Below are 110,263 nucleotides of genomic sequence, written 5' to 3'. Positions count from 1 at the left end.
CTTGCGCTGTACCTGTGGGAGCTGGCTTGCCGGCGATCACCGGCGCAGCCGGTGCCATCCACCGCGTCGCTGCTTCGCGGGCATGCCCGCTCCCACAGGGCCTGCACCGGGCTCAAGGCTTGCGCTGTACCTGTGGGAGCGGGTTTACCCGCGAACACTGGCGAAGCCGGTGCCATGCACCAAGTCGCATTCTTCGCGGGTAAACCCGCTCCCACAAGGCTCTGCGGCGGGCCGGCTAATGTGCTCCATGTGCGATCGATGATCACATCAAACTCAGCGCGCCATACCTAACTCGGCATCATCCATCAGTGCCTTGGCCATCGCACTGAGATAGTGCGCAGCCCAGATCATCATGGGTTTCTCATCCATTAGCCCGACGATGGTCAACTCCCGCACATAGCCCATCAATTCCGAAGCCTGATCACGGGCGTCTCGGCACGGAATGCCCGCTTCGATGCGAAATAATGGGTGAGTCTGGTTTTCACCCTGAAAGAAAGTGGTCTTGCCGACGGTGAACTGGGTGTCTTCTGTAATCATTTTTCTAGCAATTCCTTGAAGGTTAAAGGAGTTGCCACCGCCGTTTCCACACGAAGGGCGGCAACTGTATGCAGGGTGGAAAACCGGCCTTCAAGGAACCCGGTAGGCCAAACGGCCTCCCGCACACAGCTGCCATTACGACAGGAACTTGAAGGTTGACCGAGTTTCCACACCCGCATCGCTGGATTTCAGCGACTCAGAAAGCCTAAGTGGCAGTGTTTCCAGGAACAATCAGACGCCTGTCGACAGAACATGTAGGGTATTTCCTCAGGCCAGGTATCACCAGATCCAACTCGTAGGGGATATCTGAAATGCCTGTCAGAGTGCTTGCCTGTAGCGGAGCTCAGGGCTGCCAGGTACCTGCCTTGAGAGCGATCTCATAGGCGACATCACCCTCGATCCAAACCCCCGCACCCCACGCGAAATCCCATGGAACCTCCCCCCCAACCATTCTGGTCTAGTCTGAAGTTATGACCGGACCTGGGCCAGGGACGTGCAATTGAGTGTCCGGGCCGGATCACCATTGGAGTCCTTGGGAGGTGCCCTCATGAGCCTGCTGCTCGAGCCTTACACCCTGCGTCAGCTGACCCTGCCCAACCGCATCGCCGTTTCGCCGATGTGCCAGTATTCCGCCGTCGATGGCCTGGCCAACGATTGGCACCTTGTCCATTTAGGCAGCCGCGCCGTGGGCGGCGCTGGCCTGGTAATCACTGAAGCCGTGGCGGTGACCGCCGATGGCCGCATCACCGCCGAAGACCTCGGCCTGTGGGACGACGCTCAGATCGCCCCGCTGCAACGCATCACCCGTTTCATCACCGCCCAGGGGAGCGTGCCCGGCATCCAGCTGGCTCACGCCGGGCGCAAGGCCAGCACCTATCGCCCATGGCTGGGCAAGCAAGGCAGCGTCAAGCTCGAGGAGGGCGGCTGGCAACCGGTGGGCCCGTCGAAAATCGCCTTCGACCCGCAACACACGACGCCGCACGAGTTGAACCACAATGAGATTCAGGCTGTGATCTCCGCCTTTGTCGCCTCTACCGAGCGCGCCCTGAAGGCCGGTTTCAAGGTGGTCGAAATCCACGCCGCCCACGGCTACCTGTTGCACCAGTTCCTGTCGCCGCTGAGCAACCAGCGTCGCGACGAATACGGCAGTTGCTTCGAAAACCGCATCCGCCTGACCCTGCAGGTGGTCGAGGCCGTGCGCAAAGTCTGGCCTGCCGAGTTACCGCTGTTCGTGCGGGTGTCGGCGACCGACTGGGTCGAGGACGGCTGGAACCCGGATGAAACCGTCGAACTGGCCCGCCGCCTGCGTGGTTTGGGCGTCGACCTGATCGATGTGTCCTCCGGCGGCACCTCGGTCAACGCCGAAATCCCCACCGGCCCGGGCTACCAGACGCGCTTCGCCGAGCGTGTGCGCAAGGAATCGGAAATCGCCACCGGCACCGTGGGCATGATCACCGAACCGGCCCAGGCCGAGCACATTCTGCGCACTGGCCAGGCCGACATCATCTTCCTCGCCCGCGAACTGCTGCGCGACCCGTACTGGCCGCTGCACGCCGACGACGACCTGGGCGGCAACAAAGCTACCTGGCCTGCGCAGTACCAGCGCGCCACCAGCCGGGCCAACCCGATTCACGAGTCGGACCTGCGGGATTGACCTGACCCAAGCATTACACGGTCGTTATAGGAGCGGCCTTGTGTCGCGAAAGGGCTGCGAAGCGGCCCCAGGTTTCCAGCTCCGCCGCTGATATTGCCGGGGCCGCTTTGCGGCCCTTTCGCGACACAAGGTCGCTTCTACAACGACCGCGTCGGCATCTCAATTCAGCTATAGGCAGCCTTGCTGAGAATATCGCTTACCCACTGGTTGATACTTTTCTCGGCCAACTCGGCCTTGGCCGCCACACTGGCATGAAGGGTAGGCTCCAGGCGCAGGCTGAGCTTGCCGGAGTAGGTTTTCTGTGGCTCACGGCCCAGGCGTTGGCAAGTCTCAAGATAATCGTCCACGGCGTCTTCGAATGCTTGGCGCAGCTCACTGATCGATTCGCCATGGAAACCGATCACATCGCGAATACCTGCGACATGGCCGATCAGTAACTGGTCTTCGTCGCTGTATTCGATACGAGCGGCGTAGCCGCGGTAGGTCATGACATTCATGGTATTACTCCTGCCTGCTCGAGGAACTGGCGGGCGTCTCTTAGTTGATAGGGCTTGGCGTGCCTGTCCGGATGAGGGCGATGGAAGGTTGCTACTGCGCCATTGAGTTCAAAGCGAACCCGTGACCCTCTTCCTTCGATGATCCGGGCACCCAGTGATACCAACATTGACTCCAGTCGCACCCATTCCAGCGTCCTGGGAACCGGCTTTTTCAGTACTGCTTCAAGTGTGGCTTGCTGATGGTTATTCATGGTATCAGATTATGATACCAATGAGAGGGGCTCAATGGATGCGTAGTAGGATGGAGGGGATCGTGCTTGAAGGAAATGTCTGAGATGTTGATCGAGGGGATGCAAAAGCCCCTCGATCAACACGACCGCTCAATGCTTGATCATCACATGCCGCACACAGGTGTAGTCCTCCAGCCCATACATCGACATGTCCTTGCCATACCCCGAATGCTTCTGCCCGCCATGGGGCATTTCGCTGACCAGCATGAAGTGGGTGTTCACCCAGGTGCAGCCATACTGCAGGCGCGCCGCCAGGCGGTGGGCGCGGCCGGTGTCGCGGGTCCATACCGATGAGGCCAGGCCGTAGTTGGAGTCGTTGGCCCATTCCAGCGCCTGCGCTTCGTCGTTGAAGCGGGTCACCGACACTACCGGGCCGAACACTTCGTTACGCACGATTTCGTCGTCCTGCAGGGCGTCGGCCAGCACTGTCGGCTCGAAGAAGAAACCGTCGCCATCAATCGCCTTGCCACCGGTCACCAGGCGAATGTGTGGCTGGGCAATGGCCCGTTGCACCAGCCCTGCGACCTTGTCACGGTGTTGGGCACTGATCAGTGGCCCCAGTTCGGTGTCCTCGGCTTCCTGCAGGCCCGGTTTGAGGCTGGCCACCGCGGCCCCCAGGCGTTCGACGAAACGCTCGTAGATGCCATCCTGCACGTACAGCCGACAGGCGGCGGTGCAGTCCTGGCCGGCGTTGTAGAAGCCGAAGGTACGGATGCCGTCGATGGCGGCATCGATGTCGGCATCGTCGAACACCAGCACCGGGGCCTTGCCGCCCAGTTCCATGTGCATGCGTTTCACGCTGTCGGCGGTGGCGCTGATGATGTGCGCGCCGGTGGGGATCGAGCCGGTCAGCGACACCATGCGCACCTTGGGGTGGTTGACCAGCGGGTTGCCGACCGTCTGGCCACGGCCGAAGAGGATGTTCAGCACCCCCGGTGGCAGCAGGTCCCGGGCCAGGTCGCCGAGGCGCAGGGCGGTCAGCGGGGTCAGCTCGGAGGGCTTGATCACCACCGTGTTGCCGGCGGCCAGGGCCGGGGCGATCTTCCACGCCAGCATCATCAACGGGTAGTTCCACGGCGCGATCGAGGCCACCACGCCCAGCGGGTCGCGGCGGATCATCGAAGTATGGCCCGGCAGGTACTCGCCAGCTGCCGAGCCGCCCAGGCAGCGCGCCGCACCGGCGAAGTAGCGGAACACGTCGGCAATTGCCGGGATCTCGTCATTCAGCGCGGCGCTCAGCGGCTTGCCGCAGTTCTGCGATTCCAGTCGGGCCAGTTCGTCGCCATGGGCTTCGATAGCGTCAGCCAGTGCCAGCAAGGCTTGCGAGCGTTCCTTGGGGCTGGTTTGCGACCAGCTGTCGAAGGCCTGGTCGGCGGCGCGCACGGCGCTGTCCACCTGGGCCTCGCTGGCTTCGTTGATCTGCGCCAGGGCACTGCCCAGCGCCGGGTTGAGCACCGTCCAGGCCGGGCCTTCGCCAGAGACCAGCTGGCCATTGATCAGCATCTGCGTTTGCATCGGGGACTCCTCCAGGGTCATTTGCCGCTGCCCGCGACGCTTTCGCCGCCACGGGTCAGGTAATAGGCGCCAAGTATCGGCAGCATGGTCACCAGCATCACCAGCATGGCGACCACGTTGGTCACCGGCACGTCGCGCGGGCGGCTGAGCTGGTTGAGCAGCCAGATCGGCAGGGTGCGTTCGTGGCCGGCAGTGAAGGTGGTGACGATGATTTCGTCGAACGACAGGGCAAAGGCCAGCATGCCACCGGCCAGCAGCGCCGAACCGAGGTTGGGCAGGATGATGTAGCGGAAGGTTTGCCAACCGTCGGCACCGAGGTCCATCGAAGCTTCGATCAGGCTCTGCGAAGTGCGCCGCAGGCGGGCGATCACGTTGTTGTAGACGATAACCACACAGAACGTGGCGTGGCCGACCACGATGGTGAACACGCCGGGCTCGATCCCCAGGCTCTTGAACGCCGAGAGCAGGGCGATGCCGGTAATGATGCCAGGCAGGGCAATAGGCAGTATCAGCATCAGCGAAATGCTCTCCTTGCCGAAAAAGCTGCGCCGGTACAGCGCCGCCGAGGCCAGCGTGCCGAGCACCAGGGCGATCAGCGTGGCCAGGCAGGCCACCTGCAGCGACAGCTTTATCGCTTCCAGCACATCGGGCCGGGCAAAGGCCACGGCGAACCACTTCAGGGTAAAGCCCTTGGGCGGGAAGCTGAACGCCGCGTCTTCGGTGTTGAAGGCATACAGGAAGATGATCAGGATCGGGAAGTGCAGGAACAGTAACCCGCCCCAGGCCGCCAGGCGCAGCCCGGTCGAGGCTTTTTCAGAGTGCATCGAAGGCTCCCAGTCGCTTGACGATGGACAGGTACACCGCGATCAGCACGATCGGCACCAGGGTGAACGCGGCGGCCATCGGCATGTTGCCGATCGCCCCTTGCTGGGCATAGACCATGCTGCCGATGAAATAGCCGGGCGGGCCGATCAGCTGCGGCACGATGAAGTCGCCCAGGGTCAGCGAGAAGGTGAAGATCGAACCGGCGGCAATGCCCGGGATCGACAGCGGCAGGATCACCTGCACGAAGGTCTGGCCGGGCCTGGCGCCCAAGTCTGCCGAAGCTTGCAGCAGCGACGGCGGCAAGCGTTCCAGCGAGGCCTGGATCGGCAGGATCATGAACGGCAGCCAGATGTACACGAACACCATGAAGCGCCCCAGGTGCGAAGTCGACAGCGTGCTGCCGCCCACGCCCGGGACCGCCAGCACCATTTGCAGCAGGGCATCCAGGTGCAGCTGCTGGACGAACCACTGGGCCACGCCGCCCTTGGCCAGCAGCAAGGTCCAGGCGTAGGTCTTGACGATGTAGCTGGCCCACATCGGCATCATCACTGCGATGTAGAAAAATGCCTTGGTCTTGCCGCTGGTGTAGCGCGCCATGTAGTAGGCGATGGGGAAGGCCAGCACCGCGCTGGCCAGCGACACCGCCAGCGCCATTCCCAGGGTGCGCAGGATGATGTCGAAGTTCGACGGGTTGAACAGCGCGGCGAAATTGCCCAGGGTCAGGTCCGGGGTCACCGCCATGGTGAAGTCGTCGAAGGTATAGAAGCCTTGCCACAGCAGGTTCAGCAGCGAGCCCAGGTAGATCGCGCCGAACCAGGTCAGCGGTGGGATCAGCAGCAGGGCCAGGTACAGGTTGGGGCGCCGGTACAGCAGGTTGGACAGGCCGCGCAGCGTGCTCATGTCAGCGGCCCTCCGTTTCCTGCAGCACCGTCATGGCTTCGCGGGGCCAGTGCGCCTGTACTCGTTGCCCGGGTTGCCAGGCCTGTGCCTGGGCCTGCCAGCGGTCGTTGGCCTGGCTCACCGCCAGCAACTGGCCGCTGTCCAGTTGCAGCTCGTAGCGGGTGGCACTGCCCTGGTACTGGATATCGCGCAGCTGGCCGCTGACCTGGACGTGCTGGCCGGCTGTGGCCGGGTCGCCGAGGCGGATGTGTTCGGGGCGAATGGAGAAGGGCGCCGGGCTGCCATTGAGCAAGGTGGCCAGTTCGCCGCGCACAACGTTGGAGGTGCCGACGAACTCGGCTACGAAGGTGGTGGCCGGCTGCATGTACAGGTTGCGCGGGGTGTCGACCTGCTCGATACGGCCGCGGTTGAACACTGCGACGCGATCGGACATCGACAGCGCCTCGGTCTGGTCGTGGGTGACGAAGATGAAGGTGATGCCCAGCTGGCGCTGCAGCTTTTTCAGCTCGCCCTGCATCTGTTCGCGCAACTTCAGGTCCAGCGCGCCAAGCGGCTCGTCCAGCAGCAGTACTCGTGGCCGATTGACCAGCGCGCGGGCCAGGGCCACGCGCTGGCGCTGGCCACCGGACAACTGCGCCGGCTTGCGCGCGCCGTAGCCGGCCAGGGCCACCATCGCCAGGGCTTCTTCGGCGCGGCTGTGGCGTTCGGCCTTGGCAACGCCTTTTACCTTCAGGCCGTAGGCGATGTTGTCCAGTACGTTCATGTGCGGGAACAGGGCGTAGTCCTGGAATACGGTGTTGACGTCGCGCTGGTAGGGCGGTACGCCCGCAGCCTCGACACCGTGGATGCGGATCGAACCGCTTGTGGGTTGCTCGAAGCCGGCGATCAGGCGCAGGCAGGTGGTCTTGCCCGAGCCAGAGGGGCCGAGCATGGAGAAGAATTCGCCATCGATGATGTCGATGCTGACCTGGTCGACGGCCTTGACCTCGCCGAAGGTGCGGGAAACGTGGGTGAACTGGACGGCTAGGGGCATGCGTGTGCTCCGGACAACTGGCTTACTCCTGTGCCTGCCTCTTCGCGGGTGAACCCGCTCCTACAGGTTCATCACCGCCTGTAAGGGTGGTGCTCTACCTGTGGGAGCGGGTTCACCCGCGAAGAGGCCGGCACAGGCATTCAGGCAACCTCAGCGCCCGCCCATGATCGCAATGTAATCCTGGGTCCAGCGGCTATACGGCACGAACTTGCCGCCCTGGGCCTGCGGGGTTTTCCAGAAGGCGATCTTGTCGAAGTTGTCGAAACCGTTGGTCTTGCAGCCCTCGGCCCCCAGCAGCTCGTTGCCGGTGCAGGCCGCCGGCACCGCCGGCAACGAACCGAACCAGGCCGCCACGTCACCCTGTACTTTCGGCTGCAGCGACCAGTCCATCCATTTGTAGGCACAGTTGGGGTGCTTGGCCTCGCTGTGCAGCATGGTGGTGTCGGCCCAGCCGGTCGCGCCTTCCTTGGGAATGGTCGAGGCCACGGGCTGCTTTTCGGCTTTGAGGCCATTGACCATGTAGCCCCAGGAGCTGGAGGCAACCACGCCTTCGTTCTTCACGTCGCTCATCTGCACCGTGGCGTCATGCCAGTAGCGGTGGATCAGCGGTTGTTGCTGGCGCAGCAGTTCCAGCACGGCCTTGTATTGTGTTTCGCTCAGCTCGTACGGGTCCTGGATGCCCAGTTCCGGTTTGGCCGTCTTCAGGTACAACGCCGCATCGGCGATGTAGATCGGCCCATCGTAGGCCTGCACGCGGCCCTTGTTCGGCTTGCCGTCGGGCAGGTTCTGCGGCTCGAACAGCACACCCCAGGTGGTGGGCGCCTGCTTGAACACGTCGGTGTTGTACAGCAGCACGTTCGGGCCCCATTGGTACGGGGTGCCGTAGACCCGCTTGTCGACCACGTACCAGCCACCGTTCTGCAGCCGTGGGTCGATGTTCTTCCAGTTGGGGATCAAGTCGGTGTTGATCGGCTGTACCCGCTTGCCCGCGATCAGCCGCAGCGAGGCATCTCCCGAGGCGGTGACCAGGTCGTAGCCGCCCTTGGTCATCAGGCTGACCATTTCGTCCGAGGTGGCGGCGGTCTTGACGCTGACCTTGCAGCCGGTTTCCTTCTCGAAGCCGGTCACCCAGTCGTAGGCCTTATCGCTTTCACCGCGCTCGATGTAGCCGGGCCAGGCGACGATGTCCAGGCGGCCCTCGCCGGGCCCCAGGGCCTTGGGCGGTTCGGCAGCCTGCAGGCTGGCGCTGGCCAGCACGGCGCAGGCGGTTGCGCCGAGCAATGCGGTCTTGTGCACTGACATGGTGTTCCCTCTTCTTGGAGATTTTGGTCGGGGCAGTCATCAAGCAAGCCGTGAAGCGAGCGTTATAGGCGTAGTGCGGTTTACGCGCGGTATTGGCGATATCGAGTCTAGTTGGCTTTTTGCCAGCCAATGCAACATCCGGAAGCAAATCCCCCCATGGCGATCGAGCGGGCAGGGCTTAACCTGACGGTTCCCTTGGCCAACGTGGAGACCGTTTGATGAACACCCGGGGATTGCTCGACCAGTTGCTCAAGTCCGGCCAGGACTTGCTCGCCAGCCAGGCCGGCAAGGGCAGCTCTGGCAAGCCAGGCGCCAGTGCCGGCGGCCTTGGCAGCCTGCTTTCCGGTGCCGGTGGTGGTGCCCTGGCAGCGGGTGCCATGGGTTTGCTGCTGGGCAACAAGAAAGCCCGCAAATATGGCGGCAAGGCCCTCACCTATGGCGGCCTGGCCGCGCTCGGTGTGCTGGCCTACAAGGCCTACGGCAACTGGCAGGCGCGCCAGCAGGTGGCCGCCACCGAGCCACAGACCGTCGACCGCCTGCCGCCGGCCCAGGCCGAGCTGCACAGCCAGGCGGTACTGCGGGCGCTGGTGGCGGCGGCCAAGTCCGATGGCCATATCGACGAACGCGAGCGTGCGCTGATCGAGGGTGAATTCACCCGCCTGGACAACGACCGCGAGTTGCAGCACTGGCTGCATGCCGAGCTGAACAAGCCGCTGGATCCGGCCGAAGTGGCCCGTGCCGCGCAAACGCCGGAAATGGCCGCCGAGATGTACCTGGCCAGCGTGATGATGGTCGACCAGGAAAACTTCATGGAGCGCGCCTACCTGGACGAACTGGCCCGCCAGCTGCGCCTGGACCCGGCCCTGCGCCAGGAGCTGGAAAGCCAGGCAAGGCTTGCCGCCGGCCAGTGATGGGGGCTGCGTTGCAGCCCATCGCCGGCAAGCCGGGTCCCACATGGATCACACATGACCTGAGGTCATGCGGTCGAGGTGGGAGCCTGGCTTGCCGGCGATGGGCCGCACAGCGGCCCCAATGGCGTTGGGCACAAATGACCGGTCTGTCGGCAAGGTTACCTGGTCACCCCACATTTCAGCCGCATGAGCACTGGGCGCCTGGGCTATACTTCGGCGATTTTTCCCGCTCGTTGTGAATTCCTGAGGGCTGAATGTGAAGAACTGGACCTTGCGCCAACGGATCCTGGCAAGTTTCGCCGTGATCATCGCCATCATGCTGCTGATGATCGTGGCCGCCTACTCGCGGTTGGTGACCATCGCATCCGCCGAACAGGCAGTGGGGACCGACAGCATTCCCGGCCTCTACTACAGCTCGATGATCCGCAGTGCCTGGGTCGACGGTTACGTGGCTAGCCAGCAGTTGGTAGGCCTGTCCAACCAGCGTGAATTCACCTCGGCCGATGCGGAACTGTTCAAGAGCTTCCAGGACCGCCTGAAAGAGCACATGGCCAGCTACCAGGGCACCATTCAGGATGATGACGACCAGGCGCGGTTCGATGCCTTCATCCAGATGGAGGTTGCCTACCTCAAGATCATCGAGCAGGTGCTGGAAGCCTACCGAAAGCACGACTATGCCGAAGCCCAGCGGTTGATCACCGATGTGCTGACCCCGGCCTGGGTGGACGGCCGCAAGCTTCTGAACGAAGTGATCGAGCACAACCGTGCCGCTGCTGACGCCGACACCAACGAGATTGTCGGTGCCGTGAGCACCGCCAAGGGCAGCATGATGGTTTCGCTGCTGCTGGCGATCATCGCCGCCGGTATCTGCGGCCTGTTGCTGATGCGCGCCATCACCGCGCCCATGCAACGCATTGTCCATGCCCTCGACAAACTGCGCTCCGGCGACCTGAGCATGCGCCTGAGCCTGGACCGCAAGGACGAGTTCGGCGCCATCGAAAGCGGCTTCAACGAAATGGCCGAGGCCCTGGCCAACCTGGTGGCCCAAGCCCAGCGTTCGTCGGTGCAGGTGACCACCTCGGTGACCGAAATTGCCGCAACCTCCAAGCAACAGCAGGCCACCGCCACCGAAACGGCTGCCACCACCACCGAAATCGGCGCCACCTCGCGGGAAATCGCCGCCACCTCGCGTGACCTGGTGCGTACCATGACCGAAGTCACCTCGGCCGCCGACCAGGCCTCCAGCCTGGCCGGCTCCGGCCAACAGGGCCTGGCACGCATGGAAGAAACCATGCACCAGGTGATGGGCGCCGCCGACCTGGTCAACGCCAAGCTGGGCATCCTCAACGAAAAGGCCAGCAACATCACCCAGATGGTGGTGACCATCGTCAAGGTTGCCGACCAGACCAACTTGCTGTCGCTCAATGCTGCCATCGAAGCGGAAAAGGCCGGCGAGTACGGCCGCGGCTTTGCCGTGGTGGCCACCGAAGTGCGCCGCCTGGCCGACCAGACCGCCGTTGCCACCTACGACATCGAGCAGATGGTGCGCGAGATCCAGTCGGCGGTGTCGGCCGGGGTCATGGGCATGGACAAGTTTTCCGAAGAAGTGCGCCGCGGCATGTTCGAGGTGCAGCAGGTGGGCGAACAGCTCAGCCAGATCATCCACCAGGTGCAGGCTCTGGCGCCGCGCGTGCTTATGGTCAACGAAGGCATGCAGGCCCAGGCCACCGGTGCCGAGCAGATCAACCAGGCGCTGGCCCAGCTCAGCGATGCCAGCACCCAGACAGTCGAGTCGCTGCGCCAGGCCAGTTTCGCCATCGATGAGCTGAGCCAGGTGGCCGCAGGCCTGCGTGGCGGCGTATCGCGCTTCAAAGTCTGACCGCGATGAACGACTTGCAACCGCGCGCCGCGCGGACGGGCAACGCCAAGGGGGCGTTGTACCTGCAGTTTCGCATTCGGGAGCAACGCTTTGCCCTGAGCGTGCACGAGGTGATCGAGGTGCTGCCGCGCCAGCCGTTGAAACCGATCGCCAAGGCACCTGCCTGGGTCGCAGGTATCCTTGCGCACCGAGGCCTGTTGGTACCAGTGGTCGACCTGGCGGCATTGAGCTTCGGCCAACCGGCAGCGCAGCGCACCAGTACCCGCCTGGTTCTGGTGCACTACCGAGTCGGCCTGCAGCTTGGCCTGATACTGGAGCAGGCCACCGAAACCCTGCGTTGCCACCCCGACGAGTTCCAGCCGTATGGCGTGGACAGCGGCGAGGCCCCGTATCTGGGCCCGGTGCGTCAGGATGAGCAGGGCTTGTTGCAGCGCATCGAAGTCAACGACCTGCTCCCCGATGCCGTGCACGAGTTGCTGTATGCGGGTGATCCGACAGGGATGCCGACATGAACGAACAGCATTTTTTCCGCTATTTGCGCGAGCGCATTGGCCTGGACGTGGAGTCGGTGGGCTCGCCCATGGTCGAGCGTGCGCTGCGCCAGCGTTGCGTGGCCGTGGACGCCGCGGACCTGGATGATTACTGGCTGCATCTGCAGCAGTCGACGGATGAGCAACAGGCGCTGATCGAAGCGGTCATCGTCCCGGAAACCTGGTTCTTCCGTTACCCCGAATCCTTCACCGCCTTGGCCAGCCTGGCGCACAAGCGCCTGGCCGAGCTGGCCGGGGCGCGCCCGCTGCGCTTGCTCAGCCTGCCTTGCTCGACCGGCGAGGAGCCCTATTCGCTGGCCATGGCCTTGCTCGATGCCGGTATCGCGCCGGGGGCGTTCATGATCGACGGCATGGACATCAGCCCCAGTTCCGTGGCCAAGGCCGGGCAGGCCGTGTACGGGCGCAATGCCTTCCGTGGCAGTAACCTGGGCTTTCGCGAGCGTTACTTCGATGCGCTCGACGAAGGCCACCTCCTGCATGAGCGGGTGCGTGACCAAGTCAGCCTGCAGGTGGGCAACGTACTCGACCCGGCGCTGGCCAGCCGCGATGGCCTGTACGACTTCGTGTTCTGCCGCAACCTGCTGATCTATTTCGACGTGCCGACCCAGCAACGGGTGTTCGAAGTGCTCAAGCGCTTGCTGCATCCACAAGGCGTGCTGTTCATCGGCCCCGCCGAAGGCAGCTTGCTGGCGCGGTTGGGCATGCGCCCGCTGGGGATTGCCCAGTCGTTCGCCTACGTGCGCCAGGAGGGCGGTAGCGCTGCGCTGGCTACGCCCCCGGTCCAGCCCTTGCGGCGCACGTCGCCAGCACCTGCCAAGCCAGGCTCTCCGTTACCGAGCGCAGCGTTGCCGCGCCCATTGCGGGTGCTCCCCTTTGCCGCCAAGCCAGCACCGGCGCGCGAGCACAAACGCGAGGATGCAACTGAGTTGCTGGCCAGCATTGCCCGGCTTGCCAACGCCGGTGCCAGCGAGCAGGCCCGTGCCGAATGCCAGCGCTACCTGGGCCAGTTCGCGCCTTCGGCGCAGGTTTACTACTGGCTGGGGCTGCTCAGCGACACCGAAGGCGATGCGCAGCAGGCTCTGACCCACTATCGCAAAGCCCTGTACCTGGAACCGCAGCACTCCGAGGCGCTGGTACACCTGGCTGCCTTGCTGGCAGCCCAGGGTGACCTGGCCGGTGCCCGGCGCCTGCAGGAGCGCGCCGCGCGGGTTGGCCGGGAGTCTGAACGATGAAGGAATCCGCGATGCAATTGCTCGCCGAGGCTGACACGCACGTCGATGACTGCTGGAACCGTATTGGCGTGCACGGCGACAAGCAGTGCCCATTGCTGGAGCGTCATGTTCACTGTCGCAACTGCGAGGTATATGCCGCAGCGGCCACACGCCTGCTCGACCGCTACGCACTTATGCAGGACCACCAGGCAGCCGTGGCTGCGCCGGTGGAGGAAAACACCGGCCGCTCCATGCTGCTGTTCCGCCTTGGCGAAGAATGGCTGGCGCTGCCCACCGCCTGCCTGGCCGAAATTGCCCCGCTGCAGGCGGTGCATTCGCTGCCGCACCAGCGCTCGCGGGTGCTGCAGGGGGTGGCCAACGTACGTGGTGCGCTGGTGCCGTGCCTGTCACTGGCTGACTTGCTGGGTGTGCAGGCCAGCGCTGCCGAGCAACGTGGCGGCCGGGCGATGCCACGCATGCTGATCCTGGCCGCGGAGGGCGGGCCGGTGGTGATGGCGGTCGAGGAAATCGACGGCATTCACCGGCTCGACCCGCTGCTGCTGAACAGCGGGCAGGACGCCTCCCACTTCACCGCAGCGGTCCTGCAATGGCGTGGCCGCAGCGTGCGGGTGCTGGACGATCAACATTTACTGTCTGCCGTGCAGCGGAGCCTGTCATGACCCCAGAGCAAATGCGCGACGCATCGTTGCTCGAACTGTTCAGCCTGGAGGCCGAGGCGCAGACCCAGGTGCTCAGTGCCGGCCTGATGGCGCTGGAGCGTAATCCCACGCAGGCCGACCAGCTCGAGGCTTGCATGCGCGCGGCCCACTCGCTGAAGGGCGCGGCGCGGATCGTCGGAGTGGACGCTGGCGTCAGTGTCGCCCATGTCATGGAGGACTGCCTGGTGGCAGCCCAGGAGGGTCGCCTGCGGCTGAGCGCCGAGCATATCGATGCCCTGTTGCAGGGCACCGACCTGTTGATGCGCATCGCCACGCCTGGCGATGCCGGGGCGCAGGCGACCCTGCCGGTGTTCCTTGCGCAAATGGCCAACCTGCTCGACCCGGGGGCGGCAGCCTTGCCCCCCGCGCCGCCAGCCGTGCCAGCGCTGCCGGAAGCGCCGGCGCAAACCGTGCAAGCCAAACCGTTGCCGCTGCCCGTCGAACCCTTGGAGCCTGAGCCCGAGCTGGCCCCGCGTCGCAAGGCCGGCAAGCGCACCGGCGAAGGTACGGAGCGGGTGCTGCGGGTCACCGCCGATCGCCTCAACAGCCTGCTCGACCTGTCCAGCAAGTCGCTGGTGGAAACCCAGCGGCTCAAGCCTTACCTGGCCACCCTGCAGCGCCTCAAGCGCATGCACGGCCAGGGCATGCAAGCGCTTGATGGCCTGCGCATGCAACTGGAGGACAGTGGCCAGAGCAGCGAGGTGCTCGAGGCCCTGGCACAGACCCAGCGCCTGCTGGCGGAAACCCAGCAGATCCTGCAGCAGCAGGCTGCCGACCTGGACGAGTTCGGCTGGCAGGCCAGCCAGCGCGCACAATTGCTTTACGACACCGCGCTGGCCTGCCGGATGCGGCCGTTTGCCGATGTGCTGACCGGCCAGAACCGCATGGTGCGCGACCTTGGCCGTTCGCTGGGCAAGCCGGTGCGGCTGCTGGTGGAAGGGGAGAAGACCCAGGTCGACCGTGATGTGCTGGAAAAGCTCGAGGCACCGTTGACCCACCTGTTGCGCAACGCGGTCGACCACGGCATCGAGCTGCCCGAGCGGCGCCTGCTGGCGGGCAAGGCGGAGGAGGGCGTGATCCGCCTGCGGGCCTCGCATCAGGCCGGTATGCTCAGCCTGGAACTGATTGACGACGGTGCCGGCATCGACCTCGAACGCCTGCGCAGCAGCATTGTCGAGCGCGCCCTGTCGCCCGCTGACACGGTGGCGCGCATGAGCGAGGAAGAGTTGCTGACATTCCTGTTCCTGCCCGGTTTCAGCCTGCGCGACAAAGTCACCGAGGTGTCTGGGCGCGGTGTCGGCCTGGATGCGGTGCAGCACATGATCCGGGAGCTGCGCGGTTCGATAGAGCTGACCCAGCTGGCCGGGCAGGGCTGCCGTTTCCATTTGCAGGTGCCACTGACCTTGTCGGTTGTGCGCAGCCTGGTGGTCGAGGTGGGTGGCGAGGCCTATGCCTTCCCGCTCGCTCATATCGAACGCACGCTCGAAGTAAGTGCCGAAGAGATCGTGCAGATCGAGGGGCGCCAGCATTTCTGGCACGAAGGCCGGCACATAGGCCTGGTCGCGGCCAGCCAACTGCTCAATCGCCCGGCCGGGCAAACGCAGGAGAGCAACCTGCGCGTGGTGGTGATCCGCGAGCGCGAGCAGCTGTACGGGGTAGCCGTGGAGCGACTGATGGGCGAGCGGGTGCTGGTGGTGATGCCGCTCGACCCACGGCTGGGCAAGGTGCAGGACATCTCTTCCGGCGCCCTGCTCGACGACGGCTCGGTGGTGCTGATCGTCGATGTGGAGGACCTGCTGCGTTCGGTGGAGAAGCTGCTCAGCACTGGCAGCCTGGAACGCATTGACCGCGGCAGCAGCGGCACCCGTGGCGTGGCGCGCCAGCGCATCCTGGTGGTCGATGATTCGCTGACCGTGCGTGAACTGCAGCGCAAGCTGCTCGGCAACCGTGGCTACGACGTGGCCGTTGCGGTGGATGGCATGGACGGCTGGAATGCCTTGCGTGGCGAGGACTTCGACCTGCTGATCACCGACATCGACATGCCACGCATGGACGGCATCGAGCTGGTCACCCTGGTACGCCGCGACCAGCGCCTGCAATCGCTGCCGGTGATGGTGGTGTCCTACAAGGACCGTGAGGAAGACCGACGGCGGGGCCTGGATGCCGGCGCCGACTACTATTTGGCAAAGGCCAGTTTCCATGACGATGCGTTGCTGGATGCTGTGGTTGAGCTGATCGGAGGTGCTCAGGGATGAAGATCGCCATCGTCAACGACATGCCCATGGCCGTCGAGGCGCTGCGCCGGGCGGTTGCCCTCGAACCGGCGCACCAGGTGGTGTGGGTGGCCAGTAATGGCGCCGAGGCGGTGCAGCGCTGCACCGAGCAGCAGCCAGACCTGATCCTCATGGACCTGATCATGCCGGTCATGGATGGCGTCGAGGCCACCAGGCGGATCATGGCCGAAACCCCTTGCGCCATCGTCATCGTCACGGTCGATCGCAAGCAGAACGTGCACCGGGTATTCGAGGCCATGGGCCACGGCGCCCTCGACGTGGTCGACACGCCGGCGCTGGGGGCGGGCGATCCGCGTGAAGCGGCAGCGCCACTGCTGCGCAAGATCCTCAACATAAGCTGGTTGATTGGTCAGCAGCGCGCACCGGCCGCACGCCCGGTCGCCGCACCCGTGCGGGCGGCGTCACAGCACCGCGGGCTGGTCGCGATCGGTTCGTCCGCTGGCGGCCCGGCGGCCCTCGAAGTACTGCTCAAGGGCCTGCCGGCGGCGTTTCCGGCGGCCATCGTGCTGGTCCAGCATGTGGACCAGGTATTTGCCGCGGGCATGGCAGAATGGCTCAGCAGCGCCGCCGGCTTGCCGGTGCGCCTGGCCCGTGAGGGCGAGCCACCACAGCCGGGGCAGGTATTGCTGGCCGGCACCAATCACCACATCCGCCTGCTACAGAACGGCCAACTGGCCTACACTGCCGAACCTGTCAATGAAATCTACCGGCCCTCGATCGATGTGTTCTTCGAGAGTGTGGCGCGCTATTGGACCGGCGATGCGGTGGGTGTGTTGCTTACCGGCATGGGCCGCGATGGTGCCCAGGGCCTGAAGCTGATGCGCCAGCAGGGTTTCCTGACCATTGCCCAGGACCAGGCCAGCAGCGCGGTATACGGGATGCCCAAGGCCGCTGCGGCCATCGATGCCGCAGTGGAGATCCGCCCGCTGGAACGCATAGCCGGGCGCTTGATGGAATTTTTCGCAAAATGACGAAGTGTATTGAATCACGCCGCCAGGCCGGCAGTGATCGGGTGAACAGGTATGAATGATTTACCGATCGAAGGTTTCACGACCCCCAACGAGAACTCGGCGATGGTGCTGCTGGTCGACGACCAGGCCATGATCGGCGAGGCGGTGCGGCGTGGCCTGGCCAACGAAGAGAACATCGACTTCCACTTCTGCGCCGATCCGCACCAGGCAGTGGCCCAGGCCGTGCGAATCAAGCCTACGGTGATCCTCCAGGACCTGATCATGCCTGGCCTGGACGGGCTGACCCTGGTGCGTGAATACCGCAACAACCCGGCGACCCAGGATATCCCGATCATCGTCCTGTCGACCAAGGAGGACCCGCTGGTCAAGAGCGCAGCCTTTGCTGCCGGGGCCAACGATTACCTGGTCAAGTTGCCGGATACCATCGAGCTGGTGGCGCGCATCCGCTATCACTCGCGTTCCTACCTTACCCTGTTGCAGCGCGACGAGGCCTACCGTGCTTTGCGCGTCAGCCAGCAGCAACTGCTCGATACCAACCTGATGCTGCAGCGGCTGATGAACTCCGATGGCCTGACCGGGTTGTCCAACCGCCGCCATTTCGACGAGTACCTGGAACTGGAATGGCGCCGGGCCATGCGTGAGCAGCAGCAGTTGTCGCTGCTGATGATCGACGTGGATTACTTCAAGGCCTACAACGACAGCTTTGGCCACCTGGCCGGTGACGAGGCCTTGCGCCAGGTGGCCGAGGCGATCCGCGGCTCGTGCTCGCGGCCGACCGACCTGCCGGCGCGCTATGGCGGCGAGGAATTCGTCCTGGTATTGCCCAACACCTCGCCGGGTGGGGCACGCCTGGTGGCCGAGAAGCTGCGCCAGACCGTGCTCGGCCTGGGCATCCCGCACACCGCGCCGGTGCCCGACTCGTATCTGACCGTGAGCATTGGCCTTGCCACCCAGACTCCGTCCATCGGCAGCCATAGCCGGCAACTGATCTCGGCTGCGGACAAAGGCCTGTACCAGGCCAAGAATGGCGGGCGCAACCAGGTTGGCATCGCCTGACAGGGCCTGCACGGTAATTGCGGCCATTCGGCGCCCGGCGGGTCTGCCGCCCTGCGGCGGACTCGGTTATACTCGCAGGCTTTTCACCGAATTCGTGCGAGTAGCCAGCCCATGGAAATCCAACCGATCCTGAACACCATCAAGGACCTCACCGAGCGTTCCCAGTCCATTCGGGGGTATCTTTGACTACGATCACAAGCATGACCGCCTGATCGAAGTCAACCGCGAGCTGGAAGACCCCAACGTCTGGAACAAGCCCGAGTACGCCCAGGCCCTGGGCCGCGAGCGTGCCATGCTGGCACAGGTTGTCGAGACCCTGGACAAGCTGTCCGGCGGCCTGGCGGACTGCCAGGACCTGCTCGACATGGCCGTCGAGGAAAATGACGAAGGCGCCGTCGGCGACGTCGTGACCGAGCTGGAAGGCCTGGAAGAAAAACTGGCCCAACTCGAGTTCCGTCGCATGTTCAGCGGCGAAATGGACATGAACAACGCCTACCTGGATATCCAGGCCGGCTCCGGTGGTACCGAGGCGCAGGACTGGGCCAACATCCTGCTGCGCATGTACCTGCGCTGGGCCGACAAGCGTGGTTTCGATGCCACCATCATCGAGCTTTCCGAAGGTGAAGTCGCCGGCATCAAGGGCGCCACCGTGCATATCAAGGGCGAGTATGCCTTCGGCTGGCTGCGCACCGAGATCGGCGTGCATCGCCTGGTGCGCAAGAGCCCGTTCGACTCCGGTGCCCGTCGCCACACCTCGTTCTCGGCGGTGTTCGTGTCGCCCGAGATCGACGACAAGGTCGAGATCGAGATCAACCCGGCCGACCTGCGTATCGACACCTATCGTTCCTCCGGTGCCGGTGGTCAGCACGTGAACACCACCGACTCGGCGGTGCGTATTACCCACGTACCGACCAACACCGTGGTGGCCTGCCAGAACGAACGCTCCCAGCACGCCAACAAGGACACCGCCATGAAAATGCTGCGGGCCAAGTTGTACGAGCTGGAAATGCAGAAGCGCAACGCTGCCTCGCAGGCGCTGGAAGATAGCAAGTCGGACATCGGCTGGGGTCACCAGATCCGCTCCTACGTGCTGGATGACTCGCGTATCAAGGACCTGCGTACCGGTGTAGAGCGCAGCGACTGCCAGAAGGTATTGGACGGCGACCTCGACCAGTACCTGGAAGCGAGCCTCAAGCAAGGGCTGTAAATCGCACACAACCGCCGCGGTACCTGGCATGGGCCGGTACCGCGTGCCCTGCCCGAAAGGGGCACCGAACACCTGATGGAAAGAATGACGAAATGAGCGACCTCAAGACCGAAGCGCAAGACCTGCAACAGGAAGAAAACGCCCTGATCGCCCTGCGCAAGGAAAAGCTTGCCGCCGAGCGCGCCAAGGGCAATGCCTTCCCCAATGACTTCCGTCGCGACAGCTACTGCAACGACCTGCAGAAGCAGTATGCGGACAAGACCAAGGAAGAACTGGAAGCTGCAGCGATTCCGGTCAAGGTTGCCGGCCGCATCATGCTCAACCGCGGCTCGTTCATGGTCATTCAGGACATGACCGGCCGTATCCAGGTCTACGTCAACCGCAAGACCCTGCCGGAAGAAACCCTGGCCGCGGTCAAGACCTGGGACCTGGGCGACATCATCAGCGCCGAAGGTACCCTGGCCCGTTCCGGCAAGGGCGACCTGTACGTCGAAATGACCAACGTGCGCCTGCTGACCAAGTCGCTGCGCCCGCTGCCCGACAAGCACCACGGCCTGACCGACACCGAGCAGCGCTACCGCCAGCGTTACGTCGACCTGATGGTCAATGAAGAAACCCGCCACACCTTCCGTGTGCGTTCGCAGGTGATCTCGCACATCCGCAAGTTCCTCATCGAGCGCGACTTCCTCGAAGTCGAGACGCCGATGCTGCAAACCATCCCGGGCGGTGCCGCGGCCAAGCCGTTCGAAACCCACCACAACGCCCTGGACATGGCCATGTTCCTGCGCATCGCGCCGGAGCTGTACCTCAAGCGCCTGGTGGTTGGTGGCTTCGAGAAGGTGTTCGAGATCAACCGCAACTTCCGTAACGAAGGCGTTTCGACTCGTCACAACCCTGAATTCACCATGCTCGAGTTCTACCAGGCCTACGCCGACTATCGCGACAACATGGACCTCACCGAGGAACTGTTCCGCGAGCTGGCGCAGCTGGTACTTGGCACTACCGACGTGCCGTATGGCGACAAGGTGTTCCACTTCGGCGAGCCGTTCGCCCGCCTGTCGGTATTCGACTCGATCCTCAAGTACAACCCGGAGCTGACCGCTGCCGACCTGCAGGACGTCGACCGCGCCCGCGACATCGCCAAAAAGGCCGGTGCCAAGGTGCTGGGCCACGAGGGCCTGGGCAAGCTGCAGGTGATGATTTTCGAAGAGCTGGTCGAGCACAAGCTGGAGCAGCCGCACTTCATCACCGAGTACCCGTTCGAAGTATCGCCGCTGGCCCGTCGCAACGACGACAACCCGGCTGTTACCGACCGTTTCGAACTGTTCATCGGTGGCCGCGAGATCGCCAACGCCTACTCCGAGCTCAACGATGCCGAAGACCAGGCCGAGCGCTTCCTGGCCCAGGTGGCCGAGAAGGACGCCGGTGACGACGAAGCCATGCACTACGACGCCGACTTCGTTCGCGCACTGGAGTACGGCATGCCGCCGACTGCAGGTGAAGGTATCGGTATCGACCGCCTGGTGATGCTGCTGACCAACTCGCCGTCGATCCGCGACGTGATCCTGTTCCCGCACATGCGTCCGCAGGCCTGAGTGAATTGAATGAGCCGCCTTTCGAGGCGGCTTTTTCTTGCCTGAAGCTTTATGTTGTCAGTACCGGCCTCTTCGCGGCTAAAGCCGCTCCCACAGGGATCCCACTACCCTCAGGCTGGTGCGGTCCCTGTGGGAGCGGCTTTAGCCGCGAAGAGGCCGGCACTGACGAAACACTGTCCATGAGGTACCCCCCGTGACACCCGCAATGCCTCAACAGGGCGCCGCCGGCATCGCCACCGCCGTCGCCGAAAGCGTGCAATACCAAGGCCGCAAGACTGCCCGGCAGGGCAGCGAGCAGCGCCGCCAACTGATCCTCGACGCCGCCATGCGCATTGTCGTGCGCGATGGCGTACGCGGTGTGCGCCATCGCGCCGTCGCCGCCGAGGCCGGTGTGCCACTGTCGGCCACCACCTACTACTTCAAGGATATCGAGGACCTGCTGACCGATACCTTCGCCCAGTACGTCGAGCGCAGCGCCGCCTACATGGCCAAGCTGTGGGCCAATACCGAGGTGGTGTTGCGCCAGTTGCTGGCCCAGGGTGACGGCAGCCCGCAGGCGCGGGCGCGGTTGGCTGACGAGGTAGCACGCATGACTGCCGACTACGTGCAGCGACAACTGCTGAATCGCCGCGATTTCCTGATGGCCGAGCAGGCCTTCCGCCAGGAGGCGCTGCTGTGCCCGCGCCTGGCTCAACTGGTGTGCGCCCATGACCAGATCCTGCTGCATGGCACCCGCCAATTGCTGCAGGTGGTGGGCTCGCAGCAACCGGAACAGGACGCCCAAATGTTGACGGCGATTATCGAGCAGATGGAATATCAGGGCCTGCTCAAGGATGCGAACGCGCAAGCCGATGGGCAGATGCTCGCTATGCTTAGCCGATACCTGCAGCTGGTGCTGGCATCGGCCTGAGCCGAGACCGACTTTTCAAGGAGAACCTGATGAAAGCCTGGCGTGTGGTGTTGTTGACTTTGTCATTCCTGCTGCTGGGCGGTTGTCTGGTGACCTTCCACGAGCCGTTGCCGAGCAACCAGGCGGCGCCCAAGGCCCTGCTGGGCAAGTGGAGCAGCAAGGACGCCTGGGGCGAGCCGCTGAAGCTGGTGATCAGCCGTAGCGGCGGTGATGCCTACAAGGCGGTGGCCACGGCCAAGGGCAAGGCCCCTGAGGAATACGTGTTCACCGTGTCGCGCCACGGTAACCGCTGGTACCTGTCGGCTGGCGTGCCGAAGCGCCTGGGTGGCAACTTCCTGATCGGCGGTTTCGATATCGTCGATGGCAAGGAACTGGTGGTCTACAACCTGGATGTCGAGCAGGTGCAGCAGGCGGTGGACAAGAAGGAGCTGACCGGGCGCAGCACCGAAGTGCCGGAAGACAACGGCGACGGCGTGCTGATCGACAGCCCGTCGGCGCGGGTGCTGGCGTACCTGGACGACCCGGCCAACTCCGACCTGTTCGTTGAAGTGGCACGGTTCCAGCGCTCCGGCAAATGACCGTGCTGGCTTCTTCGCGGCTAAAGCCGCTCCCACAGGGACCGCACCGGTTTCGAGCCTGATGCAGTACCTGTGGGAGCGGCTTTAGCCGCGAAGAGGCCGGTACAGGTTTCTTGTACTAGAAAGGAGTCCCCGGTGGACGAATACCAGCAAACCATCCGTGCCCTGTCCGACCGCATCGTTGCGGCGCAGACCCCGATCCGGGTTCTGGACGCGGTGAAGTGGGACGACAACATCCGCCAGGGGTTCCTCAAGGCCAAGGGCAAGGAGCCGCCGGCTGTCGACCGTGCCTACTACCAGTCGCGCCCGCTGGCGTTCGATTCCAGCGCGGTAAAGGCCGAGTTTCAGGGCATCGAGCGCGACATCATTCGCCAGCTCGGCCAGTTCAACCCGGTCGGGCAGATCATGAAGCGCATGTGCCGCGAATACCGCATGGTGGTGCGCATGCTCGAAGCGCGTGGCACCGAGGATTTCGGGCTGATCTCCCAGGAACTGTACGGCGCTGCCTCGGATGCCTTCCACGCTGGTGATCCGACCTTGGCCGACCTTGGCCTGATGCTGTCGGACTACCTGAACAACATCGATGGCCGTGGCGACCTCAAGGACGAGCCGAAGAACCTCACTGCCAAGGAAGCCGTGGAAATCCTCCAGCACCGGTTGAACAAGGTATTCGGCGAGGCCGAGGAGACCATCCGTGTGTTCGAGTCCGACGGTATCGTCGCCGATGCCGCGGCCGGGGCCGACTACATCAAGGTGCGTGCCGACGCCATGTTCAACTCCCGTGACGTGCGCGCCCTGGAGGTGCACGAAGGGCTGGTGCATGTCGGCACCACGCTCAACGGCCTGAACCAGCCGATCTGTACCTTCCTGGCCAAGGGCCCGCCCTCGTCGACGGTCACCCAGGAAGGCCTGGCCATCCTCATGGAGGTGATCGCCTTCGCCTCCTACCCCAGCCGCCTGCGCAAGCTCACCAACCGCACCCGCGCCATCCACATGGTCGAGGAGGGTGCCGATTTCATGCAGATCTACAACTTCTTCCGCGAGCAGGGGTTCGAGATGGCGCAGAGCTACAGCAACGCCAGCCGTGTGTTCCGCGGGTCGGTGCCCAATGGCCTGCCATTTACCAAGGACTTGTCCTACCTCAAAGGCTTCATCATGGTTTACAACTACATTCAGTTGGCCGTGAAGAAGGGCAAGCTCGAACAGATCCCGTTGCTGTTCTGTGGCAAGACCACCCTGGAAGACATGCGTACCCTGCGACAGCTGGTCGAGGAAGGCCTGGTCGAGCCGCCCAAGTATCTGCCCGAGCAGTTCCGCGACCTCAATGCGCTGTCGGCCTGGATGTGCTTCTCCAACTTCCTCAACCACCTGAGCCTGGACCGTATTGAAGCCGATTACGCGAACATTCTCTGAGTGCTGCCGCCTGCTGGCCCTGGGTTTGATCCTGCTGGGCCTGGGCGGTTGCAGCAGCTTGCTGTTCTATCCCGAGCGCGGCCAGCCGTTCACGCCCGAGCGGGCCAGGCTCGAGTACCGCGATGTCACCTTGATCACTGCTGATGGCATCCGCCTGCACGGCTGGTGGTTGCCGGCCAAGGCCGGGGTGGAGGTCAAGGGCACGGTGCTGCACCTGCATGGCAATGGCGGCAACCTGCCTGGGCACCTGGGCGGCAGCTACTGGCTGCCGGAGCAGGGCTACCAGGTGTTGATGATCGATTACCGCGGCTATGGCCTGTCCCAGGGCGAGCCGAGCCTGCCCGAGGTGTACCAGGACATCGCCGCGGCCATGGCCTGGCTGGAGCAGGCGCCCGAAGTCAAGGGCAAGCCGCTGGTGCTGCTGGGGCAGAGCCTTGGCGGGGCCATGGCCATTCACTACCTGGCGGCCCACCCGGAGCAGCGCCAGCGTTTCAGTGCTTTGGTATTCGACGGTGTGCCGGCCAGTTACCGTGCGGTCGGGCGCTTTGCCCTCAGCACCTCGTGGATGACCTGGCCGCTGCAGGTGCCGCTGTCGTGGCTGGTGCCGGACGGTGACAGCGCGATCCGCTCGATCGAGCAGCTGAGCAGCCCGCCCAAGCTGTTCTTCCACAGCATCGACGATACCCTGGTGCCGATGGACAACGGAATCCGCCTGTACCAGCACGCGCCAGCGCCGCGGGTGCTGCAACTGACCCGTGGTGGCCACGTGCAGACCTTCGCCGACCCGACCTGGCGCCAGGTGATGCTGCGTTTCCTCGACGACCCCAGCCATTTCAACGGCCTGCGGCGGCTGGCCGAAGTGCCCAATTACCCTGACGAGAAGAACAAGCAATGAGTGAAGAACGCAACGCCATCCCGCTGATCCTGACCGGTGTCGGCAGCATCATCGTGACGGTGGGGGCCTTGTGGTACTACGGTTACCTGCATTTCGCCAAGCCCGAAGATGCCCTGTTGCTGCAGGACTTCACCATGCTCAAGACCATCCCCGGCGAGGACTACAAGGTCTCGCTGGACCCGGCGCCACAAATGGCCCAGTGCGTCGACGGCGTGTTGGTGCTGTTCGATACCCAGCAGAAAGGCCTGACAGGGGTGCTGGTGGACAACCGCAAGCGTGCTGTGCGTTGCATGGGCGAGGAAACGCCGCAGCAGGTGCAGTGAGCCATTATCTCTGCTGCCTGTGCTGGCCCTTTCGCGGCTAAAGCCGCTCCTACAGGGACCGCGCCAGTCCCTGTGGGAGCGGCTTCAGCCGCGAAAGGGTCGGAACAGGCAAAAGAAAGCCCCGCTTCGATCGCGGGGCTTGTCAGTTCAGCTAGCCAGCCTTACCGCTGTACCTGGCTCACAGAGCGAGGTGCCACCGGCTGGTTGTCGTTGGAGATGGTCACCTCCACCCGGCGGTTCTGCGCACGCCCCGAATTGCTCGAGTTGTCCGCTACCGGGTACTCCTTGCCATAGCCCTGGGCGACGATGCGGGCCGGGTCGACGCCGGCACGTACCAGTGCCATGCGTACGCTGTTGGCGCGGCGCTCTGACAGGCCCTGGTTGTAGTTGGCCGAGCCGACGCTGTCGGTGTAACCCTCGACGATCACCTTGCGTTCCGGGTTTTCCTGGAGGAATTGCGCCAGCTTGGTGACGTTCGGGTAGGCGTTGCTCTTGAGTTCGGCCTTGTTGAAGTCGAACAGCACGTCTCCGAAGGTGACCAGCGTGCCGCGGTCGGTCTGCTTGGCGTTGAGGCTGTCCTGCAGCTTGGCGATCTGTGCGTCGCGTGCGTCAAGCTTGGCCTGGGCGCGCTGGGCCGAAGCGTTTTTCAGTTCGCTTTCGGCAGTGCGCAGGGCGATGGTCTGCTTGGCCACTTCGACGCGCTGGTTGGTCAGGTAGGCCAATTGGTCGACCTTCTTCTCGTCTTCACGGTCCATGTAGGCCTTGTCGGCCTTGTTCAGCCAGTCCTGGGCGTCCTTGGTCTCCAGCGCCGCAACCTTGCTCGATTGCGGGTCGCTCTGCAGCGAGGAGAAGTTGGTGCGGGCCGATTCGAGGTTGGCGTTAGGGTCGTGCGAGCAGGCGGCAAGGCCGACGCTCAGGGCCAGCAGGGCGGGAATCATGACGTAGTTGCGCATAGTGTTCATCCTTTGATCGTGTGCGAAGACCGAGGTGGGCAGGGCAGGGCTCACTGAGCGCTGCGCAGGCCTTCCTCACGTACGTCCTGAACGCCCTGGCGGGCATCCTGCACGGCCTTCTGGGCCTTGGCCGCCTGGGCCTTGCGTTCGGCGAGGCGGGCGTCCCATTCGGCCTGTTCGGCCAGGCGCCTGGCGTCGTCGTACTTCTTGTCATGCATGGCGATCTCGGCCTGCTTGAACTTGTCCTGGGCCGCTTTCATTTCCACGGCGGCGAACTCGGTGCCGCCAGCGCTGACGGCCGAGTTCACGGCGGACTGGGTGACTGCATACTGCTCGGTGGGCGGGTTGCCCGCACAGCCGGCCAGGACCAGGCTGCTGCCCAAGGCCAGCGCTGCCAGCTTGAACCCGCGCACATGAGTGGATGAGGGTTTGTAGATGCGGGTGTTCTTGGTGGTCAGTTCCATTGGATCACTCCTGTTTACGACGTTGTCCGTAGCAGTCCATCGCTCGTTCCCTGACACGTGCACGCGCTTCAGCTCAACGGTGCACAACGGCAGGTGTGCAGGGTTTTAGCGTGATGGCTATTGGCTGTGACTGACGCGTTTTTCGGATAGTTCAGAAAAAATCATCTTGAGCGGATAACTATTTCTGACTAATCGGTCAGTGCGATTCGCCTGGAACTTTCGCGGGGCGTAGCGGTATTCCGGGCCTTTGCCAGGCCCGGAGCGGGGGCGGCCGGTTACTTCTCGCTGTCGGCTGCTGGGTTGCTCAGGGCGTGCAGATGCTGTCGCGACAGTGACAGAAAGCGCGGAGTAGGGCCGATGTCCTCGTACAGCGGGTCGCCTTCCTCGTCGGTGGCAATGACCTGGCGGCCTTGCACATAGGGGAAGCTGGCTTCCAGTTCCTCGAGGGCTGCCGCGACGAGCTCACCGAGCAGTTCCTCGGCGGTGCGCTTGGGGTACATGTCGATCAGCGCGGCCAGGCGCGCTTCGGACTCAAGGTCCAGATGCAGGACATGGCCCGTGGGGCTGAGGGTGCCGGCGGCATTCTGTTCCCAGTGCTGGGCGAGTTCACGGATTTTCATGCTGACCTCTGTTGACGCCTGAAAGGGCTGCAATGCATGGGAGTGTCGTGCTTTCACTTTAGTTTGCTTTGGCCGATCACGGCTTGCCATCGGCGCCTGGCTGTGGGCACTCTTGGGGCGAATACCGAGCCCCCCTGTGGGAGCGGGTTCACCCGCGAACACCGGCGCAGCCGGTGCCAGGCACCGCGCTGGATGCTTCGCGGGTGAACCCGCTCCCACAGGGGATCGCGTAAGGGCTGAAAAAGGGATGCAATGCGCCAGAGCCGCGCCGGAGAGAGGGCCAATGACCGATATCGATGTGCGTTTGCGTGAAGATGTCCATGTGTTGGGTGAACTGCTTGGCGATACCATTCGCCTGCAGCATGGCGAGGCGTTCCTGCAGAAGATCGAAGACATCCGTCACAGTGCCAAGGCCGACCGCCGTAGCGCCGGCGAGCAACTGAGCTCGACCCTGGCGGACCTGGCCGATGAAGACTTGCTGCCCGTGGCCAGGGCCTTCAACCAGTTCCTCAACCTGGCCAACATGGCCGAGCAGTACCAGTTGATCCGCCGCCGCGACGCCGACCAGCCCGAGCCGTTCGAGGCCCGGGTGCTGCCCGAGTTGCTGGCGCGCCTGAAGCAGGCCGGGCACAGCAATGATGCCCTGGCCCGGCAATTGGCCAAGCTCGACATCCAGCTGGTACTCACCGCTCACCCCACCGAAGTGGCCCGCCGCACCCTGATCCAGAAGTACGACGCCATCGCCGGCCAACTGGCTGCCCAGGACCACCGCGACCTGACCCCGGGGGAACGCCAGCAGGTGCGCGAGCGCTTGCGCCGGCTGATCGCCGAGGCCTGGCACACCGAAGAAATCCGCCGCACCCGACCGACGCCGGTAGATGAAGCCAAGTGGGGCTTTGCGGTAATCGAGCATTCGCTGTGGCACGCCATTCCCAGCCACTTGCGCAAGGTCGACAAGGCCCTGCTGGAGGCTACCGGCCTGCGCCTGCCGCTGGAAGCGGCGCCGATCCGCTTCGCCTCGTGGATGGGCGGTGACCGTGATGGCAACCCCAACGTGACCGCAGCGGTCACCCGCGAAGTCCTGCTGCTGGCGCGCTGGATGGCTGCCGACCTGTTCCTGCGCGACATCGATGCGCTGGCTTCCGAGTTGTCCATGCAGCAGGCGGACGATGCGCTGCGTGAGCAGGTCGGCGACAGTGCCGAACCCTACCGCTCCCTGCTCAAGCAACTGCGCGATCGCCTGCGAGCAACGCGCGCGTGGGCGCATTCGGCATTGACCAGCAGCCAGCCGGCCAGCGCCGAGGTGCTGGTGGACAACCGCGACCTGATCGCGCCGCTGGAGCTGTGCTACCAGTCCCTGCACGCCTGCGGCATGGGTGTGATCGCCGAAGGCCCGTTGCTCGACTGCCTGCGCCGCGCCGTGACCTTTGGCCTGTTCCTGGGCCGCCTGGACGTGCGCCAGGACGCCGCTCGCCACCGTGATGCGTTGAGCGAGATTACCGACTACCTGGGCTTGGGGCGTTATGCCGACTGGGATGAAGAGCAGCGCATCGAGTTCCTCCAGGCCGAGCTGAAAAACCGCCGGCCACTGCTGCCCGCGCACTTCAAGCCGCAGGCCGATACCGCCGAGGTACTGGCCACCTGCCGGGAAATTGCCGCTGCGCCGGCCGCCTCGCTGGGCTCTTACGTCATCTCGATGGCCGGTGCTGCCTCGGATGTGCTGGCGGTGCAGTTGCTGCTCAAGGAGGCCGGCCTGACTCGGCCCATGCGCGTGGTGCCGCTGTTCGAGACCCTGGCCGACCTCGACAATGCCGGCCCGGTGATGCAGCGCCTGCTCGGCCTGCCAGGCTACCGTGCGAACCTGCGCGGCCCGCAGGAAGTGATGATCGGCTATTCCGACTCGGCCAAGGACGCTGGTACCACGGCTGCGGCCTGGGCGCAGTACCGGGCCCAGGAAAACCTGGTGCGTATCTGCGCCGAGCACCAGGTCGAATTGCTGCTGTTCCACGGCCGTGGCGGCACGGTAGGCCGCGGCGGCGGCCCGGCCCACGCAGCGATCCTGTCGCAGCCACCAGGGTCGGTGGCGGGGCGCTTCCGCACCACCGAGCAGGGCGAGATGATCCGCTTCAAGTTCGGTTTGCCGGGCATCGCCGAGCAGAACCTGAACCTGTATCTGGCTGCGGTGCTGGAGGCCACCTTGTTGCCACCGCCACCACCGCAGCCGGCCTGGCGCGAGGTGATGGACCAACTGGCCGCCGATGGCGTCAAGGCCTACCGCGGCGTGGTGCGGGAGAACCCCGATTTTGTAGAGTATTTCCGCCAGTCCACCCCGGAGCAGGAACTGGGGCGCCTGCCGCTGGGCAGCCGACCGGCCAAGCGCCGCGCCGGTGGCATCGAAAGCCTGCGGGCCATCCCGTGGATTTTCGGCTGGACCCAGACCCGCCTGATGCTGCCAGCCTGGCTTGGTTGGGAAACGGCATTGAACAATGCACTGGCGCGTGGCCAGGGTGAACTGCTGGCGCAGATGCGCGAGCAATGGCCGTTCTTCCGCACCCGCATCGACATGCTCGAGATGGTGCTGGCCAAGGCCGATGCGCAGATCGCCGAGGCCTACGACGAACGTCTAGTGCAACCTCACCTGCTGCCTTTGGGTGCGCACCTGCGCGACCTATTGTCGCAGTCGTGCCAGGTGGTACTGGGCCTTACCGGGCAGCCGGTGCTACTGGCGCACAGCCCCGAGACGCTGGAATTCATCAGCCTGCGCAATACCTACCTGGACCCGTTGCACCGCCTGCAGGCCGAGTTGCTGGCCCGCTCGCGCAGCCGCGAAGCCGCTCTGGACAGCCCGTTGGAGCAGGCCTTGCTGGTGACTGTGGCGGGTATCGCAGCCGGCCTGCGCAATACCGGCTGAAGGTAGGCCCGGGGCGCACAGGGCAGGTGCCGTGCGGGGGATGCAAGTGGGCGAAGAGGGTGGTTGCGCCGGGCGCAACCGCCTGCCAGGCCAGCCGTAGGTGGCGCAATCCTGCAACTTTGGGACGCTTGTCTGGCTGCCGGGCGCTGTGTATCTTGAGCAGCCTTCTGACCGATTTATGGTCATACCCGATTTTCCGGACTTGGCCCTGGTTGCCGAATCCATTGAATTTCATAACAAAATTTGAGGAGCACGAGATGCGCGTAATTCTGCTGGGAGCTCCCGGGGCCGGTAAAGGTACTCAGGCAAAGTTCATCACCGAAAAGTTCGGTATCCCCCAGATTTCCACCGGTGACATGCTGCGTGCCGCCGTCAAGGCTGGTACCCCGCTGGGCCTGGAACTGAAGAAAGTCATGGATGCCGGCCAGCTGGTCTCCGACGAGTTGATCATCAGCCTGGTCAAGGAGCGCATCGCCCAGCCTGATTGCGCCAAGGGCTGCCTGTTCGACGGCTTCCCACGCACCATCCCGCAAGCCGAAGCCATGGTCGCTGCCGGTGTCGACATCGACGCCGTGGTCGAAATCGCCGTGGACGACGAAGAAATCGTCGGCCGCATGGCTGGCCGCCGCGTGCACCTGGCTTCGGGCCGCACCTACCACATTCAGTACAACCCGCCGAAAGTGGAAGGCAAGGACGACGAGACGGGTGAAGACCTGATCCAGCGTGATGACGACAAGGAAGAGACCGTTCGCCATCGCCTGTCGGTTTACCACAGCCAGACCAAGCCGCTGGTGGACTTCTACCAGAAGCTGTCGGCCGCCAATGCCGGCAAGCCGAAGTACAGCCACATCGAAGGCGTCGGCTCGGTCGAAGCCATCACCGCCAAGGTCCTGGCAGCCCTGAGCTGATCCAGCACCCGACGCACCTCGACAACGGCCCGCTTGCGGGCCGTTGTCGTTTGTGGGTCGCGCTCCCACAGAGACCGCGTCAAAGGGCCGTACAGCTGCCCCTTCGGGACACAACGCCGCCGCTGCTCTATACTGCCGCTCTTTTCCCCCTTGTACCTGGATACCCGTTCGATGACCACCCTCCTGGCCCTGGATACCGCCACCGAAGCCTGTTCCGTCGCACTGCTGCATGACGGCAAGGTAACCAGCCATTACGAGGTGATCCCGCGCATGCATGCCCAGAAGCTGCTGCCGATGATCAAGCAGCTGCTGGCCGAGTCCGGCGTGACGCTGAATGCGCTGGATGCCATCGCCTTTGGCCGTGGCCCGGGCGCTTTCACCGGCGTGCGCATTGCCATCGGGGTGGTCCAGGGCCTGGCCTTCGCACTGGAACGCCCGGTTTTGCCGGTGTCCAACCTGGCCGCACTGGCCCAGGGCGCGCTGCGCGAACACGGTGTACAGCAAGTGGCGGCCGCCATTGACGCGCGCATGGATGAAGTGTATTGGGGCTGCTATCAGGCCGCCGAAGGTGAAATGCGCCTGGTCGGCCAGGAGGCAGTGCTGCCGCCCGAGCAGGTGGCGCTGCCGGCGGGCAGCGCTGGCGAGTGGTTCGGTGCCGGTACCGGTTGGGGCTATGCCGAGCGCCTGGCGGTGCAGGTGGCCGCCAGCAATGCCAGTGCCTTGCCCAACGCCCTGGACATCCTTAGCCTGGCCAGCTTTGCCTGGGCACGCGGCGAGGCGATCGTTGCCGAACAGGCGCAACCGGTCTACCTGCGCGATAATGTAGCGACACCCAAGAAGCGCTGAGTGTTGTTCGTCGGTTATCGCCGATGACACTAAAACCTTTTGCGCGATCTGTGGTCCAGTTATCACTCGAGCATTAGCGATGGAACCCTGATGCTGCTAAATTGCCATCATTGGTTCTGAGTGCTCATGCCATGCGTATCGACGGTTTCTCATCGCAGTCCTATCCGATCAAGCGCACCCCGCGCAAGGCAGCGGTACGTGACGAGGCCATCGATGATGCCGAGGTGATCGAGGAGGTCGAAACTGCCCCTCAGGAAGCCACCGCCCGCCGTCGCAGCGATGGCCTGCCAGCCCGCCAGCAGGACATGATTTTCCCCCGCGCCCGTGACCGCCGCACCGCTACCGCATTGGCCAGCTACCTGAGCACTGCCGGTTTTACCGACTGGGACATGGAAGTACTGGGGCTCGACCTGTACATTTAGTGGATGAGTCCATCACCACTGCCTTATTTTCTCGGTTGCCCGTCATGGAGCGAAAACGCCTGGCGCGACTACCTGTATCCCGCCGACGCCAACAGCGGTGAAATGCTCGGCTACTACAGCCAGGTGTTCAACGCCGTCGAGGGCAATACCACTTTCTACGCACGTCCCGCACCCGGCACCATTGCGCGCTGGGCGCAGATCATGCCCGAACACTTTCGCTTCACTGCCAAGTTCCCCCGGGACATCAGCCATGAAGGCGACCTGCGTGATCAGCTGGAACCGGCCTTTGACTTCACCCGCCTGATGGCCCCGCTGGGCCAGCGCGTAGCGCCGTACTGGCTACAGTTGCCGGCCCAGTTCAGCCCCGCACGGCTGGGCGAGCTTTGCCACTTCCTTGACGAAGTCGGAGTGCCGGTGGCCGTGGAGGTGCGCAACCAGGCTTTCTTCGCCAAGGGTGAAGAAGAGCGGTTGCTAAACCGCCTGCTGCATGAGCGTGGCGTGGAACGTATCTGCCTGGACCCGCGCGCCTTGTTCAGCTGCACCTCTCGTGAACCTGCCGTGCTGCATGCGCAGGCGAAGAAGCCCAAGGTACCGCCACGCCCGGCAGCCTTCAGCCAGCACCCGCAGGTGCGCTTCATCGGCCACCCGCAGCTGGAGGCCAACGAGGCCTTTCTTACCCCCTGGGTGGACAAGGTCGCCGCCTGGATCGAGGAAGGCCGCAACCCCTACATCTTCCTGCATACCTCGGACAATCGCCTGGCCGCGGCACTGGCCCAGCGCTTTCATCAACGCCTGATGCAGCGCCTGCCGGGCCTTGCCGCGTTGCCGGAATTGCCGCGCACCCCCGAGGTCGAACAATTGGGGCTACTCTGACCTTCCCCTGACTGCCGGAGGTTGAACCATGGATGTGCAAACCCTGCGAGCCGAAGCCTTCAAGGCCCTGCACGAGCGCGACAGCGCCTTCGTCATCCCCAACCCGTGGGATGCCGGCTCGGCCAAGTTGCTGGCCAGCCTGGGCTTCGAGGCGCTGGCCACCACCAGTGCAGGCCTGGCTTTCAGCCTGGGCCGTCCGGACGCCGAAGGCGCCTTGAGCCTGGACGATACCCTTGATAATGCCGGGGAGATCGTCGATGCCACCCCGCTGCCGGTGGCTGCCGACTTGGAGAACGGCTTTGGTGACCTGCCCGAAGATTGTGCCCAGACCATCCTGCGCGCTGCCGAGGGTGGCCTGGTAGGCGGTTCCATCGAAGATGCCAGTGGCCGCAGTGAAGCGCCCATCTACGACTTCGGGCTGGCCGTGGAGCGCATTCGTGCAGCTGTGCAGGCAGCGCGTAGCCTGTCGTTCCCGTTCACCCTGTGCGCCCGGGCAGAGAACCTGCTGCACGGGCGCATGGACCTGGACGACACCATCCGGCGCTTGCAGGCCTATGCCGAGGCCGGTGCTGATGTGCTCTACGCGCCAGGGCTGCGTACTGTCGAGGAAATCCGCGCGGTGGTGCAGGCCGTCGCGCCACGGCCGGTGAATGTGCTGATGGGCATGGCGGGCGTGCCGCTGAGCGTCAACCAGTTGCAGGACCTGGGTGTACGCCGCATCAGCGTCGGCTCGTCGCTTGCCCGTGCCGCGTTGGGGGCCTTCCACCGTGCCGCGCTGGAGATTCGCGATGAGGGCACCTTCGGCTATGGGGAGCAGGCGCTGCCGTTCGCACAACTCAACGACCTGTTCCGCCGCTGATGAGGGCCGTGCTGGCGTTGCTGGCCAGCCTGTCGCTGCTTGCGGGGCTGGCCTGGCACCTGGGTTGGCGGCTGCCCGCCGCGTGGAACCCGTGGGCGCCGCTGGACGTGCGTCAGCCCCCCAACCTGCTGACCCCATACAAGTTGTCCCGCCTTCGCGATGACCCGACGCTGTGTCGCCTGGCACTTCAAACCAGCCAACTGCGCTACCGGGCACAAGCCGACAGTTCGGCTACTGCCAACTGCCCATTGCGGAATGTATGGCGTATCGACGGTGGTCAGGCGCGGCTCGGCGGCAGCTTCCTGGCCAGTTGTCCGTTGGCAGTGGCGTATGCACTGTTCGAAAACCATGGCCTGCAGCCTGTGGCGCAACGGGTGTTGGGGCAGTCGGTGGCTCAGGTCGACCACCTGGGCAGTTTTGCCTGCCGCAATGTCTACCACCGCAAGCAGGGCCGGCTGAGCCAGCACGCCACGGCCGATGCCCTGGACATCAGTGGCTTTCGCCTGCGAGACGGCCAGCGCATCGTCCTTGCGCGGGACTGGCAGGCGGGCGGGCAGAAAGCGGAATTCCTTCGTCAGGTGCAGCGGGCGGCTTGTGACAGCTTCAGCACGGTACTTGGGCCGGACTACAACGCTGCACACCACAACCACTTTCATGTGGACATGGGCCGCTGGCAGATCTGTCGCTGAGCCTGGGCGCGTTCAGGCGTGGGCGCGCACGTTGTTAAGCACCACCGGGCGTGCCCAGTGAATGTCGAACTCCAGGTCGTTCTGTTGCTTGGCCAGGGTGGTGTCATCGAACGGTTCGGGCGCCGGGTCCAGCAGGTTGGTCTCGAACTCGGCGATCGGCAGGAACAGCGAGCGCGGAACAGGGCCGGGGCCGGGCTCGGCAATCGGGTGACCTTGGCTCATCACCACCGGGCGTAGCCAGCTGTTGCTGATATCGAGCTGGCGCTGCTGCTCGATCAGCTCGACTGCGCTGAACGGTTCGGGGGCGGGCGGCAGCAGGTTGGCTTCGAGTTCTGCCTTGGGCAGGAACAGTGGCTCGGGCGGTGCCACGATGGTGTCATGCACCGGGCAGGCACGCTGGGCGTCGATCAGGGCTAGCGCCCGGGCGCCGCCGATCGGCTCGCCACTGCTCTGGTCGTATTGCACGAACGACTGGCTGACGCTGTCTACGGGCTCTTCCTGCTGCTCGGCCATGGCCCGGGCAAAGAAATCCTGCCACAGGTGGCTGACGCCCCCGAGTGCCTGAGTGTTGTGCTGACTGTAGTTGCCGACAGGCGACAGGTAGGTCAAGCCGATGGGAAGAGTATCTGACATGGCAGTCGCGCGCGTTGTGCTCTGGCAGAATAGCGGGATATTGCCTGTATCGGCCGAAGTAGCCGATACATTAAGGGCTGGGTTTAATTTCTAGGTGTGAATGATGGAAGAGCAGGGCACAGGTATCCGGGTCGAGGCGCTGTCGGCTGAATTCGAGGCGCAAGCCGCTGCGTGGGCACAGCGCCTGGAGTTGCCGCTGCAGGACGATGCTGCCGGGTTTGCCGTACAGGTGGGCGTCGATGGCTTGCAGATCCAGCAATTGGGCCCGCAGGCACCGGGGCCGGTGCGGGTGGACTTTGTCGAAGGCCAGGCCGCGCACCGGCGCCTGTTCGGTGGTGGCAACGGGCAGATGATCGCCAAGGCGGTGGGCATTGCCCAGGGCGTGCGTCCGCAGGTGCTGGATGCCACTGCCGGGCTGGGCAAGGACGCGTTCGTGCTGGCCAGCCTGGGCTGCCAGATGACCCTGATCGAACGCCAGCCGCTGATTGCCGCGCTGCTGGAGGACGGCCTGGCGCGGGCCCGTGCGGATGAAGAGGTGGGGCCGATCGTGGGGCGCATGCGCCTGCTGACCGGCAACGCCATCGAGCGCATGCGCGCCTGGGAAGGCGAGGCGCCCCAGGTGATCTACCTCGACCCGATGTTCCCGCACCGGGACAAGAGTGCGCTGGTGAAGAAGGAAATGCGTGTGTTCCGCCCATTGGTCGGTGATGACCTGGATGCCCCGGCCCTGCTCGAAGCCGCCCTGGCGCTGGCCAGCCACCGGGTGGTGGTGAAGCGGCCGCGCAAGGCGCCGATCATTGACGGGCCCAAGCCGAGCCACAGCCTGGAGGGCAAGTCGAGCCGGTATGACATTTACCCGAAGAAGGCGCTGAAGGCCTGATTTGGCTATGCCTGTTCGGGCCTCTTCGCGGGTAAACCCGCTCCCACAGGTGCTGTACAAACTTCAAGATCACATCGACCCTGTGGGAGCGGGTTTACCCGCGAAGAGGCCCGCACAGGCAGCCTGATATCAGGGCTGGAATGCCCGCAAGAACACCCCAACCACCTCGCGCACATGCGCCTCGGCCTCATCCCCCTCCAGCGGCCCCGCGCACCCCAGCAGCAACCGGTAATCCGGTGCGCCCTTGACCAGGCAGAAGAAGTGCTCCGCCGCACGCAGGGGGTTGTCGATACGCAACAGGCCGCGCTCATGCGCCCCTCGCAACAGTGCCTCCATCCCCGCCAGCACGCGCTTGGGCCCGGCTTCGTAGAAGTACTCGCCAAAGCTCGGGTCCAGGCTGCCCTGGGCCATGATCAAGCGGCTGAGCTTGACTGCCTCATCGCTGCTGATCAGCGCCTGGAAACCACGGGCAATAGTCAGCAGCACCTCTTCCACCGGCACCCCCTCGGGGTACTCGAACAGCATGTCGGGCAACTGGATCTGGCAGGTTGCCATTACCGCCGAGCCGAAAAGCGTCTGCTTGTCGGTGAAGTGGCTGTATACGGTGAGCTTTGAAACACCTGCCGCCGCAGCGACCGCATCCATGCTGGTGTTGGCGTAGCCGAGGCTGAGGAAAAGGGCTTTGGCTGCTTCGAGAATTGCCTCGCGTTTGGCCAGGTCCTTGGGCCGGCCCGGGCCGATGGGTGCGTCGTTGGACATTGTGGTCTGCATCTGGTTGAAGAATCGCTCATCTTAACGGGTCAGGCGCCAGCCTTCGAGTTGAACCGTTCTGGCGTGTCAGGCGAACAGGGCTTCGGCCATATCCTGCAAAAACCAATGCATCCTACCTTCCCGGCGCCGGTTGCCTGACTTAATATACTCCCCAGTACAAATATTGAATGTACCCATCGCGAAAGGATTCATCATGTTGCGCCCTGCCTTGTTCATTGCTCTGTCTGCCGCTGCCGCGATGTTGCTGGCGGCGTGCGGCCAGGAAGCCGCCCCACCGGCTGCGCCGCGCCCGGCGCTGGTGGTGCAGCCGCAGCCGGCCGAAGCCGCTGCCGACAGTTACCCCGGCGAAGTGCGTGCACGCTTCGAGCCGGAACTGGCTTTCCGCATAGGCGGCAAGGTCAGCAAGCGCCTGGTCGAGGAGGGGCAGCGGGTAAAGGCCGACCAGCCGCTGGCCGAACTGGACCCGCAGGATGTGCGCCTGCAACTGGAGGCCAACCGTGCCCAGCTGGCAGCCGCCGAGGCCAACCTGTCGCTGGTGCGCGCCGAGCGCGATCGCTACCAGAAGCTGCTGGACCGGCAAATGGTCAGCCATTCCCAGTTCGATAACGCCGAAAATCTCTACCGTGCCGGCCTGGCCCGGCTGAAACAGGCCAAGGCCGAGTTCGACGTGGCTGGTAACCAGGCTGAATATGCTGTGCTGCGCGCCCCGCAGGCCGGGGTGATCGCCAAGCGCCAGGTGGAAGTGGGCCAGGTGGTCGGCGCAGGGCAGACCGTGTTCACCCTGGCCGCAGATGGCGAGCGGGAAGTCGCCATCGGCCTGCCGGAGCAGCAGTTCGCCCGCTTTGCCGTGGGCCAGCCGGTGAGCGTGGAGCTATGGTCGCACCCGCAGGAGCGCTTCCAGGGGCGTATCCGCGAGCTGTCACCGGCTGCCGACCCACGTTCGCGCACTTTCGCTGCCCGCATCGCCTTTACCTCGGCCGACACCCCGGCGGAGCTGGGCCAGAGCGCCCGGGTGTTCATCGCCCACGAAGGGCTGATCCCGTTGGCGGTGCCCCTGTCGGCAGTCACAGCGGAAAACGGCCAGGCCTACGTCTGGCGGGTCAACAAGGACAGCCGCCTGGAGCGGGCAGTGGTGCGCCTGGGGCCCTACGGCGCCGACAGCGTACCCGTGCTCGAAGGCCTCGCCCCCGGCGACTGGGTTGTCGCCGCGGGTGGCCATGTATTGCGCGAGGGCCAGGAGATACGCCCCGTGGACCGTACCAACCGCGTAGTGAACCTGACGGCCAAGGAGTAAGTCCCGATGGGTTTCAACCTTTCTGCCTGGGCGCTGCGCAACCGCCAGATCGTCCTGTTCCTGATGATCCTGCTGGCGGCCATTGGCGCCATGTCCTACACCAAGCTCGGCCAGAGTGAGGACCCGCCGTTCACCTTCAAGGCCATGGTCATTCGTACCCTGTGGCCCGGTGCCACCGCTGAGGAAGTGTCGCGTCAGGTCACCGAGCGCATCGAAAAAAAGCTGATGGAAACCGGCGAGTACGAGCGGATCGTCTCGTTCTCCCGCCCGGGCGAATCGCAGGTCACCTTCATGGCCCGCGACTCGCTGCATTCCAGGGACATCCCCGAGCTGTGGTACCAGATCCGCAAGAAGGTCGCGGACATCCGCCACACCTTGCCGCCGGAGATCCAGGGCCCGTTCTTCAATGACGAGTTCGGCACCACCTTCGGCAATATCTATGCACTGACCGGTGAGGGCTTCGACTACGCGGTGCTCAAGGACTATGCCGACCGTATCCAGATCCAGTTGCAGCGGGTCAAGGACGTGGGCAAGGTCGAGCTGATCGGGCTGCAGGACGAGAAAATCTGGATCGAGCTATCCAACGTCAAGCTGGCCACCCTCGGCGTGCCGCTGGAGGCCGTGCAGCAGGCCCTGCAGGAGCAGAATGCGGTCAGCACCGCCGGTTTCTTCGAAACGCCCAGCGAGCGCCTGCAACTGCGGGTGAGCGGGCGCTTCGACAGCGTCGAGCAGATCCGCCAGTTCCCCATCCGCATAGCTGAACGCACCTTCCGTATCGGCGATGTGGCCGAGGTGCACCGCGGCTTCAACGACCCGCCCGCACCGCGCATGCGTTTCATGGGCGAGGATGCCATTGGCCTGGCGGTTTCGATGAAGGACGGCGGCGACATCCTGGTGCTGGGCAAGGCATTGGAAAGCGAGTTCGAGCGCCTGGCACGCAGCCTGCCGGCCGGCATGGAACTGCGCAAGGTCTCGGACCAGCCGGCGGCGGTCAAGGCCGGCGTGGGCGAGTTTGTCCAGGTGCTGGTCGAGGCGCTGGTCATCGTGCTGTTGGTAAGTTTCTTCTCGTTGGGCTTGCGCACGGGGCTGGTGGTGGCGCTGGCCATCCCGTTGGTGCTGGCCATGACCTTCGCCGCCATGCACTACTTCGGTATCGGCCTGCACAAGATCTCCCTCGGCGCGCTGGTGCTGGCCTTGGGCTTGTTGGTCGATGATGCGATCATTGCCGTGGAGATGATGGCGATCAAGATGGAGCAGGGCTACGACCGCCTCAAGGCGGCCAGCTACGCCTGGAGCAGCACCGCGTTCCCGATGCTCACCGGCACCCTGATCACGGCGGCGGGTTTCCTGCCCATTGCCACGGCGGCCTCCAGTACGGGCGAATACACCCGTTCGATTTTCCAGGTGGTGACCATCGCCTTGCTGACCTCCTGGGTCGCCGCCGTGGTATTCGTGCCTTACCTGGGCGAGCGCCTGCTGCCGGACCTGGCCAAGCTGCATGCCTCCCGTCATGGCAAGGACGGCCACGCGCCAGACCCTTACGCCACACCGTTCTACCAGCGTGTACGGCGTGTGGTGGAGTGGTGCGTGCGGCGGCGCAAGACGGTGATCCTGCTGACCATTGCCGCCTTTGTAGGAAGTATCCTGCTGTTCCGTTTCGTGCCCCAGCAGTTCTTCCCGGCCTCAGGGCGCCCGGAGTTGATGGTCGACCTGAAACTGGCCGAGGGTGCCTCGCTGGCCAACACCGCCGAGCGGGTCAAGCAACTGGAGGCGTTGCTCAAGCAGCAGGAAGGTATCGACAATTATGTGGCCTACGTGGGCACCGGTTCGCCGCGTTTCTACCTGCCACTGGACCAGCAGCTGCCGGCGGCCAGCTTCGCCCAGTTCGTGGTACTGGCTAAGTCGATGGAGGACCGCGAGCGCCTGCGCAGCTGGCTGATCAGCACCATGGACCAGCAGTTCCCCGACCTGCGTGCCCGGGTCACCCGCCTGGAAAATGGCCCGCCCGTGGGGTACCCAGTGCAGTTCCGGGTGACTGGCGAGCACATCGAGAAGGCCCGTGCGCTGGCCCGTGAAGTGGCCGACAAGGTGCGCCAGAACCCGCATGTGGTGAATGTGCACCTGGACTGGGAAGAGCCGAGCAAGGCGGTGTTCCTCGAAATCGACCAGGACCGCGCCCGCGCCTTGGGCGTGAGCACCGCTCACCTGTCGAGCTTCCTGCAAAGCTCGCTGACCGGCACCACGGTCAGCCAGTATCGCGAGGACAACGAGTTGATCGAGATCCTGCTGCGCGGCACTCGGCAGGAACGCAGCGAGCTGGGCAACCTCGGCAGCCTGGCACTGCCGACCGACAATGGCCAGAGCGTGGCGTTGTCGCAGGTCGCGACTCTGGAGTACGGCTTCGAGGAGGGCATCATCTGGCACCGTAACCGCTTGCCGACGGTGACCGTGCGCGCCGATATCTACGACAAGGAGCAGCCGGCGACGCTGGTGAAGCAGATCGAGCCGACCCTGCATGACATCCGCGCCAAGCTGCCGGACGGCTATTTGCTGGAAGTGGGCGGCACGGTCGAGGACTCCGAGCGCGGGCAGAAGTCGGTGAATGCCGGCATGCCGCTGTTCGTGGTGGTGGTGCTGAGCTTGCTGATGATCCAGCTGCGCAGCTTCTCGCGCACGGTGATGGTGTTCCTCACTGCGCCGCTGGGGCTGATTGGCGTGACCTTGTTCTTGCTGGTATTCCGCCAGCCGTTCGGCTTTGTCGCCATGCTTGGCACCATTGCCCTGGCGGGGATGATCATGCGCAACTCGGTGATCCTGGTGGACCAGATCGAGCAGGACATCGCGGCGGGGCTGGATCGCTGGCAAGCGATCATCGAAGCCACGGTGAGGCGCTTCCGCCCGATCGTGCTGACTGCTCTGGCGGCGGTGCTGGCGATGATCCCGTTGTCGCGCAGTGTGTTCTACGGGCCGATGGCGGTGGCGATCATGGGCGGGTTGATCGTGGCCACCGTGCTTACCCTGCTGTTCTTGCCGGCGTTGTATGCGGCTTGGTTCAGGGTGAAGAAGGGCTGAAGGCCGCAGGGGAGGGCTTTGCCCTCGAATCGCCGGCAAGCCAGTTCCCACAGAACTGCACATAACTCGTTAGCAGGGACACTGTGGGAGCGGCTTTAGCCGCGAACACCGGCGCAGCCGGTGCCATACACCGCGTTGGATTCTTCGCGGCTAAAGCCGCTCCCACCTCGACCGCATTGTCCTCAAGCCATGCGCTATCTCTGTGGGAGCTGGCTTGCCGGCGATGGGCTGCAAAGCAGCCCCCAGGGGGCCCTCAGAGGGCGCCGAAGACCTTCTTGGCCAGGCTTGTAGCCGCTTCGGCCGGGTTCTGACGAATGCTCTGCTCCTGCTTGGCAATCATTTCAAACAGGCCATCCAGTGCCTTTTCAGTCACGTAGTTCTCGATGCTGGCGCTCTTGGCATCGACCACACCCAACGCCACTGCCTGCCCGGCAAAGTTGTTGTACTGCTGAGCCAGGCCAACCTTGTCGGTAGCCTGCTTGACGATCGGCAGGAACTTGGCGCGGATCTGCTCGCGGCTGCTCTTGTTCAGGTACTGGGTGGCCGAATCGTCACCGCCGGCGAGGATGCCCTTGGCATCGGTCACGCTCATGTTCTTCACGGCATCTACCAGAATCGCCTGGGCCTGCGGCACAGCAGCCTCGGCGGCCTTGTTCATGCTGGCTTCCAAGGCCTCGACCTGTTCACCCTTGCCGAACATCTTCATCGCCTTGGCGGCCTTGCCCAGGTTGCCAGGCAGTTCGATGCGCACGTCGGGGTTGTCGCTGAAGCCGCCGGGGGTGCTCAGCTGCTTGACGGCCAATTGTGCGCCTTGGGTCAAGGCATCCTTCAGGCCGCCAGTGGCGTCTTTCTGGGTCAGATCGCCCAGCGACAGGGCCAGGGCACTGGCCGACAGCAGCAGGCCGGCACACAGGGTGGTGAAGCGCAGGGAAGTGCGGATCATGAAGCTTTCCTTGTAAACAGATGAATACGGGTGTCAGCGGACCGGATCGACCTTGATCCGCACGGGCTGAGGGTCACTGCCGTCGAGCATGACACCGTGGTGCTCGGTGTTTATGAACAGCAGCTTGCCGTCCAGCTCGATGCGCGCGCTTACCGCATAGCGGTGGCCTGGCTTGACCTGGGCCGGGTCGTAGATGAGGTGGAATGGCAGCGGTACGTTGCCTTTGACCGGGCCAGCCTGGCGGGCCAGGGTAACCGCCGGGGCGTCCATCAGCGAGACGTCCTGCAGCTCCACGCTGAGGGTGGCGGCCGGTGGCAGGGCACTGCGTTGCAGGTAGAAGACTTCGCCATCCAGGCTGGCCTGGTTGGACGGGGTATGGCTGGAACAGGCTGCTAGCAAGGATGCGCAACACAGCATAAAGAGCTTTTTCATGGTATCTCCGAAGTCCTTGGCGTTGGCTTGTGGCCAACCCCAGGGACTTTAGCGGATTTCTTCTGGTGGGTCCTTGATGAAGATGCGACAAAGAGGGGGAGAGCAAGGCGAAGCGCAATATTCAGCTACGGCGCGGTGGTCGCAGGCTGATTGCCTCGAGTTCGGTAACGCTTTGAAGGGTCAGGCCGCGCAGCGTTCTCCCGGCGTACGGGGTCATGGTATGTGGGTCGTAGTAGGCCACGCGCAGATGCAAGGGTTCGTCGTCATTGACTGTGTTGCCATCCAGGTACGTGGTAAGCGTCACTGGTCCCTGTGTCGGCCACAGGGCGGCACCGGCAATGTAGCTGGAGCTTCTGTTGCTGTAACCGTCTTCCTGGGTCCGATACAGGCCGAACGTCATCAGCGCCTGTGGCCTCAGCAACTCTTCGGGAATCTCGATGATGTTCTTCATCTCGATGATCGCGGGCGACAGGGGCTGCTGACTTTGCTCGCCAGGCTGGGCGGGTATCCTCAGGACCATGGGAGGGTTTGGCTCAGGCTGGTCGATTGCAAGTGGCATCGACAGGCTCAAGCCGTTTGGCTCTTCATTGACGCCAACACCATAACTGGCCACTAGCGTTGGTTCGGCACCTTCCGGCAGGCTATTGCGGTCCAGCAGCAAGTTGAAAGGCATTGCGACGCCAAGCGTCTGGCACCCCCAGGCGGCCAGGATGATCTTGTTCTCATCCGTGCCCAACTGTACGCGTACGCCAAGGTGCGGTGCGCCTTCAGCTGTATGGATGCACGACGGGACAAGCACGGTCCCGCGGATCTCGATGAAGTTGGCGGGTAGCATGTTGGTTTTCCTCGGTTCGGTCATGGGGACAGGCGCCAGTCACTCAGCGAGGTTGTCGCTGAACTGGCGACCGTTTTCGGTGGCAATCTGGTCGACAGTCACCCGTTGTGTACCCGATACCGTGGCTGGTTCTATCGAGTGACGGCTGGTGGTGATGTAGCGCAGTTGGCCGTCTATCTCGATGCGCGCGGCGAGGGCATAGCTGCGGCGTGGGTCGATGAGGCTGGTATCAAACGTCAGCGGCAGTTTGATCGGCATCAGGCCGCCACAGCGCAGACGCAACTCGGCAAGGCTGATGGAGCGCGCATCTGCCTTCGAAATATCGATCAGCTTCAATTCAACCAGGCCGGACGGTGCGAGCGTGTTATCGCCAGAGGAAACGATTTCAACGTCCAGCGTCTTCATTTGAGTCATGTTGGTGCTCCTTGAGAGGGATGTGCTGAAGTAGCACCGTGATCCTGATCCCTCCCAAGGGCTGAGAGCAGCCTGAAAAGCTACCGCTGTATAACCTCCGCAGGCTCATCGCGGTGCAATGCCACCTGGCGGATCGACAGGCGCAGCTCCGCGGACAGCACGCGCTTGGCCACGCCTTCGGCCAGCTCGCCGAGCTTGTTGCGATAACCGAGCTTGCCTTGGGCGTCAGCATGCAGCACGCCTTGCTCGACCAAGGTCTGGATGAAGTGGCGGAACAGGGTCTTGTCGAAGAATTCCGGGGCGTTCAGGCCGTGCAGGATCGACAGGCGCTGGGCCATCATCACGCACAGGTCTTCCAGCTCTTCGGCGCTGAGGCTGTTCTGCCCGCTGTTGAGCAACAGCGAGGTGGCCATGTAGAAACGCTGCAGGGTCTGGGTGATAGTGCGGGCGAGCAGGGTCAGCAACACGAACTGCCGCGAGCTGGGCGCCGGGCGAATGTAGATGGCGTTGTCCTGGCGCAGCAGCCCTTGCTCAACCAGTGCGGCCAGCCACTGGTCGATCACCGCATCCAGTTGTTCCGGCGTCCAGCGCAGGAACAGTTCGGCCTGCAGGTAGGGATACAGCGCGTGTACATACTGGCCCAGCAGTTCGCGGCTCATGCGCGAGCTGCTGAGGAAGAAGCTGGCCAGCAGCGCCGGCAGGGCGAAGATGTGCAGCACGTTGTTGCGGTAATAGGTCATCAGTACCGCGTTGCCTTCATCCAGGTACAGGATGCGGCCCAGGGCGTCCTTCTGCTCGGCCACCAGGTTCATCCCGCGCACATGCTCGATCAGCGCCTGGCCGTCGCCGTCGGGCAGGGTGGTGTGCGGCGAGTAGGGTACCTGGCGCAGCAAGGTCAGGTACAGGTCGAGCACGCGGGTCAGGGCGCGCTCGTCCAGGGCCAGGCGGCTGGTGGACAGCAGCGCCAGCGCCACCAGGTTGACCGGGTTGATAGCGGCCGCCTCGTTGAGGTGGCGGGCAACGGTTTCGCCCAGGCGGGTGGTGGTGGCGTTGAGCCAGGCCGGGCGGTACTGCGGGCCGTGGTCCTGTTCACGCCAGCCGGGTTGTTGCTGGTCGAGGAAACCGGCCAGGCGGATCGGCTCGCCAAAGTTCACGTACACCTGGCCAAATCGCTGCCTGAGCGCGCCGAACACCTTGAAGATATCGAAGATCGACTCTTTCTTCTTGCTGGCACCGCGCAGCTCGCCCAGGTAGGTGCGGCCTTCGAGCACGCGCTCGTAGCCGATGTAAACCGGCACGAAAACGATTGGCGTACGCGATGAACGCAGGAAGCTGCGCAGGGTAATGGCCAGCATCCCGGTGCGCGGCTGCAGCATGCGCCCGGTGCGCGAGCGCCCGCCTTCGACGAAGTACTCGACCGGAAAGCCCTTGGTGTACAGGGTGTGCAGGTACTCGTTGAACACCGCGGTGTACAGCGGGTTGCCCTTGAACGTGCGGCGCATGAAGAAGGCGCCGCCACGGCGTAGCAGGTTACCCACCAGCGGCATGTTGAGGTTGATGCCCGCGGCCACGTGCGGCGGCGTCAGGCCGTTGCGAAACAGCAGGTACGACAGCAGCAGGTAGTCGATGTGGCTGCGGTGGCACGGCACATAGATCACTTCGTGGCCGGGTGCGATGCCTTGCACCTGCTCGATGTGGTTGACCTTGATGCCGTCGTAGATCTTGTTCCAGAACCAGCTCAGCACCACTTCGAGGAAGCGGATCGCGGTGTAGGTGTAGTCCGAGGCAATCTCGTTGCCATAGCGCAGGGCCTGGGCTTCGGCCTTGGCCAGCGGCAGGTTTTCCCGCTGCGCCTCATCGACGATGGCCTGGCGCACCTGGGGCGCGTGGATCAGGCCTTTGACCAGGTTGCGCCGGTGCGAGATGTCCGGGCCGATGACTGCGGTCTTCAGGTTGCGAAAGTGCACGCGCATCACGCGCTGGGCCATGCGTACGGTGCGTTCGTGGCCCTTGTTGTGCTGTACCAGTTCGCGCAGGTGAATGGGCGCGGAGAACTGCACCCGGGTCTTGCGCCCGAGGATCAGTACGGTCAGCAGCCGGCGCAGGCGCCCGGTAACCGCCCAGCTGTCGGCGAACAGCAACTTCCACGGGCTGGATTCACTTGCCGGGGTCTGCCCCCAGAACACACTGACCGGAATGATCTGCGCATCCTCTTCGGCATGCTGGCTGATGGCGGCGACCAGGCGCTCCAGGGTGGGTGGGGCACCGCGCTTGTCATGGCGGCCGAGCCAGTCCGGGTCCGGGGTGAGGTAGAAGAATGCCGCAGGTTCCTGCAGCGGGCCAACCGCCACCGGCAGCACCGGGCGCGGCAGGCCCGCCTTGGTGCATTCATGGTCGAGCACGACCAGGTCGGTGAGCGCGGGCGAGGGCAAGGCATAGAATACCGGCCGGCTGCGGTCGAGCTTGAGGGTGAGGGAAGACTGGTTGATGGTCTCGGAGCGCACCCACAGGTACAACAGGCGACGCAGGGCGCCGAAGATCAGGCGGCGCAGGGGGGAACGGGTCATGGGGTGTGTGCCCTGGGGGTGGTTTTCAGGTGGGTATCCAGCCAATTAGTCTGCCGTATCCGCGCAAGTTCAGCAAAAATCGCCGAACGGCGCGACGGTCATCAAATTTTTTTGTTCTGTGTCATATACTCGGCCTGCCACTTGCAAGATATTTGCGCAAGCGGCGTCGACACAGGGAGGGACTCTGTGTCTGCAAGGCGATCTTCACAATAAAAATCCGGAGTAGTTCAGATGTCGTCTCGTGAGACTGGGAATGTAAAGTGGTTCAACGATGCCAAGGGTTATGGCTTCATTCAGCGCGAAGGTGGTGCGGATGTATTCGTCCACTATCGGGCGATCCGCGGTGAGGGGCATCGTACCCTGGTCGAAGGTCAGCGGGTGGAATACGCCTGCGTGCAGGGCCAGAAAGGCCTGCAAGCCGAGGACGTGGTAGGCCTCTGAGCCTCATGCGGTAAGGCTTGTTGTGGGAGCTGGCTTGCCGGCGATCACCGGCGAAGCCGGTGCCAGGCACCGTGTTGCCTGCATCGCCGGCAAGCCGGGCTCCCACAAAGAATGCAGTGCATTCAGGTGCGCCAGGTGATTTCCTCTTCACCGTCGGCGCTGATGCGGACCCAGCGGTCGGCATCTTCTTCCCCATCTTCCTCCACCCAGCCACCTGGCGCGCAGCGCACTTCCACGCCCAGTGCGGCAAATGCGGCGCGGGCGCAGGCAACGTCATCGGCCCACGGCGTCTGGTCGCTTTCCAGGTACAGGCTGTTCCATTTCCCTACAGCCTTGGGTAACCAGGTGACCGGAATGTTACCGGCCTGGCATTTGAAGGTATGGCCTTTCTGCTTCCATTCGCTGCATGGGCCGATTGCCTGGGCGAGCCACTCGGCAATCTGCTTGTGGTCGACGTCGGCGTCCTTCAGGTAGATCTCGATATCAGGTTGGCGCATAAGGGCTCCGGGTGTGCTCAGTCTTGGCGCACGAAATAGTCATAACGCATTGAAACCGTGACTTCGAACGGCTCGGGCTGGTCAATCACCCGGGCACGCTTTTCGGCACTGGCGCGCCAGCCGTGCGGGGTCATGGCCAGCAGGTCGGCGCGGGCCTTGGGCGCGGCCAGGCTCAGGCGGAACTCCAGGGTTTCGCTGTGGGCGTGGACCATGCCTTCGGGGACCAGGGCCAGGTGTTTGTCGTCGGCGTAAGGGCGTACTTCATCGTAGAGCACTTCGCGCAGCTCCATCAGGTGGCCGCTGGTGGGGCCGACCCGCATCAGGCCGCCGCCGGGACTGAGCAGGCGCTTGGCCTCGGCCCAGTCCAGCGGGCTGAATACGCTGGCGATGAACTGGCAGCTGGCGTCGGCCAGCGGCACGCGGGCCATGCTGGCGACCATCCAGGTAACCTCGGGCGCTCGGCGGCAAGCACGCTTGACCGCCTCACGGGAGATGTCCAGGGCGTAGCCGTCGGCGGCCGGCAGGGCCTGGGCGATCTGCGCGGTGTAGTAACCCTCGCCACAGCCGATGTCCAGCCAGGCCCCGGGCTGGCGCTCGGCGGCCAGCTCGGCCAGGCGGCGCGCCACCGGCGCGTAGTGGCCGGCGTCGAGGAAATCGCGGCGGGCTTCGACCATGGCCTGGTTGTCACCCGGGTCGCGGCTGTTCTTGTGCTGCACCGGCAGCAGGTTCAGGTAACCCTGGCGGGCCCGGTCGAAGCGGTGGCCGGCCGGGCACACCACACCGTTGTCGAGCCGGCTCAGTGGCGCCTGGCAAAGAGGGCAGGCGAGCATCAGGCGAGCAACCGGACCAGAGTCTGGTAATAGATTTCGGTCAGCAGGTCGAGATCGCTGGCCAGGATCCGCTCATCCACCTGGTGGATGGTGGCGTTGACCGGGCCGAGCTCGACCACCTGGGTGCCCATGGTGGCGATGAAGCGCCCATCGGAGGTACCGCCGCTGGTCGACGGCTGGGTGTCGCGGCCGGTGACGCCCTTGATGCTGGCCGAGACGGCGTCCAGCAATTCGCCCGGTTCGGTAAGGAACGGCAGGCCCGACAACGCCCAGTCGATCGACCAGTCCAGCTCATGCTTGTCGAGGATCGCCGACACCCGCGCCTGCAGGCCTTCGACGGTGGACTCGGTAGAGAAACGGAAGTTGAACAGGGCGGTCAGCTCGCCGGGGACCACGTTGGTGGCGCCGGTGCCGGAATTGAGGTTGGAGATCTGGAAACTGGTCGGCGGGAAGAACGCGTTGCCTTCGTCCCAGTGCTCGGCCGCCAGTTCCGCCAGGGCCGGAGCGGCCAGGTGGATCGGGTTGCGCGCCAGGTGCGGGTAGGCCACATGGCCCTGCTTGCCGCGCACGGTCAGCTTGGCGCCCAGCGAGCCACGGCGGCCATTCTTGACCACGTCACCCAGCAGGGTGGTGCTGGAGGGTTCACCGACGATGCACCAGTCCAGGCGCTCGTTGCGTGCTTTCAGGCGCTCGACCACGGCCTTGGTGCCATGGTGGGCCGGGCCTTCCTCGTCGCTGGTAATCAGGAACGCGACCTTGCCGCGGTGGTCCGGGTAGTCCTGCACGAAGCGCTCGCTGGCAATTACCATGGACGCCAGGCTGCCTTTCATGTCGGCGGCGCCACGACCGCAGAGCATGCCGTCGGCGTCGATCAGCGCTTCGAACGGCTCATGCTGCCATTGCTGCACCGGGCCGGTGGGTACCACGTCGGTGTGGCCGGCGAAGCACAGCACCGGGCCATCCTGGCTGCCGTGGGTGGCCCAGAAATTGTCGACGTCCTCGATGCGCATCGGCTCGAGCTGGAAGCCTACGGCGCCCAAGCGGTTCATCATCTGCGCCTGGCAGTCGGCGTCGACGGGGGTGACCGAGGGGCGGCGGATCAGGTCGCAGGCCAGTTGAAGGGTAGGCGAGAGCTCGGCAGGGGCCGTCATGGGGAACTCCGGGGCAAGGCAAGGCGGGGAAATCTGAGGGCGTTATCTTATATCAAACCGATGGGCCATTGGGGCCGCTTTGCGGCCCTATCGCGACACAAGGCCGCTCCCACAGGATCACCACAGCCCATCAGGCGTGTGCAATACCTGTGGGAACGGCCTTGTGTCGCGAAAGGGGCGCAAAGCGGCCCCAGGATCTCAGGCCTGCTGCGCCTCGGCGGCCTTTTCCCCAGGCTTGGGCAGCGAAGATAGGAACGCCATCACCAGCGCCGCCACATAAGGCAACGATTGCACCAGCAACATCGCCACCCAGAAGCGCATGTCCGAGCTCGGCAGCCCCTGTACCAGGTAGATGCCCAGCGCTGCGCCCCACAGCAGCAACATGATGAACAGCTCTTCCCGCGCCTCGGAAATCGCCACCAGCAGCCCGTGGCTGTCGGCGTTCTTCGGTGTGCGGAAGAACGGCATGCTGCTGGTGAAGAACCCGTACAGCACCGCCTTGGCGATGGTATGCGACAGTGCCAGCCCGGCCAGCGCCGCAGCAAAGGCATCTTTCAGGTTCACCCCTACCGCGCGGCGGTAGAGGAAGATGATCTTGCCGACCTTGAAGAAGAACAGTGCCAGCGGCGGAATGGCAAAGATCATCAGCGGCGGGTCGACCCGGTGCGGCACGATGATCATCGCCGCCGACCACAGCAGCGCGCCGATGGTGAAGAAGATGTTCATGCCATCGGCGATCCACGGCAGCCAGCCGGCCAGGAAGTGGTAGCGCTGGCCGCGGGTCAGCTCGCTGCCCTTGCCGCGCAGCAGGGCGCTGGCGTGGTGCTTGATGATCTGGATGGCGCCGTAGGCCCAGCGGAAGCGTTGCTTCTTGAAGTCGATGAAGGTGTCGGGCATCAGGCCTTTGCCGTAGCTGTTGTGGGCATAGGCGGCCGATAGGCCCTTTTCGAATACCCGCAAGCCCAGTTCGGCGTCCTCGCAGATGCACCACTCGGCCCAGCCTAGCTCTTCCAGCACGCTGCGGCGGGTCATGGTCATGGTACCGTGCTGGATGATCGCGTCCCGGTCGTTGCGGGTGACCATACCGATGTGGAAGAAGCCCTTGTACTCGCTGTAGCACAGCTTCTTGAAGGCGCTTTCGTGCTGGTCGCGGTAGTCCTGCGGCGACTGCACCACGGCAATCTTCGGGTCGGCGAAGTGCGGCACCATGTGCTTGAGCCAGTTGCGGTCGACGCAGTAGTCCGAGTCGATCACCGCGATCACTTCGGCGTCCTTGGCGGTATGCGGGATCAGGTAGTTCAATGCGCCGCCCTTGAAACCGGCCAGGGGCGCGACGTGGAAGAACCTGAAGCGCTCGCCGAGCTTCTCGCAATGGGCCTTGAGCGGCTCCCACACGGCCGGGTCCTTGGTGTTGTTGTCGATCACCAGCACTTCGTAGTCGGGGTAGTCCAGCGCGGCCAGGGCATCGAGGGTTTGTTTGACCATCTCCGGCGGCTCGTTGTAGCACGGCACATGCACCGATACCTTGGGCCGGTAGGCGCTATCGGCCTGCACCGGCAGGAATTCGCGCCGGCGCTTGTGTATCCATACTGCCTCGGCCAGTTCGTGGGCCTCGGTCAGCAGCACGATGAACACGCCCAGCGCGCCGAGGGCAAGCAGCACGCCTACGGTCAGGCTGAACCAGGTGCTGTATTGCTGGCTGTAGTCGTAGGCGATCCATACCAGCACCGACCCGCACAGGAAGGTGATGAAGGTCAGGAAGGTGCGGCCGCGCTGGCGCAGGGCCGAACCGTCGATGAACAGTACCATCAGGGCGATCATCGCCAGCACTACCGAGGCCACCGCCAGGGCGCGCCATTGCGGTATTGCCACCACCGGGCCGTCAAAGTTGAATTTTTGCTGGCGTTCGGCGTTGTACACGCCCCAGTAGGCGCCCACCGAGCCTTCGTCGCTGGCCTTCCACGGCTGGTCGTAGGCTTCGATGACGAAGTAATTGTAACCACGGCGGTTGAGGGTGTTGACCAGGGTACGCAGGTAGATGGCCTGGTCAGCCTGGGTGGCATCGGCGCCGCCGCGCATGCGGCCGTTGCTCGGCCAGCCGACTTCCGACAGCAGCAGGGGTTTGCGCGGGAACTGGTGCTTCAGCTCGCGGGCACGGTCGAGCACGAACTCGACCGAATCCTTCATAGGTACGAACTCCCAGTACGGCAGGATGTGCGCGGCAATCAGGTCGACGTGCTTGGCCAGCTGCGGGTTTTCCTTCCAGATGTGCCATTGCTCACTGGTGGTTACCGGCACCTTGACCGCTGCGCGTACCCGGTCCAGGTACTTGATCAGGTTTTCCGGGGTGACTTCTTCGCGGAACAGCGCCTCGTTGCCGACCACCACCCGCACCACGCTGCGCGAGGTGTTGGCCAGCTGGATGGCCGTGGCGATTTCGCGTTCGTTGCGCTCCAGGTCCGGGCTGATCCAGATGCCCAGCGTCACCCGCAGGCCGAATTCCTCGGCCAGGCGCGGGATATCCGCCTGGGTGCCCTCCACGGTGTAGATCCGGATGCTGTCGGTCAGTTTGCTCAACTGCTCCAGGTCCTGGCGCATCTCGTCGTCACTGGGGTACTGGCCCTTCTGCGGGCTTTCGCCCAGGCGGAAGGGTGAATACGAGAAGCCAGAGATCTGCTCTGGCCAGGCTGGGGCGGAGACCGGGCGGTTGATCAGTGCCCAGAACCCGGTGAACAACGCGGCGATGGCCAGGACCACGACCAGGTTCAGGCCGAATTTACGTGAAGACATTGTCGTCCATATGTGTCGAAGTGATAGGACATTAAAGCAGGGTTGGTAGTCTCTTTCCTAACGATGCAGGCCATGGGCCCGCTGGCATATAATGCGCGCCGGTTTTTTGGGGTATGAACATGAGCACAGAAGATCCACGCTTCGCCGGCGTTGCCCGGCTGTATGGCGACCAGGGGTTGCACCGTCTGGGCCAGGCCCATGTGGCCGTGGTCGGCATTGGCGGAGTAGGCTCGTGGGCGGCGGAAGCGCTGGCACGCAGTGGCGTGGGCGAGATCACCCTGTTCGACCTTGACGATGTGTGCGTCAGCAACACCAACCGCCAGGCCCATGCCTTGGATGGGCAGGTGGGGCGGCCCAAGGTCGAGGTCATGGCCGAGCGCCTGCGGGCGATCAACCCGGGGTGTACGGTGCATGCTGTCGCTGACTTCGTCACCCGCGACACCATGGTCGAGTACATCACCGAGAACCTCGACTGTGTGATCGACTGCATCGACAGCGTCATGGCCAAGGCGGCGCTGATAGCCTGGTGTCGGCGGCGCAAGATCGCCATCGTCACCACGGGGGGCGCCGGTGGGCAGATCGACCCGACACAGATCCAGATCGCCGACCTGAACAAGACCTTCAACGACCCGCTGGCCTCGCGGGTGCGTTCCACCCTGCGCCGCGACTACAACTTCTCGCGCAATGTCAGCCGCAACTATGGCGTGCCATGCGTGTTCTCCAGTGAACAGCTGCGCTACCCGAAGGGCGATGGCAGCGTTTGCCTGCAGAAAAGCTTCGTGGGCGAGGGCGTGCGGCTGGACTGCTCGGGTGGCTTTGGCGCGGTGATGATGGTGACCGCGACCTTTGGCATGGTGGCAGCGAGCAAGGCGGTGGAAAAACTGGTAGCGGGGGCGCGGCGGCCTTCGGAGCGGGTCAAGCCTGAATAACTGCTTCTGGCCCACTCGCTCCTACAGGTACAGCGCCAGCCAAAACGTCACACGATACCTGTGGGAGCGGGCGAGCCCGCGAAGAAGCCAGCACCGATTCAACGATTGGACGCCAGCTCCGCCATCCGCTGCAACACTGCATGCAGCCCGTTGCTGCGCGACGGCGAAAGCTGGCGCTCCAGGCCAAGTTGAGTGAACCACTCACGCAGATCGAGCCCGGCAAGTTCTTCACTGGCCAACCCCTGCACCCGCACCAGCAACAACGCCAGCAGCCCGCGCAACAGGCGTGCATCGCTGCTGGCCTTGAACCGCCACAAACCCTCGGCCTGCTCGGCCACCAGCCATACCAGGCTTTCGCAACCATGCACCCGGTTGGCCTCGGTCTTTTCAGTATCAGCCAGCGGTTCCAGCCGATCGCCCCACTGCATCAGCAGCCGCGCACGCTGTTCCCAACCCTTGCCCTGCTCGAAAGCTTCCAGCGCCTGGCGCGCCTGATCGGGCAAGGTCATCGCAACAGCTCCAGGCCTTGATCCAACGCCTCGAAGAAACGCTGCAAGTCATCGCTGTCGTTATACAGCCCCAATGACACGCGGATCGCGCCCTCCAGGCCCAAGCCCTTCAGCAGCGGCATGGCACAGTGGTGCCCGGCACGCACGGCAATGCCTTGCTCGGTCAGCAGGTGGGCGATGTCGGCGTTGTGCACGCCTTCAATGACGAAACTGGCAAGGGCCGCCTGTGGCGTCCCCAGGATGCGCACGCCATCGCGGTCTGCCAGGCCGCGCAGCAAGTGCTGGTGCAGGCTGGTTTCATGGGCTACGAGTGCCTGGGCATCGAGGCTGGCCAGGTAGTCCAGGGTCGCACCCAGGCCGATCACCCCGGCGATCGGTGGCGTGCCAGCCTCGAACCCCAGCGGCGCCGGGCGGAAGCTGGCGCTGTGGTACTCGGCCAGTTGCACCATCTCGCCGCCGAACTGCCAATGGTGCAGCAGCTCCAGCGCCTGGCTGCGGCCGTACAGCACGCCCACGCCTTCCGGGCCGTACAGCTTGTGACTGGAGAACACATAGAAGTCGCAGCCAAGCTGCTGCACATCATGGCGGCCATGCACCACGCCCTGGGCACCGTCGACCACTGTCAGCGCGCCTTGCGCACGGGCATGGGCCAGCAGTGCCGGTAACGGTTGCCAGGTGCCCAGCACGTTGGACAGCTGGCTCACCGCCAGCACCCGGGTGCGCGGGCCGATCAGTTGCAGCGCCTGGTCCAGGTCGATGCGGCCATGGGCATCCAGCGGCAGCACCACCAGACGCAGGTTGCGCCGGCGCGCCAGCTGTTGCCAGGGCAGCAGGTTGGCATGGTGCTCCAGGGCACTGACGGCAATTTCGTCACCGGCCTCGAAGCGGTGTTCCAGGCCATAGGCCAGCAGGTTCAGTGCCGAAGTGGCACCGTGGGTGAAGATAATCTGCCGCGAGTCTGGCGCATTGAGCCAGGCGGCAACCTTGTCGCGGCTGGTTTCGAAGGCCTGTGTGGCCAGTGCGCCGGGCAAGTGCTGGGCACGGTGCACGTTGGCTGCGCCATGGCCGTAGTAATGGCTCAGGGCATCGAGCAGGGCTTGCGGCTTCTGGGTGGTGGCGGCGCTGTCCAGGTAGGTCTGGTGCTGCCGTTGCAGGGCGGCGATGGCGGGAAAATCGGCACGCCAGGGGGAGGGCTGAAACATGGTCGCGGGGCCTGGAATGAAAATCGGGTCTGGCGTGGTGCCAGACCCGATCTTAACATTTCAAACGCTGAGAATCCGCTGTTCGCGAGCAAGCTCGCTCCGGCAGCGGTTGAAGGGTTCTCAGTTGTGCGCGTGCAGCGCCTCGTTCAGCTCGATGGCCGACTTGTGGGTCTTGCACTCCACCGCGCCGTTCAGCGAGTTGCGGCGGAACAGCAGGTCGGTCTGGCCGGCCAGGTCGCGGGCCTTGACCACTTTGACCAGCTGGTTGTTCTCGTCCAGCAGGTTCACCTTGGTACCGGCGGTGATGTACAGGCCGGCTTCGACGGTGTTGCGGTCGCCCAGCGGAATGCCGATACCGGCGTTGGCGCCGATCAGGCAGCCTTCGCCAACCTTGATGACGATGTTGCCGCCACCGGACAAGGTGCCCATGGTCGAGCAGCCGCCGCCCAGGTCCGAGCCCTTGCCAACGAATACGCCAGCGGAAACGCGGCCTTCGATCATGCCCGGGCCTTCGGTGCCAGCGTTAAAGTTGACGAAGCCTTCGTGCATGATGGTGGTGCCTTCGCCGATGTAGGCGCCCAGGCGCACGCGGGCAGTGTCGGCGATACGCACGCCGGCCGGGACCACGTAGTCGGTCATTTTCGGGAACTTGTCCACCGAGAACACTTCCAGCAGCTCGCCCTTCAGGCGCGCTTCCAGTTGCAGTTCAGCGAGTTCGGCCAGGTCGACCGCGCCCTGGTTGGTCCAGGCCACGTTCGGCAGCAGCGGGAAGATGCCAGCCAGGCTCACGCCGTGCGGCTTGACCAGGCGGTGCGACAGCAGGTGCAGCTTGAGGTAGGCCTCTGGCGTCGAGGTCAGCGCGGCGTCTTCGGCCAGCAGGGTGGCGACCAGTGGCTTGTGGCTTTCGGCCAGGCGGGTCAGCAGGGCGGCTTGGGTGGCATCCACACCTTTCACGGCTTCGGCCAGTTGAGCGGCCTGGGCGTTGCTGAAGGCGATGGCCTGGTTGCCACCTTGGTAACCGAGAACAGGGGCTACTGCAGCGACCAGTTCGGCGCTCGGGTTGAGCAGCGGTTGTGCGTAGAACACTTCCAGCCAGGCGCCCTGGCGGTTCTGGGAGCCGACACCGAAGGCCAGGCTGAACAGGGTATTGGACATGTGATTACCTCGTGCGAAATAGGGTAGGGGCTCAGGCCAGGGCAGCGGCGTACAGGTCGGGCTTGAAGCCCACCAGGGTACGCGCGCCAAGGTCGAGCACCGGGCGCTTGATCATCGACGGCTGGGCCAGCATCAGCTCGACGGCCTTGGCCTGGTCGAGGTCGGCCTTGCTGGCGTCGTCCAGCTTGCGGAAGGTGGTGCCGGCACGGTTGAGGATGACTTCCCAGCCGTGTTCCTCGCACCAGCGGTTCAGGCTGTCACGGTCGATGCCTTGGGCCTTGTAATCGTGGAATTCGTAGGCGATGGCCTGGTCTTCGAGCCAGGTACGTGCCTTTTTCATGGTGTCACAGGCTTTAATGCCGTAGAGCGTGTAGGTCATTGTGTGCATTGGGGTCACAGGCTGCCCCAATCTCTCCGTTTTCCGATTTCAGTCGCGGGATTATGCGGGAACGATCCTGTGAGCGCCACGGGTGTGCATGTCTTGGGTCTTGCAGTGTGTCGGAGACCGAGCGCCGCCCGCGCGGCGCTCGGTCTCCGACACACTGCAAGGCTCAAGGCATGCATCTGCTGGGCGATAAGGGGTCGAACCTGCGCCACCGACAAACCGAAGTATCATCATGTTACATATTCATCCGCCACCTGCGACTATCGTGCAGCGGCCCCGAATCGCCCACCGCCGCTAACATATTGTTTCAATGGCGATGTTTCGCCCTGTTGTCGTTTCTGGTTCACAAAGGAAGCTTTCCCGGATGCAGTCCGCCTACACCGTCCTCATCCTGCTGACGCTGGTCAGCGTGTCGAAGCTGGTCGGCCGCATGATTCCGCTGCCCTTGCCGCTGGTACAGATCGCCGCCGGTGCCTTGCTCGCTTGGCCGACGCTGGGCTTGCATGTGGCACTGGACCCCGAGCTGTTCCTGTTCCTGTTCCTGCCGCCGTTGCTGTTCGCCGACGGCTGGCGCATTCCCAAGCGCGAGTTGTGGCGCATTCGTGGGCCGGTGGTGGCGCTGGCCGTGGGGCTGGTGCTGTTTACCGTGGTCGGGGCCGGTTACTTCATTCACTGGCTGCTGCCGAGCATCCCGCTGCCCGTGGCCTTCGCCCTGGCCGCAGTGTTGTCGCCAACCGACGCCGTGGCGGTTTCGGCCATTACCCAGGACCGCCTGCCCACCCCGCTGATGCACATGCTCCAGGGCGAGGCCCTGATGAACGATGCCTCGGGCCTGGTGACCTTCAAGTTCGCACTGGCGGCGGCGATCACCGGGGTGTTCTCGCTGACCGACGCAAGCTTCAGCTTCGTACTGGTCGCCCTGGGCGGCCTGGCGGTGGGCGTGGCCCTGAGCTGGCTGATCGGCCGCCTGCGTGCCTGGATGATTGCTCGCGGCTGGGACGACCCGGCCACGCATGTGGTGTTCATGTTGCTGCTGCCCTTCGCTGCCTACGTGCTGGCCGAGCGCCTGGGCATATCGGGCATCCTTTCGGCGGTGGCCGCCGGCATGATGCAGAGCTGGCTCGACCTGCTGCCACGGCAGACCAGCACGCGCCTGCTCAACCGCAGTGTGTGGTCGCTGCTGGAGTTCGCTTTCAACGGCCTGATCTTCCTGCTGCTGGGCCTGCAGTTGCCGGACATCATCAAGGCCGTGGTCAGCCATGAACCCACCGTATGGCCGACCTTGGCCTGGCGCTGCCTGGACGTGGTGGCGATCTTTGTGGCGCTGATCTTGCTGCGGTTCATCTGGGTCCAGAGCATCTGGCGCTCGATCGGTGTGGTACGCCGCTGGCGCGGCAAGCCGGCGCTGGTGCTGATGCCCACGGCGCGCTCCTGCTGGTTGCTGACCCTGGGTGGTGTGCGCGGTGCGGTCACCCTGGCCGGCGTGATGTCGATCCCGTTGCTGATGGCAGCAGGCAAGGCCTTCCCGGAGCGTGACTTGCTGATCTTCATTGCGGCCGGTGTGATCCTGTTGTCATTGATCAGCGCCTGTATCGCGCTGCCGCTGTTGCTGCGCGGGGTGACCAAGAGCCCGGACGAGCGCTTGCACCAGGAAGTGCAGGAGGCCTGGCGACGCACGGCCGAGGCGGCGATCCATGCGCTGGAGGCAGAGGAAGTGATCGACAGCAATGCGCCGCAGGATGCCGCGCAGGCGACCCTGGCGACCGAGTTGAAGGCGCGCTTGATGGCGGAATACCGCGATGAGCTGGACAGCTACAACGACAGCGCCGAGGCCAAGGCCCTGGCCGAGCAGATGGACCTGCTGGAGCGGCGTTTGCGCCTGCGGGCGCTGCGGGCCCAGCGGCTGGAGCTGTATGAACTGCATCGCCAGCATCTGGTGGGGGATGAAGTGGTGCGGCAGGTGCTGGGTGAGCTGGACATGAGTGAAGCGAACCTGGGGTCAGTCAGGTAGACCCCAAGGGGCCGCTTTGCGGCCCTGTGGGAGCGGGTTTACCCGCGAATCAGGCGACGCGGTGCATGGCACCGGCTGTGCCGGTGTTCGCGGATAAACCCGCTCCTACAGGTACTGCACAACACTCGAGAGTTGTACGGCCCCTGTCGAATCAGCGGTTCTGCAGGAATTCGCGAATCCGCTCCGCCGCCTCGATGCACTCGGCCAGCGGTGCAACCAGTGCCATGCGCACACGCCCGGCGCCCGGGTTCACGCCATCCACTTCACGCGACAGGTACGACCCCGGTACCACCGTCACATGCTGGGCCTCGAACAGGTCGCGTGTGAACTCGGCATCGCTGCCGGGCACCTTGGCCCACAGGTAGAAGCTGCCATCCGGGCGCTGCACATCCAGCACCGGCTGCAGGATATCAAGCACGGCGTCGTACTTGGCGCGGTACTGGTCGCGGTTCTCACGCACATGCGCCTCGTCCTGCCAGGCAGCGATACTGGCCAGCTGGGTTTGTACCGGCATGGCGCAGCCGTGGTAGGTACGGTACAGCAGGAACGGCTTGATGATCTCGGCGTCACCGGCGACGAAGCCCGAGCGCAGGCCCGGCAGGTTGGAACGCTTGGACAGGCTGTGGAATACCACGCAGCGCTTGAAGTCGCTGCGGCCCAGTTCCGCACAGGCAGTCAGCAGGCCTGGTGGCGGGGCATCCTCGTCGAAGTACAGCTCGCTGTAGCACTCGTCGGCGGCAATCACGAAGTCGTGCTCGTCGGCCAGGGCAATCAGCTTCTTCAGGGTGTCCATCGGCACCAGTGCGCCGGTGGGGTTGCCCGGCGAGCACAGGAACAGGATCTGGCAACGCTTCCACACTTCAGCCGGCACGGCGTCGAAGTCGGGGTTGAAGCCGTTGCTTTCCAGGCATGGCAGATAGTGCGGGGTGGCACCGGCCAGCAGCGCTGCGCCTTCGTAGATCTGGTAGAACGGGTTGGGGCTGACCACCAGGCCGTCATCGGCGCGGTTGACCACGGCCTGGGTGAAGGCGAACAGCGCTTCACGGGTGCCGTTGACCGGCAGGATGTGGCGGTCGGCATCCAGCCAGCCGGCCGGTACGCCGAAGCGCCGCTCGCACCACTGGCCGATGGCCTGGCGCAGGGCGGGCAGGCCGATGGTGCTCGGGTACACCGCCAGCTTGTCGAGGTTGTCGGCCATGGCCTGGGCGACGAACGCCGGCGATTCGTGCTTCGGCTCACCGATCGACAGGGCGATGGCGCGCTTGTCCGCCGCAGGTGCAACGCTGCCCAGCAGGGCGCGGAGTTTCTCGAACGGGTAGGGCTGAAGCTGGGTCAAGGCATGGTTCATCGGCGCAAGGTCTCGTCAATCGTCTAATCGTTAAAAGGTCACGCGGGTAGGGCTGGCATCGCTGGCCTGGCCGGCCTGCAGCTGCTGGACGATGGCTTCCTGCAGTCGGCTGCACAGTTGCGGGTCGGACAGCGGCTGGTTGTCGGCATCGGTGATGAAGAACACGTCTTCCACCCGCTCGCCGAGGGTGGCGATCTTGGCGTTCTGCAGCGACAGGTCGAACTCCAGGAAGATCCGCCCCAGCCGGGCCAGCAGGCCAGGGCGGTCAGGTGCGGTGATTTCGAGGATGGTCACCGGCCGCTGGGCATCGTTGAGGATGGTCACCTGTGGCGGGAAGTCGAAGTGCTTGAGCTGGCGCGGTACCCGGCGCTGGATGATGGTCGGGTAGTCCTCGGGGTTGCGCAGCGCTTCGGTCAGGCCGTCGCGAATCTGCTTGACCCGCTGCGGGTTGTCGCCGATCGAGCCGCCGTCGTTGTCCAGCACGATGTAGGTATCGAGGGTGAACTGGCTGCTCGAGGTGATGATCCGCGCGTCATGAATGTTCAGGTTCAACTGCGACATCGCCGCCACGGTCACGGCGAAGAAGTCGTGCTGGTCGGGGGCATAGATGAAGATCTGCGTGCCACCCTCGAACTCGCGCTGGGTGGTTTCCTTGATCAGCACCAGCGGCCCGCCATCGGCCGGCTGCTGGAGGATCGCGTCACTGTGCCAGGCCACGTCGGCGGCGGTGTGCTTGAGGAAGTAGTCATCGCCCAGCTGCGACCACAGCTGCTCGACGTCGTCCGGGTCGGTGCCTTCGCGCACCAGGATATCCAGCGCTGCCGATTGGGTCTGGCGAATCTGCTCCTCGCGGTCCAGCGGGTTTTCCAGGCCTCGGCGCAGGGCGCGTTTGGTCTCGGTGTACAGCTGGCGCAGCAGGCTGGCCCGCCACGAGTTCCACAGGCTGGGGTTGGTGGCGTTGATATCGGCCACGGTCAGCACGTACAGGTAGTCCAGGCGTGTCTCGTCGCCCACGTGCAGGGCAAAATCGTTGATTACCTGAGGGTCGGACAGGTCCTTGCGCTGGGCGGTGGTCGACATCACCAGGTGGTTCAGCACCAGCCAGACGATCAGCCGGCTGTCCCAGGCCGGCAACTGGTGGCGCTCGCAGAACTTCTGCGCATCCACCGCACCCAGCTCGGAATGGTCGCCCTGGCGGCCCTTGCCGATGTCGTGATACAGGCCGGCCAGGTAGATCAGCTCGGGCTTGGGCAGGCGGCCCATGAGCTTGCTGGCCAGCGGGAATTTCTCGGACACCGGGGTGTATTGCAACTTGCGCAGGTGCTTGATGAGGTTGAGGGTGTGCGCATCGACCGTATAGATGTGGAACAGGTCGTGCTGCATCTGCCCGACGATCAGGCCGAACTCCGGCAGATAGCGGCCAAGGATGCCGTAGCGGTTCATCCGCCGCAGGTTGCGGTGGATACCGATTTCACACTTGAACAGCTCGATGAACAGGCTGGTGTTGCGGATATCGGTGCGGAAAGTGTCGTCGATCAGGTGCCGGTGTTCGCGCAGCAGCCGCACCGTATCGGCGCGTACGCCCTTGATCTCGGGATGCTGAGCCATCAGCACGAAGATTTCCAGCATGGCGAACGGTGTGCGCCTGAACACGTTCGGCCTGACTGCCTCTATATAGCCATCATGCAGGCGGAAGCGCGCATTCAGCGGCTGGGTGGTGCCGCTGTCGTCATCGGCGAGGATGACCTCCTCGAAGTGCTGGATGATCAGGTCGCACAGCTGGCTGATGCTCATCACCACCCGATAGTACTGCTGCATGAACTGCTCGATCGCCCGCTTGGGGTTGTCGTCGCTGTAGCCCAGCAGCGCGGCGATGCTGCGCTGGTGGTCGAACAGCAGGCGGTCCTCGGCGCGCCCGGCCAGCATATGCAAGGCGTAGCGCACCTTCCACAGGAAGTCCTGGGACGAGGCCAGCAGCTCGTTCTCGCTTTCCAGCAGGAAACCTTCGCCGGCCAAGGCGTGCAGGTTGAGTGTGCCGTACTGGCGGCGGGCCACCCACAGCACTGTCTGGATGTCGCGCAGGCCACCGGGTGAACCTTTCACGTTGGGTTCGAGGTTGTACTCGGTATCGTTGTACTTGTGGTGGCGGGCCTTGAGTTCGGCGCGCTTGGCCAGGAAGAAGTCCTTGCTCGGCCACATGTGCGCAGTGCTGGTCACCTCAAGCATGCGTTGGCGCAGCGCCTCGGGGCCGGCAATGGTGCGGCTTTCCATCAGGTTGGTGATGACCGTCAGGTCGGCGCGGGCCTGCTCGGCGCACTCGTCGACGGTGCGCACGCTCTGGCCCACTTCCAGGCCGATGTCCCACAGCAGGGTGAGAAACCTCTCTATGGCGTCGCGGTACTGCTCGTGTTCGGCAGCACCCAGCAGGATCAGCAGGTCGATGTCCGAATGCGGGTGCAGCTCGCCGCGCCCGTAGCCACCCACCGCGACCAGGGCGATGCCGCTCTGGTCGCCCCAGTCGAACTGGTTCCAGGCCTGTTGCAGGATGTTGTCGACGAGCCAGGCGCGGGCCTCGATCAGTGGGCGGATTTCGCTGCCACTGCGGAAACGCTTGTCGAGCACCTCGCCGGCCTGGCGGATGGCTTTCTTGAAGGCGGCGATGGGGCTCGCCTTGAGGGCCAGTTCCGCCTGGAACTGGCCGCGGTCGAACAGCTCGGGGTCCACCTGGGGCATCGCGTCACGTTCCTGTCGTGGGGGTGGCCTGTGGGAGTGCGGTCAGGCCGAGGTGCGCGGGATGGTGTCGTCCTTGCGCAGGGTGAAGATCTCGTAGCCGGTTGCGGTCACCACCAGGGTGTGCTCCCACTGGGCCGAGAGCTTGCGGTCCTTGGTGATGGCGGTCCAGCCGTCGCCCAGCACCTTGGTGTCGGCCTTGCCCTGGTTGATCATCGGCTCGATGGTGAAGGTCATGCCTTCCTTCAGCTCCATGCCGGTGCCGGCGCGGCCGTAGTGCAGGATCTGCGGCTCTTCGTGGAACACCTTGCCGATGCCGTGGCCGCAGAACTCGCGCACCACCGAGAAGCCGTTCTTTTCAGCGTGCTTCTGGATCACTTCGCCGATGTCGCCCAGGCGGCAGCCCGGCTTGACCAGTTCGATGGCCTTGTACATGCACTCCTGGGTGACCTTGGACAGGCGCTCGGCCCATACCGGCACGGTGCCGACGTGGAACATGCGGCTGGTGTCGCCGTGGTAGCCGTCCTTGATCACGGTGACGTCGATGTTCAGCGTGTCACCGTCCTTGAGCGGCTTGTCGTTGGGGATGCCGTGGCAGACCACATGGTTGATCGAGGTGCAGATCGACTTCGGGTAGCCCTTGTAGTTGAGCGGTGCCGGGATGGCCTGCTGGACGTTGACGATGTAGTCGTGACACAGGCGGTCCAGCTCTTCGGTGGTGACACCGGGCTTGACGTGTTCCTCGATCATTTCCAGCACCTCGGCGGCCAGGCGGCCAGCGATGCGCATCTTCTCGATGTCTTCTGCGGTCTTGATGGTGACGGTCATTACAGGCTCTCTACAGCGCCGTGCACGGCGCGAACAAACGGGAAAGGCCGGATTCTAGCAGAGCAGGGCGCCGATCGGTCGGGATAAAGGCGGCAATGCTGCTGTCTACAGCTGGCATTCTGGCGCGAAAGCCGGGGTGCTGCAAAAACCGCTGACGGACGCAACAGTATCCGGGTTCCGTTCGGTCGCGGTCTGTGGTATAAAATGCGCCGCTTTCGGGGACGACCCCGTCAGCACTTAACCCACACACGTGTCGACACGATGACCTGGGTGCCCCGAGTTGCAGAATTCGCGGGTTGGTCATTGGGATACGTGGAGGCCCAACCCGACTTATCAAGGAACTATCATGTCCCAAGTCAACATGCGCGATATGCTGAAGGCCGGTGTGCACTTCGGCCACCAGACCCGTTACTGGAACCCGAAAATGGGCAAGTACATTTTCGGCGCGCGTAACAAGATCCACATCGTCAACCTGGAAAAAACCCTGCCAATGTTCAACGACGCTCTGTCGTTCGTAGAGCGCCTGGCTCAGGGCAAGAACAAGATCCTGTTCGTCGGCACCAAGCGTTCCGCCGGCAAGATCGTCGCCGAGCAAGCTGCTCGTTGCGGTTCGCCGTACGTTGACCACCGTTGGTTGGGCGGCATGCTGACCAACTACAAGACCATCCGCGCTTCGATCAAGCGTCTGCGCGACCTGGAAACCCAGGCCGAAGACGGCACTTTCGCCAAGCTGACCAAGAAAGAAGCCCTGATGCGCTCCCGCGACCTGGAAAAACTGGATCGCAGCCTGGGCGGCATCAAGGACATGGGTGGTCTGCCAGACGCTCTGTTCGTTATCGACGTTGATCACGAGCGCATCGCGATCACCGAAGCCAACAAGCTGGGCATCCCGGTAATCGGCGTTGTCGATACCAACAGCAGCCCGGAAGGTGTTGACTACATCATCCCAGGTAACGATGACGCCATCCGCGCTATCGAGCTGTACATGACTTCGATGGCTGACGCAGTCATCCGCGGCCGCAACAACGTTGCCGGCGGCACCGAAGTTTACGCTGAAGAAGCGGCTGCACCTGCTGCCGAGTAATTAGACGCTAGCGTCGACTTGGCACGCAAAAAGGGGGCTCTGCCCCCTTTTTGCCACCTTGAAATCCTGCTGTCAGCATCGGCCCCGCATCATGGGCCCGCTGAGATAAACACAGTGGATTTGCAGAATTGAACGCCCGTGACGAACGGGTGGAATGGTTGAAAAACTTTCCAAGAGGATTTTGAAATGGCAGCAATTACTGCAGCGCTGGTCAAAGAACTGCGCGAGCGTACCGGCGAAGGCATGATGGATTGCAAGAAGGCCCTGGAAAAGGCCGGCGGCGACATCGAAAAAGCCATTGACGACATGCGTGCCTCGGGCGCCATCAAGGCCGCCAAAAAGGCTGGCAACGTCGCTGCTGAAGGCGCTATCGCCGTCAAGACCGACGGTAAATCCGCCGTCCTGCTGGAAGTGAACTCGCAGACCGACTTCCTGGCCCTGCAAGACGACTTCAAGAACTTCGTTGCCGACAGCATCGAAGAAGCCTTCGCCCAGAAGCTGACCGACGCTGCTCCGCTGATCGCTTCGCGTGAAGCTGCTCGTGAAGCCCTGGTTGCCAAGTGCGGCGAGAACGTCAACATCCGTCGCCTGGTGCGCGTTGAAGGTGACGTTGTCGGTGCCTACCTGCACGGCAACAAGATCGGCGCTGCCGTTGTCCTGAAAGGCGGCGACGTCGATCTGGCCAAGAACATCGCCATGCACGTTGCAGCTTCGAACCCTGAGTTCCTGCTGCCGTCGGAAGTATCGGCCGAAGCCATCGAGCGCGAGAAGGGCGTCTTCCTGCAGCTGAACGCTGACAAGATCGCCGGCAAGCCGGAAAACATCGTCGAGAACATGATCAAAGGTCGTATCTCGAAGTTCCTGGCCGAAGCCTCGCTGGTCGAGCAAGCCTTCGTCATGAACCCGGAAGTCAAGGTTGGCGAGCTGGCCAAGAAAGCCGGTGCTGAAATCGTTTCCTTCACCTACTTCAAAGTAGGCGAAGGCATCGAGAAGCCAGTCGACGACTTCGCTGCTGAAGTTGCCGCTCAGGTAGCTGCTGCCAAGCAGTAAGACAGCCCCGTCTGTCGCCCCGAAGAGGCTGCCCGCTCACGCGCGCAGCCTCTTTGTCAAAACGGCGAAGGGTTTATAAGGCCCGTCGCCGCTGGCACCGAAGCGGTGCCACGCTACAGTTAGCAGGCTGCAAACAGCCCGCACGAATTTTCTAAAAGTACGCCGCAGGAGAGACTCGCAATGGCTCAGCAGGTGAGTGGTCGCCAACCTCGCTATAAACGCATTTTGCTCAAACTTAGCGGCGAGGCCCTGATGGGCTCGGAAGACTTCGGGATCGACCCGAAAGTGCTGGATCGCATGGCCCTCGAAGTTGGCCAGCTGGTAGGGATCGGTGTCCAGGTCGGCCTGGTGATCGGTGGTGGCAACCTGTTCCGCGGTGCCGCGCTCAGCGCAGCCGGCATGGACCGCGTCACCGGTGACCACATGGGCATGCTGGCCACCGTGATGAACGGCCTGGCCATGCGCGATGCGCTGGAGCGCTCGAACATCCCGGCCCTGGTAATGTCGGCCATTTCCATGGTCGGTGTCACCGATCATTACGATCGTCGCAAAGCTATTCGCCACCTCAACTCCGGGGATGTGGTAATTTTCTCCGCCGGTACCGGCAACCCGTTCTTCACCACCGACTCCGCCGCCTGCCTGCGCGCCATCGAAATCGATGCCGACGTGGTGTTGAAGGCGACCAAGGTCGATGGTGTGTACACTGCCGATCCATTCAAGGACCCGCATGCCGAGAAGTTCGATCACCTGACCTACGACGAGGTCCTGGATCGCAAGCTGGGTGTAATGGACCTGACCGCAATCTGCCTGTGCCGTGACCACAAGATGCCATTGCGGGTATTCAACATGAACAAGCCTGGCGCCCTGCTGAACATTGTGGTGGGTGGCGCTGAAGGTACTCTGATCGAGGAAGGCCAAGCATGATCAACGACATCAAGAAAGACGCGCAGGAGCGCATGACCAAGTCCCTCGAGGCCCTGGCTCGCAACCTCGCGGCAATCCGCACCGGTCGCGCCCACCCAAGCATCCTGGACAGCGTCAAGGTCACTGCCTGGGGTAGCGAGATGCCGCTGAACCAGGTGGCCGCGATCACCGTCGAAGATGCCCGCACCCTGAAGATCGTCGCGCACGACAAAAACCTTAGTGCTGCCATCGAAAAGGCCATCCTCACCTCCGACCTGGGCCTGAACCCGTCCAGCGCCGGCACCACCATCCGTGTGCCGATGCCGGCCCTGACCGAGGAAACCCGCAAGGGCTACACCAAGCAGGCCAGCGGCGTTGCCGAGGATGCCAAGGTGGCTGTGCGCAACGTGCGCCGTGACGCTCTGGCCGACCTGAAGAAGCTGACCAAGGACAAGGAAATCAGCGAAGACGAAGAACGTCGCGCCGCTGACGAGATCCAGAAGCTGACCGACAAGTACGTTGCCGAAGTCGATGCCGCCTTCAAAGCCAAGGAAAAGGACCTGATGGCCGTCTAAGGCCGGGGTTTTTTAATGGAAAAGACCAAGCCAGCGGCACCGTCCTCGGTGCCGCGTCATGTCGCGATCATCATGGATGGCAACAACCGCTGGGCGAAAAAACGCCTGTTGCCCGGTGTTGCCGGGCACAAGGCGGGTGTCGACGCCGTTCGCGCGGTCATCGAAGTCTGTGCCGAATCCGGGGTCGAGGTGCTGACCCTGTTCGCCTTCTCCAGCGAGAACTGGCAGCGTCCCGCCGAAGAGGTCGGTGCGCTGATGGAACTGTTCTTCTCGGCCCTGCGCCGCGAGGCCAAACGCCTCAACGAGAACAACATCAGCCTGCGTATCATCGGTGACCGTTCGCGCTTCCATCCCGAGCTGCAGGCCGCCATGCGCGAGGCCGAGGCGCTGACCGCCGGCAACAACCGCTTCATCCTGCAGATCGCGGCCAACTACGGTGGCCAGTGGGACATCGCCCAGGCCGCCCAGCGGCTGGCGCGGGAAGTGCAAGCCGGGCACCTGCGCCCGGAAGACATCACCCCGGGCCTGCTGCAGACCTGCCTGGCAACCGGCGAGCTGCCGCTGCCGGACCTGTGCATCCGCACCGGTGGCGAGCACCGCATCAGCAATTTCCTGTTGTGGCAGCTGGCCTACGCCGAGCTGTACTTCTCCGACCTGTACTGGCCGGACTTCAAACACGAGGCCATGCGCACCGCCCTGGCCGATTTCGCTTCGCGCCAGCGCCGCTTCGGTAAGACCAGCGAGCAGGTCGAGGCTGGAGCTCGTGCTTAATGCTTAAACAACGCATCATTACCGCGCTGATCCTGCTGCCGATCGCGCTGGGTGGCTTCTTCCTGCTCAACGGTGGGGACTTCGCCCTGTTCATCGGCTTCGTGGTGACCCTCGGCGCCTGGGAGTGGGCGCGTCTGGCCGGGCTCATGGCCCAGCCGCTGCGCATCGCCTATGCCGTGGTCGTCGCCGGAGCGCTGATGCTGCTGTACATCCTTCCGGAGCTGGCGCCCTGGGTGCTGGGCGCTGCGGTGATCTGGTGGGGGTTGGCCACCTGGCTGGTGCTTACCTATCCACGTAGTAGCGAGCTGTGGGCCAGTGCAGCCTGCCGGTTGCTGATCGGCCTGCTGGTTTTGCTGCCGGCCTGGCAGGGTCTGGTGCTGCTCAAGCACTGGCCGCTGGGTAACTGGCTGATCCTGTCGGTCATGGTGCTGGTTTGGGCTGCCGATATTGGCGCGTACTTCTCTGGCCGTGCCTTCGGCAAGCGCAAGCTGGCGCCTCAGGTCAGCCCTGGCAAGAGCTGGGAAGGCGTGTATGGCGGCCTGGCGGTCAGCCTGGTGATTACCCTGGTGGTCGGAATCAGTCGCGACTGGGGCTTCGGCCAGATTCTGCTGGGCCTGTTGAGTGCCGCGCTGGTGGTCATGTCTTCGGTGGTGGGTGACCTGACCGAAAGCATGTTCAAGCGCCGCTCCGGCATCAAGGACAGCAGCAACCTGTTGCCTGGCCATGGTGGGGTGCTCGACCGCATCGACAGCCTGACTGCGGCGATCCCGATTTTCGCCGTGCTGCTGTGGGCTGCCGAATGGGGTGTGATGTGAGCCGTCCGCAGCGTATTACCGTGCTCGGGGCCACCGGCTCCATCGGTCTGAGCACGCTGGATGTCATCGCGCGCCATCCTGACCGTTATCAGGTGTTCGCCCTGAGTGGCTATTCGCGTATCGACGAATTGCTTGCGCTGTGCGTGCGCCATCGGCCGACATTCGCCGTGGTACCTAATGCCGAGGCGGCCGCGCGACTGCGCGAAAGCCTGGTTGCGGCAGGTTGCGCCACCGAGGTGCTGGAAGGCGAGGCCGGGTTGTGCCAGGTGGCTTCTGCGTCGGAAGTGGACGCGGTGATGGCGGCCATCGTCGGCGCCGCCGGCCTGCGCCCCACCCTGGCGGCGGTCGAGGCGGGCAAGAAGGTGCTGCTGGCCAACAAGGAGGCGCTGGTGATGTCCGGCGCGCTGTTCATGGAGGCGGTGCGGCGCAGTGGTGCCGTGCTGCTGCCGATCGACAGCGAGCACAATGCGATCTTCCAGTGCATGCCCGGCGACTACGCGCGCGGACTGAGTGCCGTCGGCGTGCGCCGGATCCTGCTCACCGCATCCGGTGGCCCGTTCCGCGAGACCCCCGTCGAGGCGCTGCTGGACGTCACCCCGGAACAGGCCTGCGCGCACCCCAACTGGTCCATGGGGCGCAAGATTTCCGTGGATTCGGCCAGCATGATGAACAAGGGCCTGGAGCTGATCGAGGCCTGCTGGTTGTTCGATGCTGCACCGGCCAAGGTCGAGGTGGTGGTGCACCCGCAGAGCGTGATCCACTCCCTGGTGGATTATGTGGACGGTTCGGTGCTGGCGCAGTTGGGTAACCCGGACATGCGCACACCCATCGCCAACGCCCTGGCCTGGCCCGAGCGGATCGATTCCGGGGTGGCGCCGCTGGACCTGTTCGCCATCGCCCGTCTGGACTTCCAGGCGCCCGACGAACAGCGCTTCCCTTGCCTGCGCCTGGCGCGGCAGGCTGCCGAGGCCGGCAACAGCGCACCGGCCGTGCTCAATGCGGCAAATGAGGTCGCAGTCGAGGCATTTCTCCAGCGGCGTATCCGCTTCCCGGAGATCGCGGGTATGATCGAACAGGTGCTCGATCAGGAGCCCGTCGTACCGCTGCCGTCGCTGGACGCGGTGTTCGCCGCCGACCAGCGTGCCCGGGAGCTTTCCCGTGAGTGGCTGAGGCGTCACGGTCGCTGATGCAGGCCCGCCACGGTTCACGAGGGGGCTGGGCATGATGCCAGCCCGCTGAACATCATTCGGAGATGGATATGACAGCGCTCTACATGATTATCGGCACCCTCGTAGCCTTGGGTGTGCTGGTCACTTTCCATGAATTCGGCCACTTCAGGGTGGCACGCCGCTGCGGTGTCAAGGTGCTGCGCTTCTCGGTGGGCTTCGGCACGCCGCTGCTGCGCTGGCATGACCGCCATGGCACCGAGTTCGTGATCGCGGCGATCCCGCTGGGTGGCTACGTCAAGATGCTCGACGAGCGCGAGGGGGACGTGCCGCCAGCGCTGATCGAACAGTCGTTCAACCGCAAGACCGTACGCCAGCGCATCGCGATCGTCGCGGCGGGCCCGGTTGCGAACTTCCTGCTGGCCATCCTGTTCTTCTGGGTGCTGGCGATGCTGGGTACCCAGCAGATCCGCCCGGTGATCGGCGCGGTCGATGCGGGCAGCCTGGCAGCATCGGCAGGCCTGACCGCAGGTCAGGAAATCGTCTCCATCGATGGCAAGCCGACCAATGGTTGGTCTGCGGTCAACCTGCAACTGGTTCGCCGCCTGGGCGAGAGCGGCACCTTGCAGGTTGGCGTGCGTGAAGAGGGCGCCAGCGCCGAGCGCCAGCTGCAGGTGAAGCTGGACAGCTGGCTCAAGGGCGCCGACGAGCCCGACCCGATCCAGTCCCTCGGGCTGCACCCTTGGCGCCCGGCGATCTTGCCGGTGTTGGCCGAGATCGATCCAAAGGGGCCGGCTGCCGCTGCGGGCCTGAAAACCGGTGACAAGCTGCTGGCGCTCGATGGCGTGGCAGTGAGCGAATGGCAGCAGGTGGTCGATGCCGTGCGGGCTCGCCCGCAAGCCAAGGTTGTGGTGCGCGTCGAGCGCGATGGTGCTGTGCTGGACGTCCCGGTCACCCTGGCGCGCAAGGGCGAGGGCAAGGCGGCCGGCGGCTATCTGGGCGCCGGGGTAAAAGGTGGCGAATGGCCTGCCAACATGCTCCGCGAAGTCAGCTACGGCCCGCTGGATGCGGTGGGTGAGGGCTTGTCACGCACCTGGAACATGAGCGTCCTGACCCTTGAATCGCTGAAGAAAATGCTGTTCGGGGAGCTCTCGGTAAAAAACTTGAGCGGACCGATAACCATTGCTAAAGTGGCGGGCGCTTCAGCCCAGTCCGGCGTGGGGGATTTCCTGAATTTCCTGGCCTACCTGAGCATAAGCCTGGGGGTTCTTAACCTGCTGCCCATCCCGGTTCTGGATGGGGGGCATTTGCTGTTTTACCTGGTCGAGTGGGTGCGCGGTCGTCCGCTGTCGGATCGGGTGCAAGGTTGGGGGGTCCAGATCGGTATCAGTTTGGTCATAGGGGTGATGTTGCTCGCCCTGATCAACGATCTGGGTCGACTATAAAGCTTCGCTCAATTGCGAAACCTGCCGTCTTGTCGCGGCGGGCTGTTTATTGCCAGTTGGAATAAAAGGACTTCATGAAACGTCTGCTGCTAACTGCGGTCATGTCCGCACTGATGATCGCTGAAGTTCACGCCGAGTCCTTCACCATCTCCGATATCCGCGTCAACGGCCTGCAGCGGGTTTCCGCCGGCAGTGTCTTCGGTGCCTTGCCGCTGAACGTCGGCGACCAGGCCGATGACCGCCGACTGGTGGAGTCGACCCGTTCCCTGTTCAAGACCGGCTTCTTCCAGGACATTCAGCTGAACCGCGATGGCAATGTCCTGATCATCAACGTGGTCGAACGCCCGTCGGTGTCGAGCATCGAGATCGAAGGCAACAAGGCGATCAGCACCGAAGACCTGATGAAAGGCCTGAAGCAATCCGGCCTGGCCGAAGGCGAGATCTTCCAGCGTGCCACCCTCGAAGGTGTGCGTAACGAACTGCAGCGCCAATACGTGGCCCAGGGCCGCTATTCGGCCGAGGTCGACGCCGAGGTGGTGCCGCAGCCGCGCAACCGCGTGGCGCTGAAGATCAAGATCAACGAAGGCACCGTCGCCGCCATCCAGCACATCAACATCGTTGGCAACAACGTGTTCGACGACGAGACCCTGGCGCAGCTGTTCGAGCTGAAGACCACCAACTGGCTGTCGTTCTTCAAGAACGACGACAAGTACGCCCGCGAAAAGCTCTCCGGTGACCTGGAGCGCCTGCGTTCCTACTACCTGGACCGCGGCTACATCAACATGGACATCGCCTCCACCCAGGTGTCCATCACGCCGGACAAGAAACACGTCTACATCACCGTCAACATCAACGAAGGCGAGAAGTACACCGTCCGTGACGTGAAGCTGTCCGGTGACCTGAAGGTGCCGGAAGACCAGGTCAAGTCGCTGCTGCTGGTGCAGCCTGGCCAGGTGTTCTCGCGCAAGGTGATGACCAGCACCTCTGAGCTGATCACCCGCCGCCTGGGTAACGAAGGCTACACCTTCGCCAACGTCAACGGCGTGCCGCAGCCGAACGATGAAGACCACACCGTCGACATCATGTTCGTGGTCGACCCGGGCAAGCGTGCCTACGTCAACCGCATCAACTACCGCGGCAACACCAAGACCGAAGACGAAGTGCTGCGTCGCGAAATGCGCCAGATGGAAGGCGGCTGGGCCTCGACCTACCTGATCGACCAGTCCAAGACCCGCCTGGAACGCCTGGGCTTCTTCAAGGAAGTGAACGTCGAGACCCCGCCGGTGCCGGGCACCGACGACCAGGTCGACGTCAACTACAGCGTCGAGGAACAGGCCTCCGGCTCGATCACCGCCAGCGTCGGTTTCGCCCAGAGCGCCGGCCTGATCCTCGGTGGTTCGATCAGCCAGAGCAACTTCCTCGGTACTGGTAACAAGGTATCCATCGGCCTGACCCGTTCGGAATACCAGACCCGCTACAACTTCGGCTTCGTTGACCCCTACTTCACTGCCGATGGCGTGAGCCTGGGTTACAACGCCTTCTACCGCAGCACCGACTACGACGACCTCGACGTCGACGTGGCCAGCTACGCGGTGGACAGCTACGGTGCAGGCGTCAGCCTCGGCTACCCGATCAGCGAGACCTCGCGCCTGACCTATGGCCTGAGCGTGCAGCAGGACAAGATCAAGACCGGCAAGTACACCGTTGACGAGATCTTCGATTTCCTCGAAGAGGAAGGCGACAGCTTCCTGAACTTCAAGGCCTCGATCGGCTGGTCGGAGTCGACCCTGAACAAAGGCGTGCTGGCGACCCGTGGTCACTCGCAAAGCCTGACCCTGGAATCCACCATTCCGGGCAGCGACCTGTCGTTCTTCAAGCTCGACTACCGCGGCCAGCTGTTCAAGCCGATTACCAACGACTACACCCTGCGCCTGCACACCGAACTGGGCTATGGTGATGGTTACGGCAGCACCTCCGGCCTGCCGTTCTACGAGAACTACTTCGCGGGTGGCTTCAACTCCGTCCGTGGCTTCAAGGACAGCAGCCTGGGCCCACGCAGTACCCCAAGCCGCGGCGAGGCCAACGGTGGCAAGCCAGGCACCATTGCCGACCCGGACCAGGATCCGTTGCCGTTTGGTGGCAACGTGCTGGTACAAGGTGGTGTGGAGCTGCTGTTCCCGCTGCCATTCGTCAAGGATCAGCGTTCGCTGCGCACGTCCGTGTTCTGGGATGTGGGTAACGTGTTCGACACCAATTGCGGCAACCAGCCTGATTGCGAGAAGGTCGGTTTCTCGGGTATGGCCAGCTCGGTCGGCCTGGGCGTGACCTGGATCACCGCACTGGGCCCGCTGAGCTTCAGCCTGGCAATGCCGGTGAAGAAGCCGGACGATGCCGACACCCAGGTGTTCCAATTCTCTCTGGGCCAGACCTTCTGAGGTCGGCCCTCGCTTAATGACAACGGTTTATCCAGGAGTGCATCGTGCGTAAGTTGACCCAACTGGCCGTAGTGGCCGCGGCGCTTGTCGCCACCCCGGCTTTCGCCGAAATGAAGGTTGCCGTCCTGAACTATCAGATGGCCCTGCTGGAGTCGGACGCCGCCAAGAAATACGCGGTGGATGCCGAGAAGAAGTTCGGCCCGCAACTGACCAAGCTGAAAAGCCTGGAAAGCAGCGCCAAGGGCATCCAGGACCGTCTGATCAAGGGCGGCGACAAGATGCAGCAGCAGGAGCGCGAGCGCCTGGAACTCGAGTTCAAGCAGAAGGCCCGTGACTTCCAGTTCCAGTCCAAGGAACTGAACGAAGCCAAGGCCGTTGCTGACCGCGACATGCTCAAGCAGCTGAAGCCGAAGTTGGATGGCGCTGTCGAGGAAGTGATCAAGAAAGGTGGTTACGACCTGGTCCTCGAGCGTGGCGCGGTCATCGATGTCAAGCCTCAGTACGACATCACCCGCCAGGTCATCGAGCGCATGAACCAAGCCCGTTGATATGACCGTGACCATGACGCTAGGCCAGTTGGCCGAGGCCCTCGGCGCCACTCTCAAGGGCCCCGAGGCGCTGCAGATTACCGGGCTGGCCACCTTGCAGGAGGCTGGCCCAGGTCAGTTGAGCTTCCTCGCCAACCCGCAGTACCGCAAGTTCCTGGATAGCAGCCAGGCGGCTGCGGTGCTGCTGAAGGCGGCGGACGCCGAAGGCTTTGCCGGCAATGCGCTGATCGTCGCCGACCCGTATCTGGCCTACGCGCGCATCTCCCACCTGTTCGACCCCAAACCCAAGGCTGTGGCGGGTATTCATCCCAGCGCCGTGGTGGCCGAGGACGCGCAGGTGGACGCCAGTGCCAGCATCGGGCCGTTCGCGGTCATCGAAAGCGGTGCGCGCATCGCGGCCAATGTCAGTGTGGGTGCACACTGTGTGGTCGGTGCCCGTTGCGTGATCGGTGAGGGCGGCTGGCTGGCCCCGAGGGTCACCCTGTACCATGATGTGACCATCGGCAAGCGTGTGGTCATCCAGTCAGGTGCCGTGATTGGCGGTGAAGGCTTCGGTTTTGCCAACGAGAAGGGCGTGTGGCGCAAAATTGCCCAGATCGGTGGTGTTACCATCGGCGACGACGTGGAAATCGGTGTCAACACTGCGGTCGATCGCGGGGCACTGTCGGATACGCGCATCGCTGATGGGGTCAAGCTCGACAACCAGATCCAGATCGCCCACAACGTGCAGATCGGTGAGCATACGGCCATGGCTGCATGTGTCGGGATTTCCGGCAGCACGCGCATCGGCAAGCATTGCACCATTGCCGGAGGTGTCGGCATGGTGGGTCATATCGATGTCTGTGATAACGTTTTCGTGTCTGGGATGACCATGGTGACCCGTTCGATCACCGAACCGGGTGCCTATTCTTCCGGCACTGCCATGCAGCCACTGGCTGAATGGCGCAAGAGCGCCGCGCGTATCCGCCACCTGGACGACATGGCCAAGCGTCTCCAGCAGCTGGAAAAACGCGTCGATACCGTGACCTCAGGTGGCCAGCCGACATCAGAAGGCTGATACCATTCCCTGAGCAAGAGTGAACAGTCGCTAGCTGGCTCCTCTTTGGACTGCAAAAGGAGCGTGTGGTCAGCACCTGCGCTCCCTATTCTTATTACAGGCTTCCCCCCCGAAATGATGGACATCAACGAGATTCGCGAATACCTGCCTCACCGTTACCCGTTCCTGTTGGTGGACCGCGTGACGGAGCTGGACTACGAGGCCCAGAGCATTCGTGCCTACAAGAATGTCAGCATCAACGAGCCGTTCTTCAACGGCCATTTCCCGGCGCACCCGATCATGCCGGGCGTCCTGATCATCGAAGCCATGGCACAGGCCGCGGGTATCCTCGGTTTCAAGATGCTCGACGCCAAACCGGCCGATGGCACCCTGTACTACTTCGTCGGCTCCGACAAGCTGCGTTTCCGTCAGCCGGTACTGCCAGGTGACCAGTTGGTGCTGGAAGCCAAGTTCCTCAGCCGCAAGAGCATGATCTGGAAATTCGAGTGCCGCGCCCTGGTCGACGGCAAGCCGGTTTGCTCGGCAGAAATCACCTGCGCGGAACGCTCCCTATGAATTCGATTGATCCTCGGGCCATTATCGACCCGTCGGCCAGGCTGGCCGATGGTGTCGAGGTCGGCCCCTGGTCGATCGTTGGCCCTGATGTGGAGATCGGGGAGGGCACCGTTATCGGCCCGCATGTTGTGCTCAAAGGGCCGACCCGCATCGGCAAGCACAACCGTATCTTTCAGTTTTCCTCGATCGGCGAAGACACCCCGGACCTCAAGTACAAGGGTGAGCCGACGCGCCTGGTGATCGGTGACCACAATGTGATCCGCGAAGGGGTGACCATCCACCGCGGTACCGTCCAGGACCGTTCTGAAACCACCGTCGGTGACCATAACCTGATCATGGCCTATGCCCACATCGGCCACGACAGCGTTATCGGCAACCACTGCATCCTGGTCAACAACACGGCCTTGGCCGGCCATGTGCACGTGGGGGATTGGGCGATCCTGTCCGGCTACACCCTGGTGCACCAGTACTGCCATATCGGTGCCCACGCGTTTTCCGGCATGGGCACGGCGATCGGCAAGGATGTCCCGGCCTTCGTCACCGTGTTCGGCAGCCCGGCCGAAGCCCGCAGCATGAACTTCGAAGGCATGCGCCGCCGGGGTTTCAGCGACGAGGTGATCCATGTGCTGCGCCGTTGCTACAAGATCGTCTATCGCCAGGGCCTGACCGTCGAAGACGCGCTCAAGGAGCTGGACGAACTGGCTGCGAAGCACCCTGAGGTCGATCTGTTCCGCCAGTCGATCGTGAACTCCGCCCGCGGCATCACCCGCTGACATGGCCCAGCTTTGCGTAGCCTTGGTCGCAGGTGAGGCCAGCGGCGATATTCTCGGTTCAGGCTTGATGCGTGCCATCAAGGCACGCCACCCCGATGTACGGTTCATCGGCGTTGGTGGTCCCTTGATGGAAGCCGAAGGCCTGCAATCCTATTTCCCCATGGAGCGCCTGGCCGTCATGGGCCTGGTCGAAGTGCTGGGGCGCCTGCGCGAGCTGCTCAAGCGGCGCAAGCTGCTGATCGAGACCCTGATCGGTGAAAAACCCGATGTGTTCATCGGCATCGATGCCCCCGACTTCACCCTCAACATCGAACTGAAACTGCGTCAGGCCGGGATCAAGACCGTGCACTACGTCAGCCCGTCGGTATGGGCCTGGCGGCAGAAGCGTGTGCTGAAGATTCGCGAAGGCTGCGACCTGATGCTGACGCTGTTGCCATTCGAGGCGCGGTTCTATGAAGAGCAGGGCGTGCCAGTGCGCTTCGTTGGCCACCCGTTGGCCGATACCATCCCGCTAGAAGCCGACCGTCCTGCGGCGCGTGCCGCGCTGGGCTTGGGCGAAGGGCCGGTAGTGGCGTTGATGCCGGGCAGCCGGGGCGGCGAAGTAGGGCGCCTGGGGGCACTGTTCCTGGATGCTGCCGAAAGGCTGCGCCAGCAGGTACCGGGCGTGCGTTTCGTACTGCCCTGTGCCAATGCCGCGCGGCGCGCCCAGATCGAGCAGATGCTCGAAGGGCGTAAGCTGCCGCTGACCCTGCTCGATGGCCAGTCGCACCAGGCCCTGGCGGCCTGTGACGCGGTGCTGATCGCCTCGGGTACTGCCACCCTCGAAGCGCTGCTGTACAAGCGGCCGATGGTTGTGGCCTATCGCCTGGCGCCCCTGACCTACTGGATCCTCAAACGCCTGGTAAAGAGCCCCTACGTTTCGTTGCCGAACCTGCTGGCCCAGCGTGCGCTGGTACCCGAGCTGCTGCAGGATGACGCCACCAGCGAAGCACTGGCCAATACCCTGGCGCCGCTGGTAGCCGATGGCAGCCGGCAGACCGAAAGTTTCGACGAAATTCACCGCACCCTTCGCCGTGACGCCTCCAACCAGGCGGCCGAGGCGGTACTGGCCTTGCTCAAGGACCGCTGACATGCAAATTGGACTGGACTTCAACCTGGTCGAAGACTTGGTCGCCGGCGTCGACGAAGTGGGCCGTGGCCCGCTGTGCGGCGCGGTGGTGACCGCAGCGGTGATCCTCGACCCGGCGCGCCCGATCCTCGGCCTGAACGATTCGAAGAAGCTCACCGAAGCCAAGCGCGAGGCGCTGTTCGACGAGATCTGCGAAAAGGCCCTGAGCTTCTGCATCGCCCGCGCCGAGGTCGAGGAAATCGACCGCCTGAACATCCTGCACGCGACCATGCTGGCCATGCAGCGCGCGGTGGAAGGCCTGCACATTACACCGAAGCTGGCCCTGATCGACGGTAACCGTTGCCCGAAACTGGCCGTACCGGCGTCGCCGGTAGTCAAGGGCGATAGCCAGGTGCCGGCCATCGCGGCGGCGTCGATCCTGGCCAAGGTGACCCGTGACCGGGAGATGAGCGCATTCGAGCTGATCTACCCGGGCTATGGCATTGGCGGGCACAAGGGCTACCCGACCCCGGTGCACCTCGAGGCGCTGGCACGGTTGGGGCCTACGCCCATTCATCGGCGCTCCTTTGCCCCGGTGCGGGCCGCGTGGGACGCACGTGAAGGCGTTACCGACTCCCTGATCTGACCTATTAGTTCGTTGCTGCAGATGTCACGCTATCCTCTGTGGGAGCGGCTTTAGCCGCGAACACCGGCGCAGCCGGTGCCATACACCGCGTTGGATTCTTCGCGGCGGTTCGACGCCTCGATGAACCCGCTCCCACAGTGGGGCGGTGCGCGCACATTCTTTATTCTCTGGCCGACACCGCAATCCCAAATCCTATCCCCATTTACGCTACAATCCCGCCCTTGTCGTTCAGCACTGCTACAGGATCTTCCATGCCGGTTCCCTTCGTTCACCTGCGCGTCCACTCCGAATTCTCGCTGGTCGACGGTCTGGTGCGGATCAAGCCGCTGGCCAAGGCGCTGGCCGGGATGAACATGCCGGCGGTGGCGATCACCGACCAGAGCAACATGTGCTCGCTGGTAAAGTTCTACAAGACTGCCATGGGCGCGGGCATCAAGCCGATCTGCGGCGCCGACCTGTGGTTGGCCGCTGCCGACCCGGAAGCACCGCTGTCGCGTATCTGCTTCCTGGCCATGAACCCCAAGGGGTACCGCAACCTCACCGAACTGATCTCGCGCGGCTGGACCGAGGGCCAGCGCAACGGCCTGGTGATCCTTCAGCGTGAATGGATCGCCCCGGCCAGCGAGGGCCTGATCGCTCTGTCCGCAGGCAAGGAAGGTGACATCGGCATGGCCTTGCTGGCGGGGCGGCAAGATGAAGCCGAGGCCCTGCTGCAGGACTGGATGGCGATGTTCCCCGAGCGCTTCTATGTCGAGGTGCAGCGCACCAACCGCGCCCGCGACGAGGAATATGTGCACGCCGCCGTGGCCTTGGCCGACAGGTTCGGCGCTCCGCTGGTGGCAACCAACGATGTGCGTTTCATCAAGCAATCGGACTTCGATGCTCACGAAACCCGCGTATGCATCGGTGAGGGCTGGACCCTCGACGATCCGCGCCGGCCAAGGATGTACAGCGACCAGCAGTACCTGAAGTCGGCCGAAGAAATGACCGAACTGTTCAGCGACCTGCCCGACGCCATTGCCAACACCGTCGAGATTGCCAAGCGTTGCAACATCCAGGTGCAGTTGGGCAAGTACTTCCTGCCCGACTTCCCCACGCCCAATGGCATGGGCATCGATGACTACCTGCGGCATGTGTCCCACGAAGGCCTGGAAGAGCGCCTGGCAGTGCTGTGGCCGAAAGAGACCACGCCCAACTACGAAGAGAAGCGCCAGGTTTACCTGGACCGCCTGAAGTTCGAACTGGACATCATCATCCAGATGGGCTTCCCCGGTTACTTCCTGATCGTGATGGACTTCATCAAGTGGGCCAAGAACAACGGTGTGCCTGTCGGCCCGGGCCGGGGGTCGGGTGCTGGCTCGCTGGTGGCCTATGTACTGAAGATCACCGACCTCGACCCGCTGGCCTACGACCTGCTGTTCGAGCGCTTCCTCAACCCTGAACGTATTTCCATGCCCGACTTCGACGTCGACTTCTGCATGGATGGCCGTGACCGGGTGATCGACTATGTGGCCGAAGCCTATGGCCGCAACGCGGTCAGCCAGATCATCACCTTCGGTACCATGGCGGCGAAGGCGGTGGTGCGGGACGTGGCGCGGGTACAGGGCAAGTCATACGGTCTAGCCGACCGCCTGTCGAAGATGATCCCGTTCGAAGTGGGCATGACCCTGGAAAAGGCCTACGAGCAGGAAGAGATCCTGCGCGACTTCCTCAAGGGTGACGAAGACGCCCGCGAAATCTGGGACATGGCCCTGAAGCTCGAGGGCGTGACACGCGGTACCGGCAAGCACGCCGGTGGTGTGGTCATCGCCCCGACCAAGCTCACCGACTTCTCGCCGATCGCCTGTGATGAAGAGGGCGGCGGCCTGGTAACCCAGTTCGACAAGGATGACGTCGAGGCCGCCGGCCTGGTGAAGTTCGACTTCCTCGGCCTGCGGACCCTGACCATCATCAAGTGGGCGATGGAGATCATCAACCGCGAGCAGGCCAAGAAGAACCTGCCCGATGTAAACATCGACTTCATCCCGCTGGACGACCGCAAGACCTACGAGCTGTTGCAGAAGGCCGAAACCACGGCGGTGTTCCAGCTTGAATCGCGGGGCATGAAAGAGCTGATCAAGAAGCTCAAGCCCGACTGCCTGGAAGACCTTATCGCACTGGTGGCGTTGTTCCGCCCAGGCCCGCTGCAGTCGGGCATGGTGGACGACTTCATCAACCGCAAGCACGGCCGCGCCGAGCTCGCCTACCCCCATCCGGACTACCAGTACGAAGGCCTGAAGCCGGTGCTGGCACCGACCTACGGCATCATCCTGTACCAGGAACAGGTGATGCAGATCGCCCAGGTGATGGCTGGCTATACCCTCGGCGGCGCCGACATGCTGCGCCGTGCGATGGGTAAGAAGAAGCCCGAGGAGATGGCCAAGCAGCGCGGTGGTTTCATCGAAGGTTGTGCCAACAACAATATCGATGCAGACCTGGCTGGTAACATCTTCGACCTGGTGGAAAAGTTCGCCGGTTACGGCTTCAACAAATCCCACTCCGCCGCCTATGGCCTGGTGTCGTACCAGACCGCGTGGCTGAAAACCCACCACCCGGCGCCGTTCATGGCTGCGGTGTTGTCGGCGGATATGCACAACACCGACAAGGTGGTGGTGCTGGTCGAGGAAGTGCGCAGCATGAAGCTGCGCCTCGACGCGCCCGACGTGAACTTCTCCGACTTCAAGTTCACCGTCAACAATGACGGGCGCATCGTCTACGGCCTGGGCGCCATCAAGGGCGTCGGCGAGGGCCCGGTGGAGGCGATCGTCGAGGCCCGCGCCCAGGGTGGCCCATTCAAGGACCTGTTCGACTTCTGTGAGCGCATCGACCTCAAACGGGTCAACAAGCGCACCCTCGACGCGCTGATCCGCAGTGGTGCGCTGGACCGCCTGGGCCCACACTTCCATGACGAGATCAAGGCCTACCACGCCAACATCGACATCAACCGTGCAACTCTGCTCTCGGCGCTGGGCGAGGCAATCAAGGCTGCCGAGCAGGCCGCCCACACCGCTGACAGTGGGCACGTCGACCTGTTCGGCGGCATGTTCGAAGAGGCGGATGCCGACGTCTACGCCAACCACCGCAAGGTGCGCGAACTGACCCTCAAGGAACGCCTGAAGGGCGAAAAGGACACCCTTGGCCTGTACCTCACCGGCCACCCGATCGACGAGTACGAGACCGAGATCCGCCGCTTCGCCCGCCAGCGCATCATCGACCTCAAGCCGTCACGCGATACCCAGACTATCGCCGGCATGATCATTGCCCTGCGGGTGATGAAGAACAAGAAGGGTGACAAGATGGGCTTCGTCACCCTGGATGACCGCTCCGGGCGCATCGAAGCATCGCTGTTTGCCGATGCCTTCATGGCGGCACAGTCCTTGCTGCAGACCGATGCCATGGTGGTTGTCGAAGGCGAGGTCAGCAACGACGATTTCTCCGGTGGCCTGCGCCTGCGGGTGAAGCAGGTGATGACCATGGAGGATGCGCGCACCAAGCTGGCCGAGAGCCTGCGCCTGAAGGTGGCACACGAAGCGCTCAAGGGCGACCGGCTGAAGTGGCTGGGCGAGTTGATTACCCGCCATCGCGGCGCTTGCCCGATCACCCTCGAATACACCGGCAGCGACGCCAAGGCCATGCTGCAGTTCGGCGAGCAGTGGGCTATCGACCCTGCCGATGGGCTGATTCAGGCGCTGCGTGACCAGTTCGGGCGTGAGAACGTCTTCCTGCAATATCGTTGAACCGACAAAAATTTAATCTCGACCTGAATGCGCCTGATCCCTTAAGGTAGGGCGCCAAACGGATCAACCGGCCGGCCGCCTGGCCGTAGACCCAAGACGGATGACTATGAACCCGAATTTTCTCGATTTCGAACAGCCGATTGCCGACCTGCAAGCCAAGATCGAAGGCCTGCGCCTGGTAGGCAACGACAACTCGCTGAACATCAGCGATGAAATTGCCCGTCTGCAAGACAAGAGCAACACCCTGACCGAAAGCATCTTCGGCAACCTGACCAGCTGGCAGATCGCCCGCCTGGCTCGTCATCCGCGTCGTCCTTACACCCTGGACTACCTGGAGCACATCTTCACCGAGTTCGAAGAGCTGCACGGCGACCGCCATTTCTCCGACGACGCTGCCATCGTCGGCGGTACTGCGCGCCTGGACGGCAAGCCGGTCATGGTCATCGGTCACCAGAAGGGCCGCGAAGTGCGCGAGAAGGTACGCCGCAACTTCGGCATGCCGCGCCCTGAAGGCTACCGCAAGGCCTGCCGCCTGATGGAAATGGCCGAGCGCTTCAAGATGCCGATCCTGACCTTCATCGACACCCCGGGCGCCTACCCGGGCATCGACGCCGAAGAGCGCAACCAGAGCGAGGCCATCGCCTGGAACCTCCGCGTGATGGCGCGCCTGAAAACCCCGATCATCGCCACCGTGATCGGTGAGGGTGGTTCCGGCGGTGCGCTGGCCATCGGTGTGTGCGACCAGTTGAACATGCTGCAGTACTCCACCTACTCGGTGATCTCGCCGGAAGGCTGCGCCTCGATCCTGTGGAAGACTGCCGACAAGGCAGCCGACGCAGCCGAAGCCATGGGCATCACCGCCGAGCGCCTGAAGAGCCTGAACATCGTCGACAAGGTCATCCAGGAGCCGCTGGGCGGCGCCCACCGTGACCCGGCGAAGATGTCGGAAAGCATCCGTGCCGACCTGGTACAGCAGCTGGACATGCTCGGCAAGCTCGACCATGACGCGCTGCTGGCCCGCCGTTACGATCGCCTGATGAGCTACGGTATCTGATAGCGAGATGAATGGCACCGGCTTCGCCGGTGTTCGCGGGTGAACCCGCTCCCACAGGTACTGCGCAGCCCTCTGAAACGGCGCGATCCCTGTGGGAGCGGGTTCACCCGCGAATGCATTCTCGAATTGAGTGCGGGTTCGATGATCAACCTCACCCCTTGGCTCAACGCCCCAGCCTGGTACATCGCCTTCTCCGGCGGCCTCGATTCCACCGTCCTCCTGCACCTGCTGGCCGACTACGCCCGCAATCACGCATCCCCTCCATTGCGCGCCATCCACGTCCACCACGGGCTGCAGCCCGCCGCCGATGCCTGGCCCGCCCACTGCCAAACCGTCTGCGACAATCTCGGCATCGAACTCCAGGTCATCCACGTCCAGGTCACCCCCGGCGCCAGCCTCGAACAGGCCGCCCGCGACGCCCGCTATGCTGCCTTCAGGCAAGCCCTCGGCCCAGGCGACATCCTGTTCACCGGCCAGCACCGCGACGACCAGGCCGAAACCCTGCTGTTCCGCCTGCTGCGCGGCGCAGGCCTGCGTGGCATGGCTGCAATGCCGGGGCAGCGGACGCTAGGGCAGGGCAGCCTGGTCAGGCCATTGCTGGGCTGTTCCCGCCAGCAACTGCAGGACCACGCCCAGGCCAATGGGCTGGCCTGGATCGAAGATCCGTCAAATGTCGACACACAATTTGCCCGCAACTACCTGCGCAGCGAAGTGTTTCCGCTGCTTCAGCAACGTTGGCCGCAGGCCAGCCAGAACCTGGCCCGCGCCGCCGAGCACCTGAGCGAAGCCCAAGGCCTGCTGGACGAGCTTGCCCAGGACGACCTGGCGCTCGCCGGGGAGGGCGCGCCGCTGGCTTGGCCGGGGCTGGACTCCCTCGATCTGGCCAACCTGGTGGCACTGTCGCCGGCCCGTCAGCGCAATGCCCTGCAGTACTGGCTGAGCCACCGTACCCGCCTGCCCGACACCCGACACTGGGCCGGCTGGGCGGACCTGCGCGATGCCGCGGCCGATGCCCGGCCCGCCTGGCAGCTTGCCGATGGGCAGTTGCTGCGCAGTCATGGCCGCATCTGGTGGTTGAGTGGTGACTGGCTGCAGCTGCCCGTCGGCGAACTGCCCTGGGCCGATCCCACCAAGCCTTTGCTGTTGCCGGGTAACGGCAGGGTGCGTCTTGTTGGCGCAGCGCCGCTGGGCGGCTTGCGCATTGCCTACCGCCAGGGCGGTGAAGTGCTGGATGTCCCCGGCCGCGGCCGACGCGACCTCAAGCGCCTGTTAAACGAACTGCAGGTGCCGCTTTTCCTGCGCCCGCGCCTGCCACTGCTGTACCAGGGCGAACGCTTGCTGGCGGTGGCCAACCTGCCCGGGCTGGTGCAGGCTGATTGCCAGCTGTCCTGGCAGTTGCCGACGAACGCGCAAGGTTTGAGCTGAAGGGTACATTCGGGTAGACTACCCTCCCTTCTTGATACAGCTTCTGTGGGTTCCGCGAAAACACAGGAGTTGCCGATTACCAAGCAGTTTTTTGCTGGGCTGATTCTGGAAATGACGAGCGAGCTCCATGCCGGGGATACCCCTGGTCTGTACAGACGCGGCAGTTTTTCGAGATGCACTGTGATTGACGCAGGTGATCGGGGGCTTCGGCCTTCCTTCGCTTTCTCCGGCGGCGCTGGCCGCCTTAACGCAGACTTCTAGGGTTTTTCATGACGCGCTACATATTCGTCACGGGCGGTGTTGTTTCTTCATTGGGGAAAGGCATTGCCTCGGCTTCCCTGGCGGCCATCCTGGAAGCGCGGGGCCTGAAGGTCACCATGCTCAAGCTGGATCCGTACATCAACGTCGATCCGGGCACCATGAGCCCGTTCCAGCACGGTGAAGTGTTCGTCACCCACGATGGCGCCGAGACCGACCTCGACCTGGGCCACTACGAGCGGTTCATCCGCACCACCATGACCCAGAACAACAACTTCACCACCGGCCGCATCTACGAGCACGTACTGCGCAAGGAACGTCGTGGTGACTATCTGGGCGCGACCATCCAGGTCATCCCGCACATCACCGATGAAATCAAGCGTCGCATCATCAAGGGCGCCGGCGATGCCGACGTGGCCCTGGTGGAAATCGGCGGTACCGTGGGTGACATCGAGTCGCAGCCGTTCCTCGAAGCCATCCGCCAGCTGCGCGTCGAAGTGGGCTCCAAGCGCGCCATGCTGATGCACCTGACCCTGGTCCCGTATATCGCCACCGCTGGCGAGACCAAGACCAAGCCGACCCAACACTCGGTCAAGGAGCTGCGCTCCATCGGCCTGCAGCCTGACGTGCTGATCTGCCGCTCCGACCACCCGGTCGATGCCTCGTCGCGTCGCAAGATCGCGCTGTTCACCAACGTTGAAGAGCGTGCGGTGATTTCGCTGGAAGACGTCGACACCATCTACAAGATCCCGGGCGTGCTGCACGCACAGGGCCTGGATGACTTCGTCGTCGAGCGTTTCGGCCTGCAGTGCAATGGCGCCGACCTGTCCGAGTGGGACAAGGTGGTCGATGCCAAGCTAAACCCTGAGCACGAAGTGACCATCGCCATGGTCGGCAAGTACATGGAGCTGCTGGATGCGTACAAGTCGCTGATCGAAGCGATGAGCCACGCCGGCATTACCAACCGCACCAAGGTCAACCTGCGCTACATCGACTCGGAAGACATCGAGAACCAGGGCACCAGCCTGCTCGAAGGTGCCGATGCCATCCTGGTGCCGGGCGGTTTCGGCCTGCGCGGCGTGGAAGGCAAGATCACCGCGGTGCAATACGCCCGTGAGAACAAGGTGCCGTACCTGGGTATCTGCCTGGGCATGCAGGTGGCCGTGATCGAATTCGCCCGTAACGTGATGGGCTGGAAGGACGCCAACTCCACCGAGTTCGACCGCAACAGCGGCCACCCGGTAGTCGGCCTGATCACCGAGTGGGCCGATGCCACCGGTGCCGTCGAAACCCGCAGCGAAGCCTCCGACCTGGGTGGCACCATGCGCCTGGGCGCACAGGATTGCCAGCTGGCGGCCGGTTCCAAGGTGCACGATTGCTACGGCAAGGACGTGATCACCGAGCGTCACCGCCATCGCTACGAAGTGAACAACAACCTGTTGCCGCAACTGATCGATGCCGGCCTGGTGGTTTCCGGCCGCTCTGAAGACGGCGCGCTGGTGGAAGTGGTCGAGTCCAAGGACCACCCATGGTTCGTCGCCTGCCAGTTCCACCCGGAATTCACCTCGACCCCGCGTGACGGCCACCCGCTGTTCAGCGGTTTCGTCAAGGCAGCCCTGGCTCAGAAGAACAAGGCCTGATCAATGACCCAGAAGATCATTCGCGTCGGTAACATCGAGATCGCCAACGACAAGCCGTTCGTCCTGTTCGGCGGCATGAACGTCCTGGAGTCCCGTGACCTGGCAATGAAGGTCTGCGAAGAGTACGTGCGGGTGACCGAGAAGCTTGGTATCCCGTACGTGTTCAAGGCCAGCTTCGACAAGGCCAACCGTTCGTCGGTAACCTCCTACCGTGGCCCTGGCATGGAAGAGGGGCTGAAGATCTTCGAAGAGATCAAGCGCACCTTCAACGTGCCGGTCATCACCGACGTACACGAGCCTTATCAGGCCGAGCCTGTAGCCAAAGTGTGCGACATCATCCAGCTGCCGGCATTCCTGTCGCGCCAGACCGATCTGGTGGTGGCCATGGCCAAGACCGGCGTAGTGATCAACATCAAGAAGGCCCAGTTTCTCGCGCCTCAGGAAATGAAACACATCCTGACCAAGTGCGAAGAAGCCGGTAACGACCAGTTGATTCTCTGCGAGCGTGGTTCGAGCTTCGGCTACAACAACCTGGTGGTGGACATGCTCGGCTTCGGCATCATGAAGCAGTTCGAGTACCCGGTGTTCTTCGACGTGACCCACGCCCTGCAGATGCCGGGTGGTCGCGCCGATTCCGCCGGTGGTCGCCGCGCCCAGGTCACCGACCTGGCCAAGGCCGGCATGAGCCAAGGCCTGGCCGGTCTGTTCCTCGAAGCCCACCCCGATCCGGACAACGCCAAGTGCGATGGCCCATGTGCCCTGCGCCTGGACAAACTGGAGCCATTCCTGGCCCAGCTCAAGCAACTGGACGACCTGGTGAAAAGTTTTCCGACGGTAGAAACCGCGTAAAGCTCGATTCTCGGGTAAAGTACCGCCCGATCCACCCCTGACCAGTCGGTCAGGGGTTCCCTTCACCCGGCCTGCCCACTGCAAGTCCGCCCGGTGAACGGCTGGAATTTCCTAAGCTAAGTTGTTTTCGTCAATTCTGGAGTGCTTACAACAATGGCAAAAATCGTCGACATCAAAGGTCGTGAAGTTCTCGATTCGCGTGGCAACCCCACCGTGGAAGCCGATGTACTGCTCGACAACGGCATCATCGGCAGCGCCTGCGCGCCGTCCGGTGCTTCCACTGGCTCGCGCGAAGCGCTGGAGCTGCGTGATGGCGACAAGAGCCGTTACCTGGGCAAGGGCGTGCTGAAGGCTGTTGCCAACATCAATGGCCCGATTCGTGACCTGCTGCTGGGCAAGGACCCTGCCGACCAGAAGGCCCTGGACCGCGCCATGATCGAGCTGGACGGTACCGAGAACAAGGCCAAGCTGGGCGCCAATGCCATCCTGGCCGTTTCCCTGGCTGCCGCCAAGGCCGCTGCCCAGGACCAGGACCTGCCGCTGTACGCGCACATCGCCAACCTGAACGGCACCCCTGGCCAGTACTCGATGCCGGTACCGATGATGAACATCATCAACGGTGGCGAGCACGCCGACAACAACGTCGACATCCAGGAGTTCATGGTACAGCCGGTTGGCGCCAAGACCTTCTCCGACGGCCTGCGCATGGGTACCGAAATCTTCCACCACCTCAAAGCCGTGCTCAAGGCCCGTGGCCTGAACACCGCCGTTGGTGACGAAGGTGGTTTCGCCCCTAACCTGGCTTCCAACGAAGACGCTCTGGGCGCCATCGCCGAAGCCGTTGAGAAAGCCGGCTACAAGCTGGGCACCGACGTGACCCTGGCCTTGGACTGCGCGGCTTCCGAGTTCTACGAAGACGGCAAGTACAACCTGTCCGGCGAAGGCAAGTCGTTCGACGCTGAAGGCTTTGCCGAGTACCTGAAAGGCCTGACCGAGCGCTTCCCGATCATCTCGATCGAAGACGGCCTGGACGAGTCCGACTGGGCTGGCTGGAAGATCCTCACCGACAAGATCGGTGCCAAGGTGCAGCTGGTTGGCGACGACCTGTTCGTGACCAACACCAAGATCCTCAAGGAAGGCATCGAGAAGGGCATCGGTAACTCGATCCTGATCAAGTTCAACCAGATCGGTTCGCTGACCGAAACCCTGGAAGCCATCCAGATGGCCAAGGCTGCTGGCTACACCGCAGTGATTTCGCACCGCTCCGGTGAAACCGAAGACTCGACCATTGCCGACCTGGCCGTGGGTACTGCTGCCGGCCAGATCAAGACTGGCTCGCTGTGCCGTTCCGACCGCGTTTCCAAGTACAACCAACTGCTGCGCATCGAAGAGCAACTGGGTGCCAAAGCGGTTTACCGCGGTCGTGCCGAGTTTCGCGGTTAAGCAAGAGATGGTAAAAAGACAGCAGCCGGAGTTGTGGGAACGTTCGTACTGAACTTTCCTACATTTCAACGGGTTTCTGTCGACGAAGCCTGGCCTCGGCCAGGCTTCGTGCTATTCGAGGCCCGGAAGTAAAAATACCCGGCAGCCTTTTTAACCTGGATAACGTGATGCGCAGTCCCTATTGGTTGTTCCTCGTCCTGCTCCTGCTGCTGGGTGGCCTGCAGTACCGCCTGTGGGTGGGTAATGGCAGCCTGGCGCAAGTGACCGAGCTGAAGCAGCAGATTGCTGAGCAGCATGCCGAAAACGAGCGCTTGCTCGAGCGCAATCGCGTGCTCGATGCCGAAGTGCTGGAGCTGAAAAAAGGCATGGAGACCGTTGAAGAGCGGGCTCGCCACGAATTGGGAATGGTCAAAGAGGGCGAAACCCTCTTCCAGTTGCCACAGAAATGATCGAAACCTTACCGGCCTTCTGGGCCGTGATTCCTGCTGCGGGCGTAGGTGCCCGCATGGCTGCCGACCGCCCCAAGCAGTACCTGGAGCTGGCCGGGCAAACCATTATCGAGCACAGCCTCGACTGTTTTCTTGGCCACCCGATGCTCAAGGGCGTGGTGGTCAGCATTGCCGAAGATGACCCGTACTGGCCTCGCCTGCGCTGCGCCAGCGACCCGCGCATCCAGCGTGCCGCGGGTGGTCGAGAGCGTGCCGACTCGGTGCTCAATGCCTTGCTGGTGCTGCATGCTCACGGGGCTGCGGACAGTGATTGGGTGCTGGTACACGATGCTGCACGACCGAACCTGGCGCGCAGCGATCTGGACAAGCTATTGTCGGAGCTGGCGGACGACCCGGTGGGTGGCCTGCTGGCGGTGCCGGCGCGCGATACCCTCAAGCGGGCCGATGCTGATGGCCGGGTGGGCGCTACCGTAGACCGCAGTACCATCTGGCAGGCCTATACACCGCAGATGTTCCGCCTTGGGGCGTTGCATCAGGCGCTGGCCGAGTGTCTTGTGTCGGATGTGCTGGTGACCGACGAGTCCTCTGCCATCGAGTGGTCCGGCCAGGCGCCGCGGCTGGTCGAAGGGCGCAGCGACAACATCAAGGTGACCCGGCCGGAAGATCTGGAGTGGTTGCGCCAGCGTTGGGCAGGGCGCCGCTGAATTTCTTGCTCCTGTGCCGGCCTCTTCGCGGGTAAACCCGCTCCCACAGGTATCGCACATCCCTTCAGGTTTGCGCTGTACCTGTGGGAGCGGGTTTACCCGCGAAGAGGCCAGAGCAGCCAGCACAAGGTTTCAGTTCAAGCGATACTCCGGCAACCCCGCCAACCCTTCTTTCAGGTAATCCACCAGCCGCCGTACCTTCGGCGACAGGTGCCGCTGCTGCGGATACAGCGCCCACACCGCGGTATTCGGTGGCTGGTGCGCCTCAAGCAACGACACCAGCGCACCACTGTTCAAGTGCTCCAGCACGTAGTAATCCGGCAACTGGCACAACCCCATCCCCTGCAGCGCTGCGTCCAGCACCGCCTGCCCGCTGTTGCAACGCCAGTTGCCCTGGACTCGCTGGCTGATCTCGCGGCCGTCCTGCTGTAGCGCCCACAAATCCGAACTGCCTACCAGGCAGTTGTGCCGCGCCAGTTCCGACAGGCTGTGCGGCCGACCATAACGTTCCAGGTAGTCCGGCGAAGCACACAGGTACATGCGCCGGGGCGCCAGGCGGGTTGCCACCAATCGCGAGTCGGCCAGCCGGCCCAGGCGGATGGCCAGGTCCATGCCTTCATGCACCAGGTCGAGGGTATGGTTGCTCAGTTCCACTTCCACCCGCAGCTGCGGGTACAGCGCCATGAACCGCGTCACCAGCGGCACGATGAAACGCTCGCCGTAGGCCACCGCGCAGGTCATGCGCAGCAGCCCCTTGGGCTCGCTGGCCAGATCGCCCATGGCGCGCAGGGCTTCCTCGCGGCCATCCTGCAAGCGCTGGCAGTGCTGCAGGAACGTCTGCCCGGCCTCGCTCAGGGTCACCCGCCGGGTGCTGCGGTACAGCAGGCGCGTCTGCAGCCGTTCCTCCAGTCGGGCGATCTGCCGGCTGATGTGCGACGAGGAAACCCCCAGACGCTCTGCGGCCGCGGTGAACTGGCCCGACTCGGCCACGGCGACGAACTCGTCGATGCCTTCCCAGCGGCTGCTCATTGATTATCCCTGTATGGCAATAATGTTTTGTCTTTGGCCTGATTATTCATCAAAAAGCGGTGAATTACACTGCCAGACTGAATCGACACTCTGTCTGGAGACCTTTGATGATCAAGTCCCGTGCTGCTGTAGCTTTCGAAGCTAAGAAACCCCTGGAAATCGTCGAAGTCGACGTGGCCATGCCCAAGGCCGGTGAAGTGCTGCTGCGCGTGGTCGCCAGCGGTGTCTGCCACACCGACGCCTACACCCTGTCGGGCGCCGACCCGGAGGGCATCTTCCCGTCGATCCTCGGTCACGAAGGTGGCGCGATCGTCGAGGCGGTAGGCGAGGGCGTCACCTCGGTCGCCGTCGGTGACCACGTCATTCCGCTGTACACCCCGGAATGCGGCAAGTGCAAGTTCTGCCTCTCGGGCAAGACCAACCTTTGCCAGGCCATCCGCGCCACCCAAGGCAAGGGCCTGATGCCGGACGGCACCACGCGCTTCTCCTACAAAGGCCAGCAACTGTTCCACTACATGGGTACCTCGACCTTCTCCGAGTACACCGTGCTGCCGGAAATCTCCGTGGCCAAGATCCAGAAAGAAGCGCCGCTGGAAAAGGTCTGCCTGCTGGGTTGCGGCGTCACCACCGGTATCGGCGCGGTGCTCAACACCGCCAAGGTCAAGGCGGGTGACACCGTGGCCATCTTCGGTCTGGGCGGCATCGGCCTGTCGGCAGTGATCGGTGCGGTCAAGGCCAAGGCGTCGCGCATCATTGCCATCGATATCAACCCGGCCAAGTTCGAGATCGCCCGTCAGCTGGGTGCTACCGACTGCATCAACCCGAAAGACTACGACCGCCCGATCCAGGAAGTGATCGTCGATCTCACCGACGGCGGCGTGGACTTCTCGTTCGAGTGCATCGGCAACGTGCAGCTGATGCGTGCTGCGCTGGAATGCTGCCACAAGGCCTGGGGTGAGTCGGTGATCATCGGCGTGGCCGGTGCCGGCCAGGAAATCGCCACCCGTCCGTTCCAGCTGGTTACCGGTCGCGTATGGCGTGGTTCGGCGTTCGGTGGCGTGCGTGGTCGTAGCGAGCTGCCGAGCTACGTGGAAATGTCCGAGAAGGGCGAGATCCCGCTGGATACCTTCATCACCCACACCATGGGCCTGGAAGACATCAACAAGGCCTTCGACCTGATGCATGAAGGCAAGAGCATCCGCAGCGTCATCCACTTCTGAGGTTTGCCATGAGCCTGGATAACATCTCCTGCCAGAAGAGCTTCGGCGGCTGGCACAAGCGTTACCGGCATCACTCCAAGGTGCTGGGTTGCGACATGGTGTTCGCCGTCTACCTGCCGCCGCAGGCCGAACAGGGCGAGAAGCTGCCGGTGCTGTACTGGCTCAGCGGCCTCACCTGCACCGACGAGAACTTCATGCAGAAAGCCGGCGCCCAGCGCCTGGCTGCGGAGCTTGGGTTGATCATCGTAGCCCCCGACACCAGCCCGCGTGGTGAGCAGGTGCCGAGCGACCCGGACGGTGCCTGGGACTTCGGCCTGGGTGCCGGGTTCTACCTCAATGCCACTCAGCAGCCCTGGGCCCAGCACTACCGCATGCACGACTATGTGGTGGAGGAATTGCCCGCGTTGATCGAGGCGCACTTCCCGGCTTCGGGCGAGCGCAGCATCAGTGGCCACTCCATGGGTGGGCATGGCGCGCTGGTGTGCGCCTTGCGCAACCCGGGGCGCTACCGCTCGGTGTCGGCGTTCTCGCCGATCAGCAACCCGATGGATTGCCCGTGGGGCGAGAAAGCCTTCAGCCGCTACCTGGGTGAAGACCGGGCGCGCTGGCGCGAGTGGGATGCCAGCGTGCTGCTGGCCGAGGCTCCGGCCGGCGAATGCCCGCCGTTGCTGGTGGACCAGGGCGACCGCGACGACTTCCTCGAGAAGCAGCTCAAGCCTGAAGCCTTGGAGCAGGCGGCACGCAAAGGTGGGCATGAACTGACCCTGCGCCTGCAGCCTGGCTATGACCACAGCTACTACTTCATCGCCAGCTTCATCGAGGAGCACCTGCGTCATCATGCGGTGGCCTTGGGGCGGGTGTAAGGCGTAGCTGTGGTGCTTGCTTCATCGCTGGCAAGCCAGCTCCCACCTCGACTGCATGGCCCTCGGGCCCTGTGCCATACCTGTGGGAGCTGGCATGCCGGCGATGGGCTGCGAAGCAGCCCCAATGCCTCAAAAGCAGGTAGAATCACGCCCTGACTCATTCAGGGCGTTTTTCTATGCGTATTGGCCACGGCTACGATGTGCACCGTTTCTGCGACGGTGATTTCATTACCCTGGGCGGGGTGCGTATTCCCCACAAATACGGCCTCCTGGCCCACTCCGATGGCGACGTGCTGCTGCACGCCCTGAGCGATGCCTTGCTTGGCGCGGCAGCGCTGGGTGACATCGGCAAGCATTTCCCCGACACCGACCCGCAGTTCAAAGGCGCCAACAGCCGTGTTCTGCTGCGCCATGTGGTCGGCATCGTCCAGGCCAAGGGCTGGAAGGTCGGCAACATCGACGCCACCATCGTCGCCCAGGCGCCGAAGATGGCACCGCACATCGAAACCATGCGCAAACTGATCGCCGAAGACCTGCAGGTCGAACTCGACCAGGTCAATGTCAAGGCTACCACCACCGAGAAGCTCGGCTTCACCGGCCGCGAGGAGGGCATCGCCGTGCATTCGGTAGCCCTGTTGCTGCCAGCATGACCGAACTGGAACTGTTGGGCCCGCGTGCATCGGGCGAACCACTGGGTACCGCCGTTCTCAAGGCAGTGGCCGAAGATTTCCAAGTCGACGAAGTGCTGGACATCCCGCTGTCGGGACAGGGCGAGCACTTGTGGCTGTGGGTCGAAAAGCGTGACCTGAACACCGAGGAGGCGGCCCGCCGCCTGGCCCGTGCCGCAGGGGTGCCGGTGCGCACGATCAGCTACGCCGGCCTCAAGGACCGCCAGGCCCTGACCCGCCAGTGGTTCAGCCTGCACCTGCCCGGCAAGGCCGACCCGGACCTGTCGCGTGCCGAGGATGCCAGCCTGCGTGTGCTCAAGCAGGTGCGCCACCAGCGCAAGCTGCAGCGCGGTGCGCATTCGGCCAATGGCTTCACGCTGCGCCTGACTGCCCTGGCTGCCGATCACCAAGCGGTGGATGCGCGCCTGGAACAGCTCAAGCAGTACGGTGTGCCGAATTATTTCGGCACCCAGCGCTTCGGCCACGGTGGCGGCAACGTTCACGACGCTCTTGATTGGGCCGCACGCAATGCCCTGCCCGAACAGCGCAACGTGCGTTCGCGGTTGCTCTCGGCCGGGCGCAGCTACCTGTTCAACCAGGTGCTGGCAGCCCGTGTTGCCGACGGCAGCTGGGCGCGTGCGCAGGTGGGCGACCTGTTGGCGTTCACCACGAGTCGTAGCTTCTTTCCTGCTGGGGAGTCGGAATGTTCCGATCCTCGGCTGGCGATTCTTGACCTGCATCCGACCGGCCCGCTGTGGGGGGCAGGCGATTCGCCGGCTACGGAGAGTACTGCGCAACAAGAGGATGCGATCGCCGCACGGCAGCCGGCACTTTGCCAGTGGCTGGCCCTGGCGGGCATGGATCACGAACGACGCATTCTGCGGCTCCCTATTGGCGGTCTTACGTGGCATTATCCCGAGCCTGATATCCTGCAACTGGAATTCGTCCTTCCGGCCGGATGTTTCGCCACCGTGGTGGTGCGCGAAATCGTGGATCTGGTGTCGGCGGGGCAGACGGACAGCTCATGCGTATTCTGATTTCGAACGACGACGGTGTTACCGCACCCGGCATCGCCGCGCTGCATGCTGCGCTGGTGGATTACGCCGAGTGCGTGGTTATTGCCCCGGATCAAGACAAGAGCGGCGCCAGCAGTTCGCTGACGCTGGACCGGCCACTGCACCCGCAGACCTTGGCCAATGGCTTCATCAGCCTCAACGGCACGCCGACCGACTGCGTGCATCTGGGGCTCAATGGGCTGTTGCCACAGGCGCCGGACATGGTTGTGTCGGGGATCAACCTCGGTGCCAACCTGGGTGACGACGTGCTCTATTCGGGCACGGTCGCGGCCGCGTTGGAAGGCCGTTTCCTCGGCGGTACCTCGCTGGCGTTTTCGCTGTTGTCGCGCCAGCCGGACAACCTGCCCACCGCGGCCCACATCGCCCGCCGCCTGGTCGAGGCTCAGTCGCGCCTGGCTTTGCCACCGCGGACCGTGCTCAACGTCAATATCCCCAACCTGCCGCTGGAGCACATTCGTGGCATCCAGCTCACCCGCCTCGGTCACCGGGCGCGGGCGGCGGCGCCGACCAAGGTGGTCAACCCACGCGGCAAGGAAGGCTACTGGATCGCTGTCGCCGGGGATGCCGAGGACGGTGGCCCGGGGACCGACTTCCACGCGGTGATGCAAGGCTATGTATCGATCACTCCGCTGCAGCTCGACCGCACCTTCAGTGATGCCTTCGAGCAGCTCGACGGTTGGCTGGAGGGCCTGCTCTGATGCGCGAGGACGATATGCTGCGGCGTGGCATCGGCATGACCTCCCAGCGCACCCGGGAGCGGCTGATCCAGCGCCTGTGCGAGGAGGGCGTTTCGAACACCAAGGTGCTCGACGTCATCCGTCGTACCCCGCGCCACCTGTTCGTCGACGAGGCGCTGGCGCATCGCGCCTACGAAGACACCGCGCTGCCGATCGGCCACAACCAGACGATCTCGCAACCGTTCATGGTTGCCCACATGAGTGAACTGCTGCTCGAGGCGGGGCCGCTGGACAAGGTGCTGGAGATCGGCACCGGCTCGGGCTACCAGACGGCAATCCTGGCTCAGTTGGTCGAGCGGGTGTTCTCGGTGGAACGCATCAAGGTGTTGCAGGACCGGGCCAAGGAGCGCCTGGTGGAACTGAACCTGCGCAACGTGGTGTTCCGCTGGGGGGATGGTTGCGAAGGCTGGCCGGCGCTGGCGCCGTACAACGGCATCATCGTCACCGCCGTAGCGCCGGAAGTGCCGCAGGCACTGCTCGACCAGCTTGCGCCGGGTGGTCGTATGGTGATTCCGGTGGGCCCAGCCGGCGAAACCCAGCAGCTGATGCTGATCGTGCGCGAGGAGCATGGATTCTCCCGCCGCTTGCTGGGGGCCGTGCGCTTCGTACCGCTGCTCAACGGCCCGCTGGCCTGAACACTGCTGGTTCGAGTCGCGCGATATTTTTGCGCCAGCACCGAATTCTTGCTGCAACGCCCTGTCTATCTGGCGGGGTGAAGCGCTAGCGCACAGCGTGTCGCAAGGCTTTGCAGCAGTCTTTCACCAACCCTGCCAATGCGGGCGGGCTTGGTTATAATTGCAATAATATTGCATTTGTTGTCATTTCGTTTTCGGCACCATGAGGGGAGCGCGGGTGGGTCACACAGTCATTCGGCAGCGCAAGGACGGGTCGGGTTTCACGCTTCTGGTGATTGCACTGGCCATGGGCACGCTACTGGTAGGTTGCTCGAGCACCAGCAGCAACAGCGCGCGGGTGGTCGACCGCAACAACACCGTGCCCAAGCGCCCGGCAGTAACCACCGGGCAGTACATCGTCAAACCTGGCGATACGCTGTTCTCCATCGCCTTCCGTTACGGCTGGGACTACAAGGAGCTGGCTGCGCGCAACGGTATCGCGGCGCCTTACACCATTCGCCCGGGGCAAGCGATTCGTTTCAGCAGCGGCTCTACCGGCAGCACCACGGTGGTGTCCAGCCCGTCGTCGTCGAGCAAGACCACGGTCATCCGGCGGCCTGTGGGAAGCACCAGCACACCTCCTGGCAACACCAGCAAACCGGCCACGCCGGCAGCCTCCAGCACCGCCCCGGTGGTCGCCACGGTGCCTGCCGCGGAGCGTGCGGTAGGTGGCTGGACCTGGCCCGCCAACGGCGTGCTGATTGGAAAATTCGCTTCAAACGGTAGTTTGAATAAAGGCATTGATATCGCCGGTGATTTGGGACAGCCTGTTTTTGCTGCGTCTGATGGTGCAGTGGTGTACGCCGGGAGTGGCTTGAGGGGCTACGGCGAACTGATCATCATCAAGCACAGCGATACCTACGTCAGTGCCTACGGCCATAACCGCAGGCTGTTGGTTCGGGAGGGGCAGCAGGTCAAGGCAGGGCAGTCGATTGCTGAAATGGGGTCCACGGGCACAGATCGGGTGAAGCTGCATTTCGAGATTCGCCGCCAGGGCAAACCCGTCGATCCGCTCCAGTTCCTGCCACGTCGTTGACCGTTGTACCCGGCCTGTTCCTGTGATGTAGAGGGGACAGGCTCCAGCGCTGCCAAGGAGATAGGTGCCGCTCGAGTCTGAGTTCGAACTCAGCAAAGGACTATAACAATGGCTCTCAGTAAAGAAGTGCCGGAGTTTGACATCGACGATGACCTGCTTCTGATGGAGACGGGTATCGTTTTGGAAACGGATGTGGTGTCAGACGAACCTGCTGTATCTTCGGTTCGGACGAGGGCCAAGTCGGGCTCTTCGCTCAAGCAACACAAGTACATCGATTACAGCCGGGCGCTCGATGCCACCCAGTTGTATCTCAACGAGATAGGATTCTCGCCCCTGCTTTCGCCGGAAGAGGAAGTGCACTTTGCGCGCCTGTCGCAAAAGGGCGACCCTGCCGGCCGCAAGCGCATGATCGAAAGCAACCTGCGCCTGGTTGTAAAAATTGCCCGTCGTTACGTGAACCGCGGCCTGTCGCTGCTCGACCTGATCGAGGAGGGCAACCTTGGGCTGATCCGTGCGGTCGAGAAGTTCGACCCGGAGCGTGGTTTCCGGTTCTCGACTTATGCGACCTGGTGGATTCGCCAGACCATCGAACGGGCGATCATGAACCAGACCCGCACCATTCGCCTGCCGATCCACGTGGTCAAGGAACTGAACGTCTACCTGCGCGCTGCGCGCGAGTTGACCCAGAAACTGGACCACGAACCCTCGCCAGAAGAAATAGCCACGCTGCTGGAGAAGCCGGTCGCCGAGGTCAAGCGCATGCTGGGCTTGAACGAGCGGGTGTCTTCGGTTGATGTGTCGCTCGGCCCAGACTCGGACAAGACCCTGCTCGATACCTTGACCGACGACCGCCCGACCGACCCATGCGAACTCCTGCAGGATGATGACCTGTCGCAGAGCATCGACCAGTGGCTGGGCGAGTTGACCGACAAGCAGCGTGAAGTGGTGGTGCGCCGCTTTGGCTTGCGCGGGCATGAAAGCAGCACCCTGGAAGATGTTGGACTGGAGATTGGCCTGACCCGCGAACGGGTGCGGCAGATCCAGGTCGAGGGGCTCAAGCGTTTGCGTGAGATTCTCGAGAAGAACGGGCTGTCCAGTGAGTCGTTGTTCCAGTAGCGGAAGCCTGTAACACAAAGCGCCCCGATGATTTCGGGGCGTTTTTGTATGTGGCGATCAGAGGTGTCCCATTCAAAATTGCGGGGGCGCTTTGCGCCCCTTTCGCGACACAAGGCCGCTCCCACAGGTATTTCATCGCCTTTGAATTCACCACTATCCTGTGGGAGCGGCCTTGTGTCGCGAAAGGGCTGCAAAGCAGCCGCAAGACATTATGTACTGCGCTACCCCAATAACATCGCGTGTAAGCCTTTGCTTACTTGTTCTGTAAGCCTTTTATGTACGCTTCAGTAAATCATTGTCGTATCCAGATCCTGCGTTTTCCCAACTCATTGAAAATCCGGACTTATTCAGCTGTGAGGGGATGTGTCGCCTGCAACACCCTGTGAGGTTTCGCGGTTGCCGGCCAAGCTCAAGTCGCTAGTATTCGAACTGTGCACAGGGACATGCACAGGCTTTCAGGAGGAAAGCCAGGGACATCGCAAGACGCGATTTCATCAGGATGATGTTTGGGACAAGCAGGGACTACGGAAAAAATGTGGGCGGGTCAAACCGCCCCTTTTTTTTGCCCGCAGAAAACAAAAAAGGCCCCAAAGGGCCTTTTTAGTGTCCGGACGCTATCAGCGCTCCAGATCTGCAATCTTGCCAGTCTTGCCATCCCATTCCTCAGCGTCCGGCAGGGCGTCCTTACGCTCGGTGATGTTCGGCCAGATTTCCGCCAGTTCGGCGTTCAGCTCGATGAAGTTTTCCATGCCCGCAGGCACTTCGTCTTCCGAGAAGATGGCTTGCGCTGGGCATTCCGGCTCGCACAGGGCACAGTCGATGCACTCGTCCGGGTGGATGACCAGGAAGTTCGGGCCTTCGTAGAAGCAGTCCACCGGACAGACTTCCACGCAGTCGGTGTATTTGCATTTGATGCAGTTGTCGGTGACGACGAAGGTCATTTCTAATTCTCTCCTCAGGCGACGGCGGCGGCCCTTCCTCTCAGGGCCGCGCGGTTTACGGGTATGTGGCTGCAGGCCAGGCTAATAACCTGCAGCACCAGCAAACCGCGGCGGATTCTACCAGCTTGTAGTGGGCGCCGTTATAACAGGTTCTTTAGTTGATATAGCATTTCGATAGCTTGACGCGGGGTCATTTCGTCCAGCTGCAGCTTGCCCAGCTTCTCTATGGCCGGGTGTGGCAGGCTGGCGAACAGGTCGCTTTGGTGCGGGACCTGTGGCACGTCCTTGGCCTTTTGGGCCGTGGGTTGTTCATGCGGCAGGCTGGTGGTTTCCAGCCTCGCCAAGTGTTCACGGGCACGCTGGATGACGGCCGTCGGCACGCCGGCCAGCTGCGCCACGGCCAGACCGTAGCTCTGGCTGGCAGGACCAGGCAGCACGTGGTGCAGGAATACGATGCGTTCGTTGTGTTCGGTGGCGTTCAGGTGCACGTTGGCCACCAGTGGCTCGCTTTCCGGCAGCACGGTGAGTTCGAAGTAGTGCGTGGCGAACAGCGTGTAGGCGCGCAGCTGGGCCAGGCGCTCTGCGGCGGCCCAGGCCAGCGACAGGCCGTCGAAGGTACTGGTGCCGCGGCCCACTTCATCCATCAGCACCAGGCTGCGGTCGGTGGCGTTGTGCAGGATGTTGGCGGTTTCGCTCATCTCGACCATGAAGGTCGAGCGGCCACCGGCCAGGTCGTCGCTGGAGCCGATGCGGGTGAAGATGCGGTCGACCAGCGACAGCTCGCAGCTGGCAGCCGGCACGAAGCTGCCGATATGCGCCAGCAGCACGATCAGGGCGGTCTGGCGCATGTAGGTGGACTTACCGCCCATGTTCGGGCCGGTGATGATCAGCATGCGCGTGCTGTTGTCCAAGCCCAGGTCGTTGGCCACGAAGGGTGTGGTCAGTACCTGTTCCACCACTGGGTGACGGCCCTGCTCGATGCGCAGGCACGGCTCGTCTACGAAGCGTGGGCAGTTCAGGTCGAGATTCAGTGCTCGTTCGGCCAGGTTGCTGAGCACGTCCAGTTCGGCCAGGGCGGCGGCGCTGTCCTGCAGCGGTGCCAGGTGGCTGATCAGGGTTTCCAGCAGGGCATCGTAGAGCATCTTCTCGCGTGCCAGGGCGCGGCTCTTGGCCGACAGTGCCTTGTCCTCGAACGCCTTCAGCTCCGGGGTGATGAAGCGCTCGGCGCCCTTTAGGGTCTGACGGCGGATGTAGTCACCCGGGGCCTGCTCGGCCTGCTTGGTCGGTAGTTCGATGAAGTAGCCGTGCACCCGGTTGTAGCCGACCTTGAGGTTGGCAAGGCCAGTACGGGCCTTTTCCCGCGCTTCCAGATCGATCAGGAATTGGCCGGCGTTTTCGCTGATCGCCAGCAACTCGTCCAGTTCGTTGTCATAGCCGGCCTTGAGCACGCCGCCATCGCGGATCACCGCCGGCGGGTTGTCTATGATCGCCCGCTCCAGCAGGCTGGCCAGTTCGGGATAGGTGCCGGTAATGGCGGCCAGACGCGCCAGGTGCGGTGCCTCCAGCTCGGCCATGGCATTCTGCAACTCGGGCAGCGCCCCAAGTGCATCGCGCAGGCGTGCCAGATCGCGTGGGCGGGCATTGCGCAGGCCGATACGGGCGAGAATCCGCTCGATATCGCCAATTTCCTTGAGCTGCGGCTGCAGCTTCTCGAAGCGGTAGCCGTCGAGCAGGCAGCGGATCGAGTCCTGGCGCGCCTGCAGCACCTTGAGATCGCGCAACGGGCGGTTCAACCAGCGGCTCAGCAAACGGCTGGCCATGGCGGTCTGGCAGCGATCGATCACCGACTGCAGGGTGTTGTCTCGGCCGCCGGCCAGGTTGATGTCCAGCTCCAGGTTGCGGCGGCTGGCACCGTCGAGAATGACCGTGTCGTCCAGGCGTTCGTGGCGCAGGCTGCGCAGGTGTGGCAGGGCGGTGCGCTGGGTTTCCTTGGCATAGATCAGCAGGCAACCGGCGGCACCGATGGCCAGGGTCAGCTTGTCGCAGCCAAAGCCCTTGAGGTCCTTGGTCGCGAACTGCTGGCACAGGGCCTTGCGCGCCGAGTCGCGGTCGAAGTCCCATGGCGCACGGCGACGGGCGCCCGGTCGTTTCTCGGCCGGCAGGTCGCGCGGCCAGTCGTCGGGGATCAACAGCTCGACCGGGTTGAGGCGCTCGAGCTCGGCCAGCAGGTTTTCCCAGCCCTTGATCTCCTGCACGCTGAAGTTGCCACTGGTGATGTCCAGTACGGCCAGGCCGAACAGGCGCTCGTCCCCGAGCAGCGCGGCAATCAGGTTGTCGCGACGCTCGTCGAGCAGGGCCTCGTCGCTGACCGTACCCGGGGTGATGATGCGCACAACCTGACGTTCCACCGGCCCCTTGCTGGTGGCAGGGTCGCCAATTTGCTCGCAGATCACCACCGATTCGCCGAGCTTGACCAGCTTGGCCAGGTAGCCTTCCAGCGAATGGAACGGAATCCCGCACATTGGGATGGACTGGCCGGCCGACTGACCGCGCGCGGTCAGGGTGATGTCCAGCAGTTTCGCGGCTTTTTTCGCATCTTCGTAGAAGATCTCGTAGAAGTCGCCCATGCGGTAGAACATCAGCTGGTCCGGGTGCTGGTTCTTCAGCTTCCAGTACTGCTGCATCATTGGGGTGTGTGCGGAAAAATCGGAAATTGCTTTATTCATCAAAGGCTTAGAAAGTAGGTCTCAATATTGTGGGGCAAATTGGGGCGTTCTGTGTTGCATGCGCGACGCCGAGACCCACCGGATTTTCAAGCCGCATAGGTTAACACGGCTACCCGGCGGGCTGTACCTGCGATATTCCGCCCGGCGCCCCTGCCGTGGCCGGTAGTGGCCTGGAACAAGTGATGTGCGAGACCGAAGCGGGCGCCCATCCCACCTCACCAAGATGCTAGGGTAGAAGCCTGCCTCCAAGGAGCCCGACATGGACCCGATCACTACGCTTGCCACCCGCCTGGGTGAACACCTGCGCCGCTTCAACGCGCAGGTGACCACCGCCGAATCCTGCACCGGTGGCGGCATCGCCGAGGCCATCACCCGCGTGCCCGGCAGCTCGGCCTGGTTCGAGGCTGGGTACGTGACCTATTCCAACATCCAGAAAACCCGTCAGCTGGGAGTGCCCGCAGCGTTGTTCGGCCAGGTTGGCGCGGTCAGCCAGGAAGTGGTCGAAGCCATGGTCCGCGGCGCCCAGGCCGCCAGCGGCGCGCGCTTTGCCGTGGCGGTGAGCGGCGTGGCCGGGCCGGACGGTGGTTCGCCGGCCAAACCGGTGGGCACCGTGTGGCTGGCCTGGGCCGATGGCAACCATGTATTCAGCGAGCGGCGCCAGTTCGACGGCGACCGCGAGGCGGTGCGTCGACAGACGGTGATCGCCGCGTTAGACGGCTTGTTACAGCTTGGTGCCGAGTAAATCGACGACAGGGGTTTGCGCGGGCGCCTGCCTGTGGAATAATACTGGCTACTTATACAGGTATTCCGGCCGTCAGGGCCAAGTCGAACACGTGAGGATTTCAATGGACGACAACAAGAAGCGCGCCTTGGCTGCGGCCCTGGGTCAGATCGAACGCCAATTCGGCAAGGGCGCCGTCATGCGCATGGGCGACCACGAGCGCCAGGCTATCCCTGCCATCTCCACCGGCTCACTGGGCCTGGACATCGCCCTGGGCATCGGCGGCCTGCCAAAAGGCCGTATCGTGGAGATCTACGGCCCGGAATCGTCGGGTAAGACCACGCTGACCCTGTCGGTCATCGCCGAAGCCCAGAAAAACGGCGCCACCTGCGCCTTCGTCGACGCCGAACACGCCCTCGACCCCGAGTACGCCGGCAAGCTGGGCGTCAACGTCGACGACCTGCTGGTTTCGCAGCCGGACACCGGCGAACAGGCCCTGGAAATCACCGACATGCTGGTGCGTTCCAACGCCGTTGACGTGATCATCGTCGACTCCGTGGCCGCCCTGGTACCGAAGGCCGAGATCGAAGGCGAGATGGGTGACATGCACGTGGGTCTGCAGGCGCGCCTGATGTCCCAGGCGCTGCGCAAGATCACCGGTAACATCAAGAACGCCAACTGCCTGGTCATCTTCATCAACCAGATCCGTATGAAGATCGGTGTGATGTTCGGCAGCCCGGAAACCACCACCGGTGGTAACGCCCTGAAGTTCTACGCCTCGGTGCGTCTGGATATTCGCCGTACCGGTGCGGTCAAGGAAGGCGACGAGGTGGTCGGTAGCGAAACCCGCGTCAAGATCGTCAAGAACAAGGTTTCGCCGCCATTCCGTCAGGCTGAGTTCCAGATCCTCTACGGCAAGGGTATCTACCGTAACGGCGAGATCATTGACCTGGGTGTTTCCCAAGGCCTGGTCGAGAAGTCCGGTGCCTGGTACGCCTACCAGGGCAACAAGATCGGTCAAGGCAAGGCAAACGCTGCCAAGTACTTGGCTGAGAACCCGGCTATTGGCGCCGAGATCGAGAAGCAGATTCGCGAGAAGCTGCTGACCTCTGGTGCTGTTGCAGCTGCTGGTAAGGCTGCTGCTGCTGAAGCCGATGCCGATGACATGGCCGACGCTGACGCCGGCTATTGATTGCGCGGTAGATAGCCGAACATGTCCGCCGTACTCGACACCCCCGTCGCCATCCGGCGGACAGCCATGGACCTGCTTGCGCGACGTGAGCACGGTCGCGTCGAGCTGACGCGCAAGTTGCGTCAGCGCGGCGCTTCGGACGAGTTGATTGGGCCTGAACTCGATCGGCTCGCCGAGGAAGGGTTGCTTAGCGAAGCCCGCTACCTCGAAAGTTTCATCCGGTACCGTTCAAGCTCCGGCTATGGCCCTGCGCGTATTCGCGAAGAGCTAGGCCAGCGCGGTTTGGCACGTGCTGATATCGAGCAGGCGCTACGCGAGAGCGAGGTGGACTGGGGCGAGCGCATGCGTGACGTATGGCAGCGCAAGTTTGCCGGGCAGCGCCCGCAAGATCCCCGCGGCCGTGCCCAGCAGACCCGGTTTCTGGCTTACCGGGGTTTCCCCATGGACATGATCGGCCGGCTGCTCAGTGGGCGAGATCGCGACGATTACTGAGGGCTGGGGCCGTTTTGCAGTCCTTTGCCGGAGCGGACCTGTGTCACGATCAACTGACCTTCAACGCCTCCCTGGCCCGCTGCGTCGTATGCATGGGCTGCGGCTTGGCCCAGTTCTCCGGCAGGTTGATGAAATCCACCAGCTCGCGCAGCCTGCCCTGGTCCCGGCCATTGAAGGCAAATGACAAGCGGGTCAGGTGGTTGAAGTTGCCCACTTCGTGCTCGGCGCTGCTGTCAGGTTGCTGGTGGTACTTGCCACTCAAACGCAAATCGGCAAAGCCTTCCTGGATGTCATACAGCGCCGCTTCGCTGAGCGGGTGATGCATGCGGATCACGAACTGGCTCTTCAGCCAGCGGCTGGAGTGGTAGTTGCTGTAGAACTGGTTGATTTCCTCCACTGCCTCGTCAGCGCTGTGCACCAGGCGCAGCAGTTTCAGGTCGCTGGGCAAGATGTAGCGGTTTTCCTCCAGTTGGCGGCTGATGAAGTCCAGGCAGTCGCGCCAGAAGCTGCCACCTGGTGAGTCCAGCAGCACCACCGGTACCAGCGGGCTCTTGCCGGTCTGGATCAGGGTCAGCACCTCCAATGCTTCATCCAAAGTGCCGAAACCACCCGGGCACAGCACCAGGCCATCGGCCTCCTTGACGAAGAACAGCTTGCGGATGAAGAAGAAATGGAACGGCAGCAGCTTGTCGGTGCCATCTACCGTGGGGTTGGCGTGTTGTTCGAAGGGTAGGGTGATGTTGAATCCCAGGCTGTGGTCGCTGCCGGCGCCTTCGTGGGCGGCTGCCATGATGCCGCCGCCGGCACCGGTTATTACCATCAGGTCCGAGCGCGCCAGGGTTGCGCCCAGTTCGCGGGCCAGGGCGTACATCGGGTGTTCCAGCGGGGTGCGCGCCGAGCCGAACACGGTCACCTTGCGGCGGTCCTTGTAGCGTTCCAGGGTGCGGAACGAATGGTCCAGTTCGCGCAGGGCCTGCAGGGTGATCTTGGCGCTCCAGCGGTCGGTGTCGTCATGGGCCATGCGCAGGATGGTCAGCATCATGTCGCGGTACAGCGCCAGGTTGGGGCTGTTCGGTGCCACCAGTTGCAGTTGTGCGTCGATGTTGCTCAGGTCGATGTTGTTGTCGCGGAAATGGCTGAACAGCAGTTCACTCGATTGGTAAGGCATGCAACGTCTCCTTCTGCACCTATACCTCTGACCTCAATCTAGACCCTTGCGCCCAATCCTGCCGGGGGTGTTCGCCACAGCCGCCCGTCGGCATGCAGCCACGGGGGATGCGGGTTTGGTTAACTGGGTAAAGCGAAACGTGTCGATGCAGGAGGTGGCGGTATGCATCGCTTGATCATCGAAGTTGACCGGCAGCTTTACCAGCAGCTGGAGAATGCGGCCCAGATGCATCACCTGAGCCTGGAGAACGAGTGCCGGCGCAGGCTGTCGGGGCTGGAATGCCAGTCGCGCTACCTGCAGGCGCTGCTGGCAGAGATGCGCGCCGATGCCGCTGAGGGGCGCTGGTGCGCCCGTGAAGACGAGAAGGCGTAGCGATCCGAGCTGGTTACTTCTTCTTGTTGCCGGCCACGCAGCTGGCGTTGTCGAACGCCTGGTCCATGATCGGTTGGTTGGTCTTGTATACCGTGAAGCGGTAGACCATCACCGCGCCTTTGGACATCAGGTTACGGAAACCGCTGTTGCGGCAGACGCTATCACCCAGCTGGCTGCGGACCTGTTCGGGGTTGGCCTGCATGCGCGCGGCATGGTCCTGGCGCACGCTCAGGTGGTTGACCAGTGCCTTGCCTTCCACCGTGTAACCCTGGTCGAGGATGTCCTCGTTGATGGCTCGCGGGGTGCCGACACTGCTCTCTTTGGCAACCTTCTGCAACATGTTGTTCAGGTCGTATTCCTGCTTGGAAGCCGCCTGGGCTGCCAGGGGCAGGGCGAGCAACAGGCTCAGGGCGGGGACGATACGGCGCAGCATGAATCTCTCCTGGTTCGATGACTGGCGCTTTGACATGCGCAGGTCGACGGCGTTCCCTGAAAATCGCGCAGGCGCGAGGCTGGGGTACGGTAAAAGCAGCGATTATAAGGACCGCGTCGCCACCTGCACAGCAATTGCCCCCTGTTCTGGTAGACTGGCGCCCTTAGTTTTCTCCGAGTCATCCTTGTGTCCATTCCCAACCTGTCCAGAGGCCTGCCGGCATGAGCCATGCGGTAGCGCGCCTGCGCGCCGAACGCCTGGCTCGCAGCAACAAGCCCTTCATCGCCCGTGGTTCACGTGCCGAACGCTGCCCCGATTGCCGGGTCATTGCCACTCATTGCCTGTGCGCCTGGAAGCCCCGGGTGCAGGCCGAGTCCGGCGTGTGCCTGCTGATGCATGACACCGAGCCGCTCAAGCCCACCAATACCGGTTGGCTGATTGCCGACCTGATCGAGGACACCTCGGCTTTCGGCTGGCTGCGCACTTCGGTAGACGAACGCTTGCTGGCGTTGCTGGATGACCCGCGTTGGCAGCCCTACATCGTCTTCCCCGGCGAATTCGTTGCCCAGGAGCGAGTGGTCAGCGAGGTAGTGCGTGAGCCCGGCAAGCGTCCGCTGTTCATCCTGCTGGATGCCACCTGGACCGAAGCGCGCAAGATGTTCCGCAAAAGCCCGTACCTTGATCGCTTCCCGGTGTTGAGCCTGCAGGCCGAGCAGATGTCCCGCTACCGCCTGCGCCGCTCCAAGCGCGATGATCACTTCTGTACCGCGGAAGTCGCGGCCATGTGCCTGGACCTTGCCGGCGATACCCAGGCCTCGCAGGCGCTGGACGCCTACCTGGATGTGTTCAGCCTGCATTACCTGAGCGGCAAGCGTCGCCTGCCGCTGGACGAGCAGGACGACACCCACCAGCGTTTGCATACCTTCCTATAGTCCAAGGGGCACAACCCCTGCTTTGGTTCATAATGACCCTTACCCGAGTGCCCGACACAGAACAGGATCCCCAGATCGATGGCCACTTACGAAATCCTGATTGCCGATGACCACCCGCTGTTCCGTGGCGCCTTGCGCCAGGCCGTTACCCTCGGCCTGGGCCCGGATGTACGCCTGGTAGAAGTTGCCAGCATTGCCGAACTGGAAACCCGTCTGAGCGAAAAAGACAACTGGGACCTGGTGTTGCTGGACTTGAACATGCCGGGTGCCTATGGTTTTTCCGGGCTGGTGCTGCTGCGCGGGCAATACCCACAGATCCCCGTTGTGATGGTATCGGCGCAGGAAGAGGCTGCAGTGGTGGTCAAGTCCCGCGAATTTGGCGCCAGTGGCTTCATTCCCAAGTCCAGCACCCTGGAAGTGATCCAGGATGCGGTGCGCAAGGTGCTCGATGGTGATGTCTGGTGGCCGCCGCAGGCGTTCGAAAGGGTCGATGTCTCGGCCGAAGCCAAGGCCGCCAGCGAAGGCCTTGCCAGCCTCACGCCGCAGCAGTTCCGGGTGCTGACCATGGTCTGCGAAGGGTTGCTGAACAAGCAGATCGCCTATGAGCTGAACGTGTCGGAAGCAACCATCAAGGCTCACGTGACGGCAATCTTCCGCAAGCTGGGTGTGCGTACCCGCACCCAGGCGGCGTTGTTGCTGCAACAACTTGAATCGGTTGCCAGCAGCTGAGTGGGCGTGGCTTCACGCTTTTTTTACCCGTGCCGGTCTAGTCTGCTGGCCTTTCCGCTGTGAAGTGACTCACATGACATCGCCATTCAAGGGCCAGACTGGCCTCAAACGTATCTTCAACGCCGCCGGATATTCGCTGGATGGGCTACGCGCTGCCTTCAAGGGTGAGGCCGCGTTCCGCCAACTGGTGCTGCTCAACGTGCTGCTGGTCCCGATCGCCTTCTGGCTGCCGGTCAGCCGTGCAGAGCGTGCAATCATGATCGCCGTTTGCCTGTTGGGCTTGATCGTCGAATTATTCAACTCGGCGGTGGAGGCAGCCATCGATCGTATTTCGCTGGAGCGCCACCCGCTGTCGAAAAACGCCAAGGACATGGGCAGCGCCGCGCAGCTGGTGGCACTGACCATGGTGGCAGTGGTGTGGGGTGTGATCCTGCTTTAAGCGATCGGTGGCAACACGATCTCGTCACTGCGTGTGAAACCCGCGGTGAAGTTGCGGCACAGTTCGAGAAATTCGCGCATGGCCGAGGTCTGGTACTTCTGTTTGTGCCAAATGAAGTAGAACTGGCGCATCAGGTCCAGCTCCGGGGTTTCCACCGCTACCAGGCTGCCGCGGCGGAAGGCGTCACGCAGGGCAAGGCGCGAGATGCAGCCGATGCCCAGGCCCGACTCCACCGCGCGCTTGATGGCTTCGGTGTGTTCCAGCTCCAGGCGGATGTTGAGGTTAGTGCGGTGGTGGCGCATGGCCTGGTCGAAAGTCAGGCGCGTGCCTGAGCCCTGTTCGCGCAGGATCCACGCCTCCTGGGACAAGGTCTGTACATCGGCGCGTCCCAGTTTGGCCAGCGGATGCTGTGGCGCGCAGAACACCACAAGTTCGTCCTCGACCCAGGGCTGCACTTCCAGGTCCGGGTGGTTGCAATCGCCTTCGATCAGACCCAGATCAATTTCGTAATGCGCCACCTGTTGCACGATATGCGCGGTGTTCTGCACATGCAGCTTCACCTGGCTTTCCGGGTGCACCTGCATGAAGCTACCGATCAGCAGGGTGGCCAGGTAGTTGCCGATGGTCAGCGTGGCGCCGACTGCCAGCGAGCCGAAACCGGACTTGCCGTTGAGCAGGTCTTCGATTTCCTTGGCCTGGTCGAGCAGGGCCACTGCCTGCGGCAACAGTTGCTGGCCCAAGGCGTTGAGGCTCAGGCGCTTGCCGGCCCGGTCGAACAGCTGGCAGCTGGACTGTCGCTCAAGCTCGGTGATCGAGGTGCTGGCGGCCGACTGCGACAAGGCCAACACACTGGCGGCGCGGGAAACGCTCTGGTGCTGGGCCACGGCAACGAAGACTTGCAGTTGACGAAGTGTAAATCGCATATCGATATAACCGATAACACATATCTTGATAATCCAGTTAACAGATATTGTCGCTGCCCCTAAACTATCGCGCAACTGCGCGTCTTGCGCGCGCCGCGTCTTTCTTCAGGAGCCCCATTAAATGAGCAACATGAACCACGAACGTGTCCTCAGTGTGCACCACTGGAACGACACCCTGTTCAGCTTCAAGTGCACCCGCGACCCGGGCCTGCGCTTCGAGAACGGTCAGTTCGTGATGATCGGCCTGCAACAAGAAAGCGGCCGTCCGCTCATGCGCGCCTATTCCATCGCCTCGCCGAACTGGGAAGAGCACCTGGAGTTCTTCAGCATCAAGGTGCCGGACGGTCCGCTGACCTCGCAGCTGCAGCACCTGAAGGAAGGCGACGAGATCATCATCAGCAAGAAGCCTACCGGTACCCTGGTACTCGACGACCTGAATCCGGGCAAGCATTTGTACCTGCTGAGCACCGGCACTGGCCTGGCACCGTTCATGAGTGTCATCCAGGACCCGGAAACCTACGAGCGCTTCGAGAAAGTGATCCTGGTGCACGGCGTGCGCTACGTGAACGAAGTGGCCTACCGCGAGTTCATCACCGAGCACCTGCCGCAGAACGAGTTCTTCGGTGAGTCGGTTCGCGACAAGCTGATCTACTACCCGACCGTGACCCGTGAACCGTTCGAGAACCAGGGCCGCCTGACCGACCTGATGCGCAGCGGCAAGCTGTTCAGCGACATCGGCCTGCCACCGATCAACCCGCAGGACGACCGCGCGATGATCTGCGGCAGCCCGAGCATGCTCGACGAAACCAGCGAAGTGCTGGACAGCTTCGGTCTGAAGATCTCCCCGCGCATGCGCGAGCCGGGTGACTACCTGATCGAGCGAGCCTTCGTCGAGAAGTAAGGCGCAGGCTGATGCAAAAGAAAGGCGACCCTCGGGTTAATGCCAGTCAGTTAAGACTGACGCTTTGAGCTTTAGCCCGTAGGCCGCA

The 110,263-nt window shown here is 63.5% G+C and carries 103 protein-coding genes; 68 read left to right on the top strand and 35 right to left on the bottom strand.

The features are described from left to right. Positions 1 to 273 precede the first annotated feature (273 nt). A complete protein-coding gene (locus MJ643_RS13895; protein WP_023660495.1) occupies positions 274 to 537 on the bottom strand; it encodes a DUF3077 domain-containing protein in 264 nt (87 codons plus the stop codon). Positions 538 to 1,084: 547 nt separating this feature from the next. On the opposite strand from MJ643_RS13895, the gene MJ643_RS13890 reads away from it, so the two are divergent. Continuing rightward, entirely contained in the window at positions 1,085 to 2,191 is a 1,107-nt protein-coding gene (locus MJ643_RS13890; RefSeq protein ID WP_013971201.1) for an NADH:flavin oxidoreductase/NADH oxidase, read from the top strand. Between the two features lie 164 nt (positions 2,192 to 2,355). On the opposite strand, the gene MJ643_RS13885 is transcribed toward MJ643_RS13890, so the two are convergent. The 7 genes from MJ643_RS13885 to ydcS all read right to left on the bottom strand — a co-directional run bounded on the left by MJ643_RS13885 (position 2,356) and on the right by ydcS (position 8,553). Continuing rightward, a complete protein-coding gene (locus tag MJ643_RS13885; RefSeq protein WP_013971202.1) occupies positions 2,356 to 2,688 on the bottom strand; it encodes a type II toxin-antitoxin system HicB family antitoxin in 333 nt (110 codons plus the stop codon). Further along, positions 2,685 to 2,939, bottom strand: a complete 255-nt coding sequence (locus tag MJ643_RS13880; RefSeq protein ID WP_013971203.1) for a type II toxin-antitoxin system HicA family toxin — start codon at positions 2,937 to 2,939, stop codon at positions 2,685 to 2,687. Before MJ643_RS13880 ends, MJ643_RS13885 begins: the two co-directional genes overlap by 4 nt. Positions 2,940 to 3,068: 129 nt before the next feature. Further along, positions 3,069 to 4,493 (bottom strand): gamma-aminobutyraldehyde dehydrogenase, encoded by a 1,425-nt coding sequence (locus MJ643_RS13875; protein ID WP_247726841.1) that lies wholly within the window; start codon positions 4,491 to 4,493, stop codon positions 3,069 to 3,071. A gap of 17 nt (positions 4,494 to 4,510) precedes the next feature. Further along, complete coding sequence (locus MJ643_RS13870) at positions 4,511 to 5,317, bottom strand: ABC transporter permease (protein ID WP_013971205.1); 807 nt, start codon at positions 5,315 to 5,317, stop codon at positions 4,511 to 4,513. Continuing rightward, a complete protein-coding gene (locus MJ643_RS13865) occupies positions 5,307 to 6,218 on the bottom strand; it encodes an ABC transporter permease (protein WP_013971206.1) in 912 nt (303 codons plus the stop codon). Before MJ643_RS13865 ends, MJ643_RS13870 begins: the two co-directional genes overlap by 11 nt. 1 nt (position 6,219) lies before the next feature. Next, the gene (locus MJ643_RS13860; protein ID WP_013971207.1) at positions 6,220 to 7,251 is read right to left on the bottom strand and encodes an ABC transporter ATP-binding protein; all 1,032 of its coding nucleotides are present in this window, start codon (positions 7,249 to 7,251) and stop codon (positions 6,220 to 6,222) included. A gap of 150 nt (positions 7,252 to 7,401) precedes the next feature. Then, positions 7,402 to 8,553, bottom strand: a complete 1,152-nt coding sequence (gene ydcS / locus MJ643_RS13855; protein WP_013971208.1) for a putative ABC transporter substrate-binding protein YdcS — start codon at positions 8,551 to 8,553, stop codon at positions 7,402 to 7,404. Positions 8,554 to 8,771: 218 nt separating this feature from the next. Between ydcS and MJ643_RS13850 the strand changes: the two genes are divergently transcribed. The 15 genes from MJ643_RS13850 to MJ643_RS13780 all read left to right on the top strand — a co-directional run bounded on the left by MJ643_RS13850 (position 8,772) and on the right by MJ643_RS13780 (position 25,066). Continuing rightward, entirely contained in the window at positions 8,772 to 9,464 is a 693-nt protein-coding gene (locus MJ643_RS13850) for a tellurite resistance TerB family protein (RefSeq protein ID WP_013971209.1), read from the top strand. A gap of 256 nt (positions 9,465 to 9,720) precedes the next feature. Then, a complete protein-coding gene (locus tag MJ643_RS13845) occupies positions 9,721 to 11,343 on the top strand; it encodes a methyl-accepting chemotaxis protein (protein ID WP_013971210.1) in 1,623 nt (540 codons plus the stop codon). A 5-nt stretch (positions 11,344 to 11,348) separates the two neighbouring features. After that, complete coding sequence (locus MJ643_RS13840) at positions 11,349 to 11,855, top strand: chemotaxis protein CheW (RefSeq protein WP_013971211.1); 507 nt, start codon at positions 11,349 to 11,351, stop codon at positions 11,853 to 11,855. Continuing rightward, positions 11,852 to 13,126, top strand: coding sequence for a CheR family methyltransferase (locus tag MJ643_RS13835; protein WP_013971212.1), 1,275 nt, complete (start codon positions 11,852 to 11,854; stop codon positions 13,124 to 13,126). Before MJ643_RS13840 ends, MJ643_RS13835 begins: the two co-directional genes overlap by 4 nt. Beyond that, a complete protein-coding gene (locus MJ643_RS13830) occupies positions 13,123 to 13,785 on the top strand; it encodes a chemotaxis protein CheW (protein ID WP_013971213.1) in 663 nt (220 codons plus the stop codon). The genes MJ643_RS13835 and MJ643_RS13830 overlap by 4 nt, the downstream gene beginning before the upstream one ends. Then, on the top strand, positions 13,782 to 16,079 hold the full coding sequence (locus tag MJ643_RS13825; protein ID WP_208209317.1) for a hybrid sensor histidine kinase/response regulator: 2,298 nt from the start codon (positions 13,782 to 13,784) through the stop codon (positions 16,077 to 16,079). Before MJ643_RS13830 ends, MJ643_RS13825 begins: the two co-directional genes overlap by 4 nt. Next, positions 16,076 to 17,089: a Wsp signal transduction system protein-glutamate methylesterase WspF gene (gene wspF, locus MJ643_RS13820; RefSeq protein WP_013971215.1), complete on the top strand. Its 1,014-nt coding sequence runs from the start codon at positions 16,076 to 16,078 to the stop codon at positions 17,087 to 17,089. Before MJ643_RS13825 ends, wspF begins: the two co-directional genes overlap by 4 nt. 51 nt (positions 17,090 to 17,140) lie before the next feature. Continuing rightward, positions 17,141 to 18,145 (top strand): Wsp signal transduction system regulator diguanylate cyclase WspR, encoded by a 1,005-nt coding sequence (gene wspR, locus MJ643_RS13815; protein ID WP_003258607.1) that lies wholly within the window; start codon positions 17,141 to 17,143, stop codon positions 18,143 to 18,145. 111 nt (positions 18,146 to 18,256) lie between these two features. Continuing rightward, positions 18,257 to 19,352, top strand: a protein-coding gene (prfB, locus tag MJ643_RS13810; RefSeq protein ID WP_108480361.1) for a peptide chain release factor 2 whose coding sequence is annotated in 2 segments (ribosomal slippage) — positions 18,257 to 18,328 and positions 18,330 to 19,352 — 1,095 coding nt in all. Because the reading frame shifts where the segments join, the coding sequence is not laid out codon by codon here. A 92-nt stretch (positions 19,353 to 19,444) separates the two neighbouring features. Beyond that, on the top strand, positions 19,445 to 20,947 hold the full coding sequence (gene lysS, locus MJ643_RS13805; RefSeq protein ID WP_013971217.1) for a lysine--tRNA ligase: 1,503 nt from the start codon (positions 19,445 to 19,447) through the stop codon (positions 20,945 to 20,947). Between the two features lie 205 nt (positions 20,948 to 21,152). Continuing rightward, positions 21,153 to 21,857, top strand: a complete 705-nt coding sequence (locus MJ643_RS13800) for a TetR family transcriptional regulator (protein WP_013971218.1) — start codon at positions 21,153 to 21,155, stop codon at positions 21,855 to 21,857. 29 nt (positions 21,858 to 21,886) lie between these two features. Beyond that, positions 21,887 to 22,435 carry a hypothetical protein gene (locus tag MJ643_RS13795; protein WP_003258915.1) on the top strand — a complete coding sequence of 183 codons (549 nt, stop codon included), beginning with the start codon at positions 21,887 to 21,889 and terminating at the stop codon, positions 22,433 to 22,435. Between the two features lie 135 nt (positions 22,436 to 22,570). Next, positions 22,571 to 23,848 (top strand): flavohemoglobin expression-modulating QEGLA motif protein, encoded by a 1,278-nt coding sequence (locus MJ643_RS13790; protein ID WP_013971219.1) that lies wholly within the window; start codon positions 22,571 to 22,573, stop codon positions 23,846 to 23,848. Further along, positions 23,820 to 24,743 (top strand): alpha/beta hydrolase, encoded by a 924-nt coding sequence (locus MJ643_RS13785; protein ID WP_038408942.1) that lies wholly within the window; start codon positions 23,820 to 23,822, stop codon positions 24,741 to 24,743. Before MJ643_RS13790 ends, MJ643_RS13785 begins: the two co-directional genes overlap by 29 nt. Further along, complete coding sequence (locus MJ643_RS13780) at positions 24,740 to 25,066, top strand: hypothetical protein (RefSeq protein ID WP_013971221.1); 327 nt, start codon at positions 24,740 to 24,742, stop codon at positions 25,064 to 25,066. Before MJ643_RS13785 ends, MJ643_RS13780 begins: the two co-directional genes overlap by 4 nt. Positions 25,067 to 25,227: 161 nt before the next feature. Here MJ643_RS13780 and MJ643_RS13775 read toward each other — a convergent pair whose 3' ends face one another. The 3 genes from MJ643_RS13775 to MJ643_RS13765 all read right to left on the bottom strand — a co-directional run bounded on the left by MJ643_RS13775 (position 25,228) and on the right by MJ643_RS13765 (position 27,103). After that, positions 25,228 to 26,019 (bottom strand): OmpA family protein, encoded by a 792-nt coding sequence (locus MJ643_RS13775; RefSeq protein ID WP_013971222.1) that lies wholly within the window; start codon positions 26,017 to 26,019, stop codon positions 25,228 to 25,230. A 50-nt stretch (positions 26,020 to 26,069) separates the two neighbouring features. Continuing rightward, the gene (locus MJ643_RS13770; RefSeq protein WP_003258911.1) at positions 26,070 to 26,483 is read right to left on the bottom strand and encodes a DUF4398 domain-containing protein; all 414 of its coding nucleotides are present in this window, start codon (positions 26,481 to 26,483) and stop codon (positions 26,070 to 26,072) included. Between the two features lie 275 nt (positions 26,484 to 26,758). Further along, a complete protein-coding gene (locus MJ643_RS13765; protein ID WP_013971223.1) occupies positions 26,759 to 27,103 on the bottom strand; it encodes a type 1 pili tip component in 345 nt (114 codons plus the stop codon). Between the two features lie 283 nt (positions 27,104 to 27,386). On the opposite strand from MJ643_RS13765, the gene ppc reads away from it, so the two are divergent. From ppc to MJ643_RS13730, 7 genes are all read left to right on the top strand, one after another. Further along, positions 27,387 to 30,014 carry a phosphoenolpyruvate carboxylase gene (gene ppc, locus MJ643_RS13760; protein ID WP_039612810.1) on the top strand — a complete coding sequence of 876 codons (2,628 nt, stop codon included), beginning with the start codon at positions 27,387 to 27,389 and terminating at the stop codon, positions 30,012 to 30,014. Positions 30,015 to 30,271: 257 nt separating this feature from the next. Beyond that, positions 30,272 to 30,922, top strand: coding sequence for an adenylate kinase (adk, locus tag MJ643_RS13755; RefSeq protein ID WP_003259830.1), 651 nt, complete (start codon positions 30,272 to 30,274; stop codon positions 30,920 to 30,922). Between the two features lie 171 nt (positions 30,923 to 31,093). Further along, complete coding sequence (gene tsaB, locus MJ643_RS13750) at positions 31,094 to 31,768, top strand: tRNA (adenosine(37)-N6)-threonylcarbamoyltransferase complex dimerization subunit type 1 TsaB (protein WP_024086388.1); 675 nt, start codon at positions 31,094 to 31,096, stop codon at positions 31,766 to 31,768. A 131-nt stretch (positions 31,769 to 31,899) separates the two neighbouring features. Then, positions 31,900 to 32,190 (top strand): hypothetical protein, encoded by a 291-nt coding sequence (locus tag MJ643_RS13745; protein ID WP_013971226.1) that lies wholly within the window; start codon positions 31,900 to 31,902, stop codon positions 32,188 to 32,190. A 3-nt stretch (positions 32,191 to 32,193) separates the two neighbouring features. Continuing rightward, a complete protein-coding gene (locus MJ643_RS13740; protein WP_013971227.1) occupies positions 32,194 to 33,063 on the top strand; it encodes a DUF72 domain-containing protein in 870 nt (289 codons plus the stop codon). 28 nt (positions 33,064 to 33,091) lie between these two features. Further along, a complete protein-coding gene (locus MJ643_RS13735) occupies positions 33,092 to 33,922 on the top strand; it encodes an isocitrate lyase/phosphoenolpyruvate mutase family protein (RefSeq protein WP_013971228.1) in 831 nt (276 codons plus the stop codon). Then, positions 33,922 to 34,611, top strand: a complete 690-nt coding sequence (locus MJ643_RS13730) for an extensin family protein (protein WP_013971229.1) — start codon at positions 33,922 to 33,924, stop codon at positions 34,609 to 34,611. The genes MJ643_RS13735 and MJ643_RS13730 overlap by 1 nt, the downstream gene beginning before the upstream one ends. Before the next feature lie 12 nt (positions 34,612 to 34,623). Here the strand turns inward: MJ643_RS13730 and MJ643_RS13725 are convergent, their stop codons facing one another. After that, the gene (locus MJ643_RS13725; RefSeq protein WP_023662151.1) at positions 34,624 to 35,244 is read right to left on the bottom strand and encodes a hypothetical protein; all 621 of its coding nucleotides are present in this window, start codon (positions 35,242 to 35,244) and stop codon (positions 34,624 to 34,626) included. A 103-nt stretch (positions 35,245 to 35,347) separates the two neighbouring features. Here MJ643_RS13725 and MJ643_RS13720 point away from each other — a divergent pair, with 103 nt between their 5' ends. Further along, positions 35,348 to 36,124, top strand: a complete 777-nt coding sequence (locus MJ643_RS13720) for a class I SAM-dependent methyltransferase (RefSeq protein ID WP_024086389.1) — start codon at positions 35,348 to 35,350, stop codon at positions 36,122 to 36,124. 129 nt (positions 36,125 to 36,253) lie between these two features. Here MJ643_RS13720 and MJ643_RS13715 read toward each other — a convergent pair whose 3' ends face one another. Next, entirely contained in the window at positions 36,254 to 36,895 is a 642-nt protein-coding gene (locus MJ643_RS13715; protein ID WP_013971232.1) for a TetR/AcrR family transcriptional regulator, read from the bottom strand. Positions 36,896 to 37,088: 193 nt separating this feature from the next. Between MJ643_RS13715 and MJ643_RS13710 the strand changes: the two genes are divergently transcribed. Both MJ643_RS13710 and MJ643_RS13705 read left to right on the top strand, forming a co-directional pair. Continuing rightward, positions 37,089 to 38,189, top strand: coding sequence for an efflux RND transporter periplasmic adaptor subunit (locus tag MJ643_RS13710; protein ID WP_013971233.1), 1,101 nt, complete (start codon positions 37,089 to 37,091; stop codon positions 38,187 to 38,189). Positions 38,190 to 38,195: 6 nt separating this feature from the next. Further along, a complete protein-coding gene (locus MJ643_RS13705; RefSeq protein WP_013971234.1) occupies positions 38,196 to 41,261 on the top strand; it encodes an efflux RND transporter permease subunit in 3,066 nt (1,021 codons plus the stop codon). Positions 41,262 to 41,514: 253 nt separating this feature from the next. Here MJ643_RS13705 and MJ643_RS13700 read toward each other — a convergent pair whose 3' ends face one another. The 5 genes from MJ643_RS13700 to plsB form a co-directional block, all read right to left on the bottom strand. Then, positions 41,515 to 42,204: a DUF4197 domain-containing protein gene (locus MJ643_RS13700; RefSeq protein ID WP_013971235.1), complete on the bottom strand. Its 690-nt coding sequence runs from the start codon at positions 42,202 to 42,204 to the stop codon at positions 41,515 to 41,517. Between the two features lie 33 nt (positions 42,205 to 42,237). Continuing rightward, positions 42,238 to 42,636 (bottom strand): YbaY family lipoprotein, encoded by a 399-nt coding sequence (locus tag MJ643_RS13695; protein ID WP_015269180.1) that lies wholly within the window; start codon positions 42,634 to 42,636, stop codon positions 42,238 to 42,240. Positions 42,637 to 42,757: 121 nt separating this feature from the next. Then, a complete protein-coding gene (locus tag MJ643_RS13690; protein ID WP_024086392.1) occupies positions 42,758 to 43,471 on the bottom strand; it encodes a hypothetical protein in 714 nt (237 codons plus the stop codon). Between the two features lie 39 nt (positions 43,472 to 43,510). Beyond that, positions 43,511 to 43,885 carry a YbaY family lipoprotein gene (locus tag MJ643_RS13685; RefSeq protein WP_013971237.1) on the bottom strand — a complete coding sequence of 125 codons (375 nt, stop codon included), beginning with the start codon at positions 43,883 to 43,885 and terminating at the stop codon, positions 43,511 to 43,513. An 80-nt stretch (positions 43,886 to 43,965) separates the two neighbouring features. Then, positions 43,966 to 46,452: a glycerol-3-phosphate 1-O-acyltransferase PlsB gene (plsB, locus tag MJ643_RS13680; protein ID WP_013971238.1), complete on the bottom strand. Its 2,487-nt coding sequence runs from the start codon at positions 46,450 to 46,452 to the stop codon at positions 43,966 to 43,968. 231 nt (positions 46,453 to 46,683) lie between these two features. Between plsB and MJ643_RS13675 the strand changes: the two genes are divergently transcribed. Further along, positions 46,684 to 46,893 carry a cold-shock protein gene (locus MJ643_RS13675; protein WP_003252255.1) on the top strand — a complete coding sequence of 70 codons (210 nt, stop codon included), beginning with the start codon at positions 46,684 to 46,686 and terminating at the stop codon, positions 46,891 to 46,893. Between the two features lie 122 nt (positions 46,894 to 47,015). On the opposite strand, the gene MJ643_RS13670 is transcribed toward MJ643_RS13675, so the two are convergent. From MJ643_RS13670 to MJ643_RS13655, 4 genes are all read right to left on the bottom strand, one after another. Beyond that, complete coding sequence (locus tag MJ643_RS13670; RefSeq protein WP_003257701.1) at positions 47,016 to 47,390, bottom strand: hypothetical protein; 375 nt, start codon at positions 47,388 to 47,390, stop codon at positions 47,016 to 47,018. A gap of 17 nt (positions 47,391 to 47,407) precedes the next feature. Beyond that, the gene (locus MJ643_RS13665; RefSeq protein ID WP_013971239.1) at positions 47,408 to 48,220 is read right to left on the bottom strand and encodes a putative RNA methyltransferase; all 813 of its coding nucleotides are present in this window, start codon (positions 48,218 to 48,220) and stop codon (positions 47,408 to 47,410) included. Further along, the gene (dapE, locus tag MJ643_RS13660; protein WP_013971240.1) at positions 48,220 to 49,371 is read right to left on the bottom strand and encodes a succinyl-diaminopimelate desuccinylase; all 1,152 of its coding nucleotides are present in this window, start codon (positions 49,369 to 49,371) and stop codon (positions 48,220 to 48,222) included. The genes MJ643_RS13665 and dapE overlap by 1 nt, the downstream gene beginning before the upstream one ends. A 198-nt stretch (positions 49,372 to 49,569) precedes the next feature. Beyond that, positions 49,570 to 52,161, bottom strand: coding sequence for a glycosyltransferase (locus tag MJ643_RS13655; RefSeq protein WP_013971241.1), 2,592 nt, complete (start codon positions 52,159 to 52,161; stop codon positions 49,570 to 49,572). A 119-nt stretch (positions 52,162 to 52,280) separates the two neighbouring features. Between MJ643_RS13655 and tcdA the strand changes: the two genes are divergently transcribed. Continuing rightward, positions 52,281 to 53,090: a tRNA cyclic N6-threonylcarbamoyladenosine(37) synthase TcdA gene (gene tcdA / locus MJ643_RS13650; protein WP_024086393.1), complete on the top strand. Its 810-nt coding sequence runs from the start codon at positions 52,281 to 52,283 to the stop codon at positions 53,088 to 53,090. A 98-nt stretch (positions 53,091 to 53,188) separates the two neighbouring features. Here tcdA and MJ643_RS13645 read toward each other — a convergent pair whose 3' ends face one another. The 4 genes from MJ643_RS13645 to MJ643_RS13630 form a co-directional block, all read right to left on the bottom strand. Beyond that, positions 53,189 to 53,599 (bottom strand): SufE family protein, encoded by a 411-nt coding sequence (locus tag MJ643_RS13645; protein ID WP_013971243.1) that lies wholly within the window; start codon positions 53,597 to 53,599, stop codon positions 53,189 to 53,191. After that, on the bottom strand, positions 53,596 to 54,801 hold the full coding sequence (locus tag MJ643_RS13640) for a cysteine desulfurase (RefSeq protein ID WP_013971244.1): 1,206 nt from the start codon (positions 54,799 to 54,801) through the stop codon (positions 53,596 to 53,598). Before MJ643_RS13640 ends, MJ643_RS13645 begins: the two co-directional genes overlap by 4 nt. A 120-nt stretch (positions 54,802 to 54,921) precedes the next feature. Next, complete coding sequence (gene dapD, locus MJ643_RS13635; RefSeq protein ID WP_013971245.1) at positions 54,922 to 55,956, bottom strand: 2,3,4,5-tetrahydropyridine-2,6-dicarboxylate N-succinyltransferase; 1,035 nt, start codon at positions 55,954 to 55,956, stop codon at positions 54,922 to 54,924. A 31-nt stretch (positions 55,957 to 55,987) separates the two neighbouring features. Then, complete coding sequence (locus MJ643_RS13630) at positions 55,988 to 56,335, bottom strand: ArsC family reductase (RefSeq protein ID WP_013971246.1); 348 nt, start codon at positions 56,333 to 56,335, stop codon at positions 55,988 to 55,990. A 370-nt stretch (positions 56,336 to 56,705) separates the two neighbouring features. Here MJ643_RS13630 and MJ643_RS13625 point away from each other — a divergent pair, with 370 nt between their 5' ends. After that, positions 56,706 to 58,352: a Na+/H+ antiporter gene (locus tag MJ643_RS13625; RefSeq protein WP_024086394.1), complete on the top strand. Its 1,647-nt coding sequence runs from the start codon at positions 56,706 to 56,708 to the stop codon at positions 58,350 to 58,352. 151 nt (positions 58,353 to 58,503) lie between these two features. On the opposite strand, the gene dapC is transcribed toward MJ643_RS13625, so the two are convergent. The 3 genes from dapC to map are packed head-to-tail and all read right to left on the bottom strand — an operon-like array spanning position 58,504 to position 63,258. Then, entirely contained in the window at positions 58,504 to 59,700 is a 1,197-nt protein-coding gene (dapC, locus tag MJ643_RS13620) for a succinyldiaminopimelate transaminase (protein ID WP_013971248.1), read from the bottom strand. A gap of 30 nt (positions 59,701 to 59,730) precedes the next feature. After that, positions 59,731 to 62,433, bottom strand: a complete 2,703-nt coding sequence (locus MJ643_RS13615) for a [protein-PII] uridylyltransferase (RefSeq protein ID WP_023662319.1) — start codon at positions 62,431 to 62,433, stop codon at positions 59,731 to 59,733. 42 nt (positions 62,434 to 62,475) lie between these two features. Further along, entirely contained in the window at positions 62,476 to 63,258 is a 783-nt protein-coding gene (gene map / locus MJ643_RS13610) for a type I methionyl aminopeptidase (RefSeq protein ID WP_004375406.1), read from the bottom strand. A gap of 346 nt (positions 63,259 to 63,604) precedes the next feature. Here map and rpsB point away from each other — a divergent pair, with 346 nt between their 5' ends. From rpsB to ispD, 23 genes are all read left to right on the top strand, one after another. Then, positions 63,605 to 64,342 (top strand): 30S ribosomal protein S2, encoded by a 738-nt coding sequence (rpsB, locus tag MJ643_RS13605; RefSeq protein ID WP_003252287.1) that lies wholly within the window; start codon positions 63,605 to 63,607, stop codon positions 64,340 to 64,342. Between the two features lie 186 nt (positions 64,343 to 64,528). Then, entirely contained in the window at positions 64,529 to 65,392 is an 864-nt protein-coding gene (gene tsf / locus MJ643_RS13600) for a translation elongation factor Ts (RefSeq protein ID WP_013971250.1), read from the top strand. A 180-nt stretch (positions 65,393 to 65,572) separates the two neighbouring features. Beyond that, a complete protein-coding gene (pyrH, locus tag MJ643_RS13595; protein WP_003252294.1) occupies positions 65,573 to 66,316 on the top strand; it encodes a UMP kinase in 744 nt (247 codons plus the stop codon). Continuing rightward, the gene (gene frr, locus MJ643_RS13590; RefSeq protein WP_013971251.1) at positions 66,313 to 66,870 is read left to right on the top strand and encodes a ribosome recycling factor; all 558 of its coding nucleotides are present in this window, start codon (positions 66,313 to 66,315) and stop codon (positions 66,868 to 66,870) included. The genes pyrH and frr overlap by 4 nt, the downstream gene beginning before the upstream one ends. 15 nt (positions 66,871 to 66,885) lie before the next feature. Continuing rightward, the gene (gene uppS / locus MJ643_RS13585; protein ID WP_013971252.1) at positions 66,886 to 67,641 is read left to right on the top strand and encodes a polyprenyl diphosphate synthase; all 756 of its coding nucleotides are present in this window, start codon (positions 66,886 to 66,888) and stop codon (positions 67,639 to 67,641) included. Further along, positions 67,641 to 68,456, top strand: coding sequence for a phosphatidate cytidylyltransferase (locus MJ643_RS13580; protein ID WP_013971253.1), 816 nt, complete (start codon positions 67,641 to 67,643; stop codon positions 68,454 to 68,456). Before uppS ends, MJ643_RS13580 begins: the two co-directional genes overlap by 1 nt. Next, complete coding sequence (ispC, locus tag MJ643_RS13575) at positions 68,453 to 69,643, top strand: 1-deoxy-D-xylulose-5-phosphate reductoisomerase (RefSeq protein ID WP_024086395.1); 1,191 nt, start codon at positions 68,453 to 68,455, stop codon at positions 69,641 to 69,643. Before MJ643_RS13580 ends, ispC begins: the two co-directional genes overlap by 4 nt. A gap of 71 nt (positions 69,644 to 69,714) precedes the next feature. After that, the gene (gene rseP, locus MJ643_RS13570; RefSeq protein WP_024086396.1) at positions 69,715 to 71,067 is read left to right on the top strand and encodes an RIP metalloprotease RseP; all 1,353 of its coding nucleotides are present in this window, start codon (positions 69,715 to 69,717) and stop codon (positions 71,065 to 71,067) included. Positions 71,068 to 71,141: 74 nt separating this feature from the next. Next, complete coding sequence (bamA, locus tag MJ643_RS13565) at positions 71,142 to 73,502, top strand: outer membrane protein assembly factor BamA (RefSeq protein WP_013971256.1); 2,361 nt, start codon at positions 71,142 to 71,144, stop codon at positions 73,500 to 73,502. A 44-nt stretch (positions 73,503 to 73,546) separates the two neighbouring features. Beyond that, positions 73,547 to 74,050, top strand: a complete 504-nt coding sequence (locus tag MJ643_RS13560; protein WP_015269197.1) for an OmpH family outer membrane protein — start codon at positions 73,547 to 73,549, stop codon at positions 74,048 to 74,050. A 1-nt stretch (position 74,051) separates the two neighbouring features. After that, positions 74,052 to 75,107: a UDP-3-O-(3-hydroxymyristoyl)glucosamine N-acyltransferase gene (gene lpxD, locus MJ643_RS13555; RefSeq protein ID WP_013971258.1), complete on the top strand. Its 1,056-nt coding sequence runs from the start codon at positions 74,052 to 74,054 to the stop codon at positions 75,105 to 75,107. 114 nt (positions 75,108 to 75,221) lie between these two features. Continuing rightward, positions 75,222 to 75,662 carry a 3-hydroxyacyl-ACP dehydratase FabZ gene (gene fabZ, locus MJ643_RS13550; protein ID WP_004375427.1) on the top strand — a complete coding sequence of 147 codons (441 nt, stop codon included), beginning with the start codon at positions 75,222 to 75,224 and terminating at the stop codon, positions 75,660 to 75,662. After that, positions 75,659 to 76,435, top strand: a complete 777-nt coding sequence (gene lpxA, locus MJ643_RS13545; RefSeq protein ID WP_023661474.1) for an acyl-ACP--UDP-N-acetylglucosamine O-acyltransferase — start codon at positions 75,659 to 75,661, stop codon at positions 76,433 to 76,435. Before fabZ ends, lpxA begins: the two co-directional genes overlap by 4 nt. 1 nt (position 76,436) lies before the next feature. Further along, positions 76,437 to 77,564: a lipid-A-disaccharide synthase gene (lpxB, locus tag MJ643_RS13540; RefSeq protein ID WP_013971260.1), complete on the top strand. Its 1,128-nt coding sequence runs from the start codon at positions 76,437 to 76,439 to the stop codon at positions 77,562 to 77,564. A 1-nt stretch (position 77,565) separates the two neighbouring features. Then, a complete protein-coding gene (rnhB, locus tag MJ643_RS13535; RefSeq protein ID WP_013971261.1) occupies positions 77,566 to 78,189 on the top strand; it encodes a ribonuclease HII in 624 nt (207 codons plus the stop codon). Between the two features lie 251 nt (positions 78,190 to 78,440). Next, positions 78,441 to 81,965 carry a DNA polymerase III subunit alpha gene (gene dnaE, locus MJ643_RS13530; protein ID WP_024086397.1) on the top strand — a complete coding sequence of 1,175 codons (3,525 nt, stop codon included), beginning with the start codon at positions 78,441 to 78,443 and terminating at the stop codon, positions 81,963 to 81,965. Positions 81,966 to 82,071: 106 nt separating this feature from the next. Then, positions 82,072 to 83,019 carry an acetyl-CoA carboxylase carboxyl transferase subunit alpha gene (gene accA / locus MJ643_RS13525; RefSeq protein WP_013971263.1) on the top strand — a complete coding sequence of 316 codons (948 nt, stop codon included), beginning with the start codon at positions 82,072 to 82,074 and terminating at the stop codon, positions 83,017 to 83,019. A 141-nt stretch (positions 83,020 to 83,160) separates the two neighbouring features. Then, a complete protein-coding gene (gene tilS / locus MJ643_RS13520; RefSeq protein WP_024086398.1) occupies positions 83,161 to 84,444 on the top strand; it encodes a tRNA lysidine(34) synthetase TilS in 1,284 nt (427 codons plus the stop codon). 269 nt (positions 84,445 to 84,713) lie between these two features. Next, complete coding sequence (locus MJ643_RS13515; protein WP_004375437.1) at positions 84,714 to 86,342, top strand: CTP synthase; 1,629 nt, start codon at positions 84,714 to 84,716, stop codon at positions 86,340 to 86,342. Between the two features lie 3 nt (positions 86,343 to 86,345). Continuing rightward, a complete protein-coding gene (gene kdsA / locus MJ643_RS13510; RefSeq protein ID WP_013971265.1) occupies positions 86,346 to 87,191 on the top strand; it encodes a 3-deoxy-8-phosphooctulonate synthase in 846 nt (281 codons plus the stop codon). Between the two features lie 153 nt (positions 87,192 to 87,344). Next, positions 87,345 to 88,634, top strand: a complete 1,290-nt coding sequence (gene eno / locus MJ643_RS13505) for a phosphopyruvate hydratase (RefSeq protein WP_013971266.1) — start codon at positions 87,345 to 87,347, stop codon at positions 88,632 to 88,634. A gap of 167 nt (positions 88,635 to 88,801) precedes the next feature. Next, positions 88,802 to 89,083: a cell division protein FtsB gene (gene ftsB, locus MJ643_RS13500; RefSeq protein ID WP_004375443.1), complete on the top strand. Its 282-nt coding sequence runs from the start codon at positions 88,802 to 88,804 to the stop codon at positions 89,081 to 89,083. Continuing rightward, positions 89,080 to 89,787, top strand: coding sequence for a 2-C-methyl-D-erythritol 4-phosphate cytidylyltransferase (gene ispD, locus MJ643_RS13495; protein ID WP_024086399.1), 708 nt, complete (start codon positions 89,080 to 89,082; stop codon positions 89,785 to 89,787). Before ftsB ends, ispD begins: the two co-directional genes overlap by 4 nt. A 132-nt stretch (positions 89,788 to 89,919) precedes the next feature. On the opposite strand, the gene MJ643_RS13490 is transcribed toward ispD, so the two are convergent. Continuing rightward, entirely contained in the window at positions 89,920 to 90,816 is an 897-nt protein-coding gene (locus MJ643_RS13490) for a LysR substrate-binding domain-containing protein (protein WP_013971269.1), read from the bottom strand. 107 nt (positions 90,817 to 90,923) lie between these two features. Between MJ643_RS13490 and MJ643_RS13485 the strand changes: the two genes are divergently transcribed. The 8 genes from MJ643_RS13485 to rpoS all read left to right on the top strand — a co-directional run bounded on the left by MJ643_RS13485 (position 90,924) and on the right by rpoS (position 98,206). Beyond that, positions 90,924 to 92,036 (top strand): S-(hydroxymethyl)glutathione dehydrogenase/class III alcohol dehydrogenase, encoded by a 1,113-nt coding sequence (locus MJ643_RS13485; RefSeq protein WP_247726840.1) that lies wholly within the window; start codon positions 90,924 to 90,926, stop codon positions 92,034 to 92,036. Positions 92,037 to 92,044: 8 nt separating this feature from the next. Then, on the top strand, positions 92,045 to 92,899 hold the full coding sequence (fghA, locus tag MJ643_RS13480) for an S-formylglutathione hydrolase (protein WP_013971271.1): 855 nt from the start codon (positions 92,045 to 92,047) through the stop codon (positions 92,897 to 92,899). A 176-nt stretch (positions 92,900 to 93,075) separates the two neighbouring features. Continuing rightward, a complete protein-coding gene (ispF, locus tag MJ643_RS13475; protein ID WP_013971272.1) occupies positions 93,076 to 93,549 on the top strand; it encodes a 2-C-methyl-D-erythritol 2,4-cyclodiphosphate synthase in 474 nt (157 codons plus the stop codon). After that, a complete protein-coding gene (gene truD / locus MJ643_RS13470) occupies positions 93,546 to 94,604 on the top strand; it encodes a tRNA pseudouridine(13) synthase TruD (RefSeq protein WP_047594811.1) in 1,059 nt (352 codons plus the stop codon). Before ispF ends, truD begins: the two co-directional genes overlap by 4 nt. Further along, entirely contained in the window at positions 94,592 to 95,341 is a 750-nt protein-coding gene (surE, locus tag MJ643_RS13465) for a 5'/3'-nucleotidase SurE (protein ID WP_013971274.1), read from the top strand. Before truD ends, surE begins: the two co-directional genes overlap by 13 nt. A 35-nt stretch (positions 95,342 to 95,376) precedes the next feature. Beyond that, entirely contained in the window at positions 95,377 to 96,015 is a 639-nt protein-coding gene (locus tag MJ643_RS13460) for a protein-L-isoaspartate(D-aspartate) O-methyltransferase (protein ID WP_169774760.1), read from the top strand. Positions 96,016 to 96,232: 217 nt separating this feature from the next. After that, a complete protein-coding gene (locus MJ643_RS13455) occupies positions 96,233 to 97,090 on the top strand; it encodes a peptidoglycan DD-metalloendopeptidase family protein (RefSeq protein ID WP_169774756.1) in 858 nt (285 codons plus the stop codon). A gap of 108 nt (positions 97,091 to 97,198) precedes the next feature. Continuing rightward, positions 97,199 to 98,206, top strand: a complete 1,008-nt coding sequence (rpoS, locus tag MJ643_RS13450) for an RNA polymerase sigma factor RpoS (protein WP_013971277.1) — start codon at positions 97,199 to 97,201, stop codon at positions 98,204 to 98,206. A 617-nt stretch (positions 98,207 to 98,823) separates the two neighbouring features. Here rpoS and fdxA read toward each other — a convergent pair. Next, a complete protein-coding gene (gene fdxA, locus MJ643_RS13445) occupies positions 98,824 to 99,147 on the bottom strand; it encodes a ferredoxin FdxA (protein WP_004375459.1) in 324 nt (107 codons plus the stop codon). Between the two features lie 140 nt (positions 99,148 to 99,287). Then, a complete protein-coding gene (gene mutS / locus MJ643_RS13440; protein WP_024086401.1) occupies positions 99,288 to 101,861 on the bottom strand; it encodes a DNA mismatch repair protein MutS in 2,574 nt (857 codons plus the stop codon). A 271-nt stretch (positions 101,862 to 102,132) separates the two neighbouring features. On the opposite strand from mutS, the gene MJ643_RS13435 reads away from it, so the two are divergent. From MJ643_RS13435 to recX, 3 genes are all read left to right on the top strand, one after another. Further along, a complete protein-coding gene (locus MJ643_RS13435) occupies positions 102,133 to 102,615 on the top strand; it encodes a CinA family protein (protein ID WP_013971338.1) in 483 nt (160 codons plus the stop codon). Positions 102,616 to 102,718: 103 nt separating this feature from the next. Continuing rightward, entirely contained in the window at positions 102,719 to 103,786 is a 1,068-nt protein-coding gene (gene recA / locus MJ643_RS13430) for a recombinase RecA (protein WP_015269214.1), read from the top strand. A gap of 21 nt (positions 103,787 to 103,807) precedes the next feature. Then, on the top strand, positions 103,808 to 104,278 hold the full coding sequence (gene recX, locus MJ643_RS13425) for a recombination regulator RecX (protein WP_015269215.1): 471 nt from the start codon (positions 103,808 to 103,810) through the stop codon (positions 104,276 to 104,278). Between the two features lie 49 nt (positions 104,279 to 104,327). Here the strand turns inward: recX and MJ643_RS13420 are convergent, their stop codons facing one another. After that, on the bottom strand, positions 104,328 to 105,446 hold the full coding sequence (locus MJ643_RS13420) for an LOG family protein (protein ID WP_015269216.1): 1,119 nt from the start codon (positions 105,444 to 105,446) through the stop codon (positions 104,328 to 104,330). Positions 105,447 to 105,608: 162 nt separating this feature from the next. Between MJ643_RS13420 and MJ643_RS13415 the strand changes: the two genes are divergently transcribed. Further along, positions 105,609 to 105,818 carry a hypothetical protein gene (locus MJ643_RS13415; RefSeq protein ID WP_004375471.1) on the top strand — a complete coding sequence of 70 codons (210 nt, stop codon included), beginning with the start codon at positions 105,609 to 105,611 and terminating at the stop codon, positions 105,816 to 105,818. A gap of 13 nt (positions 105,819 to 105,831) precedes the next feature. Here the strand turns inward: MJ643_RS13415 and MJ643_RS13410 are convergent, their stop codons facing one another. Further along, entirely contained in the window at positions 105,832 to 106,251 is a 420-nt protein-coding gene (locus MJ643_RS13410) for a quorum-sensing-regulated virulence factor family protein (protein WP_013971343.1), read from the bottom strand. A gap of 221 nt (positions 106,252 to 106,472) precedes the next feature. Here MJ643_RS13410 and MJ643_RS13405 point away from each other — a divergent pair, with 221 nt between their 5' ends. The 3 genes from MJ643_RS13405 to MJ643_RS13395 all read left to right on the top strand — a co-directional run bounded on the left by MJ643_RS13405 (position 106,473) and on the right by MJ643_RS13395 (position 108,351). Continuing rightward, positions 106,473 to 107,183: a tRNA-uridine aminocarboxypropyltransferase gene (locus tag MJ643_RS13405; protein WP_013971344.1), complete on the top strand. Its 711-nt coding sequence runs from the start codon at positions 106,473 to 106,475 to the stop codon at positions 107,181 to 107,183. 78 nt (positions 107,184 to 107,261) lie between these two features. Next, positions 107,262 to 107,912: a response regulator transcription factor ErdR gene (gene erdR / locus MJ643_RS13400; RefSeq protein WP_024086402.1), complete on the top strand. Its 651-nt coding sequence runs from the start codon at positions 107,262 to 107,264 to the stop codon at positions 107,910 to 107,912. 73 nt (positions 107,913 to 107,985) lie between these two features. Beyond that, a complete protein-coding gene (locus MJ643_RS13395; RefSeq protein ID WP_024086403.1) occupies positions 107,986 to 108,351 on the top strand; it encodes a diacylglycerol kinase in 366 nt (121 codons plus the stop codon). Here the strand turns inward: MJ643_RS13395 and finR are convergent. Further along, positions 108,348 to 109,274, bottom strand: coding sequence for a LysR family transcriptional regulator FinR (gene finR, locus MJ643_RS13390; protein ID WP_004375481.1), 927 nt, complete (start codon positions 109,272 to 109,274; stop codon positions 108,348 to 108,350). The genes MJ643_RS13395 and finR overlap by 4 nt on opposite strands. 121 nt (positions 109,275 to 109,395) lie before the next feature. Here finR and fpr point away from each other — a divergent pair, with 121 nt between their 5' ends. After that, a complete protein-coding gene (gene fpr, locus MJ643_RS13385; RefSeq protein ID WP_004375483.1) occupies positions 109,396 to 110,175 on the top strand; it encodes a ferredoxin-NADP reductase in 780 nt (259 codons plus the stop codon). The last annotated feature ends 88 nt before the right edge of the window (positions 110,176 to 110,263 follow it).

The sequence above is a fragment of the Pseudomonas sp. PNPG3 genome (assembly GCF_023093815.1).
Taxonomy (GTDB): domain Bacteria; phylum Pseudomonadota; class Gammaproteobacteria; order Pseudomonadales; family Pseudomonadaceae; genus Aquipseudomonas; species Aquipseudomonas asiatica.
This window is presented reverse-complemented; position numbering and strand designations above follow the sequence as displayed.

Coding starts and splice junctions, on each gene's coding strand:
- MJ643_RS13895 (WP_023660495.1), bottom strand. CDS start 537: ATGATTACAGAAGACACCCAGTTCACCGTCGGCAAGACCACTTTCTTT.
- MJ643_RS13890 (WP_013971201.1), top strand. CDS start 1,085: ATGAGCCTGCTGCTCGAGCCTTACACCCTGCGTCAGCTGACCCTGCCC.
- MJ643_RS13885 (WP_013971202.1), bottom strand. CDS start 2,688: ATGAATGTCATGACCTACCGCGGCTACGCCGCTCGTATCGAATACAGC.
- MJ643_RS13880 (WP_013971203.1), bottom strand. CDS start 2,939: ATGAATAACCATCAGCAAGCCACACTTGAAGCAGTACTGAAAAAGCCG.
- MJ643_RS13875 (WP_247726841.1), bottom strand. CDS start 4,493: ATGCAAACGCAGATGCTGATCAATGGCCAGCTGGTCTCTGGCGAAGGC.
- MJ643_RS13870 (WP_013971205.1), bottom strand. CDS start 5,317: ATGCACTCTGAAAAAGCCTCGACCGGGCTGCGCCTGGCGGCCTGGGGC.
- MJ643_RS13865 (WP_013971206.1), bottom strand. CDS start 6,218: ATGAGCACGCTGCGCGGCCTGTCCAACCTGCTGTACCGGCGCCCCAAC.
- MJ643_RS13860 (WP_013971207.1), bottom strand. CDS start 7,251: ATGCCCCTAGCCGTCCAGTTCACCCACGTTTCCCGCACCTTCGGCGAG.
- ydcS (WP_013971208.1), bottom strand. CDS start 8,553: ATGTCAGTGCACAAGACCGCATTGCTCGGCGCAACCGCCTGCGCCGTG.
- MJ643_RS13850 (WP_013971209.1), top strand. CDS start 8,772: ATGAACACCCGGGGATTGCTCGACCAGTTGCTCAAGTCCGGCCAGGAC.
- MJ643_RS13840 (WP_013971211.1), top strand. CDS start 11,349: ATGAACGACTTGCAACCGCGCGCCGCGCGGACGGGCAACGCCAAGGGG.
- MJ643_RS13835 (WP_013971212.1), top strand. CDS start 11,852: ATGAACGAACAGCATTTTTTCCGCTATTTGCGCGAGCGCATTGGCCTG.
- MJ643_RS13830 (WP_013971213.1), top strand. CDS start 13,123: ATGAAGGAATCCGCGATGCAATTGCTCGCCGAGGCTGACACGCACGTC.
- MJ643_RS13825 (WP_208209317.1), top strand. CDS start 13,782: ATGACCCCAGAGCAAATGCGCGACGCATCGTTGCTCGAACTGTTCAGC.
- wspF (WP_013971215.1), top strand. CDS start 16,076: ATGAAGATCGCCATCGTCAACGACATGCCCATGGCCGTCGAGGCGCTG.
- wspR (WP_003258607.1), top strand. CDS start 17,141: ATGAATGATTTACCGATCGAAGGTTTCACGACCCCCAACGAGAACTCG.
- lysS (WP_013971217.1), top strand. CDS start 19,445: ATGAGCGACCTCAAGACCGAAGCGCAAGACCTGCAACAGGAAGAAAAC.
- MJ643_RS13800 (WP_013971218.1), top strand. CDS start 21,153: ATGCCTCAACAGGGCGCCGCCGGCATCGCCACCGCCGTCGCCGAAAGC.
- MJ643_RS13795 (WP_003258915.1), top strand. CDS start 21,887: ATGAAAGCCTGGCGTGTGGTGTTGTTGACTTTGTCATTCCTGCTGCTG.
- MJ643_RS13780 (WP_013971221.1), top strand. CDS start 24,740: ATGAGTGAAGAACGCAACGCCATCCCGCTGATCCTGACCGGTGTCGGC.
- MJ643_RS13775 (WP_013971222.1), bottom strand. CDS start 26,019: ATGCGCAACTACGTCATGATTCCCGCCCTGCTGGCCCTGAGCGTCGGC.
- MJ643_RS13770 (WP_003258911.1), bottom strand. CDS start 26,483: ATGGAACTGACCACCAAGAACACCCGCATCTACAAACCCTCATCCACT.
- MJ643_RS13765 (WP_013971223.1), bottom strand. CDS start 27,103: ATGAAAATCCGTGAACTCGCCCAGCACTGGGAACAGAATGCCGCCGGC.
- ppc (WP_039612810.1), top strand. CDS start 27,387: ATGACCGATATCGATGTGCGTTTGCGTGAAGATGTCCATGTGTTGGGT.
- adk (WP_003259830.1), top strand. CDS start 30,272: ATGCGCGTAATTCTGCTGGGAGCTCCCGGGGCCGGTAAAGGTACTCAG.
- tsaB (WP_024086388.1), top strand. CDS start 31,094: ATGACCACCCTCCTGGCCCTGGATACCGCCACCGAAGCCTGTTCCGTC.
- MJ643_RS13745 (WP_013971226.1), top strand. CDS start 31,900: ATGCGTATCGACGGTTTCTCATCGCAGTCCTATCCGATCAAGCGCACC.
- MJ643_RS13740 (WP_013971227.1), top strand. CDS start 32,194: ATGAGTCCATCACCACTGCCTTATTTTCTCGGTTGCCCGTCATGGAGC.
- MJ643_RS13735 (WP_013971228.1), top strand. CDS start 33,092: ATGGATGTGCAAACCCTGCGAGCCGAAGCCTTCAAGGCCCTGCACGAG.
- MJ643_RS13730 (WP_013971229.1), top strand. CDS start 33,922: ATGAGGGCCGTGCTGGCGTTGCTGGCCAGCCTGTCGCTGCTTGCGGGG.
- MJ643_RS13725 (WP_023662151.1), bottom strand. CDS start 35,244: ATGTCAGATACTCTTCCCATCGGCTTGACCTACCTGTCGCCTGTCGGC.
- MJ643_RS13720 (WP_024086389.1), top strand. CDS start 35,348: ATGGAAGAGCAGGGCACAGGTATCCGGGTCGAGGCGCTGTCGGCTGAA.
- MJ643_RS13715 (WP_013971232.1), bottom strand. CDS start 36,895: ATGCAGACCACAATGTCCAACGACGCACCCATCGGCCCGGGCCGGCCC.
- MJ643_RS13710 (WP_013971233.1), top strand. CDS start 37,089: ATGTTGCGCCCTGCCTTGTTCATTGCTCTGTCTGCCGCTGCCGCGATG.
- MJ643_RS13705 (WP_013971234.1), top strand. CDS start 38,196: ATGGGTTTCAACCTTTCTGCCTGGGCGCTGCGCAACCGCCAGATCGTC.
- MJ643_RS13700 (WP_013971235.1), bottom strand. CDS start 42,204: ATGATCCGCACTTCCCTGCGCTTCACCACCCTGTGTGCCGGCCTGCTG.
- MJ643_RS13695 (WP_015269180.1), bottom strand. CDS start 42,636: ATGAAAAAGCTCTTTATGCTGTGTTGCGCATCCTTGCTAGCAGCCTGT.
- MJ643_RS13690 (WP_024086392.1), bottom strand. CDS start 43,471: ATGCTACCCGCCAACTTCATCGAGATCCGCGGGACCGTGCTTGTCCCG.
- MJ643_RS13685 (WP_013971237.1), bottom strand. CDS start 43,885: ATGACTCAAATGAAGACGCTGGACGTTGAAATCGTTTCCTCTGGCGAT.
- plsB (WP_013971238.1), bottom strand. CDS start 46,452: ATGACCCGTTCCCCCCTGCGCCGCCTGATCTTCGGCGCCCTGCGTCGC.
- MJ643_RS13675 (WP_003252255.1), top strand. CDS start 46,684: ATGTCGTCTCGTGAGACTGGGAATGTAAAGTGGTTCAACGATGCCAAG.
- MJ643_RS13670 (WP_003257701.1), bottom strand. CDS start 47,390: ATGCGCCAACCTGATATCGAGATCTACCTGAAGGACGCCGACGTCGAC.
- MJ643_RS13665 (WP_013971239.1), bottom strand. CDS start 48,220: ATGCTCGCCTGCCCTCTTTGCCAGGCGCCACTGAGCCGGCTCGACAAC.
- dapE (WP_013971240.1), bottom strand. CDS start 49,371: ATGACGGCCCCTGCCGAGCTCTCGCCTACCCTTCAACTGGCCTGCGAC.
- MJ643_RS13655 (WP_013971241.1), bottom strand. CDS start 52,161: ATGTCTTCACGTAAATTCGGCCTGAACCTGGTCGTGGTCCTGGCCATC.
- tcdA (WP_024086393.1), top strand. CDS start 52,281: ATGAGCACAGAAGATCCACGCTTCGCCGGCGTTGCCCGGCTGTATGGC.
- MJ643_RS13645 (WP_013971243.1), bottom strand. CDS start 53,599: ATGACCTTGCCCGATCAGGCGCGCCAGGCGCTGGAAGCTTTCGAGCAG.
- MJ643_RS13640 (WP_013971244.1), bottom strand. CDS start 54,801: ATGTTTCAGCCCTCCCCCTGGCGTGCCGATTTTCCCGCCATCGCCGCC.
- dapD (WP_013971245.1), bottom strand. CDS start 55,956: ATGTCCAATACCCTGTTCAGCCTGGCCTTCGGTGTCGGCTCCCAGAAC.
- MJ643_RS13630 (WP_013971246.1), bottom strand. CDS start 56,335: ATGACCTACACGCTCTACGGCATTAAAGCCTGTGACACCATGAAAAAG.
- MJ643_RS13625 (WP_024086394.1), top strand. CDS start 56,706: ATGCAGTCCGCCTACACCGTCCTCATCCTGCTGACGCTGGTCAGCGTG.
- dapC (WP_013971248.1), bottom strand. CDS start 59,700: ATGAACCATGCCTTGACCCAGCTTCAGCCCTACCCGTTCGAGAAACTC.
- MJ643_RS13615 (WP_023662319.1), bottom strand. CDS start 62,433: ATGCCCCAGGTGGACCCCGAGCTGTTCGACCGCGGCCAGTTCCAGGCG.
- map (WP_004375406.1), bottom strand. CDS start 63,258: ATGACCGTCACCATCAAGACCGCAGAAGACATCGAGAAGATGCGCATC.
- rpsB (WP_003252287.1), top strand. CDS start 63,605: ATGTCCCAAGTCAACATGCGCGATATGCTGAAGGCCGGTGTGCACTTC.
- tsf (WP_013971250.1), top strand. CDS start 64,529: ATGGCAGCAATTACTGCAGCGCTGGTCAAAGAACTGCGCGAGCGTACC.
- pyrH (WP_003252294.1), top strand. CDS start 65,573: ATGGCTCAGCAGGTGAGTGGTCGCCAACCTCGCTATAAACGCATTTTG.
- frr (WP_013971251.1), top strand. CDS start 66,313: ATGATCAACGACATCAAGAAAGACGCGCAGGAGCGCATGACCAAGTCC.
- uppS (WP_013971252.1), top strand. CDS start 66,886: ATGGAAAAGACCAAGCCAGCGGCACCGTCCTCGGTGCCGCGTCATGTC.
- MJ643_RS13580 (WP_013971253.1), top strand. CDS start 67,641: ATGCTTAAACAACGCATCATTACCGCGCTGATCCTGCTGCCGATCGCG.
- rseP (WP_024086396.1), top strand. CDS start 69,715: ATGACAGCGCTCTACATGATTATCGGCACCCTCGTAGCCTTGGGTGTG.
- bamA (WP_013971256.1), top strand. CDS start 71,142: ATGAAACGTCTGCTGCTAACTGCGGTCATGTCCGCACTGATGATCGCT.
- lpxD (WP_013971258.1), top strand. CDS start 74,052: ATGACCGTGACCATGACGCTAGGCCAGTTGGCCGAGGCCCTCGGCGCC.
- fabZ (WP_004375427.1), top strand. CDS start 75,222: ATGATGGACATCAACGAGATTCGCGAATACCTGCCTCACCGTTACCCG.
- lpxA (WP_023661474.1), top strand. CDS start 75,659: ATGAATTCGATTGATCCTCGGGCCATTATCGACCCGTCGGCCAGGCTG.
- lpxB (WP_013971260.1), top strand. CDS start 76,437: ATGGCCCAGCTTTGCGTAGCCTTGGTCGCAGGTGAGGCCAGCGGCGAT.
- rnhB (WP_013971261.1), top strand. CDS start 77,566: ATGCAAATTGGACTGGACTTCAACCTGGTCGAAGACTTGGTCGCCGGC.
- dnaE (WP_024086397.1), top strand. CDS start 78,441: ATGCCGGTTCCCTTCGTTCACCTGCGCGTCCACTCCGAATTCTCGCTG.
- accA (WP_013971263.1), top strand. CDS start 82,072: ATGAACCCGAATTTTCTCGATTTCGAACAGCCGATTGCCGACCTGCAA.
- tilS (WP_024086398.1), top strand. CDS start 83,161: ATGATCAACCTCACCCCTTGGCTCAACGCCCCAGCCTGGTACATCGCC.
- MJ643_RS13515 (WP_004375437.1), top strand. CDS start 84,714: ATGACGCGCTACATATTCGTCACGGGCGGTGTTGTTTCTTCATTGGGG.
- kdsA (WP_013971265.1), top strand. CDS start 86,346: ATGACCCAGAAGATCATTCGCGTCGGTAACATCGAGATCGCCAACGAC.
- eno (WP_013971266.1), top strand. CDS start 87,345: ATGGCAAAAATCGTCGACATCAAAGGTCGTGAAGTTCTCGATTCGCGT.
- ftsB (WP_004375443.1), top strand. CDS start 88,802: ATGCGCAGTCCCTATTGGTTGTTCCTCGTCCTGCTCCTGCTGCTGGGT.
- ispD (WP_024086399.1), top strand. CDS start 89,080: ATGATCGAAACCTTACCGGCCTTCTGGGCCGTGATTCCTGCTGCGGGC.
- MJ643_RS13490 (WP_013971269.1), bottom strand. CDS start 90,816: ATGAGCAGCCGCTGGGAAGGCATCGACGAGTTCGTCGCCGTGGCCGAG.
- MJ643_RS13485 (WP_247726840.1), top strand. CDS start 90,924: ATGATCAAGTCCCGTGCTGCTGTAGCTTTCGAAGCTAAGAAACCCCTG.
- fghA (WP_013971271.1), top strand. CDS start 92,045: ATGAGCCTGGATAACATCTCCTGCCAGAAGAGCTTCGGCGGCTGGCAC.
- ispF (WP_013971272.1), top strand. CDS start 93,076: ATGCGTATTGGCCACGGCTACGATGTGCACCGTTTCTGCGACGGTGAT.
- truD (WP_047594811.1), top strand. CDS start 93,546: ATGACCGAACTGGAACTGTTGGGCCCGCGTGCATCGGGCGAACCACTG.
- surE (WP_013971274.1), top strand. CDS start 94,592: ATGCGTATTCTGATTTCGAACGACGACGGTGTTACCGCACCCGGCATC.
- MJ643_RS13460 (WP_169774760.1), top strand. CDS start 95,377: ATGACCTCCCAGCGCACCCGGGAGCGGCTGATCCAGCGCCTGTGCGAG.
- rpoS (WP_013971277.1), top strand. CDS start 97,199: ATGGCTCTCAGTAAAGAAGTGCCGGAGTTTGACATCGACGATGACCTG.
- fdxA (WP_004375459.1), bottom strand. CDS start 99,147: ATGACCTTCGTCGTCACCGACAACTGCATCAAATGCAAATACACCGAC.
- MJ643_RS13435 (WP_013971338.1), top strand. CDS start 102,133: ATGGACCCGATCACTACGCTTGCCACCCGCCTGGGTGAACACCTGCGC.
- recA (WP_015269214.1), top strand. CDS start 102,719: ATGGACGACAACAAGAAGCGCGCCTTGGCTGCGGCCCTGGGTCAGATC.
- recX (WP_015269215.1), top strand. CDS start 103,808: ATGTCCGCCGTACTCGACACCCCCGTCGCCATCCGGCGGACAGCCATG.
- MJ643_RS13420 (WP_015269216.1), bottom strand. CDS start 105,446: ATGCCTTACCAATCGAGTGAACTGCTGTTCAGCCATTTCCGCGACAAC.
- MJ643_RS13415 (WP_004375471.1), top strand. CDS start 105,609: ATGCATCGCTTGATCATCGAAGTTGACCGGCAGCTTTACCAGCAGCTG.
- MJ643_RS13410 (WP_013971343.1), bottom strand. CDS start 106,251: ATGCTGCGCCGTATCGTCCCCGCCCTGAGCCTGTTGCTCGCCCTGCCC.
- MJ643_RS13405 (WP_013971344.1), top strand. CDS start 106,473: ATGAGCCATGCGGTAGCGCGCCTGCGCGCCGAACGCCTGGCTCGCAGC.
- erdR (WP_024086402.1), top strand. CDS start 107,262: ATGGCCACTTACGAAATCCTGATTGCCGATGACCACCCGCTGTTCCGT.
- MJ643_RS13395 (WP_024086403.1), top strand. CDS start 107,986: ATGACATCGCCATTCAAGGGCCAGACTGGCCTCAAACGTATCTTCAAC.
- finR (WP_004375481.1), bottom strand. CDS start 109,274: ATGCGATTTACACTTCGTCAACTGCAAGTCTTCGTTGCCGTGGCCCAG.
- fpr (WP_004375483.1), top strand. CDS start 109,396: ATGAGCAACATGAACCACGAACGTGTCCTCAGTGTGCACCACTGGAAC.